This is a genomic window from Rothia sp. BD8 (assembly GCF_044878465.1).
GTDB lineage: Bacteria > Actinomycetota > Actinomycetes > Actinomycetales > Micrococcaceae > Rothia > Rothia kristinae.
Window position 1 is genome coordinate 1 of sequence record NZ_JANJES010000001.1, and the last position, 115,343, is coordinate 115,343.

Here is a 115,343-nt window from a genome sequence, read left to right on the forward strand (position 1 = left end):
AAGGTATCGTGGGGCATGTCGGGGTCTTCCGGATGGGCAGTGTAGGAACTTCCATCATCGGGAGGCCTCGACCCTCACCCAGGCAGCGACGCGCCGGCCGCACCTACCTCCTCGATTACGAAGAGCCAGTTTACGACGCAACGGGCGCTACGCCCTGCTCCTGATTGTAGGTCCCCTCGACCTCCGCAGGAGTGTGGTAACTCAGGACCTCGTGCCTCCGGGTCATGCTCCACCAATGCACCCACCCGTCGTGGCCAGCTCCACGGCCGCGGTGGATTCCCAGACCCGTTTGGAGCGGATCAGCTCAGCCTTGTAGAGGCCAATGACTGTCCCCGGCGAGGGTTTTGTCATAGCTGTCGCCCACAGTGCCCACCGAAGCAGTCACCCCGGCGGCGATGACCGCATCCGGGTAGACCAGACTGACGTACTGGTAGCCTCTGTCGCAGTGGTGGATCAGCCCCTGCCCGTTGCTGCTGGCCCCCGGTGCTCGCCATGTCGTCTTTCAGTTCCAGCAATGGCAGCCGGTCAGTATGCAGCGAAGAGGATACAGACCAGCCGACTATCCGACGGCAGCAGATATCGGTGATGAACGCCGTGTAGGCGAACTCTCCCAGGGTGCGCACGTAGGTGATGTCAGCGACTCACAGCTGGTGGGGCTGTTCAGCAGCGAAGCGGCGTTCGACCATGCCGGACGGTCACCCGGTGCCCCGGTAGGGCGCGGGATGATCAGCTGACGGCCGTGCCTTGCCCCTTCTAGCCCGGCGAGTTTCATCAGTCAGGCGGCCTGGTCCCGGCCGACCTTTTAGCCGGACGGAGCATCGCCTAGTGCATCTTCCTGGCCCCGTAGACGCTGTCGTTGTCTTGGTGGATCCGTTGGAGCTCCTGGATGAGGATCTCGTCGCATCGGGCCCGTGCGGAGCCAGGCCGGGCCTTGGCCGAGCGGTAGCCGATGGAGGTGATGAACCCACATTCCGCCGCACCCACGGTGCGGCAGATGACCCGGACCCCGAATTGATCCAGGTTCTCGTCGATGAACGCGATCACCTCGTCGTGGGGCGGGTGGGTTCCGATGCGAAGAAATCTGAGGTCTTGCGCAGGTTCTCGTCCGCGCGGCGCAACTCGCGGTTCTCTCGGCGCAGCCTGGTGATCTCCTCGGCTTCAGCGGTGCTCAGTCCCGGGGCCTGGCCGTGGTCGATGCGGTCTTGTCTCCACCAGCCCCGCAGGGTGTGGGGTTGAGATCCCGCCGACGGATTCACTGACTGCGGTGCAGGCGCTCCAGGCAGAGCACTGCTCAGCTTGGAGGTGTTCGTCGATGAGCATCACGGCCCGGGTCTTGAATACGGGGCCGTACTTCTGGGGCGTGTCCTGATCCTCCTTGAGGAAGTAGGCCGGAACGGAACACGGGACGCTTCAGAACCTCGTGCGCAGAAGCATCTGGGTGGCAGCGCCCTCGATCCACCAGTTCCGTGCAGCCACCGTCAGCGCTCGACCCCACCGTCCAGTAAGGTAATGGTAGGGTACATGGGTCGCGCACTGGAGATCGGGAACGGGGGCGACGTGATCGTTAGGGGTGGGCGTCAGCGGGGCAACTTGCTGCCTAAGCTGGATGAATATGGTTGTATCGGGTGAGGTGGGGATGCAGTGCAGTTCGTGACCCCGCAGGACGATGAATTCAAGTGAAAAGATTCAAGAGTAGAGTTGAGCTGGCCTTATTCACCGTCGCAATAATTTTCGGGGCGTGTGCACTGATCTTCGCATTCACGGCTCCTGTTAATAATATATTTAATTATTCTGCAGAATGCACGCCCGTAAATAAGCGCGTTACCTATGCTAGGGGTAATGATGGGCCGACCGCCTGGGGTAAATCCTCTTTGAATTTGGAGACCAAAGAGTGTGGGGGTATATCGATCAATCAAAATATTTGGGGAGATAGTCCGGACAGGTTGCAATATAGAATAAAATTGAACAAGACCTATAGGATGGTCTGGATTACGTCAGGTTCCCTGGCGGTTCGAAGGATGTGGTGAACATCTACAGGTAGCTCGTTCGAATCGCAAAAATGTGGCGTTTGCCGTGAGTACGAACTCGCAAAAAATTGATATGCAGGCCACGATCAGTCGCTCAGTCCTCGGTGTGTGGCTGCGTCATCTGGAAGACCTCTTCGCTCATCCGTTCCTGGCCAGGGCGGAACCTCCCCGGCGCTTCGGTGCCCCACCAGCAGGCGGGGTGCGGCCGCATCCAGTACCGTAGGGGGCATGGCTCGCACACAAGAGATCGCGGATGGGATCTACCTGATCGCCACGGATGACTACCGGCTCAACTCCGGGCTGGTCGTCGGGGCGGACAAGGCCATGGTCATCGACACCGGGGCCGGGCCCCGCCAGGGCGCGGAGATCTTCCGGGCCGCCCGGCGCATCACGGACCTGCCCTTCGTCGTCGTCAACACCCACGCCCACTACGACCACATCTTCGGCAACGCCGTGTTCGCCGCGGACGGCGTCACGGACTTCTGGGCCCACCCCAAGGCCGTGCGGGCCATGACCCGCTACGCGGACCGGCAGCGCAGCTTCGTGGAGACCCTCGAACCCGAGATGGCCCACCACCAGGGCCCCAACACGGACATCATCCTGCCCACCCGCATGCTCCCCGGAGACGGCGGCCGCGCCTCCTTCACCCGCGTGGACCTCGGCCACCGCGCCGTCACCCTCTTCTACCTGGGCCTCGGGCACACCGACAACGACGTCCTCGCCGGGGTGGACGAGGTCCTGTTCACCGGCGACGTCGTCGAGCAGGGCGCGGACCCCGCCTTCGACGACTCCTTCCCCGACATGTGGGTGCAGGTCCTGCAGACCGTCGCCGGCCTGGACCGGTACCGCGTGTTCGTCCCCGGCCACGGCCTGCCCGTGGAGCGCACCTTCGTGCAGCGCCAGGCCGAGACCATGCGCGAAGCCATCAACCGCATCGAAGCCTCCGCCGCCAACCCCCTGGCCGGGCCCACCACCGCCGCCATGTACAAGCTGCCCTACGAAGCCGGGGTCACCCGCGTGCTCCTGGACCGGCTCGAATGGCTCAGATCCCAGGGCCTCACCGGGGACGCGCTCGTCGCCGAGGAGACCCCGGAAGGCGCCACCGGCCCCATCACCCGCGGCGAACAGGTCTGAGCCCCGGTCAGTCTGAGCCCCAGGGCCTTCCGAGCCCGCCCGTGGGGGAGGGGTCAGTACGTCCAGACCTTGGTGTACGCCCGCTCCACCGGGGCGCGCAGACCGCCCCGCAGGAAGCACACGATCAGCGCGGTGCACAGCATCCCCACCGCCCCGATCAGGCACAGGCTGCCCAGCAGGGCCGCCCCCGGGTAATGCTGATACGTGGACACCAGGTACGTCACCAGCGCGGTGAACCCCAGGAACAGCCCGAAGATCGTGAACAGCGGGATCACCAGCAGCCCCGTGAAGCGCGTGCCGGACTCATCCCGGTTCTCCGCGGGCAGGAAGCGCAGCACCAGCATCCCCAGGATGGTCCACGCCGAGACCAGGAAGATCGCGGCCACCACATCCGCCGGGCGGTGCCACCCGTTGATCACCGTGGCCACCCCCGTGACCACCGCGAACGCGCACATCAGGATCGCCAGCCCCGGACGCCACCGGCGCGGAGCCGCCAGGAACAGGGCCGAGCCGGCCGCCATCGCGAACGTCGTGTGCCCGGAGGGCAGGGAGTTCAGCACCGCATCCTGGATGCCCAGATTCGGCTTGACCAGGGTGGACTTCAGCAGCTGCGCGCTGCCGTTGGCGCCCACCGCCACCAGCACCCCCACCAGGGCGGGGGCGAAGCGGTGACGCCGGAACAGCACGATGAGGATCCCCGCCACCGCCAGACCCGCCGAGATCGCCGGCAGGGCGTTGAGCAGGGAGGAGGACTGCGCGGTGTAGCGCTGCAGCCGGTTGCTGACCTCCGCCAGCGCCGTCTCGTCGATCTGCTGACCGGCGCTGAGATGCAGGAACAGCTCGATGGTGGCCCACAGCCCCGCGATCATCAGCCCCACACCCAGCAGGTGCCGGATCACGGTCCCGACGCCGGGTCGCCGGGCCGGAGTGGGATCCTCCGGGGGCAGGGCGGAGGCGGCGGAGACGGGGGCAGGTCCCATGGGATTCGTCGCCGTTCACCGCCCGTCATCTCTCGCGTGCCGCAGTTGCCTGCGATCCCGCGCGCCGGCGGACGGCGGGGGATCGACCGGAGTCGATCCTGTCAGCACAACCTCACTGTTCCGGGCGTTTTCCCTGGACGTTTCCTGAATGGGGCGGATGGGGGACGATGGGACCATGAGCACCCCCGTCGACGACGCACCCGAACCCGCCCTGCCCGCCCTGCCGGAGATCCTCGAGACCGCGCGGGTGGTGAGCCTGCCGCTGTCCGTGCGCTTCCGCGGCGTCACCCACCGGGAGGCCGTGCTGTTCCGGGGGCCCGCCGGCTGGGGGGAGTTCTGCCCCTTCCTGGAATACGGGCCGCAGGAGTCCTCCCGGTGGCTGGCCTGCGCCATCGAGATGGCCTGGCGCGAACCACCCGCCCCGGTGCGCACCACCGTGCCCATCAACGCGACCGTGCCGGCCGTGCCCCCGGAGCAGGTGGCCCCGGTGCTGGACCGCTCCCACGGGCGGGTGCGGGAGGTCAAGGTCAAGGTCGCCGAGCGCGGCCAGAGCCTCGCCGAGGACCTCGCCCGCCTGCGCGCCGTGCGCGAGGCCGCCCCCCAGGCCGTCATCAAGACCGACGCCAACGCCGGCTGGACCCATGAGCAGGCCCTGGCCGCACTGGAGGCCTTCGAGGAGTTCTCCCCGGCCTACGCCGAGCAGCCCGTGGCCGGGATCGACGGCCTGGCCCGCCTGCGTCAGGAGGCCCGACGCCGCGGCCTGAGCACCCCCATCGCCGCCGACGAGTCCGTGCGCAAGGAGACGGACCCGCTGGAGGTGGCCCGGCGGGGCGCGGCCGACCTGATCGTGGTCAAGGCGGCCCCGCTGGGCGGGGTGCGCGCGGCCCTGCGGGTGATCCGGCAGGCCGGGCTGCCCGCCGTCGTCAGCTCCGCCCTGGAATCCTCCGTGGGCATGGCCGCGGGACTCGCCCTGGTCGCCGCCTTGCCGCAGCTGCCCCACGCCTGCGGTCTGGGCACCGCCTCCCTCTATGCCGAGGACCTGGTGGAGAACCCCCTCATCCCGCGCGACGGCGAGCTGCCCGTCACGCGACCCGCCCCGGAGCAGCATCTGCTGGCGCGCCACGAGGTGACGGGACAGCGGCGCGAGTGGTGGCTGGAGCGCACCCGCGCCGCCTACGAGGCGCTGCGCGCGCGCCGCGAGGCGGATTGAAGCGGAACCGGGCCCGGGAGAAACGCATGCCGCGGTCAGAGTGCACTCAGTGCAGAGCATCACGAACCACCGGGGTGACCGGGGGCCGATGCCGGGGGTAGTGTTCTCTGAGCCTGCGGGACACTGCGCCCCGCGCCCGCCGCCCTCACGCGCCGCGGGCCCCAGCACCACCCACGGTCAGGAACTGCATGTCGAACTACCAGGGCCGGCACGTCGCGGCAGACGCCGCACACGAGTCAGCCACCCACCACACCCCGGGCGCCGGGGCCGGCACCGGAACCGGCACGGCCGCCGTCATCGCGGCCGACGCCGCCGGGACCGCCCGACCGGCCAGCGGGCACCTGCCCGCCGTCGCCCCGCACGCCGAGAAGTCCGGCGGCGGGAAAGCCGGCAGTGGGAAGGCAGACGGCGGGACGGGGGCGCAGCCCAAGGCCTCGGCCGTGATGTCCCAGCGCCAGATCATGCTCGTGATGGTCGGGCTGATGTCCGGGATGTTCCTGGCCTCCCTGGACCAGACCATCGTCGGCACCGCGATCCGCACCATCGGCGATGACCTGCACGGGCTGGATCAGCAGGCGTGGGTGACCACCGCGTACATGATCACCTCCACGATCTCCACGCCCATCTACGGCAAGCTCTCCGACGTGTTCGGGCGCCGACCCCTCTACATCTTCGGCATCGGCGTGTTCATCGTGGGCTCGCTGCTGTCCAGCTTCTCCACGTCGATGATCATGCTCGCCGGGTTCCGCGCCTTCCAGGGCATCGGCGCCGGGGCCCTGATGTCCCTGCCGCTGGCGATCATGGGCGACATGCTCGCCCCGCGGGAGCGGGCCAAGTACCAGGGGTACTTCCTGGCCGTGTTCGGCATCTCCTCGGTGCTCGGTCCGCTGTTCGGCGGGATCTTCGCCGGCTCCGCCCAGATCCTGTGGATCCCGGGCTGGCGCTGGGTCTTCCTCATCAACGTGCCCATCGGCGTGATCGCCCTGGCCCTGGTCATCGCGTTCCTGCACCTGCCGCGCCTGGGCGAGCACGAGAAGCCGCGCATCGACTGGTGGGGTGCGGCCGCCGTGATCACCGCCCTGCTGCCGCTGCTGCTGGTGGCCGAGCAGGGTCGGGACTGGGGCTGGGACTCCGCCGGGGCGATCACCTGCTACGTGATCGGCGCCGTCGGCATCGCCGCCTTCGTGCTGATCGAGGCGAAGATGGGCCCGGATGCGATCATCCCGCTGAAGCTGTTCCGCTCCGGGACCTTCTCCATGGCCACCGTGCTGGGCTTCCTCGTGGGCTTCGCGATGTTCGGCGCGATGATGACGATCCCGCTGTACCTGCAGATCGTCGTCGGGCTGACCCCCACCGAATCCGGGTTCGCGACGCTGCCGATGGTCGGCGGCATCATGCTCTCCTCGATCATCTCCGGTCAGATCGTGGCCAAGACCGGCCGGTACCGGATCTTCCCGGTGATCGGCACGTTCATCACCGCGATCGGCTACTACCTGCTGACCTTCATGACCATCGACCTGCCGGTGTGGTTCCTGATGCTCGGGATGTTCTTCATCGGCCTGGGGCTGGGTCAGCTGATGCAGTCCCTGACCCTGGCCTCCCAGTCCTCGGTGGCCCCGCGGGACATGGGGGTGGCCACCAGCTCCTCGACCTTCTTCCGCCAGATCGGCGGAACCCTGGGCACGGCGGTGCTGCTGTCCGTGCTGTTCACGGCGATGCCCACCAACATCTCCCACGCGATGGGCGACGAGGGCGATCTGCGCTCCGCCCTGAACGCAGCCCTGGACCCGTCCGTGGCGGGCAAGGCGGAGAACGCCGGGGTGATGGAGAAGATCTGGGATCCCATCACGGACCCGGTGAAGAAGCAGGTGCAGTCCCAGCTGGATCAGGCGGTGCAGCAGGCGGAGCAGCAGCTGCCCGCCGGTGCCCCCGATGCCGCGAAGCAGCAGGTGCTGCAGGCCGTGGCCGAGAAGGCCGAGGCGTCGGTGGATGGGGACACGGTGAGCGTGAACTGGTCCGATGAGTCCCAGCGGGAGCACTGGGTGGATGAGCTGGCCCCGAAGCTGGCCGATCAGATCCGCAGCTCCTCGGATGACATGGGCAGCAGCGCCGGTTCCAGCACGAGCGACACCTCCTATCTCAACGGGGCCGACGCCGCCCTGACCCGGCCGTTCATGAAGGGCTTCAACGATTCGGCGCGCACCATCTACTGGGTGGGCTTGGGCGTGATCCTCGCGGCCTTCGTGCTCTCCTGGTTCTTCCGGGTGCCGCCGCTGAGCCAGCGCTCCGGCCTGCAGTCCCAGGCCGACGACGCCGCCTCCGCCGAAACCCGCGCGGCCGAGGGTGGCCGTACCGAGGGTGGCGGGACCCAGGCGTAGGTCTAGGCCCTAGGGCGAGGGCGGGGCCGGGCCTAGGTCCGGCCCCCGGGCCTGGGGCGAGAACTGGGAGCAGGTCCAGGCTGGGGTAGGCCTAGAAGGCGCAAGCCTTCGGCCGCCGCCCGGGCAGGCCGGTTCGGTAGGTCCGTCCGACCGGCCGCGGCGGCTGTGACCCTCACGGGCCGACCGCTTTCCGCTGCCACGGTCGGCCCGCCGTCGTGGCGACCTCGCCGTCGCGGGGCAGCGGGGGCCGCTGCGCCGCCGAGGAGCGGTGCGACTGAGCCGCCGGCGGGAGGGGAGGCGTCACCTGAATTTTCAACAGGCACCCCCTCGATGTGTTGTTCGCGGTTTCCTGAAAATTCAGCTACGCCCGCGCCAGCTGAATTTTCAACTCCCCCACAGGCCTTCCCCCCCCCCGTGCCTGCTGAATTTTCAAGGGCCCGGCCGGATGACTCCCGTCGCCGGCGCTGAAAATTCAAGCCTCTCGCAGGAGATTCCCCGTCGCGGGAACTGAAAATTCAAGCGTCGTCGAGGAAACTGAAATTTCAAGAGTTTCGGAAGATCATCTCTGCCTCCAGGACGTTGAAATTTCAAGAGTTTCTGCGGGTCATTTCCCGTTGGCGGTGCTGTAATTTCAGGCGGTCCGCAGGGTGCAGCCTGCCGAGCCTGCTGAAATTTCAAGAGGACGGAGACCGCGGATCTGGGGCGCGGCGTCGAGGCATCCGACGTCGGCGGGGCGGCGGCGATGGGAGGACGGGGCAATGGAAGGCCGGCGGAAGAGGTCGATGCCAGGGGGAAGATGGTGGGCGTCGTCGGGCGGGGTGCGGGCCCGCGTAAACTGGCGCGGGTGACCCCTGAAGCCGAGCCCGCCCCCGATCAGCGTCCCGACGCGTTCCTCACCGCCGTCTCCGTCCTGGACTCGCTGATCCGCGCGGGGATGCGGCACGCGGTGATCGCCCCCGGCTCCCGGTCCGCGCCCCTGGCCTACGCGCTGGCGGCCGCCGCCGACGCCGGGGCGTTGCAGGTGCACGTGCGCATCGACGAGCGCACCGCCGGCTTCACCGCCCTGGGCCTGGCCAAGGCCACCGGCGCGCCTGCGGCGGTGGTGACCACCTCCGGCACCGCGGTCGGGGAGCTGCTGCCGGCCGTCATGGAAGCCCACCACACCGAGGTCCCCCTGGCCGTGCTCAGCGCGGACCGGCCCCCGCGGCTGCGCGGCACCGGCGCCAACCAGACCACGGACCAGCCCGGCATCTTCGGCACCCACGTGCGGGTCGGCGTGGACCTCACCGACTACCCCGAGCAGACCCCCGGCCCGCAGACCGCCGGATTCACCGACGCCCTCGCCGCCCTGACCGGTCGCGACCCCGAGGACTGGGCCCAGCCCTCCCTGCGGCCTCGCGGCCCCGTGCAGATCAACTGCGCCTTCGACGAGCCCCTGCACCCGAACCGGCGCATGCGCCAGATCCTGCGCGCCTGGGCCGACGGCGTGACCGACCTCGAGCCCGAGCCCGCCCCCACGCTGCCGGACCCGACCCTCGAGGCCGTCGTGGCCGACGCCGCGCGCCCCCCGGCTGCGCGCTCGACGAACCCGGTGACCGCCGGTCGGCGGCCGGAGCCCCAGGACCGGCCAGAACTCCAGAACCAGCCCGGGCCCCAGGGTCGGCCCGCGGCAGACGAGGGGGCGGCCGCGGGGAACAGAGCCTCGGGGGAGACCCCGGAGCGGCCCGCCGATATGCTGCGGCGCAGCGTCGTCATCGCCGGGGACGGGGCCGGTCCGCTGGCCCGGGACTTCGCCGAGGCCCAGGGGCTGCCGCTGCTGGCCGAACCGTCCTCGAACGCCCGAAGCGGGACCCACGCCATCGGCGCCTACCGGGTGCTGCTGGGTGAGGAGAGCCTCGGCGGGCGGATCGAGCGGGTGGTGCTCTTCGGTCGGCCCACCCTCTCCCGGCCGGTCACCCGCCTGCTCGCCGACCCGCAGACCGACGCCGTGATCTACCTGCCCCGCCCCGTGGCCTGGGCCGACCCGCGCCGTCGCCCCGAGATGCCCGTGCGCACCCTCGCGGAGGCCGCGGCCTTCGCCGGCACCGGGGAACCGGGCTGGCTACGGGCCTGGCGAGACGCCGACGCCGCCCTGGCCGCCCGGATCGAGCGGCTGGCCGCCGCCGGGCAGCTCCCCACCGGGCCCGCCGTCGCCGCGGCCGTGACCCGGGCCTGCGAGCAGGACGGGTCGACGCTGGTCCTGGGCTCCTCCAACCTCGTGCGCGACGCGGATCTCGCCCCCGCGCCCGACCGCGCCCTGACGGGGGTGTGGGCCAACCGGGGCCTGGCCGGGATCGACGGCACCGCGGCCACCGCCACCGGCATCGGCCTGGGCCTGGGCGTCCCGGTCCGCCTGCTCGTCGGGGACCTCACCTTCCTGCACGACCTCGGCTCCCTGAACCTCGGGCCCCGCGAGGCGCGCCCGCGCCTGCAGATCGTGGTGTTCAACGACGACGGCGGCGGCATCTTCACCACCCTGGAGCACGGGCAGGTCGCCGAGGATCAGGGGTGGGCCGACGCCGTCGAGCGCTTCTTCTCCACCCCGCACGGGGCGGACCTGGAACACCTGGTGCGCGGCTTCGGCCACCGCTACGTCCGCGCCGATGACGTCGCCGCCCTGCGCGCGGCCCTGCGGGAGCCGGAGGAGGGGATCGAGGTCATCGAGGTGCGCGGCTCCCGGGCGGACCTGCGCCCCTTCCACGACGCCCTGGCCCACCCTGCCTGACCCCGCACCCGCGTCTGACCGGCCCGGCCCTGCCCCCGCCGGGGACCGGCCCGCCCCGCCTGACCCGACACCGCAGACACGGCGAGAGCCCCGGACCCTTCTGGATCCGGGGCTCTCGCCGTCCCGCGCGCGCAGGACTCGCCGGGTCAGGCCCTTGCGGCCTTCTGCTTCTCGCCCTGGGCGTCATCCTGGGCCGCCTTCTGGGCCAGGTGCTCGTCCCGACCCTCCAGCTTCCGCTCCAGGCCGGCACCCTCCACGTCCACGTTCGGCAGGATGCGGTCCAGCCACTTCGGCAGCCACCAGGCCTTCTCACCCAGCAGGTGCAGCAGCGCCGGGATCAGGGTCATGCGCACCACGAAGGCGTCCAGCAGCACCCCGAAGGCCAGGCCGAAGCCGATGGGACGGATCATCGTCAGCTCGGAGAACACGAAGCCGCCGAACACGCTGAGCATGATGATCGCCGCGGCCACCACCACCCGGGCCGAGTGGTTGTACCCGCGCACCACGGCCGAACGCGCGTCCGCCCCGTGCACGTAGGCCTCGCGCATCCCGGAGACCAGGAACATCTGATAGTCCATGGCCAGGCCGAACAGGATACCCACCAGCAGGGTCGGCAGGAAGGACAGCACCACGGACGGGTCATGCACCCCGACCACCGGGCCCAGCCAGCCCCACTGGTAGATAGCCACGACCCCGCCGAAAGCCCCCAGCAGGGAGAACAGGAAGCCCAGGGTCGCGGTCAGCGGCACCAGGATGGACCGGAACACCAGGATCAGCACCAGGAAGCTCAGCCCCAGCACGATCCCGATGTACTTGGGCAGGGCCTCGGCCAGGATCGAGGAGATGTCGATGTTGCCGCCGGTCTGTCCGGTCACCCCGAGGCTGACGTCCTCGTCCTTCTCCGTCTGCGCGGACAGATCCCGCAGCCGGTTGACCAGATCCACCGTGGACTGCGCGCTGGGCCCCTCCTTCGGGGTCACCTGGTACACGGCCACGGAGCGGTCATCGGAGATCCCCGCCGGGACCACGGAGACGACGTCGTCCTGCTTCTTCAGCTCATCGGCCACCGCGAGCTCCTTGTCCTGCGCGGCCGTCTCATCCAGGCCGTCCGGCAGCTGCCCGACCACGAGCACGAAGCCGTTGGCCCCGGCCCCGAACTCGTCCTTTATGGTCTGGTACGCGCGGTACTGGGTGGAGTCCTCGGGCTCGGTGGAGCCGTCCGGCAGGCCCAGGCGCATCGAGGCGGTGGGGATCGCGAGGACCCCCAGCAGCACGATCGCGCCCAGCCCGGCCAGCACCGGGTGCCCGGTGACGAATCCGGCCCAGCCGCGGGCCTCGGATTCGCTGCGTCGCTGCGCGTGCTTGCCGCCGGTGCCCTGGTACCAGGTGCGCTCGGTGCGGTTGAGCACCCGGGTGCCCACCAGGCCCAGCATCGCCGGGGTGAAGGTCACGGATACCAGCACCGCGATCACCACGCACAGGGCCGCGGTGGTTCCCATCACGCCCAGGAACGGGATCCCGATGACGTTCAGGGCCAGCAGCGCGATGACCACGGTGGTGCCGGCGAACACCACGGCGTTGCCGCTGGTCCCGGCGGCCACGCCCACGGACTCGTGCAGCTCCATGCGCTCGCGCAGGTTGCTCCGGTGCCGGTTGAGGATGAACAGGGAGTAGTCGATGCCCACGGCCAGGCCCAGCATCATCCCGAGCATCGGGGTGACCTGCTGGATGTCGATGACCTTGGACAGGGACATGGTCACCAGCACGCCGATGCCCACCCCCAGCAGGGCCGCGATGATCGGCAGGCCGGCGGCCACCAGGGTCCCCAGCATCACCAGCAGCACCACCAGGGCCACGACGACGCCGATGATCTCACCCGGGCCCGCCAGCCCGCCGATGGTCTGGGCGATGTTCTGATCGAAGTCCTCGTGCACCCCGTCGATCGAGGAGCTGGTCATCGCGTCCATCACCCCGGACTTCGTCTCATCGGAGACGTTCTCGATGGGGTCGTCGAACTGGACCATGGCCAGCGCGGTGGAGCCGTCATCGGAGACGCTGTTGGCCTCGGAGGAGTACTGCCACAGCTTGAGGTTGCGCTCGTAGTTCTTCTGCTGGGTGTTCAGCTCGTCGGCCTTCGGCTGGATCTGCGCGGCGGCCTCGTCCAGCTCCTTCTTCCTCGCGTCCAGCTGCTTCTGCTGGTCGTCCAGGGCGGTCTTGGCCTGCTCCGGGGCGTCGTCCGGCAGCTTCTGGCGCTGCTCGTCCAGCTGCTGCTGGGCCTGCTGCAGCTGGGCGCGCCCGTCGGTGACCTGCTGCTGGGCGCCCTGCAGCTGCTCGCGGCCCTGATCCAGCTGCTGCTTGCCGGAGTCCAGCTGCTTCTTGGCATCGGCCAGGGACTGCTGGGTCTGGAACGGGTTGATCACGGAGGCGACGCCGTGCACGTCCGAGACCTTGTCCAGGGCCTGGGCGACCTCGGTCTTCTGCTGGTCCGTGAAGGCCTTGCCGTCGTCGGTGCTCAGCACGATCTGCCCGGTGCCGTGGCTGGCGTCGGGCAGCTTCTCCTTCAGCTCATCCTGCAGCCGCTGGGTCTCCGACCCGGGCAGCGTGAAGGAGGTGCTCAGCTGGGTGTGGAAGGCGGAGTAGGCGCCGATCGCCCCGCCGAGGGCCAGCAGCCAGATCACGATGACCAGCCAGGCCTTGCGGGAGGCGAAGCGCCCGATCTTATACAGGAGTGTTGCCACGGGGTGGACTTCCTTCGATTCGCGGGACGGGAGACAGATGCGGTGAGAGGCGGTGGGGCGCGGCCCGGGGTGGGCGAGCGCGGCCGGGGGAGGGCCGGGCTCAGCTCGAGTCGGCCGGGGCGCCGAGATCCGGGGGCAGCCCGGCCAGCAGCCGCAGCGCCCCCAGGGTGCGCTCGCGCAGCCGCCCCATGTCCTCCGGGGGCGCCCCGCCCGGTCCGGCGCAGCGGGCCGGATCGTCCAGGGCCGCCGCGCAGGCGGCGACCAGGGACAGGCACAGGATGCGCACCTGCAGCGGATCGGCGCCCGGACGCAGGCGCGCCGTGCGCTCGGTGAGAATGCCGACGGCGTGCTCGACCGTGCGCTGACCCCACTGGGCCACCGCGGGGTGGCTGCGCAGCTCCCGGGACAGGGCCGAGAGTCGCAGGATCAGCTCCAGGGAGGCGGGGCTGGCGACGAAGGCCTCCACCAGTCGGGCCACCACCACGGGCAGGGCGGCGTCGTCGGGGATCTGCGGCAGGGGGATGGTCTCGCTGAGCTCGTCCAGCTCCCGCAGGGTCTGGGCCACGGCCGCCTCCTCGATCGAGGAGTAGTGGTTGAACACGGTGCGCCGGGACACCCCGGCGCGGCGGGTCAGCTCCGCGACGGACAGGCCCTCGGCGCCCTGCTCCACGATCAGCTGCAGCGCCGCGGCGGCGATCGCGCGGTGGGTGCTCTCGCGCCGCTGGGCGCGCCGATCGGGGGAGGACATGGCGCTCAGCCTAACTAGGTCGGTGCACCGAGTGCAACATCTTGGGGTCTCGGCCCGGTCTGCCACAATGGGACACGTGAACCGAGCTGACCTGACCAAGAAGTCCGAGGACGTCTCCGCGATGTTCGACGGCGTCGCCCCGCGCTACGACCTCATGAACGCGCTGCTGTCCCTGGGCATGGACCGCGGCTGGCGCCGACGCACCGTCGAGGCCCTCGCCCCCCGCCCGGGTCAGCGCATCCTCGACGTCGCCGCCGGCACCGGGACCTCCTCCGTGCCCTACCGGGACGCCGGGGCCGAGGTCGTGGCCGCGGACCTGTCCGAGGGGATGCTCGCCGAGGGGCGCCGACGCCACCCGGACATCGACTTCGTGCGCGCCGACGTCACCGACCTGCCCTTCGACGACGACTCCTTCGACGCCGTGACCATGTCCTTCGGGCTGCGCAACGTCGCCGAGCATCAGTCGGCCCTGGCCGAGCTGCTGCGGGTGACCAAGCCCGGCGGGACCCTGGTGATCTGCGAGTTCTCCACCCCCCTGCTGGCCCCCTTCCGCTTCATCTACCGCGAGTACCTGATGCGGGCCTTCCCGCCGCTGGCGCGGATGTTCTCCTCCAACCCGGAGTCCTACGCGTACCTGGCCGAGACCATCCGGGCCTGGCCGGATCAGCAGACCCTGGCCGCTCAGATCCGCGAGGTCGGCTGGGCCGGGGTCCAGTACCGGAACCTCACCGGCGGCGTCGTCGCCCTGCACCGGGCGAGGAAGGCGTAGCCCGGTGCGCATCCTGATCGCCGGCGCCGGCCCGGCGGGCTCCACCGCCGCGTACTGGCTGGCCGCCGCGGGCCACGAGGTCACCGTCCTGGAGAAGACCCGCTTCCCCCGGGAGAAGGTCTGCGGGGACGGGCTGACCCCCCGGGCCGTGCGCGAGATGCGGCTGATGGGACTGCCCCACGACGCCGAGCACGGCTACCGCCGCCAGCGCGGCCTGCGCCTGCGCGCGGCCGGGCGCCGGGTGGACGTGCCCTTCGAATCCCAGGGGGAGTTCCCCGGCTACGGCCTGGTGCGCACCCGCTACGGATTCGACGCGGACCTCGCCGCCCACGCCCGCGCCGCCGGCGCCCGGATCCTGGAGGGCCGCGCGGTCCACGAGGTGATCCGCGCCGGCCAGACCGATACGGGCACCTCCGGGCTGACGCCCGCGGACCTGCGGGACCCCGAGCGGATCGTGGGGGTGCGGGTGCGCGTGCACGACGAGCGCGGGCGGCGCACTGAGAAGACCGAGGAGCACTTCGCCCAGCTGGTGCTGGCCGCGGACGGCAACTCCACCCGCACCGCCGTCGCCGCCGGACTGGCCAAGCGCGACGACCGCCCGATGGGGGTCGCGGTGCGTACCTACTTCCACTCCCCGCTGAGCGAGCTGGACTGGATGGAGGGCTGGCTGGAGCTGGACGGGGCCGAGCCCGGCTCCGGTCGACGGGAGCTGCTGCCCGGCTACGGCTGGATCTTCGGCGTCGGCGACGGCACCGCCAACGTGGGTCTGGGCATCCTGAACACCTCCGAGCACTTCGGCACCCTGGACTACCGGGAGGTCCTGGCTCGGTGGACCGCCGCGATGCCGCCGGAGTGGCAGCTGGATCCCGAGCACCGGGAGGGCCGGGTGCTGGGCGCGGCCCTGCCCATGGGGTTCAACCGCACCCCGCTGCACCTGCCCGGCCTGCTGCTGCTGGGTGACGCCGGGGGCATGGTGTCCCCCTTCAACGGGGAGGGCATCTCCTACGCGATGGAATCCGCCCGGTGCGCCGCGCAGCTCGTGGACGACGCCGCCCGGGCCAACGGCCCGGCCCAGCGGGAGCGGGTCCTGGCCGGGTACCCGGAGCTGCTGCGCGGCGCGTGGGGTTCGCACTTCACCCTCGGGCGGGCCTGCGCCCAGCTGATCGGGCACCCGGCCGTGATGCGGGCCGGCCTGGCCGCGGGCATGCGCGCCCCCGCCCTGATGCGCCTGGCCGTGGCGATCATGGCCAACCTCACCCCGGAGCACCCGCTGACCACGACGGACCGCCTGGTGCACGCCCTGGAGGCCCTGACCCCGCCCACCTCCACCCGCTAAGATGGCCGGTGGTCGACCGACCGCCCCTTGAGCCCCCGCCACCACCGGCCCGGCCGATCCGTTCCCCGACGACAGATGAGTGTAGATACCGTGACTGCAGCCACCCCCGGACACACCGAGCCGGACCAGACCCTGCCCGGGGAGGGCGCCGACGCCGCCGGGCGGGAGGAGTTCCCCGGCTTCGGGGGCATCGCGCTGCCGGCCGGCTTCGAGCTGATCGCCCAGGATGAGGCCCTGGGCCCGGACGTGCTGCAGGGCCTGGCCGACGTCGAGACCCGCCTGGGCGAGGCCCTGCGGTACACGGACGCGCTGGCCGACACCGCCGCCCGGCACCTGCTGGAGGCCGGCGGCAAGAGGGTCCGGCCCCTGCTGACCCTGCTGGCCGCCCGGGCCGCCGGCGCCGCCGGCGCCGCCGAGATCACCGGGGACGTGCTGGACGCCGCCGTGGTCACCGAGCTGACCCACCTGGCCACCCTGTACCACGACGACGTCATGGACGAGGCCGCCACCCGCCGCGGCACCGACGCCGCGCACCGGATCTGGGGCAACTCCGTGGCGATCCTCACCGGGGACCTGATCTTCTCCCGCGCCTCGCTGATCGTGTCCGAGCTGGGCGCCCGGCCCCTGGCCATCCAGGCGAAGACCTTCGAGCGGCTGGTCCTGGGTCAGCTGCACGAGACCTCCGGGCCCGCCGCGGACGAGGACCGGCTGGCGCACTACATCAAGGTCATCGAGGGCAAGACCGGCTCCCTGATCGCCGCGGCCTGCGAGTACGGCTCCACCCTGGCCGGGGCCCCGGAGCAGACCGTGCAGGTGCTGGTCCGCTACGGCGAGCTGGTGGGGGTGGCCTTCCAGCTGGCCGACGACGTCATCGACGTCACCGCGGACGCCGAGACCTCCGGGAAGACCCCGGGCACGGATCTGCGCGAGGGCGTGGCGACCCTGCCGAGCATCCTGGTGCGCCAGGCCGCTGCGGACGGGGACGCGGAGGCCGCCCGCGTGGTGGAGCTGATCGATGGGGACCTCACCGAGGACGCCGCCCTGGCCGAGGCGGTGGCGGCCCTGGCCGCGCACCCGGTGACCGAGGAGGCATGGCGCATCGCCTACCGGTGGGCCGACGACGCGATCGAGGCTCTGGCTCCACTGCCGGAGTCCACGGTCAAGGAGGCCCTGAAGAGCTTCGCCCACGCGGTGGTGCACCGGCAGGCCTGAGCCCGGCCGCAGGCGGGTGAGCCGAGGGCTCACCCGTGCACAGGGGCCCCGCGAGCGGATCCGCTCGCGGGGCCCTGTCTGCTTCGGTGCGCGGGTGCGGGTGGGCCTACAGGCCGAGGAAGCGGCTGAAGAAGCCCTTCTTCCTGCCCTTGGGCTGCTGCTCCTCCTGCTGGTCCTCGACCACGTACTCCGGCTCCTGTTCGGCCCGCTCCTCGCGCCGGGTGCGCCCAGGCTCCTGCGGACCGGCCTGGGCGTTGGCCCGGCGCAGCCGCTCCAGGGCGGTGAGGTTCTCCTCCGGCTCCTGCTCGGCATCGCGCTGCGGGGCCTCGGTGCGCTCCTCGACGTCCTGCTCGTACTCCTCGACGACCTCGTAGCCTCCGGTGGCCGGCTCGGCCTCCCGGCGCGGCTGCTCCTCCCGGCGCGTGCGGGCCTCGGCGGGCTCCCCGGGGGTGGGGACCTGGGTGTACTGGTCGGTGCGCGGCTGGGCCTCGTCGGCATCCACGGGGGAGGAGGCCACCAGGCCGGGCTCGGCGTCGGCGCGGGGGGAGTGGTCGAAGGGCGCGCCCTCCCCGCCGGTCTCGGCCCGGCGCACGCCCTCCGGCTGGGCGGACTCGGTGCTCGCGGTCGCGGCGGTACGCGGGGAGAGCTCCTCCACCCGCTCCGGCAGGGGCTCCTCCTCCGCCGCGCGGTCCGCGGCGGCGGCCACGGCGCGCTCGTCCTCCTGCTCGACCAGGGCGGCCTGGGTGCGGGCCACCCGCTCGGCCTCCTCCTGCTCTCGGGCCCGGCGCTGGCGCTCGCCCTCCGCGGCGGCCAGGCGCAGGGCCTCACGGCCCTCCTCGCGCAGACGCTGGCGATGCTCGGCGGCCGCGCGGGCGCAGCGGGCCAGCTCGCGGGAATCCACCACGGGTTCGGCGGCCTCGATGCCGGTGATCTGCTGGTCGTCGAACCACAGACGCAGGGCGCCGTCGGCCGCGGTGATGATCGCGCAGGCCTCGGTGTCCCAGGTGATGTGCGCCCCGCGCAGCCGCGCGTAGGAATCCACCGCGCGCTGGTGGTGCACCGCGGTGCCGGTCTGCAGGGCCTGGGCCATGACCCGGCCCATCCGCTGCACGGTGGGTTCGGGCAGCTCGAACTGCGGGCCGTCCAGCAGCAGCCAGGCCCGCACCCCGCCGCCGGCGGTGGCCGGGTAGTGGGCGTAGATGCCGGTGACGGCCTTGGCCGCCAGGGTCAGGCGCCGGGCCAGTCCCTCGGAGAGGATCAGCTCATCCGTGGCCAGCTCCTGCACGCCCAGGGATTCGCCGGTCTCCCGGGCCTGCACCGCCGCGGCCACCACGGCGTCCGGGAAGTGGCCCAGCTCCTGCCAGGACCAGATCCAGGAGCCGCGCTGCTCGGACTCGGTGCCCAGCAGGGACGGGGTCAGGGACACGGAGGGGTCCGCCTGCAGGGTGAACGACGGCGCGGAGAAGTCCACGTCCCAGTCCGAATCCCCGGTGAGCTCGGCCAGGCGCGCCTGGTGCTCGGTGGAGATGAACAGTGCCTCGTCGATCAGATCCTGCAGCGTTTTGGTCATGGGGACAGGCTAGCAAGGAATGCCCCGCGCGGGCCGGGTTCCCAGGGGGTCCGCGGGGTGTGCGCTGTGTAGGCTCGGAAGGCGAGTCCACCGGCCAGCGCATCCGCGAGGAGAAGCCATGTCCACCACCCCCAGCCACCGCCTCACCGAGCGTCCCGGGCAGCAGCAGCGCGAGCAGCGCGTCCAGGAGGCGGTCAACACCCTGGGGCACTGGCTGCTCTCCTCCACCCAGACCACCCCGGGCTGGGACCAGCTCATCGCGGACTTCGCCCCCGCCTGGTCCTCGCCGGGCTCCTACCTGGCCCGGATCAGCGAGATCCGCGACGGCGAGGAGCTGGTCGGCTCCACCGGCGCGGTCGGGCCCGCGACGACCGTGGTGCCGCTGCTGGAGCAGCTGCGTGCGGCCTCCCACGAACCGGACACGGGGGCGTGGCTGTCCGCGAGCATCGTCATCGACGCCCAGGGCTGGCCCGAACCGCAGTACCAGGTGGGTCTGGACGCCGAGTATGAGGAGGAGCCCGCCTCCTGGCTTCCGGGGGAGGAGGCCACCGCCGCGGCGCTGGCCCAGGACTTGCGGGCCTACCCCCGCACCGCCGAGGCGCTGCCGGCGTGGATGGCGAAGCGGCTGGAGGAGGCCGGGCTCGCCGTGCCCCCGGCCGTCCCCGAGGAGACGGGGTCCGACGCCGCGCAGCCGGAGGCTGCGGCCGACGGCGGGACCGCGGACGGCGGGACACCGGGGAGCGCGGCGCCCGCTGAGACTCCCCCCGCCGCCGCGCAGCAGTCCGCGCCCACCGAGTCCGCCGGAACACCGCCGAGCCGGGAGGCCACCCCCGCCGCCGCGCAGCCGACCACCGGTCCCGCGCCGAACCCCGACCTGCTGCGGGGCCTGGAGCACTACGGCCGCCGCCCCGAGCACCGCACCCAGCTCAACGTGCTGCGCGCCCTGATGGGCGGGCAGGCCCTGCTGGACGTCTCCGGCTCGGACTTCCAGCCCGGCCCGCGCGGCGAGCGGATCGGGCCCGGCTCGACCCTGCGGCTGCAGACCGTGCAGGGCCCCGACGGGGCGACCCTGCTGGCGGTGTTCGCCGCCGAGGACACGGCCCGCGCCCTGCACGCCGCCGGGGGAACCGGCACCGCCTTCCGCACCCAGGCCCGCCCCGGGGCCCAGATCCTGCGCCAGATGCTCGAGGAGACCCCCTGCGACGGCGTCGTCGTGGAGCCCAACGGGCGAGCCAGCTGCCGGCTGGACCGCGCCCTGATCGCCGAGGCCCTGGCCGCCCCGCACCTGGACGCCGCCAAGGAGGCCCTGCTCGAGGAGTCCATGCCGCGGCTGCTCGGCAGCCTCATCGCCCCGGATGCCCGGCTGCTGATCGCCCTGGACGGCCCCGGGGAGGACGCCTACCCCATCTACGTGCAGACCGAGGACGGCTCCACCCCGGAGACCATGCTGCTGTTCACCTCCGCCCCCGAGGCCGCGGCCATCGACCCCGAGCTGACCCTGCGCGCGGCCCCCGCCCGCCAGGCCCTGCAGCTGGCCGTGGACGCCGGCGCCGGACACGTGCGCATCAACGCGCTGAGTCCCTCGGCCGTGCTGCCCATCGAGCAGGTCCGGGAGCTGCTGGAGCTGGCGGCCATGCAGGACCGTCTCTGAGGCGCGGACATCCCGCGGCCCGAGCCTCGGCCCGCCGCCGCGCGGGCACGCGAGAAGGCCCCCGCTTCCCGAACCCCCGCGCGAGGCGGGGACGGGAGACGGGGGCCTTCCGGTCATACGGCTTCAGGACCGGGGAGGGTCAGAGCCGTGGGGGCGGCGATCAGGCGCCGGGGACGTCGTCCCCGCGGTGCTCCTTGGCCTTCTTCTCGATGGCCTCGCCGACCTCCTGGTCGATGCTCTTCCAGTACCAGAACACCCGAGACAGCACCGGCTCCTCGACGTCGGCCATCATCCCGGCCACGGTGTTCACCAGGCGCTCGCGGGCGGCGTCATCGTAGACCTCGCGCACCAGGGTGTGGGCCTGGCCGAAGTCGTCGTCCTCCGCGTGCAGGGTGTACGCGGCGCGCACCAGCTCGCCGTCGGCCTCCCAGCCGTTGTCCACCCGGGACTCCTCCTTGCTCACGTAGGAGCGGTAGGAGTTCGGGGCGTACGGCGCGGCCGAACCGGAGTGGTGGTACTGCATGAAGCCCTCCTTGTCGTAGGAGTTCATGGGCACCACCGGGGCGTTGACCGGCAGCTGGTTGTAGTTGGTGCCGATGCGGTGGCGCTGGGCGTCCGGGTAGGAGAACACCCGGCCCAGCAGCATCTTGTCCGGGGACAGCCCCGTGCCGGGGACCATGTTGGCCGGGGCGAAGGCCGCCTGCTCGATCTGGGCGAAGAAGTTCTCCGGGTTCCGGTTCAGGGTGAACCGGCCGACCTTGTGGCGCGGGTAGTCCTTCTGCGGCCAGACCTTCGTCAGGTCGAAGGGGTTGAAGCGGTAGTCCTTCGCGTCCTCGTAGGGCATGAACTGCATCTCCACGGACCAGGACGGGTACTCCCCGCGCTGGATCGCGTCGAACAGGTCCCGGCGGTGGTAATCCCCGTCGGAGCCGGCCAGCCGCTCGGCCTCCTCGTTGGTCATGTTCTCCACGCCCTGCTCGGAGATGAAGTGCCACTTGACCCAGGTCTTCTTCCCCTCCGCATTGACCAGCATGTAGGTGTGGGAGGAGTACCCGTTCATGTGCCGCCAGCTGCGCGGCAGCCCGCGATCGCCCATGAGGTAGGAGACCTGGTGGGCCGACTCCGGGGACAGCGTCCAGAAGTCCCACTGCATGTTGGCGCTGCGCAGACCGGAGTCGGCGGTGCGCTTCTGCGAGTGGATGAAGTCCGGGAACTTGATCGGGTCGCGCATGAAGAAGATCGGCGTGTTGTTCCCGACCATGTCGAAGTTGCCGTCCTCGGTGTAGAACTTCAGCGAGAACCCGCGAACATCGCGCCAGGTGTCCGGGGAGCCCAGCTCACCGGCCACGGTGGAGAAGCGCGCGAGCATCGGGGTTTTGGTGCCCTTCTGCAGGAACTTCGCGTAGGTGTACGCGGAGATGTCCTCGGTGATCTCCAGCTCGCCGAAGGCGCCGGAGCCCTTCGCGTGCGGGGAGCGCTCAGGGACGCGCTCGCGGTCGAAGCGGGCCAGCTTCTGGACCAGCTCCACATCGTGCAGCAGCAGCGGGCCGTTGGCGCCGACGCTCAGCGAGTACTCGTCGGACTGGCGCGGCACGCCGGTCTCGGTGGTGGAGGGGCGATGGGGATCGAACTGCTGTTCGGTCATGGTGGATCTCCTTCGTCGTGGGTGTGACTGGGGATGGGCCCGGGCTCCGCGGGTGCGGAGCGGTTCGGGTGGTCTGAGATGGCGACCCCGGGATCAGTCCCGGGACTCGGCCTCGGCGCGCTCCCGGGCGGCCCGGCACTGCGGGCACAGGGCGCGGAAGACGACGTCGGCGCTGAGGATCTGCATCCCATGGGTCTGGCTCGGGTGCAGACACGGGGCCTGCCCGACGGCGCAGTCCACGTCCTCCACGCGCCCGCAGTCCACGCACACGCTGTGGTGGTGGTTGTCGTTGGCGCGGGTCTCGTACAGCCCCGGGGTGCCGGGCGGCTGGAACTTCCGGAGCATGCCGACCGCGGTGAGGTCGGCCAGCACCACGTAGACGGACTGCACGGTGATGCTCGGCAGCACGGCGCGCACGTGGCGGACGATCTCCTCGGCGGTGGAGTGCTGGTGCCGATGCACGGTGTGCAGCACGGCCAGGCGCTGCCGGGTCACCCGACGGCCCAGGGAGCGCAGCTCGTCCGACCACTGCGCGCGCAGGGCCGCGGCGTCGTGGGCCGGAGGGTGCGTCGGCGTGGTCTGTGAGGTCATGGAACCACCCTAGCGTTATTCTGAGCCACTCACAATAGGAGGCCGCTGGGCGAGTGATATGGATCATGGAAGATCTGCGGCTGAAATCGCGTCACGATCCGGGGTCGCGGTGCTCTGGAGAAGGTGTCGGGGCCTCCGGGGAGGAGGCCCCGACACCGCGGCAGCCCGTATCGGGGGATGCGGCCGCCCGCTCGCGGACCGGGACATGGGGGATGTCCGGATCCGCATTCCGGGGGCGCCTGGCAGGGGGGAGCCAGGCGCGGGTGCGTCGCCGCCCCATCGGGGGATGTGCTCCATGGGGGATGGAGCAGGGCGGGGCGCACCCGGGTATCCCGGTGCATCGGGATGGCCCCGGCGTCGTCGGACTCTCACGCTGCGATGACGAGCATCCTGTGGCGACTCTTGCGTCGTTCGATGCGATGCTTCCGCGACCATCCTGGCCTAAGGTTATCGAGACAAGTGCCCGGGGGACAGGGTCTCGGAATATCGGGGGTGAATGTTTCGTGAGACAACGGGATGACGCGGTGGACGGCGCGGCCGAGGGGACGCGGACGACGGAGGGGGATGAGGCGCTGCTGCGCCGGTATCCGCAGGACCCGGCCGGTGTGGCCGAGCGGCTGTACCAGCGTCACGCGCGCACCGCGGTGCGGATCGCCCGACGCTCCGGGGCTGACCCGGAGGAGGCCGAGGACGCCGTGGCCGAGGCCTTCGTGCGCATCCTCGGGATGCTCGCCGACGGCAGAGGGCCCCGTCGGGCCTTCCTGCGGTACCTGATGCGAACGGTCGCCACGGTGTTGCGCGAGCGCCGCAGCGGCCCCGCCCCGCAGGATCCGCAGTCCCCGGAGGCGCTGCCGCTGGCGGAGACCACCGAGGCCGTGGTGGGCCGCCGCGAGGAGGCCCGCATCGTCACCCGCGCCTATCAGGATCTGCCCCCGCGCTGGCGCACCATCCTGTGGGGTCTGGATGTGGAGGGGCGCCCCCCGCGCGAGCTGGCGGCGGAGCTGGAGATGACGCCCAACGCCGTCTCCCAGGCCGCGGTGCGGGCCCGTGAACGGCTCAAGGAGAGCTACCTCGCCCACTACGCCCTGCGCCCGGCCACGGGTGAATGCGCCGACTACGCACCGATGATCCCGCAGCTGGTGCGCGGGCGCCTGACCGCCGCGCGCCGCCGGCGCCTGCTGCGGCATCTGGAGACCTGTCCGCGCTGCTCCGCCGAGTACCTGGCGCTGGTCAGCACCTCCGATCTGATGCGCGGTTGGGTGCTGCCGGGGATGCTCCTGGGCGGAGTCCTGCTGCACGGCGGGCAGCGGGCTCACGCCCTGGCCGCTGTCGGCGCGGCGTCGGGTCCCGTGGCCGACGGCGCGGCATCTCCCCGGGGAATCGCGGACCCGCCCCGACACGCGCCCTCCGGGCGCGCGCACCTGGGTGCGGGACATCCCGGGTGGCGGCGGGTGCGGCTCGGTTCGGCCCTGGCCGCGGTCGCGTTGTTCGCCTCCACCGTACAGCTGCCTCCGGAGGGATCCCGGCCCTCGCCCACCATCGGGGCGGAGATCTCCGCGCCGTCATCGGAAGCTGATGCCCCGTCCTCCCCGTCGCGACTCCCACCCACCGAGTTCGCGGAGACCGAGACCGCCCCGCGGGCCGCAGCCGGCGCACCGGCGGCGCGTGAGGAGGCGGAGCGTCCGGTGCTGGTGCGCACGGTCCTCGCCGCGCGCACCACGGCTTCGCCCGAGCCGGACCGCGGGAACGGCCAGGGGATCCGAGGCGAGGGGGGCTCCTCCGGTGAGGCCGGACCCGCCGGGCGCGCCGACGGGTCCTCGTCCCCCGTCGAGGATCGGGGGAGCGCGGTGCCGGTGCCGCAGGCCTCCTTCAGCAGCGCCCAGGTGCGGCCCGCCGACGCCGAGCCGGAGGCCTCCGGGCCCTCGGCGGAGCCCGCGGAGGAGCCGGTGATCCGCACCGCCGCGGCCGCGGTGCCCGCACAGGCGCAGCCGGAGACCGACCTCGTCCCGACCGATGTCGATCCCGGCCCCGTCCCTGCGGCGCAGCGGCCCGCGACCGGGGCGCAGTCCCCGGTGCTTCCGGATCCGGTGGACCCGGAGCCGCAGCCGGAGACCGGGCCGGCGGCCGCCGGGGAGAGCGCGAGCGAGCAGGATGCAGGCGGGGAAGCCGCGGTCGAGGATGCTGCGGCCGGGGACGCCGTGGCCGAGGACGCCGCCGGGCCGCAGACTCCGGCCTCCGCGGCACACGCGGACCTCCCGGAGGACGGGCAGCCGGTTCCCCAGGCGCGGCTCCCTCGTGCCGCGGGGGTCGGTGCGGTCGAGGAGACCCGGGATGAGGGGCTGCCCGCTGGTGAGCTGCCGATGGGGGAGCCCCGGGCGTATGCTCCGCGCGCTGCTGCCCCCCGCGCGTACGCCCCGCGGGCGTGCGCTCCGCGTGCTGCGAGCGCACGGCCCATCCCGGTCTGGACCGCGACGTGGGTCGTGGTGCGCTGGCGCGGCTGACCGACTGTCCGAGACCGCCCAGCCAGTCCTCAGCTGGCTGACAGGTCTGCGCAACCACTCCGTGACCCTGATGCTTTACGGTTGAAGCACCGCGTTCGGCGTCCCCCGCGGGCGTCCGCGGACCGTCGTCGTCATCCGAGGAGACATCGAAGGACCATGCACCAGCACTACAACGGGCTGAAGACCGCCCTGCTGTTCGGCGGGCTCTGGGCGGTGCTGCTCGGGATCGGCGGCGTGCTGGCCGCCGGGACCCGCAGCTCCGCGTTCATCTGGATCTTCGCCCTGATCGCCCTGGGCACCTCCGCCTACGGGTACTGGAACAGCGACAAGATCGCCATCCGCTCCATGAACGCCCGACCGGTCACCCCGCAGGAGGCCCCGGCCATGCACCGGATCGTCCAGGAGCTCTCCGTCCGGGCCGGCAAGCCCATGCCGCGGCTGTACATCGCCCCGACCCTCTCGCCCAACGCCTTCGCCACCGGGCGCAACCCGGAGCACGCCGCGGTGTGCTGCACCGAGGGCATCCTGCAGCTGCTCAACGAGCGGGAGCTGCGCGGGGTGCTCGGACACGAGCTGATGCACGTGTACAACCGGGACATCCTCACCTCCTCCGTGGCCGGGGCCATCGCCGGGGTCGTCTCCTCCATCGCCCAGTTCGCCCTGTTCTTCGGGGGCAACCGGGAGCGCGGCGGCAACGTGATCGGCAGCCTGCTCATCGCCCTGGTCGCCCCCCTGGCGGCCTCGATCATCCAGATGGCCATCAGCCGCACCCGCGAGTACGACGCCGATGAGGACGGCGCCCGGCTCACCGACGACCCGCTGGCCCTGGCCTCGGCACTGCGCAAGCTGGAGACGGGCACGGCCCGTGCCCCGATGGACCCGGAGAACCCGAAGGTCGCCAACGCCTCCCACGTGATGATCGCCAACCCCTTCGGCGGGCTGAACGTGGGGCGTCTGACCTCCACCCACCCGCCCATGGACCAGCGCATCGCCCGCCTGGAGCAGATGGCCGGCTACGGCGGGAACGCCGCCCGCTGAGCCGCAGCCTCCGGCCGAACGCCGCGCGGCCCGCACCCCGGAGGATCGGGGGGGGGCCGCGTCGCGTCGGATCGGGGGCGGAGGGGTCTACCGGTAGTTGACGAACTGTACGGCGACCTCCAGGTCCGCCTCCTTCAGCAGGGCCTGCACGGCCTGCAGATCATCCCGGGACTTGGAGGAGACCCGCAGCTCATCGCCCTGGATCTGCGCCTTCACGCCCTTGGGGCCCTCCTCCCGGATGAGCTTGGAGATCTTCTTGGCCTGGTCCTGTGCGATGCCCTCCTTGATGGAGCACTCGATGCGGTGCTCCTTGCCGGAGGGGTACGGCTCCCCGGCGTCCAGGGACTTCAGGGAGATTCCGCGCTTGACCAGCTTGGACTGGAAGACGTCCAGCACCGCCTGGGCGCGCTCGGCGGAGTTGGCCTTGATGAGGATCTTCTCCCCGGAGGATTCCACGGAGGCGCCGACGCCGCGGAAGTCGTAGCGCTGGGACACCTCCTTCTGCGCCTGGTTCAGCGCGTTGGAGACCTCCTGCTTGTCCACGGTGCTGACGATGTCGAATGAGGATTCGCTGGCCATGGGCCCTCCTGCGGGGTCGAGGTCGGATGTTCTCCACCAGGGTACGTGCTGGGCCGGGCGGCGGGGGAGGGATCGGCGATCGGCCAGCGTTCCCCGACCTGCCCCTGATCGTCCTCTCACCAGGGGCACAGGCGGGCGTCCGAGGGTGGGAGGCATGCAGATGCACACCGTCCTTCCCCACGGAGTCCTCCCCGGCGAGCTGGAGGCAGGCGCCGTCGCCGCCCTGCCCGTTCACGCGCCGTCGCGCCCCCGTCCCGGTTCCGCCCCGGTGCCCGCCGCGGGCCTGCACCGGGCGGATCTGGTGGCCCGGCATCGCGGGGTCCGAGAGGACCTGCGCGCGGCGGTGGCCCGCGGGGAGATCAGCGCCCGGCAGTCCGCCCGGTTCCTGGCCCGCATCGAGGCCGCGCTGCTGGTCGAGCAGCACACGCCGCCGCGCGTGCCCGGCGGTCGGTGAGGCGGGCCGATGCGGCGGACCTCGGGAGAGAGAGCGCCCCTCCCGGTGCCGTTGCTCACAGGTCGGGTCCGCGCAGGGGCCGGGGTTTGTGCCGGGGGGCTCGGGTCCGCTACGGTGGTATCCGCTCCCGCTTGCGGGAGCGATGATCCATCGTGACGGCCGAGGCGCCGGCGCGGCGGAGGCTCGGCAGGTTACCCGAGCGGCCAAAGGGGGCTGACTGTAAATCAGCTGGCACTGCCTACGGGGGTTCGAATCCCTCACCTGCCACCGATGCCCGGCACAGGGCGCGCCACCCGAAGGGCCCCGATCCACCGGATCGGGGCCCTTCGGCGTATCCACCTCCGCCGCGGTCCCCGCCTCCGGCTGGTGCGGAGGCCGACGCCGAGCCGACGGGTGCCACCCGGCCGCGGTCAGGATGCTGTGCTCACAGTGAAAGGCCTGGGGCGCACCCGGGGCCGGTGCGTAGTCTCGGGCGCATGGCTACCGTCGAACTGACCGAGAACAACCTCAACCAGACCATCCAGGACCACGACATCGTGCTCGTGGACTTCTGGGCCGAGTGGTGCGGGCCCTGCAAGCAGTTCGGGCCGGTCTTCGAGGCCGCCTCGGAGAAGCACCCGGAGATCGCCTTCGGCAAGGTGGACACCGACGCCCAGCAGAGCCTCGCGGCCGCCGCGGGGATCACCTCCATCCCCACCCTGATGGCCTTCCGCGAGCAGACCCTCGTCTTCGCCCAGCCCGGCGCCCTCAACGGCGCCCAGCTGGACCAGGTCATCGAGGCCGTGCAGGGCCTGGACATGGACGACGTGCGCCGTCAGATCGCCGAGGCGGAGAAGAAGGCCGCCCAGCAGGCCGAGGGCGGGCAGGCCCCGTCCGCGGATCCCGCGCAGGCCTGAGCCCGGCACCCACCCGGCGGCCGTGGGATCTCCGCCCCGCGGCCCCGGAACACCCGTTCCGGGGCCGCAGCCGCGTCGTCAGCCCCCGAAGCGGTGGGCCTGCGGGGCCACCCGGGGCCCGCGCCGGGGTCGGCGGGGCCCGGCGGCCAGGATCATGCGCACCACCCGCTGGCGGTTGCCCGCCCACGGGCGCAGCAGCCGCAGCATCCGCTCATCGTCCCCGGCGCGCCCCTCCAGGGCGTAGCAGACGCCGTGGGCCAGATGGTAGTCGCCCACGCTGATCGCATCCGGCAGACCGTGGGAGCGCTGCATCGTCTCGGCCACCGTCCACGGGCCGATCCCCGGCACCGCCGCCAGCCCCCGGGCGAGAGCAGCCACCCCGTGCGCCGCCCCGCCCGGGAGTCGTCGCGCCTCCTCGGCGCGGATCAGCGATCCGGCGGCCTCCGCCAGCCGACCCACCGCGGCGCTGCGCTGGGCATCCACCCCGGCGGTGCGCCAGTGCCAGGACGGGATCCGGCGCCACTGCAGCGGCGTCAGCGGCAGCACCAGGTCCCGCGCCCACGCCGGGGCCGTCCCACTCGGGGACGGCGCGGGGTCCGCGTGCTCGCGGGTCAGGCGCTGCCACGCCCCGATCGCCTCCGCGCCCGTGACCTTCTGCTCGAAGACCGCGCTCACCGCGTGGCGGAAGATCCACCCGGAGGAGCTCAGCCGCAGCCCCGGCCGGGTGTGAAACGCCGCCCGGATGCCCGCCGGGATCAGCCGGTGCTCCGGGGAGGCCGCGAAGCCGGGCCAGTCATCGGCCAGCCCCGTCAGTCCGGCGGCTCGATCCAGGAAGGCCGCGATCTCCTCCGGATCCCACCCCCAGGCCCGGACCAGGATCGGCCAGCAGGCCGGACCCGACGCGGCCTCGCGCGCCGCGGCGTCGGGCACCAGGTGCCGGCCCTGCTCGAGCACCGCGGTGACCCCCGACCCGGTGTCCTCCGGGATGCGTGCGGTGAGCACCGCGCGGGTGCCGTGGGATCCGCTGCGGATGCGTACAGTGGGGTCCGATGTGCCGCGCCGCAGCACCGCGAGCGTGCGCGCCAGATCCACGGGTGAATCCGGGCGCAGCAGGCGCTCGCGAACGCAGGGAGCAGGCATGGGATCCATCGTCTCACGCGGTCGACGCGCCGCCACCTCCGGCGGCAGCGCCGACCCGGCCGCCGGGCAGGGCCCCCATCGGGCCGCCGGTCGGGCTGTCGCGCCGCGGGGTTCGCGACGCGCAACCTGGGCGCTCGGCGCGGTCTGCGCGCTGCTCGCTGCGGGGCTGTTCTCCTGGATGTCCGTGGGGCAGTGGGAACGCTGGGACAGCCCCTCCTGGGACCTGGCGATCTTCTCCCAGCTGGCCCAGGACTACGCGCACCTGCGGGCCCCGATCGTGGACATCAAGGGCCACGGCTTCAACCTCCTGGGGGACCACTTCCACCCCCTGCTCATCCTGCTCGGCCCGGTCTGGGCGCTGTGGCCCAGCGGCCTGGCCGTCATGATCACCCAGGACGCGCTGCTCGGTCTCGGGGCCGGGATCCTCGCCGGCTTCGGCACCCGCTTCCTCGGGTGGGCGCGTGGGCTCTGCCTGGGCACGGCCTTCACCCTCAGCTTCGGGGTGCTCGAGGCGGTGCGGGTGCAGTTCCACGAGGTCGCCTTCGCGGTGCCGCTGCTGGCGATGAGCCTGTGCCTGCTGGCCCTGCGCCGCCTGCGCGCGGCCGCCGGGTGGGCAGCGCCCCTGGTCTTCGTCAAGGAGGACCTCGGCATCACCGTCGCGGTCATCGGGCTGGTCATCCTCTGGACGGCCCTTCGCGCCCCCGCCGCGGACGGGCACGGCGCGGGGCCTGAGCCCGGGTCCGGTTCGGCGTCGGAGGGCTCCGGCGAGCAGCGATCCGCGTCCGGTATCCGCCCCGCGCCCGGCCTGTGCAGCGCGGCGGCGCACCGGGTGCGGGGCGCGCTGCGTCGGCCCGGGGCGCCGGCCGGCATCATCCTGGCGTGCTGGGGCCTGGCCTGGAGCGTGCTGGCCGTCAGCGTGATCCTGCCCGCGCTGAATCCGCACGGGACCTTCGACTACGCGGACAAAGTGGATGTGCCGCGGGCCCTGGGCGACCCGCTGCAGGCCTTCGCCCAGCTGTTCACCCCTGAAGCCAAGCTGCGCACCTGGGGGCTGTTGCTGCTCAGCGGGGCCGTGGTGTTCCTGCGCTCGCCGCTGTCCTGGGTGGGTCTGCCGACCCTCGTGTGGCGCTTCCTCTCCCCGAACGAGGGGTACTGGGGGCCCACCTGGCATTACAGCCTCGTGCTGATGCCCGTGCTGTTCGCCGCGGTCTTCGACGCCGCCCTGCGGGCCCGCGCTGCGGCCCCCGCGCAGCGCCGTCGGCGCGAGGTCGTGCACCAGGGCGATGCCGGGGATCCCGGGGCGAGCGGGCGCGCCGCCGTCCTGCGCTCGCGGGCGCGAGCGACGGTGGACGCCGTCTGCGCGGCCGGGCCGGTGCTGACCGCCGTCCTCGCGGTGGCCCTGGTGCCCTCGGGACCGTTGGCCGAGGCCTGGCGGCAGCGGGAGCCGGATGCCGCGCAGCGGCAGGTGATCCAGGCGCGGCAGCGGGCCGTCGAACACGTGCCGGAGGGCGTGAGCGTGGCCGCGGACCTCTCGGTGCTCACCCGCCTGGTCCCGGGCCGGGATGTGCACTGGATCGGCACCGCCGGGGACCCGGCCCCGGAGTACCTCGTGCTGCAGACCGACGGCGCCACCTGGGGCGGGCGCGGCCCCGCCGATCCGGGCGCCTACGCCCGGGAGCACTGCGGCGCGTCCTACGACGTCGTGTTCCGGGAGCAGAGCGTCGTGGTGCTGCGCCGGGCCTGACCGCGCCCGCCCCGCAGGGGTCCGACGCCGCCCCACGCCCGGCCCCGTCCGATCGGGGGTGCGGGGCGCCGAGCGCTGCGTCGCGCCCCGGCCGCGGGCGCACCGCGGTGGGGTAGGGTGGGGGACACCGGGATTCCCCGAGACGCGCCCCCACGCCCGCTGAGACAGCGGAGCGGAAGGCCGTCACTCGATCTCAAGCTCGCCGCCGCGCGCACCGCCTGAAGACCACAGACACCCGCAGATCAGCGGGACGGGTGCGCCCACCGAAGATGACGTCCTCCGCTGCAACTCGGAGTCGGCCCACGCGGGCGGAGCCATGAGGGGAGACATCCGGCCTCCGGCGAGATCTTCGCCGGGACACGACCCCCGCCAAGCAAAGGACCTTTCGGTGAGCGAAAACACCACCCCCCTGCCCGACGACGCCCGCACCACCCCCGCGGACCCCGAGACCCAGTCGGCCGAGACCCCGGCGCAGCCCGAGCAGACCCAGCAGGCCGAGACTCCGGCTCCCGCCGCGGAGGCTGTCCCCGCCGAGACCAAGACGACCGCGACCGCTCCGGTGGAGACCACGCAGGCCGAGGAGCCCGCCGCCGAGGAGCCGGCCGGCCCCCGCTTCGTCGAGCTCGGCCTGGACGGGCGCGTGCTGGCCGCGCTGGAGGAGATCGGCTACGAGACCCCCTCCCCGATCCAGGCGGAGACCATCCCGCTGCTGCTGGAGGGCCGCGACGTCGTCGGCCTGGCCCAGACCGGCACCGGCAAGACCGCGGCCTTCGCGCTGCCGGCCCTGTCCCACCTGGCCGAGCTGTCCGACCTGGAGGGCCCCTCCAAGGCCGTGCAGGTGCTGGTGCTCGCACCCACCCGCGAGCTGGCCCTGCAGGTCGGGGAGGCCTTCTCCTCCTACGCCAAGCACCTCGAGGCCTTCACCGTCCTGCCCGTGTACGGCGGCTCCCCCTACGGCCCCCAGCTGGCCGGTCTGCGCCGCGGCGCGCAAGTCGTCGTCGGTACCCCCGGGCGCGTCATCGACCACCTCAAGCGCGGCTCCCTGGACCTGTCCCAGCTGCGCCACCTGGTGCTGGACGAGGCCGATGAGATGCTGCGCATGGGCTTCGCCGAGGATGTCGAGGAGATCCTCTCCCAGACTCCGGCCGAGAAGCAGGTGGCCCTGTTCTCCGCGACCATGCCCAAGTCCATCCGCCGCATCGCCGAGGACTACCTGCGCGATCCGGTGGAGGTGCGTGTGAAGGCCAAGACCACCACCGCGGCGAACATCCGGCAGCGGTACATGCAGGTCATGCACTCCCACAAGCTCGAGGCCATGACCCGGGTGCTGGAGGTCGAGGACTACGATGGCGTGATCGCCTTCGTGCGCACCAAGAAGGAGACCGAGGAGGTCTCGGACAAGCTCAAGGCCCGCGGCTTCCAGGCCGCCGCGATCAACGGGGACATCCCCCAGACCCAGCGGGAGCGGACCGTGGAGGCCCTGCGCGAGGGCCGGGTGGACATCCTGGTGGCCACCGACGTCGCCGCCCGCGGGCTGGACGTGGAGCGGATCTCCCTGGTGGTCAACTTCGACATCCCGCACGACACCGAGTCCTACGTGCACCGGATCGGGCGCACCGGGCGGGCCGGGCGGGAGGGCGAGGCCATCCTGTTCATGACCCCGCGCGAGAAGCACATGCTGCGTCAGATCGAGAAGGCCACGCACCAGAAGGTCGAGCAGATGCACATGCCCAGCGCCGCGGACGTGAACCAGTCCCGCCTGGACAACTTCGCCCAGCAGATCACCGAGACCCTCGAGTCCGAGGACCTGACCCTGTTCAAGGGCCTGGTGGAGGGCTACGTCGCCGAGCACGACGTGCCCGCCGAGGACGTCGCCGCCGCGATCGCGTTCATCGCCCAGGACGGGCGCCCGTTCTTCGCCGAGGAGCTGCCGGAGCGTCCGGCGCGCGGACGGGACCGGGAGCGCGGGGAGCGCGACGGCGGGCGGGAGCGCGGCCCGCGGCGTCGCAGCGACGAGGGCCTGCGCACCTACAAGATCCAGGTGGGCCACGATCAGCGGGTGCTGCCCGGCGCGATCGTCGGGGCCCTGACCAACGAGGGCGGGCTGACCGGCTCCCAGGTCGGCAACATCGACATCCGCGGCGGCTTCTCCCTGGTGGACCTGCCGGAGGATCTGGACGTGGACTCCCTGCGGGACCTGGAGATCAACGGCCACCGGATCGACATCGCCCCGGATCGCGGCGGTCGCGCCGGCGGCGGACGCTCGGGCGGACGTCTCGGCGGGCGCGGCCAGGGCGGTCCCCGCGGGGGCTACCGCGGCGGGCGCGACCGGGATGACCGCGGCGGCTACCGCGGGAACCGGGACCGCGGGGATCGCGGGGGCTACCGCGGGAACCGCGACCGGGACGATCGCGGCGGGTACCGGGGACACCGGGACCGCTTCGAGCGCGGCGGGCGCGAGGGCTACCGCGGCCGCTGAGGCCCCGCCCGAGGGCGAGCTCATCACAGCGCTTCCGCTGTGATGGACGACATGGCTGACGGATTTGGCGGGCTTGTGAACCGGTCTGTATAGTCTTATGTCGTTGCCCCGATAGCTCAGTGGTAGAGCGCCATCTTGGTAAGATGGAGGTCCCGGGATCGATTCCCGGTCGGGGCTCTCATGATGAGGGCCCGCGCACGGCTGAGGCCGCGCGCGGGTGCTTCACATGTAAGGCGGTGTAGCTCAGCTGGTTAGAGCGCACGACTCATAATCGTGAGGTCGACGGATCGAGCCCGTCCACCGCTACCTCCGGAAAGGACCCCCGTCCCCGCGGCCATCGCCGCGGCGGACGGGGGTCCATCTCTCATCCCCGGTCCGGGAGCGGGAACGGGCGCGGGGGATAGGCTGGGGAGCGCCCCCATCCCGACCACGAGGAGAGCCATGCCCGAGCAGCAGCCGGGCCTCGCCGCAGACCTCGCCGGGCGCGTCTACGAGGACGCCCCCGCCTACCAGGTCTCCCGCGAGGCGATCCGCGCCTTCGCCCGCGCGGTGCACGCCGAGCACCCCGCCCACACCGACGTCGACGCCGCCCGGGCCCTCGGGCACCCGGATCTCGTCGCCCCGCCGACCTACGCCGTCGTGATCGCCCAGGCCGCCGACGCCCAGCTGATCCAGGACCCCACCGCAGGCATCGACTTCTCCCGGGTGGTCCACGCCGACCAGCGCTTCACCCACCACCGGCCCATCGTGACCGGGGACGAGCTGCGCGCCGTCGTGCATGTGGACGCGGTGCGCGCCCTGGGAACCGGGGCCATGATCACGACCCGCGAGGAGATCGCCGACGCGCAGGGAGCCCCGGTGTGCACCGCGGTGTCCTCCCTGCTGGTGCGAGGGGAGGAGCAGGCATGAGCAGGCCGCAGTTCGATGACCTGGAGAAGGGCCAGCAGATCGGGACTCGAGAGATCCCGCTGACCCGGGCGGATCTGATCCGCTACGCCGGCGCCTCCGGGGACTTCAACCCGATCCACTGGAACCAGCGCTTCGCCGAGGCCGTGGGGCTTCCCGGGGTGATCGCCCACGGGATGCTCACCATGGGGGCGGCGGTGCAGCTGGTCACCGACTGGGCGCAGGACCCGGCGGCGATCGTGGACTACCAGACCCGCTTCACCAAGCCCGTGCCCGTGCCCGATGCCGAGGGGGCGGCCAGCCCCGAGACCGGCGGCACCGTGCTGGCCGTGTCCGGGAAGATCGGCGCGCTGGATCCGCAGGCGCGCACGGCCCGGGTGGATCTGACCGTCACCGCCCTGGACGCCGAGGGCACCGCGCAGAAGGTGCTGGTCAAGGCCCAGGCGGTCGTCGCCCTCTGAGACCCGGCGCCGCCGCCGGGAACAGGCCTGCCGCGCCCGGAAGCATCCCGCGGCGTTCGGGCTCCTGCCCCGGCCCCTCCGGAGGGGTACGCCCTCTCCGGGAGGGGCGCCGCCTCGTCATCGCAACACCTGCCGCCGGATCCGCACCGGATCCGCTCTCGTGCGTCGCCAGGAGAAGACCATGATCACCCGCACCACCGGGCGCCGCCCCGTGACAGACCGCGCCTGGCTCTTCGCTGTGCTCGGGATCTACCTGGCCAGCGGCCTGTCCATCTCCGCGTGGCTCGTGCGCGTCCCGGCGATCGCCCAGCAGCTGCACCTCAGCGCCGGCCCGCTCGGGCTGCTGCTGCTCGCGCAGACCCTCGGGGCGTTTCTGTCGGTGTCCGCCTCCGGGATGGTGGTCATGTGCCTGGGGGCCCAGCGGACCCTGTGGATCACCTTCGCGCTGATGATGCTCGGCGGGCTGGGCCTGGCCTACGCCGTGTCGGTGCTGGGCTCGGTGACGCTGGCCGGCATCGGGCTGGGGCTGTTCGGCCTCGGGCAGGCCACCTACTCGGTGGCCGCGAACGTGCAGGGCGCGGCCGTGGAGCGGGCCCTGGGCAAGCAGCGCATGCCCCTGATGCACGGCTGCTTCTCGGTCGGCACGGTGATCGGCTCGATCGTCGGCACCGCGATGACGGCCCTGGGCGTGTCCGTGGCCGCGCACATGACAGCGGTCTACGCCGTCGTGATCGTGCTGGTGGTGGTGGGCATGGCCTTCACTCGCACCGAGTCCGAGGACGTGCGTCCGGCGACCACCGGGATCATGGCCATCGTGGACCCGGAGGCGGTGCCGGGGAAGTTCTCGGTGCGCTACGCCTGGATGGAGAAGCGCACCGTGCTGCTCGGGGTGTTCGTGCTGGGCATGGCCCTGGCCGAGGGCTCCGCGAACGACTGGGTCGCGCTGGCCCTGACCCACGGCTACGGCGCCTCCGACTCCGTGGGGGCCGTGGGCTACGGGCTGTTCGTCACCGCGATGACCTCCGGGCGGCTGCTGGGCACGGGTCTGCTCAACGCCTACGGGCGGGTGCGGGTCATGCGCATCGCCTGCGTGCTGGCCGTGGTGGGGCTGGGGACCTTCGTGCTGTCCCCGTGGCTGTGGCTGGGAATGGGCGCGATCTTCGTGTGGGGCCTGGGCGCGGCCCTGGGCTTCCCGGTGGGCATGTCCGCCGCGGCGGACAACCCGATGAAGGCCTCCGCGCGGGTCTCGGTGGTCTCCACCGTCGGCTACGGCGCGTTCCTCGGCGGCCCCCCGATCCTGGGTCTGCTCGGGGAGGCGCTGGGGGTCCGGCAGGGGCTGTCCGTGGTCCTGGTGCTCGTGGTCGTCTCCTTCCTGCTGGTCCCGCAGCTGGCCACCCCGGAGGAGGAGCGGGTGCACCGGCTCAGCTGAGTCCGTCTCGTCGGTGCTGCCCGAGCCGCCCGCGTCCCGGCGGGCACCGGCGGGCGCCGGGCCTGGTCGGCTGACGGCCCGCGGCTAGACTGGGCCGAGTGAGCGAGACCCTTCTGAGCGAACTGACCACCCTCGGCGTCGGCGGCCCGGCCCGCACCTACGTGCGCGCGCGCACCGAGCAGGAGATCATCGACGCCCTGATCGCGGCCGATGACGCCGGGGATCAGGTGCTGATCTTAGGCGGCGGCTCCAACCTGGTGGTCGGCGACGACGGCTTCGACGGCACCGTGGTGCACACCGCGAGCACCGGCGTCACCGTGCGCCGCGCCGAGGACGGACGCAGCGCGCGCCTGAGCGCCGAGGCCGGGGAGGACTGGGACGGCCTGGTGGCCCGCAGCCTCGAAGAGGGCCTGTCCGGGCTGGAGACCCTCTCCGGGATCCCCGGCACCGTCGGGGCCACCCCGGTGCAGAACGTCGGCGCGTACGGCACGGAGATCTCCCAGCACTTCGCCTCCGCCCGGCTGTGGGACCGCGTCGAACGGCGCGTGGAGGTCTTCGACCGGCAGCGGATGGCCTTCGCCTACCGGGACTCCGCGCTGAAGCGGGAGATGCTCGGGCCCTCCCCGCGCTGGGCGGTGCTGCAGGTCAGCTTCGATCTGGAGGTCCGCGCGGACTCCGCGCCCCTGCGCTACGCGGAGCTGGCCCGGAGCCTGGGCACCGAGGTCGGTGAGCGGGTCCCGGCGTCCCGCGTGCGCGAGGCCGTGTTGCGTCTGCGCGCCGGCAAGGGCATGGTCCTGGACCCGGCGGACCGCGACACGCACTCCACCGGCTCCTTCTTCACCAACCCCATCATCCCGGCCGACGCCGGGGCGGACCTGCCGGCCGATGCCCCGCGCTACCCGGTGCTGGACGCCGACGGCGCGGTGGACGAGTCCCTGACCAAGCTCTCCGCGGCCTGGCTGATCCAGCACGCGGGCTTCGACAAGGGCTACGGGCTGGAGGGGGAGTCCGCGGCCGTCGCCGGCGGCCGGGCCGCCCTGTCCACCAAGCACACCCTGGCCATCACCAACCGCGGGCAGGCCACCGCCGCCGACGTCGTGGCAGTGGCCCGCGCGGTGCGCGAGGGCGTCCAGCGGGAGTTCGGGGTGCGCCTGGAGGCCGAGCCCGTGGTGGTCGGCACCCGGATCTGACGGGACCCCGCCGGACCCCGCGGGCCTCGCAGGTGAGGCGGGGCGCGGCCGGGGCGGCCCGGGTGGTCGCCCCGGTGCGTCAGCCCAGGTGCTTCTCCTTGGGGCGCAGGCCGCCGCGGGCCTCGGAATCCACGCGGTCCAGGTCCCCGCCGGAAGCGGCCGTGACGGCCGCGACCACCAGGCCCTCCACCAGCGGGGCGGGGGACAGGCGGGTGCGCTCGGCCAGCTCCGGCTCGAGCATCTCCACGGCCATCTCGGCGGACATCACGGCCGAGCCGAGGTCCATCAGGACCACGACCCCGTCTCCGGAATCGGCCCGCTGCACGGCCTCCACGATCTTCGCGGCGTCGGTGCCCAGCCCGCCGTCCTCCGTGCCGGCCGCCAGCTCCAGGGCCGGCGGATTCTTGGCGACCATCTGCAGGGCGAGCTCCCGGGCCGCCTCGGCCAGCGGCGCGGAGTGAGAGGCGATGACGATCCCGATCATGCCAGCACCTCCCGTGCGGCGCGCACCAGCAGCACGGCCGACGCCGCCCCGGGATCGCGATGGCCCTTGGCCCGCTCGCCCAGGTAGCTGGCCCGGCCCTTGGTCGGCACCATGTCCTCGGTCGCGGCGGCCCCTTCCTCGGCGGCCCGCTGCGCGGCCTCCAGGGCGGGACCCAGCCCGTCCCCACTCTTCTCGGTCAGGGCCCGGGAGGCGGGCAGCAGCGCATCGAGCATCGTCGCCTCGCCCTCCTGGGACTTCCCCCGCTCGGCTGTGCCCTCGGCCCCGGCCTCGAAGGCCGCGGCGAAGGCCGACGCCGGATCCTGCCCGGCATCGTAGGCCTTCGCGAAGCGCAGGAAGAACGTCCCGTACAGGGGGCCGGAGGCCCCGCCCACGGTGGAGACCAGGGTCATCCCGACCTTCTTCAGGTACACCGCGGCGTCGTCGAAATCCGCGGAGCCCAGGCGGGCCGCGGCGGCGAAGCCGCGATCCATGTTGGCCCCGTGATCGGAGTCCCCGATCGCGGCGTCCAGCTCGGTCAGCTCCTCGGCGTGCTCGTGCATCAGCTCGGCGGCGCGCTCGACCCATGTGGCGGCATCGGCGGTATCCATGCTTCTCCTCGCATCCGTCCGGGAACGGGGTGACATCCGAGGCGGCCTCCCGGACTCGGGCCGCGGCGGACGGGGTATCGGGGCTGGGACGGGCCGAGAATCGGCCCGGCTCCCGGGCGGCATCGTCCGGGAGTCTCAGGCTCCCCAGCGCAGCGAGGGGGTGTCCACGGGGGAATCCCACAGGCGCAGCAGGTCGTCATCGGCGGGCATCAGGGTCAGGGAGCAGCCGGCCATGTCCAGGCTGGTGATGTAGTCGCCCACCAGCACGCGGGCGACCTCCACCTCGTGCTCGGCCAGGACCTTCGCGACCTCGCCGTACATCAGGTACAGCTCGGACAGGGGAGTGGCGCCCATGCCGTTGAGCATCGCGATGACGGGCTGGCCCGAGGGGATCTCGGCGAGTACGGGCTCGGTGAGCTTCCGGGCGATTTCCGCGGCGGGGGCCATCGGCTCACGGGAGCGACCGGGTTCGCCGTGGATCCCGACGCCCAGCTCCAGCTCATCCTCACCCAGCTGGAAAGACGGCTTCCCGTGGGCGGGCAGCGTGCCGGAGGTCAGGGCCGCCCCCATCGAGCGGCAGGACTCGGCGGCCTTCCGGGCGACGGCCACGACGCCGTCCAGGTCCCGACCCTCGGCGGCCGCGGCCCCGGCCAGGCGCTCCACGAACACCGTGCCGCCGACCCCTCGGCGACCGGCCGTGAAGGAGGAGTCCTCCACCGCGACGTCGTCGGCCACGATCACGGATTCCACTCGGGTGTCCTCTGCCAGCTCCGCGGCCATGTCGAAGTTCATGACGTCGCCGGTGTAGTTCTTCACGATGTGCAGCACCCCGGCGCCGGTGTCAGCGGCTTCGGTGGCGGCCTGGATCTGGTCCGGGACGGGAGAGGTGAAGACCTCCCCGCACACCGCGGCGTCGAGCATCCCGGGGCCGACGAAGCCGGCGTGCAGGGGCTCGTGTCCGGAGCCGCCGCCGGAGACGACGCCGACCTTGCCCTCCTGCATGCTCGAGCGCAGGACCAGGCGTTGCTCGGCGTCCACGCGGTGGGTGGTGGGATGCGCGGCGGCGAATCCGGTGAGGAAATCGCGGACCACGTCGGCGGGATCGTTGATGAGCTTCTTCATACCGCCATCACACCACCGGCCGCCGACGCGGACAAGGACCTGAGCGGGGTGTTTCCGGGGCGCCGCCGGTGTGTTTCCGGAGAATCCGAGAGGAGAGGCGGCGTTGGTGGGCCAGGGCATGGATTCCCGGGAGACCAGGCCGTAGGATGCCGACTGATGGCATCATCCACCGCAGTCCGCACGCACCCGAGCACCGCCTCCGCCGAGGCTGCCGTCGAGGTGCGCACCCAGCCCGCCTCCTCCCTGGAGCGGGAGATCGAACAGGGCCAGCGCGAGGGGCGCGTGCACCGCGCCCTGGGGCGCTTCAAGGCCTTCACCCATCGCCACCCGGTGCTGCGCTTCGTCCACAAGACCCTGGTGACCCTGGTCGGCGGGGTGATCGTGCTGGCCGGCGTCGTCATGCTGGTGACCCCGGGCCCGGGGTGGCTCGCGGTCTTCCTGGGGCTGGGCGTGCTGGCCACCGAGTACCCGATCGTGCACCGCTTCAACCAGTGGGCCAAGGCCAAGGTGCTGGCCGTGTGGCATCGGATCCAGGCGCGGCGGGCCGAGCGCCGGGCGGCGAAGGCCCAGCGCCGAGTCCGTCGGGCCGAGCGGCGCGCCGAGGCGAAGGTGCGGCAGGCGCGCATCAAGGCCGCCTGGCACTCCCGCCACTGCTGCGCCCCGCACCGCCCGGCCGCCCGCGCCTGAGCCGTAGCGTCCCCCCCCCCCCGCGTTTGGGAGGGGTCTCGACGTCTGGGAGCCACGAGGACGCTCCCAAAGGCCGAAACCCCTCCCAAAACCGGGGCCGGGGAGGGCAGGGCGGCGGGTCAGCGCTGCAGCGTGAGGGTTGTCAGCCCCATCTCCGGGGTGGGGCGGAAGCCCAGCGAGCGGTAGAGATCGATGACCCGCTGGTTCGCGGCGGCGTCGTCCGTGGTGATGTAGATCTGGCGGATCCCCGCGCAGGCCTCCAGCGCCCGGTCCAGCAGCGCCCTCCCGATGCCGCAGCCCTGATGCTCGGGCAGCACCAGCAGATCCTGGATGCAGGCGACGGTGGCGCCGTCGCCGACCACCCGGACCAGCCCCACGAGGCGGTCCCCCTCCCGCGCCGCGAGCACCAGCCAGGCCCCGTCGACCATCGGGCCGAACAGCTCCGGCTCGCGGGTGTAGGCGGACCAGCCGACGGCGTCGTACAGGCGGATCAGCTCGGCGCGCTCCAGCGCCCGGGTCGCGCAGATCTCCATCCCCTCACCCTATCCGCCGCCCGCGCCGTCTCTGCCCGCGTTTGGGAGGGGTTTCGGCGTGTGGGAGCCGCAAGAACGCTCCCACACGCCGAAACCCCTCCCACAGCTGAGGCGGGGGTGGGGAACGGCCGACGAAGCCCGCGGCGATGCGGTAGAATGAGAGACAACAAGACCCGCCAAGGCTAGTCTGCTGGTGACAGCAGATCCTCAAATAGGCGGGTTTCTTCATGTCCAAGGCCCCTTACACCAAACCGTCCCTCTCCCTGCGGGATCAGGCGCTGCGGCTGCGCAGCCGAGGCCTTGACGCACCGGCCGAGAAGATCGAACTGACACTGCGCCGGATGAGCTATTACCGTCTGGCGGGCTACCTGTGGTGGTTCTACGGAGAGGAATGGGAGGTCCTCGAACCCGGCGCCACCCTGGACGAGGTACTGCGCCTCTACGATTTCGATGCGCAGCTGCGATCGCAGATCATGCGCCTATCCCATTCCATCGAAGCCTGGTTGCGGGCTGCGATGACGAACCATCTGGGTCAGGCGCACGGGCCCATGGGATACCTGGACGAGACCCTGTACTCCTCCGCCCCGGCGTTCCGTCGAGACCGGCGCAAACTGGAAGAGTGCATGACCGGCGGGGCACCGGAGCAGTTCATCGAGGAGTTCCGCAACAAGTACCAGGATCCGCTGCCCCCGATCTGGATGGCCGCGGAGATCATGAGTCTGGGGCTCCTCTCCAAGTGGTATGACAACCTCCGTGAGGACAGCCTCCGCAAGGGGATCGCCCGGGAATGCGGGCTGCCGCCCGAGGTGCTCTCCAGGTTTCTGCGCGTCTTCACGGTTCTGCGCAATCGATCTGCCCACCATGCGCGCGTCTGGAACCGGAGGACCTCCCTGCGCGTGGCGACGATCCGTCGTCTTCCTGGGCTGTTGGAACCTTCACTGGCGGGTGCCGACACGGAGCGGATCAACTATCCGCTCTCCCTCGCCGTCTTCATCGTGCGCACCGTGGATCCCTCTGCGTCCGTCATCCGGGATCTGCATCGGCTGCTGTTAGGCGCGGACGAATCGTGGCTGACCGAGATGGATATCCCCGAGGGGATGGCGAAGGACCCGCTGTGGTTCCCCGATCGTGCAGTCTGACCGTCCCGCGGTCGAGCCGCCAGCGCCCTCCTTCCGTGCCCGTTTGGGAGGGGTTTCGGTGTTTGGGAGCCGCGAGAACGCTCCCAAACGCCGAAACCCCTCCCAAAGCCGGGGCGGGCGGGCGGGGCCGGGCCAGCCCGGGGCCGGGCCGCCCGTCAGAGGGTGCCGACGGCGATCTTCAGCATCCGGCGCACCGGCTCGGCCGCGCCCCACAGCAGCTGATCCCCCACGGTGAAGGCGGAGATGTACTCGGGGCCCATCGCCAGCTTGCGGATGCGCCCCACCGGGATCCGCAGGGACCCGGAGGCCGCCACCGGGGTCAGGTCCCGGATCGTGTCCTCCTTGGTGTTGGGCACCACGTGCGCCCACTCGTTGTCCTCGTCGATGATCCGCTCGATCTCCTCCACCGACAGATCCTCGGTGAGCTTCATCGTCAGGGCCTGGGCGTGGGAGCGCATCGTCGCGATCCGCACGCACAGCCCGTCCATGACCACCCGGTCATCGCCGTCCAGGCCCAGGATCTTGTTGGTCTCGGCATCCGCCTTCCACTCCTCGCGGGACTGCCCGTTGCCCAGATCCGCGTCGATCCACGGGATCAGGGAGCCGGCCAGCGGCACCTCGAACTGGGTGGTGTCCAGCTCACCGGAGCGCTGCATCGCCAGCACCTTCCGGTCCACCTCCAGGATCGCCGACGCCGGATCGGACAGCTCCTGCGCGACGGTCCCGGCGACGTCGCGGAACCCGGCCAGCACCTCGCGCATGTGCCGGGCCCCGCCGCCGGAGGCCGCCTGGTAGGTCATCGCGGTGCTCCACTGCACCAGCCCGCGGCGGAACAGTCCGCCCAGGCCCATCAGCAGGCAGGACACGGTGCAGTTGCCGCCGATGAAGTCCCGGATCCCGGCCTCCAGGGCCCGGTCGATGACGTCCCTGTTCACCGGATCCAGCACGATCACGGAGTCCGGCTCCTGGCGCAGGGTCGAGGCGGCGTCGATCCACAGCCCGTCCCACCCGCGTTCGCGCAGCTTCCCGTGCACGGCCTTCGTGTAGTCCCCGCCCTGGGTGGTCACGATGACAGGCAGCAGCGCCAGCTCGTCCAGATCGTAGGCGTCCTGCAGGGTGCTGGGCTCCTCGGCGCCGCGGAAGGTCGGCGCGGGGGAGCCGGCGGCGGAGGTGGAGAAGAACACGGGGGTGAAGTCCGCGAAGTCTCCCTCCTGCTCCAGGCGCTGCATCAGCACGGAGCCGACCATGCCGCGCCAGCCGACGAATCCTACGGGATCTCCAGGGTGGAAAGTCATGGGCCCCAGTCTACGGAAGATGCCCCGCCGGGTGGGGGCCGCGCCGCGGTGGCCGGGCGTTTCGGAAGCGGTCGGCGGGTTGCGAAGCGGTGAGGCCGCTCCACAACCCGCCGACCGCTCCCCAAACGGCCGCGAAGCGTGAGCTCAGCGGGTGGCCTCCAGGAAGCGATAGGGCAGCGCCGCGGGGGACAGGGCGCCGTCGGGACCGGCCACCCGGGCCTTCGGGTCGACGCCGGAGCCCAGTTCCCGCAAAGACCACTCCGGGCCCAGCTGCGGGGCGCGGGCGTCTCCGGGCACCTCGGCGTCCAGCTGCGTGACCAGCACCCGGGACACCCGGCCCCCGCGCACCACCGGAAGGTCCTCGGCCCCCAGCGCCCGGTCGTACAGGGACGCCCCGCCGAGCAGCCAGATCCGCTCCGACCCACTGGGCGCCTCGGCGGCGACCCGCAGGGCCTCGGGCAGATCGCGGACCCACCGGGCGCCGTCGTGCTCCCCGGGGGAGACGGTGCGCGAGAGCACGATGTTGGTCCGCCCCGGCAGGGGGCGGAACCGCTGCGGGAAGGACTGCCAGGTGGCCCGGCCCATGATGACCGGATAGCCCATCGTGCGCTCGCGGAAGAACGCGAAGTCCGCGGGACAGTGCCACGGCATCCCCCCGTCCCGTCCGATCACCTCTCCGGCGGCCTGCGCCCAGATCGCCGCCAGCTCGGGGCCCACCCCGCTCATACGGCGATCGGCGCCTTGATCGTCGGGTGCGGGTCGTAGCCCACCAGCTCGAAGTCCTCGTACTCGTAGGCATCCAGGGAGTCGCGGTGCCGGAACCGCAGCTGAGGGTACGGGCGCGGCTCGCGGCTCAGCTGCTCGGCCACCTGCTCCCGGTGGTTGTCGTAGATGTGGCAGTCCCCGCCGGACCACACGAACTCCCCGGGCTGAAGGCCCACCTGGTCGGCGACCAGCAGCGTCAGCAGCGCGTAGGAGGCGATGTTGAACGGCACCCCGAGGAACATGTCCGCGGAGCGCTGGTAGAGCTGGCAGGACAGCCGGTGCGGGGCCCCGGCATCGTCCGGGACCACATAGAACTGGAACAGCGCGTGGCACGGGGGCAGGGCCATGTCCTCCACCTCGGCCGGATTCCACGCGGAGACCACGTGCCGGCGGGAGAACGGGTTCTCCCGGAGGGAGCGGATCACCTGGGCGATCTGGTCGATGTGCCCGCCCGACGGCGTGGGCCAGGAGCGCCACTGCACCCCGTAGACCGGGCCCAGCTCGCCGTCCTCATCGGCCCACTCGTCCCAGATGCTCACCCCGCGCTCCTGCAGCCAGCGCACGTTGGAGGAGCCGCGCAGGAACCACAGCAGCTCCAGGGCCACGGACTTGAAGTGCACCCGCTTGGTGGTCAGCAGCGGGAAGGACTCGGCCAGGTCGAAGCGCATCTGCCGGCCGAACACCCCCGTGGTCCCGGTGCCGGTGCGGTCCGGACGGTGCGTGCCGTGAGACAGGATGTCGCGCAGCAGGTCCTCGTAGGGGGTGGGGATCGACGTCGTCTCAGTCATCGCTGGGCTTCACCTGCTCCAGGGAGACCACGCGGCCCCGGTGCTTCCGGCTCACATTGAGCACGATCATCTCCCCGGGGCTCAGGTACGGGTCCTCGGTGGGCAGCTGGGCGCGCAGCGCCCTGGGCAGGTGCCGGTCCACCACGGCCAGCACCGTGGGCAGCACCGGCCGGTGCGTGCACACCACGGTGGAGGTCCCGGATTCGAACACGGCCTCCATCAGCTTGGCGACCTTCCCCGGCTTGCGGGAGTGCTCCGCCTCGGTCAGGCGCTTCTTGTCCTTGATCACCAGGCCCTCGGCCTTCGCGTACCCGGCGACCGTCTGCATGCAGCGCACCCACGGACTGGAGATGACCTTCTGCGGCTTCCACGCCGCCAGCAGCTTCCCCACGGCCACCGCCTGGCGCTTGCCGGTCGCGGCCAGGGGCCGATCGCCCTCGGCCCGGGACCACGACGAGCGCGGCTTGGCCTTGGCGTGGCGCACCACGATGACGGCGCGGGTGCGCAGATCCTGCGCCTCGTGCAGGGCCACCAGCCGGTCCAGGGGCTCGGTGTCGGTGGCGTTGGTCAGCAGGTCCCGGGCCTGCTCCGGGGTGACCCAGCGCAGCTCGTCCACCTCGCCGCCGTCCTGGTGGGCCTGGGCGGAGGCGGGTACGTGCGCGGCCCAGTAGTGCACGTCCTTGCGGCCCTGCTTGACCTGGTAGGTGGTCACCGCCAGGGGGGCGCCCAGGGTGATGCTCAGGCCCACCTCCTCGGCGACCTCCCGGATCGCGGTCTGCGGCACGGATTCGCCGTCGTCGCGCTTGCCCTTGGGCCAGGACCAGTCGTCGTACTTGGGGCGGTGGATGATCAGGACCTCCAGCACGCCCTCGCGCTCGCGCCAGCACAGGGCGCCGGCGGCGACGACGGCGGGGAAAGAGGGCTTGGACATGATCGGGGAGCTTCCTTCGGGTGAGGGGATCGATGACGGCTGCGCGCGCACTGGGGCCCCGACGCGCCGGGGCGGCGGGACCCGCGGGAGGCTGGCTCAGCCTCGGGAGGAGGAGCCCTGCCGGGCCCGGGACTCCAGGTAGTGGCTCTGCACATCCATCAGCGGGCGCCCCTGGGCGTCCAGCGCGTGGCGGGTCCACACGCCGTCGCCGTCCAGGTGCCAGGTGGAGGTGCGCTCGGAGAGGTAGAGGTCGAACAGGGTCAGCAGGTACTCCACGTGCACCGGGTCCTTGATCCGCACCAGCGCCTCCACGCGCCGATCCAGGTTCCGGTGCATCATGTCCGCGGAGCCGATGTAGACCACCGGCTTGCCGCCGTTGGCGAAGGTGAACACCCGCGAGTGCTCCAGGAACCGGCCCAGCACGGAGCGCACCGTGATGTTCTCGGACAGTCCCGGCACGCCCGGGCGCAGCGCGCAGATCCCGCGCACGACGACGTCCACGCGCACCCCGGCCTGCGAGGCCCGGTACAGGGAGTCGATGATCGCCTCATCGACCATGGAGTTGCACTTGATCTGGATCTTCGCGGCCAGCCCGGCCCGCTGGTGGGCGATCTCCCGGTTGATCCGGTCGATCAGGCCCGAGCGCAGCGAGCGCGGGGCCACCAGCAGGGACTTGAAGGTGGTCTTCGGGGCGTACCCGGAGAGCTGGTTGAACAGCCGGGAGACGTCCTCGCCGATCTGCGCATCGCAGGTCAGCAGGCCGAGGTCCTCATAGAACCGGGCGGTGGAGGGGTGGTAGTTGCCGGTGCCGATGTGGCAGTACCGGCGCAGCCCGTCGGCCTCCCGGCGCACCACCAGGGACAGCTTGCAGTGGGTCTTCAGCCCGACGATGCCGTAGACCACGTGCACCCCGGCCTCCTCGAGCTTGCGGGCCCAGGAGATGTTGGCCTGCTCGTCGAAGCGCGCCTTGATCTCCACCAGGGCCAGCACCTGCTTGCCGGCCTCCGCGGCCTCGATCAGGGCGTCCACGATGGGGGAGTCCCCGGAGGTGCGGTACAGGGTCTGCTTGATCGCCATGACGTTCGGGTCCGCCGCGGCCTGCTCCAGGAAGGCCTGGACGCTGGTGGCGAAGGAGTCGTACGGGTGGTGCAGCAGCACGTCGTGGTCCCGGGTCGCGGCGAACACGTCCGCGGCCTTGGCGGTCTCCGCGGCGTTGAGGAAGCGGCTGGTGTGGGCCACATAGGTGGGGTAGTGCAGCCGGGGCCGGTTGACCTTGACGATGTTGGACACCCCGCGCAGGTCCAGCGGGGCGGGCAGCTGGTACACCTCGGACTCGTCGATGCGCAGCTCCGAGACCAGCAGGTCCAGGATCGCGGGGTTGATGGAGTCCTCCACCTCCAGGCGCACGGGCGGGCCGAAGCGTCGGCGCAGCAGCTCCTTCTCCAGGGCCTTCAGGAGGTTCTCGGCGTCATCCTCCTCGACCTCCAGGTCCTCGTTGCGGGTCACCCGGAACACATGGTGCTCCACGACCTCCATGCCGGGGAACAGCTGGTCCAGGTGCTGGGCGATGACGGTCTCCAGCGGGATGAACCGGGCCGGGCGGGAGGAGGAGTTGGTGGTCTTGGGCCCGTCCACGGAGATCATCCGGGTCAGCTGGTCCGGGACCTTGACGCGGGCGAACAGCTCCTTGCCGGTCTGCGGGTTGCGCACGATGACGGCGAGGTTCAGGGCCAGCCCGGAGATGTACGGGAAGGGGTGGGCCGGGTCCACGGCCAGCGGGGTGAGGATCGGGAAGACCCGCTCCTGGAACTCGGCGGACAGCCGCTGCCGGGCCTCCTCCTCCAGGTCCTCCCAGCCGACGATGAACAGGTTCTCCTCCTCCAGGCGGGGCAGCACCTGCTCATGGAAGACCTGCGCGTGGCGCTGCTGCAGCCGGTGGGCGGATTCGGAGATCTCCTCCATCTGCTCCTCCGGGGTCAGCCCGGCCGCGGAGGGCACGGCGATGCCGGTGGCGATGCGCCGCTTGAGCCCCGCGACCCGGACCATGAAGAACTCGTCCAGGTTGGAGGCGACGATGGAGAGGAAGTTCAGCCGCTCCAGCAGGTAGAGGTTCGGGTCCTCGGCCAGCTCCAGCACCCGGGTGTTGAAGTCCAGCCAGGAGGTCTCCCGGTCCAGGAAGCGCTCCGAGCCGAAGTCCCCCTGCAGCAGCGGGGTGGAGAAGTGCTCGGGCTCGTCGATGCGGTCCCCGCGGGTCTCGGCGCGCTCGATCTTGGCGATGTCGGAGATCTCGGCCGGGCGGGTGAGGTTCGCGCTCGGGGCGGGGGCGGCGTCGTCCTGCCCGGCGGGCCCGGGGGCGTACATCGTGTCCACGTCCCACGGGACGAAGCCCAGGGAGCGGTACAGGCTCACCGCCGGGGCGTTGTCCGCGTCCACGTACAGGACGATGGCGGCCAGCGGCTCCTCCTGCGCGTCCTCGCCGGTGCCCAGGCGCGCCAGCCAGTCCATGCCGGCCAAGGTCAGGGCCTTGCCCAGCCCGGTGCCCTGCGCGTCCGGGGCCACGCCGACGGCGTAGACCTCGCCCTCGCGCGGGCCCTGCTGATCCGTCTCGATCTTGGTCCAGTGGAAGCCCAGCAGCCCGGAGCCGCCGTCGGCGCCTTCGGAGGTCTCGGCGAGGAAGAAGCCCTCGGGGCGGAACCAGTCCTCGGCGGTGCGGGCGTCCAGGTCCGCGCGGGTCAGGCGGCCCTGCTCGGGGTGCTCGGCGAAGGCCTGGGCGTTCAGGCGCAGCCAGGCCTCGGCGTCCTCGGGGGTCCAGGTGCGCAGGTGCACCGGGGCGGCGGGCTCATGGGCGGCGGCCTGCTCGGCGATCGAGCGGCGGGCGGCATCGGTGAGCTCCAGGCGCATCTTCCACAGCTCGCGCACCGCGTGCAGCCCGAGGTCCTTGGCCAGCTGCACGGCGGCCAGGGGCGCGGAGTACTCCCGGGAGTCCCCGGCCAGCCCCGAGCCGTGCACCCAGGCGCGGTAGCGGGGCAGGTCCTCGCCGAGGCCCTCCTCGCCCAGGGCGGTCTCCAGCAGGGCCCGGCCGAGCCCGGCGCCGCGTCGATCGGGGGCGACGACGGCCTCCAGCGTGCCGGTGGACTCCTCGTCCTGCGGGTCCGGGGCGGTGGCCACGGCCGCGGCGAGCGCCTGCCCGTCCTCCTCGGCGATGACCAGCAGGATCCGCTCGGCGTCGTCGCGGGCGGCCCGGCGCAGCTGCACGAGGGTCTGCTCGGAGAAGGGGGCGGCGCCGTCGTGCTCGCGGGCCTGCTCGGCCAGGCGCTCGACGGCGCGCACGCGCTCGGGAGTCGGGGCGAGGACCGCGGGGTGCGGCTGCCCGCTGGGGGTCTGGGAGGGGTTCTGGGTGTGCAGCTCGGCGGAAGTGGACACGTGGACGTTCCCGTTTCTCTCGCGGCCAGGATCGCGCCGCGCACGCGCGACGACTGCTCCCAGTCTACTGCCCGCCCGGTGCGACGGCGCAGACGTCGTTCCGACGGTGCGCGCTCGTCGTCCGGCGGCAATGCGCGGGAAACACGCGGCTCCTAGGCTCGCCGTACGCCGCGCCGGACCCGCCCCGGGACGACCTCCGGCACGAGGAAGGACCCGCCATGACCGTCACCTCCGCCCGCATCACCCCCGTCTCCGACGCCTGCGGGCAGGCCGATCCCGCGCCCGGTGCGGATCCGGGCCGGACCTCGGAGATCGACACTCTGGGGATCGACACCCAGGAGATCGCCGCCCAGCATCGGGATCACGTGCTGCAGTCCTGGTCCGTCTCCGGGGGCCCGGTGCACACCATCACCCGGGCGGAGGGGATCTGGCTGTGGGATGAGACCGGTCGGCGGATCGCGGACATGTCCTCGCTGATGGTCTGCGCCAACCTCGGCCACGGCCACCCCCGCATCGCCGAGGCGATCGCCGAGCAGGCCCGCCGCTTCTGCTTCATGTCCCCCGCCTTCGCCACCGAGCCCAAGTCTCGGCTGGCCGCGCGCCTGGTCGCCCTGGCCGGGCGGGAGCACTTCGCCCGGGTGATGTTCACCAACGGCGGGGCGGAGTCCAACGAGCACGCGCTGCGCATCGCCCGCACCGTCACGGGCCGGACCAAGGTCTTCTCCAGCTACCGCAGCTACCACGGGGCCACGGCCGGGGCCGCGCAGGCCACCGGGGACTGGCGCCGGCTCGGGGCCGAGCAGGGCGCGGGCGCGGGCTTCGTGAAGTTCCTGTCCCCGCACCCGTACCAGGACGGCTGGTCCGGCGAGGCTGCGGACGCCGCGGCCACGGAGCGGGCCCTGGCGGATCTGGAGCGCCAGCTGCGCTTCGAGGGCCCGGAGACGGTCGCCGCGATCATCGTGGAGCCGGTGGTCGGGGCCAACGGCGTCATCATCCCGCCGGAGGGCTACCTGCCCGGGCTGCGGCGGCTGTGCGACCGGTACGGGATCCTGCTGATCTTCGACGAGGTGATGACCGGCTTCGGGCGCACCGGGACGATGTTCGCCTGGCAGGGCTTCGGCGTCGTGCCGGATCTGATGACCTTCGCCAAGGGCGTGGACAACGCGGCGGTGCCGCTGGGCGGGGTGCTGGTCTCCCGGGAGATCGCCCGGTTCTTCGAGGAGCACCCGCTGCCCGGCGGGCTCACCTACTCCGGGCACACCCTCGCGTGCGCCGCGGCCAACGCGGCCCTGGACGCCTACGAGCAGGACGGGGTGCTGGAGCACGTGGCGCAGACCGCCCCGGTGCTCGCGGACTTCCTGGACCGGATGGCCCGGGAGCACGAGTGCGTGGGCCAGGTGCGCCACCTCGGGATGTTCGCCGCGGTGGAGCTGGTCTCGGACCGGGAGGCCCGCACCCCGCTGGTGGGGTACCGGTCTTCGGACCCGGTGATGAAGCGGATCATCGGTCGGCTGTACGACCGGGGCTTCAGCACCTTCGGGCGGGAGAACACCCTGCACGTCAGTCCGCCCCTGACGATCACCACCCAGGAGCTGGAGCAGGTCCTGCCGATCCTCGACGAGGTGCTCGGCTGGGTGGACCGCGAGATGCTGCCGGCCCGGCGGGCCGCGGCGAAGGATATGGAGGACTGAGCCGTGCCGGGCCGCGGGACGGGGCTGGGCGGATGCCGCGCCGTGGGCTATCTTCTGTGATATGGCTCGCAGACTCTTCTCGGACATCTCCCCGCTGACGTATCAGATCGCGATCCAGCGGCAGCGCCTGCAGCGGCACCTGGCCGACCTGCCGCGGCGTCGGAGCTTCGCCGCGCCGCGCAGCGCCGAGGATCTGCCGACGCGGATCTACGGGCACAACTCGCTGATCCGGCGTCGCCTGGGCAGCACGGAGCAGCACCTGCAGGAGGGCAAGGCCCGGTCCCTGGCCATCGCCGCCCCCCTGGTGGACGGGATCCTGATCCGGCCGGGGCAGACCTTCTCCTTCTGGCGGCTGGTGGGCAACCCCACCGCCGCCCGCGGCTTCCAGCCCGGGGTGGTCATCCAGGGGGACCACGCGGAGTCGGGCATCGGCGGCGGGATGTGCCAGTTCACCAACCTGCTGCACTGGATGGCGCTGCACTCCGAGCTGACCATCACCGAGCACCACCACCACTCCGGGCTGGACCTGTTCCCGGACTTCAAGCGCCAGATCCCCTACGGCACCGGGACCTCGATCATCTACAACTTCCTGGATTATCGGGTGCACAACGGCACGGACCGCACCCACCAGTTCCGGGTCGCCGTGGACGGGGAGCACCTGCGGGGCCAGCTGCGCGCGGAGCGGCCGGGGGAGTTCAAGTACCACATCCTCGAGGAGGACGCGTACTTCTACGAGGACGCCGACGACGCCGGGGCCGCCCAGGTGCGTCGGCACAACGTCATCGTGCGCGAGACCCGCAGCCGACGCACCGGGGACACCATCGGGCGCGAGCGCCTCCTGGAGAACGACGCCCTGGTGTGCTAAGACCGCGAGCTGGTGCGCGGGACCATCCTGGCCGCCAAACCCGGGGCCGCGAGCGGCTGAGCCGTCAGCCCTTCGGCGCGTGCATCGAGTAGCCGACGTTGCGCACCGTGGTGATCATCTGCTCGTGATCCGCCCCGAGCTTGGCCCGCAGGCGCCGGATGTGCACATCCACGGTGCGCGTGCCGCCGTAGTAGTCGTAGCCCCACACCTCGCTGAGCAGCTGGGCGCGGGTGAACACGTGCCCGGGATTCTGCGCGAGGAACTTCAGCAGCTCGAACTCCTTGTACGTCAGGTTCAGCGGCTGCCCGTCGATCCGGGCGCTGTAGCCCGCCTCGTCCACGACGACTGCCCCGCACCGGATCAGCTCCGCGGCGGGAGCGGGGGCGGGGGTGGGGCTGCGACGGTCGCCCAGCAGGAGGCGCAGCCGCGCCTCGGCCTCGGCCGGGCCGGCGTCGGGCAGCAGGAAGTCGTCCACGGGCCACTCGGGGGTCACCGCGCTGAGCGTGCCCTCCGTGAGCACCGCCAGGATCGGCAGCTCGGGGGCCTGGGCGCGCAGCAGCCGGGCGGCGTTGCGCGCCTGCAGCACCTGCGCGCGGGCATCCAGCAGCAGCAGGTCCGGGCCGTGGCGTCGGATGGAGTCCAGGCTCGTCCCCAGGCCCACGCGGTGCACGTCATGGGCGAGCAGCTCCAGGGCGGGCAGGGCCGCCGCGGCCTGCTCGGCGGTGTCGCTGAGGACGAGGATCTGGGACACGGAGGCTTCCTTCCCTCGGTCACGGGTGCGGGATGCGACCGCGTCTGTGCGGACGAGCACAGTATAGGCCGATGGCGCGGGGACCCGGCGCGCCCCCGACGTCGGCCACGGCGCCCGGTAGACTCGGCACCGTCCGCCCTCGGGCGCCGCCAGGCCCGTGCCGTCCCCGCGCCGTCGCCCGCCCCGATCGACTCAGGAGGCCCGCCCGCCGTGACCCCGTCAGCGACTCCCACCCGCGGTGAGCGGCTGCGCAGCGCCGGGCGCTCCGGCCCCTCCCGCTACCGGCTCGTCGCCGGATCCGCCGTCCTGGGCCTGGCCGTCTCCCTGCTGTGCGCGGTGTGGGCCCCGCAGGCCTCCGCGGTGGCCACCGTCGCGATGGTCCTGGTCATCGCGTGGGGTTGGCCGGCAGCCTCCGGGGTGGCCCAGCAGCGCGGCGGGGAGGTGTTGCCGGTGCACACCGGGATCATCGGCGCCAGCGGCTTGGCGGCCTGCGCGGTCGTGCTGCTGACGGCCTCGGCCTCGCTGGTGACGCTGCTGCCGGCCGTCGTCGCCGTGGGGGTGCTGGCCTGCTTCATCGGGGAGCTGGTGCGCGGGGAGGGGGCGCCCGCCCGGCTGGAGTCCGTGATCTCCGCGGTGACCGGGGTGCTGGCCGCGGTCAGCTCCGCCGGGTGGATCGCGATGGCCCTGGTGCACGAGCAGACCCGGGCCGGGTGGGCCGTGTGGGTCTGCGGCGCGGTGATCGCGGTGCTGATCGCCGGGGTCGGCGTCCGGCTGATCGCGGCGGGGCCTGCGGATGGCCCGCGGCGCGGGGCCGTGACCCTCGGGCTGGTGCCGGTCGCGTTCTTCGGGATCCTGGGCTGCGCCGGAACCTTCCTGCTGCTGCGCGTGGTAGCTTGGTGACCATGATCATGGCACTCGAGATCTTCTTCCTGTCCCTGCTGGGCCTGGCCTCCCTGGGCATCGCGGGCTCCGCGGTCCTCGTGGTGGCCCGGCTGTTCAAGGGCCAGAAGTGACCCATCGACGCTGACCGCCGCGGCGGTCGCGCGAACGGGCCCCGGGCACTGCCGCCCGGGGCCCGTTCGCGTCCGAGGGAAAGCCCGCGCGGGCCTGAGGCTGCGCGCCTAGGATGGGGCCATGGCTATCGAGATCCCCTCAGACATGACTCCCGAGCTCGTCCCCTTCGCCTGGCTGCTCGGCCAGTGGGAGGGCGTGGGCGTGCTCGGCTACGGCCAGGACGTCCCCGATCGGCAGTTCGGGCAGATCGTCTCCTTCACCCAGTCCGGCCTGCCGTTCATCGAGTACCGCGCCGAGTCCTACCTGCTGGACGAGGAGGGGCAGCGCACCCGCCCCATCAGCGTGGAGACCGGCTTCTGGCAGCTGGGCCGGAAGCTGCAGGAGGGCGACCTCGGCCCCGGGCTCATCCCCGGCGCGGCCGAACCGACTCTGGCCACCGCCGCGGACGTGGAGAGGCTGCGCCGAGAGGAGGGCGGCTTCGAGATCACCGCGAACATCAACCACCCCGGCGGGGTCAGCGAGCTGTACGTGGGCGTCATCGACGGGCCCCGCATCCAGATGGCCACCGACGCCGTGATGCGGGCCGAGGGAGCCAAGGAGTACACCGCCGCCTCCCGGATGTACGGGCTGGTCAACGGCGAGCTGATGTGGGCCTGGGACATGGCCGCCCTCGGGCACGAGATGGCCTCCCACGCCTCCGCGCGCCTGCGCCGCACGGACGCGGCCGAGGTGGTGCGGTGAGTCCCGAACGCTCACCCCTGCTGGACCGGCACGGCGCGGTGCCGGCGGAGGCCCCGGACCAGGCGGTCCCCGCCCACTACGGCGACCCCCTGCGCGAACAGCGCCGCCTGGCCCGCTCCACCCCCGCCTCCCCGGTGCTGGTGGACTCATCCCACCTGGGCGTCGTCGAGGTGACGGGGCAGGACCGGGCCAGCTGGCTGACCACCCTGTCCTCCCAGGTGCTCACCGGCCTGCCCGCCGGGTCCTCCGCGGAGCTGGCCCTGCTCTCCGCGCAGGGGCGGCTCGAGTACGTCCCCCACGCGATCATCGGCGAGGACCGGATCCTGCTGATCGTGGAGCCGGGGCAGGAGCAGCCGCTGACGGCGTTCCTGGACTCGATGCGCTTCATGCTGCGGGTGCAGGTCCGGGCGGCCGCCGCGGACTGGGCCGTGGTGGGGCTGCGTGTGGACCCGCGGGATGCCGCCGTGCTGGCGCCGTTCCTGGCGCGCGCGGGCGAGTCCGGGCTGCCGCTGGTGTGGCGGGACCCGTGGCCCGGCGTCGTGCCCGGCGGCACCAGCTACGCCGCCGTCGCGGAGCACCCCGGGGCCCAGCGCACCTGGTACGAGGCCCTGGTGCCGCGCGAGCGGCTGCCGGAGCTGGCGGGCCTGGCCGAGGCGGACCCGGCGCCGCTGGGCTGGGCCGGGCTGTGGGCCGCGGAGGCCCTGCGCATCGCGGAGTGGCGCCCGCGCGCCGCCCGGGAGATCGATGAGCGGGCCATCCCGCACGAGCTGGATCTGATGCGCACCGCCGTGCACCTGGCCAAGGGCTGCTACAAGGGCCAGGAGACCGTGGCCCGCGTGCACAACCTGGGCCACCCGCCCCGGCGCCTGGCCTTCCTGGACCTGGACGGCTCGGAGCACACCCTGCCCGCTCTCGGCTCGCCGGTGTGCGTGGAGGGCAGTGCCCGCCCGGTGGGGCGGGTGACCTCCGCGGCCCTGCACCACGAGGCCGGGCCCATCGCCCTGGCCGTGCTCAAGCGCTCGGTGGACCCCGCCGCCGCCCTGCGGGTGGTGGATCCGGGGCAGCCCGGTGAGGACGGGGAGCCCGCGGGGACCGTCTACGCCGCGGCCCAGACCGTGATCGTGGACCCGGAGGCCGGGCAGGTGGCCGGCCGACGGCACCGCGCGGACTTCCTGCGCCAGCCGTGATGTCCGGCTAGCCCGGCCGCACCGACGACGACGGCCCGGCCGTCTCCCCTCGCGATGAGGGAGGACGGCCGGGCCGTCGTCGTGCTCGGCCGGGCGGCGTCGGTGGGCACCGGCGCCCGGCCGACGCGGGATCAGCGTCCGAAGAGGGTCTTGGCCTCCTCCCAGCGGTCCTGCGGAACCTCCTTCAGCCCGGAGTCCAGGGCTTCGTGGAAGCCCACGCGCACCACGTCGGTGCCGTGCAGGGCCACCATCTTGCCCCACTCCTTGTCGTGCACCAGGTCCACCACGTTCATCCCGAAGCGGGTGGCCAGCACCCGGTCGAAGCTGGTGGGGGAGCCGCCGCGCTGGATGTGCCCCAGCGTGGTGTTGCGGGTCTCGATGCCGGTGAGCTTCTCGATCTCGTGGGTCACGTACTCGCCGATGCCGCCCAGCCGGGGGCGCCCGTCCTTCTCCACGCCCTTGTCGTGCATGACCTCGTCGAAGCCCTCCGGGATAAAGCCCTCGGCCACCACCACCAGCGGGGAGCGGCCGCGGTCGTGGACCTCCTTGGCCCACTCGGCCACCTGCGTCATCGGCACCTGCTGCTCCGGGATCAGCACGGCGTGCGCGCCGGCGGCCATGCCGGAGTGCAGCGCGATCCACCCGACGTGGCGGCCCATGACCTCCGCGACCATGCAGCGGTGGTGGGACTCGCCGGTGGTGCGCAGGCGGTCCATCGCATCCGTGGCGATCTGCACCGCGGTGTCGAAGCCGAAGGTGTAGTCCGTGCCGTTGAGGTCGTTGTCGATGGTCTTCGGCACCCCGACGACGGGCAGGCCGGCGTCGGCCAGGCGGCGGGCCCCGGCCAGGGTCCCCTCCCCGCCGATCGCGACGACGGCGTCGATCTGGTTCTTCTCCAGCACGATGGAGATGTTCTCCGGGCCGCCGTGCGGGCCGTCGTAGGGGTTGGTGCGGGAGGTGCCGAGGATCGTGCCGCCGGTGCGGGCCAGGCCGCGCACCTTGGTGCGGGGCAGATCCATGATGTCGTCCTCCACGAGGCCGCGCCAGCCGTCCCGGAAGCCCACGAACTCGTCATCGTAGGTCTTGACTCCGTTGAGCACGGCGCCGCGGATCACGGCGTTCAGGCCGGGGCAGTCCCCGCCGCTGGTGAGCAGTCCGATCTTCATGGTGGTCTCCTCGACTGATGGTTCGGATGGATTCGTCAACCGGAACCAGTCTAGCGAGCGGTTGCGTTTCTGTGGAGTCGGCAGAGGCCGTGGTTCCGCTGAATTCCGGGGAATCACGGCCTCAGGGCGAGGGGAGTCACACTTCCGACATGTGGGTTCGTGTGGGAATCGGCGGTCGGCTCGGGTGGTGCGCTCAGGCGGCGTCGGCCAGCAGCCGCTGGATCCGCCCGACGCCCTCGCGCAGATCCTCCTCGCCCAGGGCGTAGGACAGGCGCAGGTATCCGGAGGGGCCGAAGGCCTCACCCGGCACGACGGCGACCTCCGCTTCCTCCAGGATCAGGGTCGCCAGGTCCTGGGAGGACTCGATGCGCCGCCCGGCGATCTCCCGGCCCAGCAGGGCGGTGACGTCCGGGTAGGCGTAGAACGCGCCCTGCGGGACGGGGCAGGAGAAGCCGGGCACCGCGTTCAGCCCATCCACGATGAGCCGACGGCGGGCGTCGAAGGCCCGGCGCATCGCCTCGACCTCCTCCTGCGGGCCCGTCAGGGCCGCCAGCGCGGCCCGCTGGGCGATGTTGTTGACGTTGGAGCTCAGGTGCGACTGCAGGTTGGTCGCGGCCTTCGCCACGTCGGCCGGCGCCACCAGCCAGCCCACCCGCCAGCCGGTCATCGCGTAGGTCTTGGCCACCCCGCTGAGGATCACCAGGTTCTCCCGCAGCTGCGGGGCGGCTTCGGCCAGGGAGGTGAAGGGGGTGTCGTCGTAGGTGAGCCGCTCGTAGATCTCGTCCGTGATCACGAAGATCCCCTTCTCCGCGGCCCACGCCCCGATCGCGGCGGTCTCCTCGGGGGAGTACACCGCCCCGGTGGGGTTGGAGGGGGAGACGAAGATCAGCGCCTTGGTGCGCTCGGTGCAGGCGGTCTCCAGCTGCTCCGGGGTCACCTTGTAGCCCTGCTCCGAGCCGGCGAAGACCTCCACGGGCTCGCCCCCGGCCAGGCGGATCGCCTCGGGGTAGGTGGTCCAGTACGGGGCGGGCAGCAGGACCTCGTCCCCCTGCCCGATGACGGTCGCGAAGGCCTCGTAGACCGCCTGCTTGCCGCCGTTGGTCACCACCACCTGGGAGGGCTCCACCTCCCAGCCGGAGTCCCGCGCCGTCTTCTCGGCGATGGCCCGGCGCAGCTGCGGCAGGCCCGCGGCCGGGGTGTAGCGGAAGTTCGCCGGGTCATCCAGGGCCGCCCGGGCGGCGTCGACGATGAACTCCGGGGTGGGGAAGTCCGGCTCGCCCGCGCCGAAGCCGATGACCGGGCGTCCGGCGGCCTTCAGCTCCTTGGCGCGGGCGTCCACCGCGAGGGTGGCCGAGGGGGCGATCGCGCTGATGCGGGCGGAGATGCGCTCGTGGGAGGTCATGGTCGGCGGCTTCCTTCGACGTCGGGGGCGGTGGCCGGTGCGGGACCCGCGCGGCGCGGGCAGCCCGCCCTGCTCCCATCCTAGGGTCGGGCCTTGCGCCTGGGCCGGGATCGACGGCGGATTGCGCCGAGCGCGGGCTCTCGGCTACAGTCGGTACCCGGTACTCACCCCCTGAGGATCCCGCGCGCCGTCACGGGCCCCGACGCGGAGGAGAGTCACCGCGGAAGGCCCGGGGCCTTCCGAAGGGCAGTGGCGCAATTGGTAGCGCAGCGGTCTCCAAAACCGCAGGTTGCAGGTTCGAGTCCTGTCTGCCCTGCACGCACCCCGTCGTCGCGGCCCGTCCGCGGGGACCGGGGCCCCAGGGTCCCGAACGCTCGTCGCACGTCGCAGAAAGGGGCGGATCCCATGGCCAAGGCCGCCGCCGCAGGAGGAGCCGGGATCGAAGACGCCCGGGCCCGCGGCTTCTTCGGGAGGATCTTCCTCTTCCTCCGCCAGGTCCTCGCCGAGCTGAAGAAGGTCGTGACCCCCACCGGCCGCGAGCTGGTCAACTACGTGATCATCGTCCTGATCTTCGTGGCCTTCATGCTGCTGCTGATCTCCGGTCTGGACTTCCTCTTCGGCAAGGGAGCCTTCTGGCTGTTCGGCAACGGCCAGTCCATGACCGGACAGTAGTCCGCACCGTCCGTCCGATCCCCGGTCCGCTCGCGCGGACCCGCCCCCGGCGGGGCGGCGTCCGGCGCACCCTCCCAGAAAGCAGGAACAGCAACAGTGTCCGAGCAGGAACGCGAGAACGCCGAGGGCGTGAGCCCCGAGACCCCGACCAACCAGACTCCCGACGCCGAGCAGGCCGGCACCCCGGAGGAGGTCTCCCCGGAGCAGGCCGCGCAGGCCGCCGCCGCGCAGGCGGGGGAGTCTCGCTCCGGCTTCGAGAACACCGACGCCGGGCTGATCGCGGCCACCGACGCCCAGCCGGAGAACCCGGAGAAGGGCTTCGAGGACACCGCGGCCGAGGCCGCGGAGGCAGTCCAGGCCCAGGAGGGCTCCGAGGCGGCCGAGGAGGAGCAGCCGGACCCGATGGCCGAGTTCCGCTCCAAGCTGCGCCGCCAGGAGGGCGACTGGTACGTCATCCACACCTACGCCGGCTACGAGAACCGGGTCCGCACCAACCTGCAGACCCGCGCGCAGTCGATGAACATGGAGGACGACCTCTTCGAGATCCAGGTCCCCATGGAAGAGGTCGTGGAGATCAAGAACGGCCAGCGCAAGACCGTGCGCCGCGTGCGCATCCCGGGCTACGTGCTGGTGCGGATGAACCTCACCGACGAGTCCTGGGGCGTGGTGCGCCACACCCCCGGCGTCACCGGCTTCGTCGGGCAGGACGCCTACAACCCCGTGCCGCTGCGTCTGGACGAGGTCGTGGACATGCTGGCCCCGGTCTTCGAGGCCGAGCAGGTGGAGGCCGCCAAGCAGGCCGGCGAGCCCATCCCGGAGCCGCTGGCCCCGCAGGTCAGCGTCGGCTTCGAGATCGGGGAGTCCGTGGTCGTCAAGGAGGGCCCGTTCGAGACCCTCCCGGCGACCGTCAACGAGATCAACCCCGAGGCCCAGCAGCTGGTGGTCCTGGTCTCCCTCTTCGAGCGCGAGACCCCCGTGACCCTGGGGTTCAATCAGGTCTCCAAGATCTGATCCGCCAGGCTCCGACGGCGCCCGCCGCCTCCCGCACCGGGAGACGACGGGCGCCGTCTGTCTGTGAGGTGGGCCGCTGCGGGTGGTGCCCGACCCCCGCCGCGGCGTAGAGTGGATGGTTGCGTGTGCGCACCCGAACGCTGGGGTGCGCCCTCACGCCGGTCGCCGCGCCACGGCGGCCACCCGCCGTCGTGCGCTCCTGCGCGGCGGTCCGTCCCACGTAAGCAAAGGACCAAGCATTGGCTCCCAAGAAGAAGGTCTCTGGCCTCATCAAGCTGCAGATCCAGGCAGGCGCCGCCAACCCGGCCCCGCCGGTCGGCCCGGCCCTGGGTCAGCACGGCGTCAACATCATGGAGTTCTGCAAGGCGTACAACGCCGCCACGGAATCCATGCGCGGCAACGTGGTGCCGGTGGAGATCACGGTCTACGAGGACCGCTCCTTCACCTTCATCACCAAGACCCCGCCGGCCGCTGACCTGATCAAGAAGGCCGCGGGCGTGCAGAAGGGCTCCGGCATCCCGCACACCAACAAGGTCGGCAAGATCTCCATGGACCAGGTCCGCGAGATCGCCCAGACCAAGATGCCCGACCTCAACGCCAACGACATCGACGCCGCCGCGAAGATCGTCGCCGGCACGGCCCGCTCCATGGGCATCACCGTCGAGTAGTCCCCTCGCCTCCACCGCGAGGCACCGGCATCATCCCGATGCCGACCCGAAAGACCCGCCGCCGCGGCGGGCCGTCCGCAGCGCAGCAGGCGCCGGGCGTGTGGCAGGATCGCGCGCGATCCGACAGACCACGACTGCACAAGGAGAGAGCAAGCAGATGGCACAGCGCAGCAAAGCGTACAAGGCAGCCGCCGAGAAGATCGAGGAGGGCCGCCTCTACAGCGCCCCCGAGGCGATCGCCCTGGCCCAGGAGATCAACAGCTCCAAGGCCGACCCCACCGTGGAGGTCGCCATGCGGCTGTCCGTGGACCCCCGCAAGGCCGACCAGATGGTCCGCGGCACCGTGAACCTGCCCAACGGCACCGGCAAGACCGCCCGCGTGGTCGTCTTCGCCCAGGGTGACAAGGCCGCCGCCGCCGAGGAGGCCGGTGCGGACTTCGTCGGCTCCGATGACCTCATCGCCCGCGTGGCCGGCGGCTGGACGGACTTCGACGCCGCCGTGGCCACCCCGGACATGATGGGCAAGGTCGGGCGCCTGGGCAAGGTCCTGGGTCCGCGCAACCTGATGCCGAACCCCAAGACCGGCACCGTGACCATGGACGTGGCCAAGGCCGTGGGCGACATCAAGGGCGGCAAGATCGACTTCCGCGTCGATCGCAACGCCAACCTCCACTTCATCATCGGCAAGGCTTCCTTCACCCAGGAGCAGCTGGTGGAGAACTTCCGCGCCGCCGTCGAGGAGATCGTGCGGCTGAAGCCGTCCTCCTCCAAGGGCCGCTACATCTCCAAGCTGACGGTGGCCACCACCTTCGGTCCCGGCGTGCCGGTGGACCCCTCCGTCGCGGAGAAGTGAGCCGCAGGCGCAGCTGAGCCTCGGTGAGCCGCCGCCATGGCGGTCGCAGCGCCCCGTCGGATCCGGTCAGGCACCGGGTCCGGCGGGGCGTTCTCGCATCCGCACCTCGCGTGCCGCGCCCCCGCCCGCTGGCGCATCCGCCGCGGGTGTGGTTCAATGGAGACACCAAAGACCGCCGGTCGTAGGTTCGGTCATGCCGCCAGGCAGACCAATCCGCCATAAGAGTCCCGCGAGGACGGCCAGCGCAGGTGACCGTGACACGCCGAACCCCCGGGTTCCTCTGCCCAGCGCATCGAGGATTCCGTGAGGGGAGCGTCGCCCCGCCGCCTGCGCGGGGCTTTTTTCGTGGGCTCATGGGCGCCCGGCATTCAGACCGGAAGGAGAACCATGGCGACACCGGAGAAGGCAGCCGCCGTAGCGGAGCTGAGGGATCTTTTCTCCTCCTCCACTGCAGCTGTTCTGACTGAGTACCGTGGTCTCACCGTGGCGAAGCTCAAGGAGCTGCGCCGTTCCCTCGGTGAGCACGCCGAATATGCCGTGGTGAAGAACACCCTGACCGCGATCGCGGCCAGGGAGGCGGGCGTCGAGGGCCTGAACTTCGACGACCTGCAGGGCCCCACCGCCGTCGCCTTCATCACCGGGGAACCGGTGGAGGCGGCCAAGGGCCTGCGCAACTTCGCCAAGGAGAACCCCCAGCTGATCATCAAGAGCGGTTACTTCGAGGGTAAGCCGCTCAGTGAAGCTGACGTCATCAAGCTTGCGGATCTTGAATCTCGCGAGGTGCTGCTGGCCAAGGTCGCCGGTGCCGCCAAGGGCACCATGGCCAAGGCCGCCGCGCTGTTCCAGGCACCGCTGTCCAAGACCGTGCGCACCGCCGAGGCGCTGCGCGTCAAGGTCGAGGAGCAGGGTGGAGAATCCGCTGCCTAAGGCATTCCCCGCGAATGCCGACAGCCGCTGATCCGCTCGCGGATCGCACGCTGTGCCTGGTGCCCGCCGGGGCCAGGGAACCAAGATCCGTTGCAGTTCCGACCTGCAACCAGACGAAGTGAGGAGCCAATCACATGGCTAAGCTGTCCATCGACGAACTGATCGAGGCCTTCAAGGAGCTCTCCCTGATCGAGCTCTCCGAGTTCGTGAAGACCTTCGAGGAGACCTTCGACGTCACCGCCGCCGCCCCGGCCGCCGTGGCCGCCGCCCCCGCCGCCGGTGGCGACGGTGGCGCGGACGCCGCCGAGGAGCAGACCGAGTTCGACGTCATCCTCGAGGGTGCCGGCGACAAGAAGATCGCGGTCATCAAGGAGGTGCGCGCCCTGACCTCCCTCGGCCTGAAGGAGGCCAAGGATCTGGTCGACGGCGCCCCCAAGGCCGTTCTCGAGGGCGCCTCCAAGGAGGACGCCGAGAAGGCCAAGGAGCAGCTCGAGGGCGCCGGCGCCACCGTCACCCTCAAGTAAGGACGCTTCTCCCCGCACCGGGGAGAGCCCCTGCTGATCCGCGAGAGCCCCCGTCATCCCGTTCGCGGGAGGGCGGGGGCTCTCGCGCGTCCGCCTCCGGGTCGAAGCGATGTGTCAAACGATGGTCACAGTGTCTAGGGTGGTCTCATGCCCCCTTCCTGCCTTCCCGAGCCCGCCCGCCCCGATGCCGAGGGGGCTGCCGCCGAGGACCCGGCCGTCGGGATCCCCGGCGTCGAGGATCCTGCCGTCGTCGATCCCGAGCTGCTGGATCGGGCCCGCCGGGCCGCGGCGCGCGAACGCGAACTTGCCGCCGCCGTGCGCGCGGACCCGGACCGCCCCCGCTACCACCTGGCCCCGCCGGTGGGCAGGCTCAACGACCCCAACGGCCTGGTGCATCTGGACGGGCGCTGGCACGCCTTCTACCAGTACAGCCCTCTGCACCCGGAGAAGGCCGTGTTCTGGCGCCACGCGGTCTCCGAGGACCTGCTGCGCTGGCGCGACCTCGGCACCGCGCTGGAGCCGGTGCACTGGTACGACCGCGACGGCTGCTACTCCGGCGGGGCCCTGCCGCTGCCGGGGGGCGGGGTGGAGTTCTACTACACCGGCAACGTGCGCACCCGGAACGGCGGCCGGGAGGCATACCAGTGCCGGGCCGTGCCCGCCGGCGACGGGTCCGGGCGGCTGCTCCCGGACCCCGACAACCCGCTGATCCCGGGCCCGCCGCCGGGATACACCGCGCACTTCCGAGACCCGCAGGTGCTGCCCGCCCCGGAGGGCGGCTGGATGATGCTGCTGGGGGCCCAGCGCGAGGACGGCACGGGCGCGATCCTGCGGTGGGACTCGACGGATCGCCGCCGTTGGGGGTTCACGGGGGAGGTGCGCTTCGACCGTCCGGAGTTGCGCGCCCCGGGATTCATGGATGAGTGCCCCCAGCTGGTGGGTCTGCGCGATGAGGCGACGGGGGAGGAGCGCCACGTGCTGATCTTCTGTCCGCAGGGCCTGGGGCCCGAGGGCGAGCGCTTCCGCAACCCCTACCCGTGCACGTACACCGTGGGGGTGCTGAAGGGGTGCGCCTTCCGGGAGGCCACCGCGCTGGAGGAGCTGGATGCCGGCTTCGAGTTCTACGCCCCGCAGGTCTTCGCCGGGACCGGAGAGCGCACCGTCCTGATGGGCTGGCTGGGCAACGCCGGGGAGGACGACCAGCCCTCCCTCGCCCGCGGCTGGGTCCACCAGATGACCCTGCCCCGGGAGCTGGTCCTGCGCGGCGGTCGGCTGCTCCAGCGGCCGATGCCCGAGGCGGACCGGCTGCTGCCCCTGCGGGAGCTGGACCTGCCCGATGCCGACGCCGCGCAGCTCATCCCGCCGCAGCCTCGCCCCGCGCACCGGCTGCGGGTGGAGGTCTCCTTCGAGGGCCCCTCGGCCGGCGCGGTACCGGATCCTGCGTCTCGCCTGGAGTACCTGGATCCGCGGGGGAACGCGGTGACCGTCAGCATCTGCGCCACCGGCATCACCGTGGACCGCGGCGGCAGCCGGTACCAGGCCGGCGGTCCCGAGCGCACCCGCACCCTTCCCGCGGCGCCGCACCGCGCCGTCGAGCTCTTCGCGGACTCATCCAGCCTGGAGATCTTCGCCGAGGACGGCGCCTGCGTGTTCACCCAGCGCATCTTCCTCACCGGTCCCGTGGCCGTCACCGCCCGGTGCGACGCCGGAGCCCGCCTCCTCAGCGCCGAGGCCGCGCTCCTGCCCGGGCCCTAGGCCCGCCATGCACCCGCCACGCACAACGGGAGGGGGTCACGCCGGGGCGCGGCCGTGCTAGTGTGTCAATCGATTGACAGGCGCCGCATCCCGCGGGCGCCCACGGCCGAGCGAAGGAGACTTCCGTGGAACACGCCGCCGTAGCAGAGAGGGTCGTCGACGCCGTCGGCGGACCCAGCAACATCCAGGCCGCCGCCCACTGCGCCACGCGCCTGCGCTTCGTCCTGCAGGACAGCGACGAGGTGGACCAGGCCGCGCTGGATGCGGACCCGGACCTGAAGGGCACCTTCGAGGGCGGGGGCATGTTCCAGGTCATCGTCGGGCCCGGCGACGTCGACCGGGTCTTCGCCCACCTGGCCCCGCTCGGGGTCAAGGAGGTCTCCAAGGACGAGCTCAAGCAGGTCGCCGACCAGCGCTCCTCCTGGTTCGTGCGCTTCCTCAAGGTCTTCGCCGACATCTTCGTGCCGCTGATCCCGGTGCTGGTCGGCGGCGGCATGCTCATGGCCCTGAACAACGTCCTCACCGCCGAGGGGCTGATGCCCTGGTACGGCGGGCAGTCGTTCATCGAGGCCAACCCCGCCTGGGAGGGCCTGGCCGGCATCATCAACATGCTCGCGGCCGCCCCCTTCGCCTTCCTGCCGATCCTGGTCGGCTTCTCCGCGGCCAAGCGCTTCGGCGGCAACCCGTACCTGGGTGCGGCGATGGGCATGGCCATGGTCATGCCGCAGCTGGTCAACGGCTACGACGTCGCCCAGGCCCTGGCCGAGAACCGGATGACCTACTGGGACGTCTTCGGCCTGCAGGTCCAGCAGTCCGGCTACCAGGGCACCGTGCTGCCCATCCTCGTCGTCGCCTTCATCCTGGCGAACCTGGAGAAGGGGCTGAACCGCGTGCTCAAGGGCACCATCGGCTTCATCTTCACCCCGACCCTGTCCCTGCTGATCACCGGCTTCATCACCTTCGTCGCGATCGGCCCGTTCCTGTTCACCGCCGGCGACGCCCTCGGGCGCGGCATCGAATGGCTCTACACCGTGGCCGGGCCCCTCGGCGGCATGGTCTTCGCGTTCTTCTACAGCCCCATCGTCATCACCGGGCTGCACCAGTCCTTCCCGCCGATCGAGCTGCAGCTGATCGCCGCCGGCGGCTCCTTCATCTTCCCCATCGCCTCGATGGCCAACGCCGCCCAGGGCGCGGCCTGCCTCGCCGTGTACCTGACCACCCGGGAGAAGAAGCTCAAGGGCGTGGCCGGGGCCTCCTCCTTCTCCGCGTTCCTCGGCATCACCGAGCCGGCGATCTTCGGGGTGAACCTGCGCCTGCGCTACCCGCTGTTCATCGGCATGGGCGCGGCCGCGGTCGGCGGAGCGCTCGTGGCGCTGATGAACATCCGCGCCGTCGCCCTGGGGGCCGCGGGCTACCTCGGCTTCGTGTCCATCCGGGCCACGGACATCGGCCGGTTCTTCATCGCCCTGCTGATCACCACCGCGATCTCCTTCGCCGTGACCTACGCGGTGGCCCGCCGGAAGGTCGGTGCGGCCCAGCGCAACGCCGCGGCCGCCGCCGAGGGCGCCGCCGTGGCCCTGGGCGCGGAGGGCGACGACGCCGAGCGGTACGAGGGAGAAGCCGGCCCGGTGCTGGCCGACGACGCCGAGGACTGGCGCCTGACCGCCCCGCTGGACGGGCGGGTGCTGGCCCTGTCCGAGGTCTCCGACCCCACCTTCGCCCAGCAGATGCTCGGTCCCGGCGCGGCCGTGGACCCCAGCGACGGGGTGCTCTACGCCCCGGCCGACGCCGTCGTCACCGTCGCCTTCCCCACCGGCCACGCCTACGGGCTGCGCACTGCGGGCGGGCTGGACGTGCTGATCCACCTGGGCTTCGACACCGTGGCCCTGGACGGGGAGCACTTCACCCCGCTGGTGCGCAAGGGAGACGTGGTGCGCCGCGGGGACGTCCTGGCCCGCTTCGACGCCGCGGCCATCCGCGCGGCCGGCTACGACCTGACCACCCCGATGGTCGTGACCTCGGCGAAGCGGATCGAGGGTACGCAGCTCACCGCGGACACCGGAAGCACCGTCGCCCACGGGGAGGCATTCCTGAGCATCACCCCGAAGGAGAAGCCGGCCGCCGCCGCGCAGTCCTGAGCCGACCCGAGCCCGCCCGGCCCGGGCCCCCGCCCCGATGCGGGCGCGGGGCTCTGGCCGGGCGGGTGGTCTCGCGCCAGTCGATGGTGGCCGGCAGCTCGCGGGTGCCGGCCGGCAGCGGCTCGCCGTCCACCGCGGCGAGGATCGCCGCGACGGCCTCCCGGGCCATCGCCCCGTAGGGCTGCACCACGGTGCTCAGCTCGGGGCAGAAGATCCGGGAGGCCGCGGAGCCGTCGAAGCCCGTGACCTGCAGATCCCGCGGCACCCGCAGGCCCCGGCGTCGGGCCCAGCTCAGCACCGCGGCGGCCAGCAGGTCGTTGCTGCACATCACGGCCTCCGGGGCCGCGGCGGCCTCCCACGCCCGATCCAGCACGGGATCGATCTGCTCGGGGTCGGGCCACCAGCCCCGAGAGGGCTCCGGGCGCAGCACCGCAGGCTCCAGCCCCGCCTCGGCCATCGCCTCGGCGTGGCCCAGCAGGCGCGGGGCCTGCGGATCCCGCGAGGAGGTCAGGTGCAGGATCCGCCGGGCGCCCCGGGCGATGACGCCGCGGGTCAGCTCGCGCATCACCGTCCGGTTGTCGCAGGAGATGTCCGGGAAGTCGTGGCCCTTCGGCCGGTCGATCGTGACCACCGGCGCCCGCAGCCCCGGGTAGTCGCCGACCACCTGGGAGTGCGCCCCGGTGATGATCCCGTCCACCTGGTTGGCCAGCAGCATGTCCAGGTGCCGCCGCTCCCGATCCGGCCGCCCGGCGGAGTCGCACAGCAGCACCTTGTAGCCGGCCCCGGCCAGGCGGGTCTCCAGGGCTTCGGCCATCTGCCCGTAGAACGGGTGGGCCACCGTGGGGAAGATGATGCCGACCAGGCGGCTGGAGCGCTGCTGCAGGGAGCGGGCGATGGCATTGGGGCGGTAGCCCAGCTCCGCCATCGCCGCGTGCACCGCGTCCTTGGTCTTCTGGGAGAGGTAGCCGCGATCGTTGAGCACCCGGGAGACGGTGGTCGGGGAGACCCCGGCCGCGGCGGCCACATCGGCGAGCTTCGGCTGGGGCACGGTCATCTCCTGCGCGGGGAACGGGGCAGACACAGTCTACGCGGCGGCCCCCGCGTCGGGACCGGCACCGGCGGCCCCTCGATGACGCGCCCGCGCGTGCGGTGTGGCACACTGGACCCAGCCGATCACGCGCGGCGGGAGAGCCCCGGGACCCACCGGGCGCCGAAGGAGCAAACCCTCCCCGGGAAACTCTCAGGCCAAGGTACCGCCGCAGCCCAGGCGACTCTGGAGAGGGCCCTCAGCAGGACCCGCCGACGGGGCAAGGCGCTGGCCGAAACCCTCAGGTCACCGGACAGAGCGGGGAGGCGAGACCCCACCCCCAGCGGAGCTGCCATGACCTTCCTCGACCGCCACCTCGGACCCCGCCCCGACGAGATCGAGACCATGCTCGCCGACCTCGGACGCGACTCCCTGGACGCCCTGATCGACGCAGCCGTGCCCGGATCGGTGCGCCGCGCCGACGAGCTGACCCTGCCCGGGCTGGAAGAGCCCCTGGACGAGACCGCCGCCTTAGCCCGCATCCGCGAGCTCGCGGCGAAGAACACGGTGCGCGCCCAGATGATCGGGCAGGGCTACCACGAGACCGTGACCCCGGCGGTGCTGCGCCGGAACATCCTGGAGAACCCGGCCTGGTACACCTCCTACACCCCCTACCAGGCGGAGATCTCCCAGGGCCGGCTGGAGGCCCTGCTGAACTTCCAGAACGCGATGATGGACCTGACCGGCCTGGACATCGCCAACGCCTCCATGCTGGATGAGGCCACCTCCGCCGCCGAGGCCGTGCTGCTGATGCACCGGGCCAACCGGAAGGTCAAGCGGGGGGTCGCGGTGCTGGACGCCCGGCTGCTGCCGCAGACCCTGCAGATCACCCGGGGCCGGTTGGACGCCCTGGGTCTGGAGCACCGCACCGTGGACTTCGCCGCGGGCCAGTCCCTGCCCGAGGAGCCGGTCTTCGGGGTGCTGCTGACGCAGATCGGCTCCGAGGGGCAGCTGATCGACGTCGCCCCGCTGATCGCCGCCGCCAAGGAGGCCGGGGCCATGGCCACCGTGGCCTCCGACCCGCTGGCCCTGACTCTGCTGGCCTCCCCGGGGTCGCTGGGCGCCGACGCCGCCGTCGGCTCCTCCCAGCGCTTCGGGGTCCCGCTGTTCTTCGGCGGCCCGCACGCGGCCTTCCTCGCGGTGCGCAAGGGCCTGGAGCGCTCCCTGCCCGGGCGCCTGGTCGGGGTCTCCACGGACTCCTCGGGCCGCCCGGCCTACCGCCTGGCCCTGCAGACCCGCGAGCAGCACATCCGCCGGGAGAAGGCCACCTCCAACATCTGCACCGCCCAGGCCCTGCTGGCCATCGTCGCCGGGGCCTACGCCGTCTACCACGGGCCCCAAGGCCTGCGGCGCATCGCCGAGGACGTGCACGTCAAGGCCGCCTACCTGGCCGCGGGGCTCGGCGCTGCGGGCCTGGAGCCGGTGCACGCGGACTTCTTCGACACCGTGACCGTGCGGGTCCCGGGCCGGGCCGACGCGGTGCTGGCCGCCGCCGAGCGCGCCGGGATCAACCTGCGCCGGATCGACGCGGACACCCTCGGGATCTCGGTGGGCGAGCCGCACACCTGGGCCCAGCTCGACGACGTCCTGGCCGCCTTCGACGCCGCCCCGGACGGGCAGCCCGGGGCCGGCTTCGGCCGGGAGATCCCTGCGCCGCTGGCCCGTCGGGACGAGTACCTGACCCACCCGGTCTTCCATCGGCACCGCTCCGAGACCGCGATGATGCGCTACCTGCGGGAGCTGTCGGACAAGGACCTGGCGCTGGATCGCACCATGATCCCGCTGGGCTCGTGCACCATGAAGCTCAACGCCGCCGCGGAGATGGAGCCGATCTCCTGGCCCGAGTTCGCCGGGATCCACCCGCTGGCCCCGTCCGAGCAGACCGCCGGGTGGCTGGAGCTGATCGAGGACCTGGAGCGGTGGCTGTCCGCGATCACCGGGTACGCCGGGGTCTCCCTGCAGCCCAACGCGGGCTCCCAGGGGGAGTACGCGGGGCTGCTGGCGATCCGCGGCTACCACCGGGACCGCGGCGAGGAGGGCCGCGACGTCGTGCTCATCCCGGCCTCCGCGCACGGCACCAACGCCGCCTCCGCCGCCCTGGCCGGGCTGCGGGTGGTCGCGGTGGCCACCGCCGAGGACGGCTCGATCCTGCTGGATGACCTGGACGCGAAGATCGGCAAGCACCGCGAGGAGCTGGCCGGGATCATGATCACCTACCCCTCCACCCACGGGGTCTTCGAGGAGGACGTCGCCGAGGTGTGCGCCCGGGTGCACGCCGCAGGCGGCCAGGTGTACCTGGACGGGGCCAACCTCAACGCCCTGGTGGGCCTCGGCGCGCCGGGCGCCTTCGGCGGGGACGTCTCCCACCTGAACCTGCACAAGACCTTCTGCATCCCGCACGGCGGGGGCGGGCCCGGCGTCGGGCCGCTGGCGGTGGCCGAGCAGCTGCTGCCCTACCTGCCGGGGGATGCGGCCGCCGCCGGTGCCGGGCACGACGCCGCGGCGTCGGGCTCCTCCCGCACCGCTGCCGGCCGGGCCCAGGCGGTCTCCCAGGCGCTGTTCGGCTCCGCCGGGGTGCTGCCGATCTCCTGGATGTACATCGCGATGATGGGGGCTCAAGGCCTGCGCGAGGCCACCCGCACCGCGATCCTCAACGCCAACTGGCTGGCCCGGAAGCTGGATCCGCTGTTCCCGGTGCTCTACACCGGGCCCGGCGGGCTCGTGGCCCACGAGTGCATCCTGGACCTGCGCCCGCTGACCGAGGCCTCCGGGATCACCGCGGAGGACGTGTGCAAGCGGCTCATGGACTACGGCTTCCACGCCCCGACCCTGGCCTTCCCGGTGCCCGGCACCCTGATGGTCGAGCCCACCGAGTCCGAGGACCTCGCGGAGCTGACCCGCTTCGTCGACGCGATGAGCGCGATCCACGCGGAGATGACCGCGGTGGCCGAGGGGCGGGTGCCGGCCGCGGAATCCGCGCTGCGCCGCGCCCCGCACACCGCCGAGGCCCTGCTGGGCGCGGACTGGGACCGGCCGTACACCCGCGAGCAGGCCGCCTACCCGCTGCCCGCCCTGCGCACCGGGAAGTACTGGCCGCCGGTGGGCCGCATCGACGGCACCGCCGGGGACCGCAACCTGGTGTGCGAGTGCCCGCCGATCTCCGCCTTCGACATCGACGCCCACGACGACGCCGCGCACTCCGCCGCGGCCCAGGAGGACTGAACCGCCATGACCGAGACCCCCGTTCCCCCCGCCGTCGAGGACGGCCCGCGCCGCACCGCCCTGCACGCCGTGCACGAGGCCCTGGGGGCGCAGTTCACGGACTTCGGCGGCTGGGACATGCCGCTGAAGTACGCCAACGACGTCGCCGAGCACCAGGCCGTGCGCGAGGCCGCCGGGCTGTTCGACCTCTCCCACATGGGCGAGATCCGGGTGCGCGGGCCCCAGGCCGCTGACCTGCTGGACCACGCCCTGGTCTCCGCCTTCGGCGCCCTGGCCGTGGGACGGGCCAAGTACTCCCTGATGGCCACCGAGGACGGCGGGGTGGTGGATGACCTGATCACCTACCGCCTGGCCGAGCGGGACTACCTGGTGGTGCCCAACGCCGCCAACGTCGACGCCGTGCTGCGCGAGCTCACCGTGCGCGGGGCCGGCTTCGACGCCGAGGTGGCCGATGAGTCCGCGGCCACCGCCCTGGTGGCCCTGCAGGGCCCGGCCGCCGTCGAGATCCTCGGGGATGCGCTCGAGGAGCTGCACCTGGCCGACGGCGGCACCGAGCTGTCCGGGCTGCGCTACTACGCCTGCGCCCCCGCGGTGGTCGGCGGGATCGACGTGCTGCTGGCCCGCACCGGCTACACCGGGGAGGACGGCTTCGAGCTGTACGTCGCCCGGGAGCAGGCCGAGCAGCTGTGGAGCGTGCTCGCCCAGGCCGGGGAGTCCCGCGGGGTCATGCCGGCGGGGCTTGCGGCCCGGGACTCGCTGCGCCTGGAGGCCGGGATGCCGCTGTACGGCCACGAGCTGGGCGCGCGGATCTCCCCCTACGCGGCCGGCCTGGGCGGGCTGGTGCGCGCCGGGCTGAAGGCCAAGGAGGACTTCGTCGGCCGCGCCGGGCTGGAGGGGGCCGGTGAGCGGGCCGAGGCCGAGGACGCCCGCGTCCTGGTCGGGCTGCGTGGCCTGGCCAAGCGCCCGGCCCGGGCCGGTGCTGCGATCGTGGAGGACGGGCAGACGATCGGGGAGGTCACCTCCGGGATCCCCTCGCCCACCCTGGGCCATCCGATCGCGATGGCCTTCCTGCGCGCGGACCGGGCCGAGCCCGGCACCGAGGTCACGGTGGACATCCGCGGGAAGCACGCGCAGTTCGAGGTCGTCCCGCTGCCCTTCTACCAGCGGGAGCGCTAGGCCCGTGGCCACCGACATCAGCGTGTTCGACCTGTTCAGCATCGGCGTCGGACCCTCCAGCTCTCACACGGTGGGCCCGATGCGAGCGGCCAACCGCTTCATCACGGAGCTGATCCGCGCGCACCAGCTGGACGACGTCGCGGACCTGCGGGTGGACCTGTACGGTTCGCTGGCGGCCACCGGCGCCGGGCACGGCACCATGTCCGCCACGCTGAAGGGCCTGGCCGGGTGGGTCCCGGAGACCATCGACGTGCCCGCCTCGGAGCGGCTCGTGCAGGAGAATCAGGCCACCGGGCGGCTGCGCCTGGCCGGGTTCGCCCCCGGCATCGAGCCGCGCGAGGCCGCCCGGGAGGACCTGGTGTCCGGCCCGGAGGTCGCGCTGACCGAGGCCGGGATGGTGCTGCGCCCGCTGACCGTGCTCGAGCGGCACACCAACGGGATCCGCTTCACCGCCGTGGACGCGGATGAGGCGGTGCTGCAGCAGCGCACGTACTTCTCGATCGGCGGCGGCTTCGTCATCGAGGAGGGGGAGGAGGCCGCCGGCGGGGACAGCCTGACGGATGTGCCCCACGCCTTCACCTCCTCGGCCGAGCTGCTGCAGATCGCCGACGACGCCGGGCTGTCCATCGCCCAGATCAAGCTGGCCAATGAGACCACCGCCCGCACGGAGGAGGAGGTCACCGCGGGGATCCTGCACATCTACCAGGTGATGCGCCAGTGCATCGGCTCCTCCCTGTCCCGCATCGGCTACCTGCCGGGCCCGCTGAAGGTCCGCTGCCGGGCGGGGCAGTGGCACCGGGAGCTGCTCGAGGAGGATCCGCGCAAGGAGCCCAGCTGGGCCATCGACTGGGTCAACCTCATCGCCCTGGCCGTCAACGAGGAGAACGCCTTCGGCGGGCGGGTGGTCACCGCGCCGACCAACGGGGCCGCCGGCATCCTGCCGGCGGTGCTGCACTACGCGATGAACTACCTGCGGGGCATCCGCACGGCGGGGCGCCGGGCCCGGGACCGGGCCGTGGTGGACTTCTTCCTCGCCGCGGCCGCCGTCGGGACCCTGTACAAGAAGAAGGCCTCGATCTCCGGGGCGGAGGTCGGCTGCCAGGGGGAGGTGGGCTCCGCCTCCTCGATGGCCGCGGCCGGACTGGCCCAGGTGATGGGCGGGACCCCGCACCAGGTGGAGAACGCCGCGGAGATCGCGATGGAGCACAACCTGGGTCTGACCTGCGACCCGGTGGGCGGGCTGGTGCAGATCCCGTGCATCGAGCGCAACGCGATGGCCGCGGCGAAGGCCGTGAACGCCGCCCGGATGGCCCTGCGCGGGGACGGGGAGCACCGGGTCTCCCTGGACCAGGTCATCGAGACGATGCGCCAGACCGGCGCGGACATGTCCCACCGGTACAAGGAGACCTCGGAGGGCGGGCTGGCGGTCAACGTCGTCGAGTGCTGACGGGGGCGCACAGGGGCCGAATGGGCCCTCCCGCGGGACAGGACGTAGGATCGAGGGGATCCCCTCGCCGCGGGCGGGAGGACCACGGCCCCCACGCGCCGCGCCCCGAGCGGACGCCGCCCGCGGGGCCCGGCACAGCACAGGCGAGGAACGGAAACAGCTCAGGATGGAACACGGCGCGGTCGAGAACCGCTCGGACCTGCGCGCCGCACCCGGCGCCACCGACCCCCTCCCCGCGGCCCCGCAGACCCCCGCGCACCCGGCCGCCCACCCCACCCGGACCCCGGGGCCCGACACCGCCGCGGCCCCCGGGCACATCGGCACCGGGTGGGCCCACGCCAAGATCATCCTCTTCGGCGAGCACGCCGTGGTCCACGGGCAGCCCGCCATCGCCTTCCCGCTGCGCAAGATCGGCCTGCAGGCCACCGCCGCTCCCGTGCCCGGCCCGCTGCGTCTGACCGTGGACATCTACGACGGCCCGTTGGCCCACGCCCCGGCCCGCCTCGGCTCCCTGGTCACCACCATCGAATCCACCCTGGACCTGCTGCACCACCCCCTGGAGGGCGTGCACGTGACCTGCTTGGGCGACGTCCCCCTGGAGCGCGGCCTCGGATCCAGCGCGGCCGGGGCCTCCTCGATCGTCAACGCGCTCGCGGACCTGATGGGCACCGAGCTGGACGAGCGCACCCGCTACGAGCTGGTCCAGACCGGGGAGCGGGTCGCCCACGGCAGCCCCTCCGGGCTGGACGCCTACACCGTGGTCACCCAGCGGCCCATCTGGTTCCAGGCCGGGCGGGTCGAGGACCTCGAGGTCGCGCTGTCCGCCCCGCTGGTGGTCGCCGACTCCGGGCGCCCCGGGGACACCCACTCCGCGGTGGCCGCCGTCGGGGAGATCCGCCGCTCGGACCCGGAGCTGGCCGCCGACTACTTCGAGACCATCCGCCACCACACCGTCGCCGCCCGTGCGGACCTCGCCGCCGACCGCGCCGCCTCCCTCGGCGCCCACATGGACGCCGTGCACGAGACCCTGCAGATCCTGTCCGTCTCCTGCGAGGAGCTGGACCACCTGGTCGGCACCGCCCGCGCGGCCGGGGCCCACGGGGCCAAGCTCACCGGCGGCGGGCGCGGCGGCTGCATCATCGCCCTGGCCCGGGACCGGGGCCACGCCCCCCAGCTGGCCCGGGCCCTGGAGGAGGCCGGGGCCTCCCAGACCTGGATCATCGACCCCGAGGAGTTCACCGCGTGAGCCGGCAGCCCGCCACCGCCGTGGCCCACCCCAACCTCGCCCTGATCAAGTATTGGGGCAAACGCGACGAGCAGCTCGTCCTGCCGCACACCGGCAGCCTCTCCCTGACCCTGGACGTCTTCCCGACCACCACCACCGTCACCCCGGACCCGGAACTGAGCGCGGACGCCTTCACCCTCAACGGCGTCGAGCAGACCGGCACCTCCGCGGCACGGGTCACCGCCTTCCTGGACCTGGTGCGCCGGCTGGCCGGCTCCACCGCGCACGCGCGGGTGGTCTCCGAGAACTCCGTGCCCACCGGGGCGGGGCTGGCCTCCTCCGCCTCGGGCTTCGCCGCCCTGGCCCGCGCGGCGGCCGCCGCCTACGGCCTGCCGGAGGACGCCCGCACCGTCTCCCGCCTGGCCCGGCGCGGCTCCGGCTCCGCCGCCCGCTCGGTGCTGGGCAACCTCGTGATCTGGCACGACGGCAAGGGGGCCGAGGATCCCGACGCCGCCTCCTTCGCCGAGCAGGTGCCCGGCCCGCAGCTCGGCATGGTCATCGCGGTGGTCTCCGCGCGGACCAAGGCCGTCTCCTCCCGGACCGCGATGCGCGAGACCGTGGCCACCTCCCCGTACTTCCCCGGCTGGGTGCAGTCCACCGCTCAGGATCTGCGGGACATGCGCGCGGCTCTGGCCGCCGGGGACGTGGAGGCCGTCGGAGAGCTCACCGAGTCCAGCGCCCTGCGCATGCACGCCGTGATCATGGGCAATCGGCCCCCGGTGCGCTACCTCGCCCCTACCTCCGTGGCGCTGTTCGACGCCGTCGCCGCCCTGCGCGCCGAGGGCCTGGGCGCCTGGGCCACCGCCGACGCCGGCCCCAACGTCGCCGTGCTGACCCGCGCCGAGGATGTCCCGACCCTGCGGGACCGGCTGGCCGAGCGCTTCCCGGATCTCCGGCTGATCAGCGCCCAGGCGGGCCCCGGGGCGCACCTGCTGGACCGGGGGCGGGCATGATCCCGGAGGACCCCGCCCCGCGGGTCACGACCGACGCCCCCGGCAAGCTGTACCTGCTGGGGGAGTACGCCGTCGTGGAGCCGGGACGCCAGGCCGTGTTGGTGGCCGTGGACCGGCGGGTCACCGTGCAGCTGCGGGACCTGGAGGAGACCGGGCTGCTGGAATCCCCCCACGCCCCGGACCCCACCCCGGTCACCTGGCGCCACGGTGCGGGCGGGCCGAGCTTCTCCGAGGAGGGCCAGGGCTACTACCGGTACGTGCGCGCGGCGATCACCGTGGTGGAGACCTGGCGCGCCGAATCCGGGCTGGCCCCGCGCCACTACGGACTGCGCATCACCAGCGGCCTGGACGACGCCGTCTCCGGCGCGAAGTTCGGCCTGGGCTCCTCCGCGGCGGTCACCGTGGCCGTCGTCGGGGCCGTGGCCGCGGCCTACGGGCTGGATCCCACCCCCGAGCAGGTCTACCGCCTGGCCCTGATGGCCACCGTCACGGTCACGACCCTGACCTCCGGCGGGGACCTGGCCGCCTCCGCCCTGGGCGGGTGGGTGCACTACGCCTCCCCGGACCGCCAGGCCGTGGCGGACATGCTGGCCCGCGACGGCGTGAGCCGCACCCTGCGGGCTCCCTGGCCCGGGCTGCGCCTGGAACCGGCCCTGCCCGCCGGCACGCCCCTGCCGGTGCGCCTGGCCATCGGGTGGACCGGAACCCCCGCGGACACCCCCGAGCTGGTCGGGGCCGTGCGCCGCACCGCGCGCATCCCCCAGCACCTGCTGCAGCGCAGCGACGCCGCCGTGACCGCCTTCCGCGCCGCCCTGCGCGCGGCGGACGTCGAGGCGGCCGGGAAGGCCGTGGAGGCGGCCCGCGCGGTGCTGGCCGAGCTGTCCGCGCTGCGCGGCACCGTCATCGAGACCCCGCACCTGCGGGTGCTGTGCGAGACCGCCGCCGCGCACGGCTGGGCCGCGAAGTCCTCGGGAGCCGGGGGAGGGGACTGCGGGATCGCCCTGGCCGCGCGCGAGACGGACCCGGGCCAGCTGGGCGCGGCCTGGAGTGCGGCCGGGATCCGCCCGCTGGATCTGGCCGTGGCCCCCGAGGGACTGCGCGTGCGCCGCACGCGGGAGGAGGAGCAGCCGATGAGCCGAGGAGCGGCAGCATGAGCGGACAGCGCAAGGACGACCACCTGCACCTGGCTGCCGGCCAGCAGCGGCAGCTGCACCGGGACCCGGTCCCCACGGACTGGGACGACGTGCGCCTGCTGCACGAGGCCCTGGCCGGGATCGAGGCCGAGGACGTGGACCTGTCCGTGACCCTGCCCTGGGCCGGGGAGCGCGGGCCGGTGCGCTGGCCCGTGCCCTTCTACCTCAACGGCATGACCGGCGGCTCCGAGCACACGGGTGCGGTCAACGCAGCCCTCGGGGAGGCCGCGGCGGCCACCGGCCTGCCGATCGCCACCGGGTCCATGAGTATGTACCTCAAGGACCCCTCCACCCTGCCCAGCTTCCGGGTGCTGCGCGAGGCCAACCCGGAGGGCTTCGTCATGGCCAACCTCTCCGCCGAGGCCACCCCGGATCAGGCCCGCCGCGTCGTGGAGGCCCTGGAGGCCGACGCCCTGCAGATCCACATCAACGCGGTGCAGGAGACCGTGATGCCCGAGGGCGCCCGCGGCTTCTCCGCGTGGTGCGACGGCATCGCGGCCCTGGCCGAGCAGCTGCCCGTGCCGGTGGTGGTCAAGGAGGTCGGCTGCGGGATGACCCGCACCACCCTGGCCAAGCTCGCCCGCGCCGGGGTCCAGCTGGTGGACGTGGCCGGGCGCGGCGGCACGGACTTCGCCCGCATCGAGAACGACCGGCGCGACGGGCGCGACTACGCCTTCCTGCAGGGCTTCGGGCAGTCCGCCCCGATGGTCCTGCTCGACGCCCTCGGCGCCCGTGCGGGAACCCGGCTGCCCGCCCTGCTGGCCTCGGGCGGGGTGCGCCACCCCTACGACGTCGTGCGCGGACTGGCCCTGGGGGCGCGGGCCGTCGGGGTGGCCGGGACCTTCCTGCACGCCGTGCTCGCCGAGGATCCGGCCGGGTCCGCCGGGCCCGTCGCCCCCGACGGCGCCGAGCGCCTGACCGGGCTGATCCGCGCCTGGACCGAGCGGCTGCGCGAGCTGTGCGCCCTGCTCGGGGTGCGCACCCCGGCCGAGCTGACCCGCACGGACGTGCTCGTGGAGGGCCGCCTGGCCCACGCCGCCGCCCTGCGCGGAGCGGACCTGGCCGCCCTGGCCGCGCGCTCCGAGACCACCGCCTTCGAGGAGGACCGCGCATGACCGATCAGCCCCTCTACGCCCCCATCCCCCTGCAATGGGTCGGCCCGCTGCGCTTCAGCGGCAACGTGATCGACGGCGAGGAGGTCAGCGTCCCGCTGGCCACCTACGAATCCCCACTGTGGCCCTCCGTCAAACGCGGGGCGAAGGTCTCCGCGTTCGTCGACGGCGGCATCCGCGCGACCCTGGTGGACGAGCGGATGAGCCGCTCCGTGTACTTCCGCGCCGAGCACGCCGGGGCCGCGCTGGCCGCCGCCGAGGACCTGCGCACCCGCCGGGAGCAGATGCAGGAGGTGGTCTCCGGGGCCTCGCGCTTCGCCCGGCTGGTGGACCTGCACGTGCAGCACGCCGGGAACCTGCTGTTCGTGCGCTTCGAGTTCACCACCGGGGACGCCTCCGGGCACAACATGGTCACCCTCGCCGCGGACCACCTGATGCCCTGGATCCTCCAGCTGCACCCCGAGCTGGAGTACGGCTCGATCTCCGGGAACTTCTGCTCGGACAAGAAGGCGACCGCCGTCAACGGGATCCTGGGCCGGGGCAAGAACGTGGTCACGGAGCTGACCATCCCGCGGCGGATCGTGCAGCGGCTGCTGAAATCCACCCCGGAGGCCATCGCCCGGCTGAACACGGAGAAGAACCTCATCGGCACCACCCTGGCCGGGGGGCTGCGCTCGGCCAACGCCCACTACGCCAACATGCTGCTGGCCTTCTACCTGGCCACCGGGCAGGACGCGGCCAACATCGTGGAGGGCTCCCAGGGCATCACCCAGGCCGAGGTGCGCGACGGGGACCTGTACTTCGCCTGCAACCTGCCCAGCCTCATCGTCGGCTCGGTGGGCAACGGCAAGGGCGCGGGGCTGGAGACCGTGGAGGAGAACCTGCGGCGGCTGGGCTGCCGCGAGGAGCGCGAGCCCGGGGCCAACGCCCGGCGCCTGGCCGTGCTGTGCGCGGGCGCGGTGCTGTGCGGGGAGCTGTCCCTGCTGGCCGCCCAGACCAATCCGGGTGAGCTGATGGCCGCCCACGTGAAGATCGAGAGGAACGCCCGATGACCACCCCCGCCCTGGGCATCCAGGACATCACCTTCGCCACCGCCCACCACCGCCTGGACCTGGACCTGCTGGCCCAGCACCTGGGCATCGACCCCGCCAAGTTCTCCGTGGGCATCGGTCAGGAGGCCATGAGCCTGCCCGCCGAGGACGAGGACGTCGTCACCATGGGCGCCGCCGCCGCGGCCCGGATCCTGGCCGACAACGACGTCGAGGGGCTGCGCACCCTGATCTTCGCCACCGAATCCGGGATCGACCAGTCCAAGGCCGCCGGGGTGCACGTGGCCGCCCTGCTGGGCCTGCCCGCCCAGATCCGGGTGCTGGAGACCAAGCAGGCCTGCTACTCCGGGGCGGGGGCCCTGCAGCTGGCCCTGGGCGTGGTGGCCCGGCACCCGGAGGAGAAGGTGCTGGTCATCGCCTCGGACGTGGCCCGCTACGACCTGGACTCCCCGGGGGAGCCCACCCAGGGCGCGGCCGCGGTGGCCTTCCTGGTGCAGGCCGATCCCGCCCTGCTGGAGGTGGAGCCGGCCTCCGGGGTGCACACCGCGGACGTCCCGGACTTCTGGCGGCCCAACCACCGGGTCACGGCGCTGGTGGAGGGGAAGTTCTCCATCTCCGCGTACATGGACGCCCTGGAGGGGGCGTGGGAGGACTACCGCGCCCACGGCGGGGCCGCCTTCGAGGAGATCGACGCCTTCTGCTACCATCAGCCCTTCACCATGATGGCGGTCAAGGCCCACCAGCGCCTGCGCCGGCACGTGGGGGAGCCCCTGCCCAAGGCGGAGGTGGTCGAGGAGCTCGCCCCGACCGTCGGATACAACCGCGTGGTGGGCAACAGCTACACCGCCTCCGTGTTCCTGGCCCTCCTGGCCCTGCTGGACGGGGACGCGGACCTGACCGGGCGGCGCATCGGGATCTTCTCCTACGGCTCCGGGGCGGTCTCCGAGTTCTTCTCCGTGCGGGTGCTCCCGGGCTACCGGGCCCACCTGCACCGGGCCGAGCACGCCGCCCAGCTGGCCGCCCGCGAGCCCGTGGACGTCACCCGCTACCGCGAGCTGCACCCGGGCACGGCGGTCTCCGCCGCCGAGCAGCAGGCCAACCCGCGGGTCACCGCCGGCCCCTACCGCTTCGTCGGCATCGAGGGCGGGGTCCGCCGGTACGAGGCCACCGGCGCCTGAGCTCCAGTCCCGAGCCCGGCGCCCGAGCGCCCCGGCGGCGTCGTCGAGACCGCGGGAAGCGCTGAGCCCGTCCCCTGGACAGGACGGCAGGGTGTGTGTAGTGTGGAGATTTGCGCTTTCCCTAGTTCTTTGTGCCTTCATATAGCGGTGGGTACAACCGATGGATCCAGCTTCCTCCCGTCCACGCCAGCACGACCACCGTCCGCACCGCATGACGCCGCCGCCACCGCGCGGCGCGGGCGCCGGGTGAGCGTCGTGCAGCGCCGAGGACCCGCGGGAGCGGTCGGATCCTGAAGGGGAGCCTTCGAGTACAGACAGGTCTGTGGAAGGATCCAATCTTGGTCGCCTCGAGCACCTCAAACAACGACGCCGCTGGCGCGACCGGAGCCCAGCACGACGGCTCCGCGTCCCGCATCTCATTCGCGAAGATCCACGAGCCGCTGAGCGTTCCGAATCTGCTGGCCCTGCAGACGGACAGCTTCGACCGCCTGGTCGGCAACGAGCGCTGGGCCCAGCGCGTCGCCGAGGCGGAGAAGACCGGGGACACCTCCGTGTCCACCGTCTCCGGCCTGACCGAGATCTTCGAGGAGATCTCCCCGATCGAGGACTTCCAGGGCACCATGTCCCTGTCCTTCTCCGAGCCGGAGTTCGCCGACCCCAAGTACTCCATGGAGGAGTGCAAGGACCGCGACGCCACCTACTCGGCCCCGCTGTACGTCAAGGCCGAGTTCATGAACAACGAGACCGGCGAGATCAAGCAGCAGACCGTCTTCATGGGCGACTTCCCGCTGATGACCGAGTCCGGCACCTTCGTGATCAACGGCTCCGAGCGCGTCGTCGTCTCCCAGCTGGTCCGCTCCCCGGGCGCCTACTTCGAGAAGTCCGCGGACCGCACCTCGGACAAGGACATCTACTCCGCGCGCATCATCCCCTCCCGCGGGGCCTGGTTCGAGCTGGAGATCGACAAGCGCGACCAGGTCGGGGTGCGCCTGGACCGCAAGCGCAAGCAGTCCGTGACCGTGCTGCTGAAGGCCCTGGGCTGGACCGAGTCCAAGATCCTCGAGGAGTTCGGCGAGTTCGACTCGATCCGCGCGACCCTCGAGAAGGACACCGTCGAGACCCGCGACGAGGCGCTGATCGACATCTACAAGAAGCTGCGCCCGGGTGAGCCGCCGACGGTGGACGCCGCCCAGTCCCTGCTGGACAACATGTACTTCACCCCCAAGCGCTACGACCTGGCGAAGGTCGGCCGGTACAAGATCAACCGGAAGCTGGGCCTGGACAAGAACCTCGCGGACAACGATTCCTCGGTGCTGACCCAGGAGGACATCGTCGCGATGATCCGCTACCTGGTGACCCTGCACGACGGCGGCACGACCATGAAGGGCGTGCGCGACGGGCAGTCCGTGGACATCCGCGTGGACACCGACGACATCGACCACTTCGGCAACCGCCGCATCCGCGCGGTCGGCGAGCTGATCGAGAACCAGATCCGCACCGGGCTGTCCCGCATGGAGCGGGTCGTGCGCGAGCGCATGACCACCCAGGACGTCGAGGCGATCACCCCGCAGACCCTGATCAACATCCGCCCCGTGGTGGCCTCGATCAAGGAGTTCTTCGGGACCTCCCAGCTGTCGCAGTTCATGGACCAGAACAACCCGCTGGCGGGCCTGACCCACAAGCGGCGCCTGAACGCGCTGGGCCCGGGCGGTCTGTCCCGCGACCGCGCGGGCATGGAGGTGCGCGACGTGCACCCCTCCCACTACGGCCGCATGTGCCCCATCGAGTCCCCTGAGGGCCCGAACATCGGCCTGATCGGCTCGCTGGCCACCTTCGGCCGGATCAACCCTTTCGGGTTCATTGAGACCCCGTACCGCGTCGTCGAGCACGGGAAGGTCACCGACAAGGTCGTGTACCTGACCGCCGATGACGAGAAGGGCTCGATCATCGCGCAGGCCAACGCCCCGCTGACCGAGGACCAGCGCTTCGCCGAGGACACCGTCCTGTGCCGTGCGGCCAACGGCTCCGGCGAGGCCGAGGCGATCGCCGCGGACGAGGTCCAGTTCATGGACGTCTCCCCGCGCCAGATGGTCTCCGTGGCCACCTCGCTGATCCCGTACCTGGAGCATGACGACGCCAACCGCGCGCTGATGGGCGCGAACATGCAGCGTCAGGCCGTGCCGCTGCTGCAGTCCGAGTCCCCGGTGGTCGGCACCGGCATGGAGGGCTACGCGGCCCTGGACTCCGGGGACTCCGTGCTGGCCCGCAAGGCCGGCGTGGTCCGGGAGGTCTCCGCGGACCTGGTCGTGGTGGGCAACGACGACGGGACCACCACCTCCTACCCGATCTCCAAGTTCCAGCGCTCCAACCCGGGCAACTGCTACAACCACCGCGTCGTGGTCTCCGAGGGGGACCGCGTGGAGGTGCGCGGGCTGATCGCCGACGGTCCCTCCACGGACCAGGGCGAGCTGGCCCTGGGCAAGAACCTCCTGGTGGCGTACATGTCCTGGGAGGGGCTGAACTACGAGGACGCGATCATCCTGTCCCAGCGGATGGTCTCCGACGACGTGCTGACCTCGATCCACATCGAGGAGCACGAGATCGACGCCCGCGACACCAAGCTCGGCGCCGAGGAGATCACCCGGGACATCCCGAACGTCTCCGAGGACGTGCTCTCCGCCCTGGACGAGCGCGGCATCATCCACATCGGCGCCGAGGTCGAGGCCGGGGACATCCTGGTCGGCAAGGTCACCCCGAAGGGCGAGACCGAGCTGACCCCGGAGGAGCGGCTGCTGCGCGCGATCTTCGGCGAGAAGTCCCGCGAGGTGCGCGACACCTCCCTGAAGGTCCCGCACGGCGAGTCCGGCACCGTCATCGGGGTGCGGGTGTTCGACCGCGAGGACGACGACGAGGATATGCCCCCCGGGGTCAACCAGCTGGTGCGCGTGTACGTGGCCCAGAAGCGCAAGATCACCGACGGGGACAAGCTCGCCGGGCGCCACGGCAACAAGGGCGTGATCTCCAAGATTCTGCCCGTGGAGGACATGCCCTTCATGGCCGACGGCACCCCGGTGGACGTCATCCTCAACCCGCTGGGCGTGCCCGGGCGCATGAACATCGGGCAGGTGTTGGAGGTGCACACCGGCTGGCTGGCCAAGCAGGGCTGGAAGATCGAGGGGAACCCGGCGTGGCTGGAGAAGCTGCCGAACTTCCCCAAGGAGTCCGGCCCCACCAAGGTCGCCACCCCGGTGTTCGACGGCGCGGACGAGGATGAGATCTTCGACCTGCTGGACCACACCAACCTCAACCGCGACGGCGAGCGGCTGATCGACTCCACCGGCAAGGCCCAGCTGTTCGACGGGCGCACCGGCGAGCCGTTCCCGGACCCGATCTCGGTGGGCTACCAGTACATCCTGAAGCTGCACCACCTGGTGGACGACAAGATCCACGCCCGCTCCACCGGCCCGTACTCGATGATCACCCAGCAGCCGCTGGGCGGTAAGGCGCAGTTCGGCGGTCAGCGCTTCGGCGAGATGGAGGTGTGGGCCCTGGAGGCGTACGGCGCGGCCTACACCCTGCAGGAGATCCTGACCATCAAGTCCGATGACGTGCACGGTCGCGTGAAGGTCTACGAGGCCATCGTCAAGGGCGACAACATCCCCGAGCCGGGGGTGCCGGAGTCCTTCAAGGTGCTCATCAAGGAGATGCAGTCCCTGTGCCTGAACGTGGAGGTCCTCTCCAGCGACGGGCACGCCATCGAGATGCGCGACTCCGAGGACGAGAGCTACCGGGCCGCCGACGAGCTGGGCATCGACCTCTCCCACGCCGAGCCCAGCTCGGTCGAAGAGGTCTGATCCTCCCACCCCATCCACGAGATCGTTCATTCGTTTTTCAAGAGAAAAGGACCCCATGTCCAACGAATCTTCACTGGGACTGATGCGGATCGGTCTGGCCACCGCCGAGGACATCCGCTCGTGGTCGTACGGCGAGGTCAAGAAGCCGGAGACCATCAACTACCGCACCCTCAAGCCGGAGAAGGAGGGTCTGTTCGACGAGCGGATCTTCGGGCCGACCCGCGACTGGGAGTGCTACTGCGGCAAGTACAAGCGCGTGCGCTTCAAGGGCATCATCTGCGAGCGCTGCGGCGTCGAGGTGACCCGGGCCAAGGTGCGCCGTGAGCGGATGGGCCACATCGAGCTGGCCGCGCCCGTCACGCACATCTGGTACTTCAAGGGCGTGCCCTCCCGCCTGGGCTACCTGCTGGATCTGGCGCCGAAGGATCTGGAGAAGATCATCTACTTCGCCGCCTACATGATCACCTCCGTGGACGAGGAGGCCCGGCACGAGGACCTGCCGAACCTGCAGGCCGCCCACGACCGGGACAAGAGGACCCTGGAATCCGAGCGGGACGCGGACATCGCCGCGATCGCGAAGGAGACCGAGGAGGAGCTGGCCCGCATCGAGGCCGAGGGCGGCAAGGCCGCGGAGAAGCGCAAGCTGCGCGACGCCGCGGAGCGTCAGATGGCCCAGGTGCGCAAGCGCGTGGACGCCGAGATCGCCCACATGGACAAGGTCTTCGACCGCTTCAAGAACCTCAAGGTCACCGACCTGGAGGGCGACGAGGCGCTGTACCGGTCCATGGTGGACAAGTTCGGCATGTACTTCGAGGGCGCGATGGGCGCCGAGGCGATCAAGAAGCGCCTGGAGACCTTCGACATGGCCGCCGAGGCGGAGGCCCTGAAGGAGACCATCCAGAACGGCAAGGGCCAGCGCAAGACCCGCGCCCTGAAGCGGCTGAAGGTCGTCAACGCGTTCCTGACCACCAGCAACTCCCCGCTGGGCATGGTCCTGGACGCGGTGCCGGTGATCCCGCCGGAGCTGCGTCCGATGGTGCAGCTGGACGGCGGCCGCTTCGCGACCTCGGACCTGAACGACCTGTACCGTCGGGTCATCAACCGCAACAACCGCCTGAAGCGCCTGCTGGATCTCGGCGCGCCCGAGATCATCGTGAGCAACGAGAAGCGGATGCTGCAGGAGGCCGTGGACTCCCTGTTCGACAACGGCCGGCGCGGTCGCCCGGTCACCGGGCCGGGCAACCGCCCGCTGAAGTCCCTGTCGGACATGCTCAAGGGCAAGCAGGGCCGGTTCCGCCAGAACCTGTTGGGCAAGCGCGTGGACTACTCGGGCCGCTCGGTCATCGTGGTGGGCCCGCAGCTGAAGATGCACCAGTGCGGTCTGCCCAAGCAGATGGCCCTGGAGCTGTTCAAGCCCTTCGTGATGAAGCGCCTGGTGGACCTGAACCACGCGCAGAACATCAAGTCCGCCAAGCGGATGGTGGAGCGCTTCCGCCCGCAGGTCTGGGACGTGCTGGAGGAGATCATCACCGAGCACCCGGTGCTGCTCAACCGCGCCCCCACCCTGCACCGCCTGGGGATCCAGGCCTTCGAGCCGCAGCTGGTGGAGGGCAAGGCCATCCAGCTGCACCCGCTGGTCTGCTCGGCGTTCAACGCGGACTTCGACGGCGACCAGATGGCCGTGCACCTGCCCCTGAGCCCGGAGGCCCAGGCGGAGGCGCGCGTGCTGATGCTGTCCTCGAACAACATCCTCAAGCCCTCGGACGGGCGCCCCGTGGCGGTGCCGTCCCAGGACATGATCATCGGGCTGTACCACCTGACCACGGTCCGGGAGGGGGCCGCCGGCGAGGGCCGGTCCTTCTCCTCGATCGCGGAGGCCCTGATGGCCCTGGACCGGCGCGAGCTGCACCTGAACTCGATGGTGAAGATCGAGCTGGAGGACTTCGTGCCCTACGAGGGCTGGGAAGCCCCCGAGGGCTGGGACCCGGGTCAGCCGGTGCTGCTGGAGTGCACCCTGGGGCAGGTGCTGTTCAACCAGACCCTGCCGGAGGACTACCCCTGGTACACCGGGATCGCGGATAAGAAGGGCCTGGGCTCGCTGGTCAACGACCTCGCCGAGAACTACCCGATGCACGTGGTCGCCCGCACCCTGGACAACCTCAAGGACACCGGGTTCTACTGGGCCTCCCGCTCGGGGGTCACGGTGGCCGTCTCCGACATCGCCACCCCGCCGTCCAAGCCGGAGATCATGGCCGGCTACGAGAAGCAGGCCAGCGAGATCCAGGGTCAGTACGACATGGGTCTGATCGACGACGACGAGCGCCGCTCCGAGCTGATCGACATCTGGACCAAGGCCACCGACGAGGTCGCCGCGGCGATGATGGAGAACCTGACCGGGCTGAACACCATCAACCGGATGGTCTCCTCCGGGGCGCGGGGCAACTGGATGCAGGTCCGCCAGATCGCGGGCATCCGCGGGCTGGTGTCCAACACCAAGGGCGAGATCATGCCGCGTCCGATCAAGTCCTCCTACCGCGAGGGTCTGTCGGTGCTGGAGTACTTCATCGCGACCCACGGCGCCCGCAAGGGCCTGGCCGACACCGCGCTGCGCACCGCGAACTCCGGGTACCTCACCCGGCGTCTGGTGGACGTCTCCCAGGACGTCATCGTGCGGGAGCTGGACTGCGGCACCAAGCGGGGCCTGAACCTGGACCTGGTCCAGGTGGACCCGGACACCGGGGCCGTGCACCTGCACGACGACGTCGAGAACTCCATCCACGGGCGCGTGCTCGCGGTGGACGTCAAGGACGAGGACGGCACGGTGCTGGCCGAGGGCGGCGCGGACGTCTCCGACGCCGTGATCCAGAAGCTGTACCAGGCCGGGATCCGGAAGGTGCGGGTCCGCTCCGTGCTGACCTGCGAGTCCGCGGTGGGCGTGTGCGCCAAGTGCTACGGCCGCTCGATGGCCTCCGGGAACCTGGTGGACATCGGCGAGGCCGTGGGCATCATCGCCGCGCAGTCCATCGGCGAGCCGGGCACCCAGCTGACCATGCGCACCTTCCACACCGGCGGTGTGGCCTCCGCGGATGACATCACCCAGGGTCTGCCCCGCATCCAGGAGCTGTTCGAGGCCCGCACCCCCAAGGGCGTGGCCCCGATCTCCGAGATCGCCGGGACCGTGTCCATCGAGGACACGGAGAAGTCCCTCAAGGTGGTCATCACCCCGGAGAGCAAGGACGACGAGCCGATGTCCTACCCGGTGCTGCGCCGGGCGCGGCTGCTGGTCTCGGATGGGGACCGCGTGGAGGTCGGCCAGCAGCTGGTCTCCGGTGCGGTGGATCCCAAGGAGGTGCTGCGCATCCGCGGGCCCCGCGAGGCGCAGAAGCACCTGGTGGACGAGGTCCAGGGCGTGTACCGCTCCCAGGGCGTGGGCATCCACGACAAGCACGTGGAGGTCATCGTGCGCCAGATGACCCGGCGGATCACCGTCATCGAGTCCGGTGACACCGATCTGCTGCCGGGTGAGCTGGTGGAGACGGTCCAGTTCCAGCAGGCCAACAAGAAGGCCGTGCAGGAGCAGGCCCGCCCGGCCGCCGGGCGTCCGGAGCTGATGGGCATCACCAAGGCCTCCCTGGCCACGGATTCGTGGCTGTCGGCCGCCTCCTTCCAGGAGACCACCCGGGTGCTGACCCAGGCGGCGATGGAGGGCAAGTCCGACCCGCTGGTGGGCCTGAAGGAGAACGTGATCATCGGCAAGCTGATCCCGGCCGGCACCGGTCTGGATCGGTACAACGACATCGAGGTGGAGCCCACGGAGGAGGCGCGCGAGCAGATGTACGCCAACTCCACCGGATTCGCCGACTTCTCCTACGCGGGGGAGACGGACGGCTCCGTGGCCGCGGAGTTCCACGCGATCCCGCTGGAGGAGTACCCCGGGTACGGCTCCTGATGCCGGACCGTGCGGGCGCGGTGAGCACCGCGCCCGCACGGTGACGGCACCGTGAAGGGCCCCGCCCCGGTCCCGACGCCTGATGAGCGTCGGGGGCCGGTGCGGGGCCCTTCCCCGTTTCCCAGGTGCTTCGCCGGGGCTCTCAGAGCCCGTCGGCCAGGCGGGCGTGGGCGGCCAGGCGCACCGGGGCGTCCGGTCCGCCGTAGCCGTCGTAGCCGTCCAGGCGCTGGACCACCTCGAAGAACACCTGCCCGACGGTGCGGGTGTAGAAGTGCAGGAACTCCCCGCGCTCGTCCCGGTCGTACATCAGGTCCAGCTCCCGCAGGGTGCCCAGGCGCGAGTCCGGCAGGTCGAAGCGGGCCGCGAGGTCCTCGTAGTAGTTCTCCGGCACCGGCAGGAAGCCCAGCCCCGCCTCCCGGGCCCGCCGGGCCAGGGTCAGGATGTCCCGGCAGGCGAAGGCCACGTGCTCCCGGCCGGGGTGGGCGCTGAGGTCCGGGGCCACGTTCAGCGGCAGGCGCACCGACCCGTCCTCGGTGCGCACCACCTGGGAGCTGATCAGCCCGTCCGGTCCCGGAACGTCCGTGGCCGCCCGCCGCTCCAGGCCCAGGGCCGCGCGGTAGAACAGCATGGATTCGGCCTGGTGGTGGCGGGGCTGGGTGAGGTTGACGTGGTCGATCCCGGTGATCAGCGCCGCGTCGGCCTCCGGCTGGGCCGCGGGGGCCGCGCCGACGTCGGGCCGGTCGAACTCCGCGACCCACGCGGGCTGGCCTTCGGTCGCCTCGGTGAGGAAGACCTCGGTCTCGTCCGGGGCGAGGAAGGCCGGGAAGCGCTGCTCGTCGTCGTGGGCGAGGCGCGCGACCTCGCGGAAGCCCAGCTCGCGGCACCGGCGGGCGGTGGCCTGCGCGGAGGGCACCTGCACGGCCAGGGAGGCCAGGCTCGCCTCCTCCCGGGCCCAGTGGTCCTCGTTGAGCACGACGCGCGCCGCGCCCTGCTCCCACAGCCGCACCGGCTTGGTCCGATGCCGCCCGCGGGGGCTGAAGCCCAGCTGCGCCAGCAGGGCCTGCAGCCCGTCGGTGCGCTGCCCGCGCACCTCCGCCCATTGGATCCCGGTGGGTGCCTGGGCCTGCGGCAGCCGGGTCAGCGCGGCATCGGCGGGAAGCCGTTCGTCCTCCCCGCGCTGCGCCCGCAGCGCGGCCACGCGGTCCTGCAGCCACACCAGGCTGCGGTGGGCCTCCTGGGCGGTGCGGTAGACGTTGGTCTGGCGGTAGGAGTCGTTGAAGATCTCCAGGGACAGCGGCCCCGCGTAGCCGGCGCGCAGCACCGTGTCCAGGAAGCGGGCCAGGGCGAAGCCGCCCTCCCCGGGGAAGACCCGGTGGTGGCGGGACCAGGAGAGCACGTCCAGGGACATCGGCGGGGCGTCGGCCAGCTGCAGGAAGAACAGCTTCTGCGCCGGGATGTCCAGGATGCCCTCGGTGGGCCAGTCCCGGGAGAGGATGTGGAAGCTGTCCAGGCAGATCCCGAGGTTCCCCCGGTCCGCGGCGCGCACGATCCGCCAGGAGTGGTCCACGTCGTTCACCGCGGCCCCCCAGGCCAGGGCCTCGTAGGCCAGGCGGATGCCGTGGGCCGCGGCGGCGTCGGCCAGCTCCCCGAGCTGCCGGGCGGTCAGCTCGTCGCCGACGGCGTCATCGGCCGTGACCCCGCCGGCGACGGTGGAGCAGACCAGCATCAGGTCCATCCCGAGCCGGCCCATCAGTTTGAACTTCGCCTCGGCTCGGTGCAGGACCCGGGCGAAGTCCTCCTGACTGACCCCCACGGCATCGCGGAAGGGCTGGTACAGGTCCAGGCTCAGCCCGAGCCCGGCGGCCAGCTCCCGGATCCGCTCCGGGGACTCCGGGGCGACGACGAGGTCCTGCTCGAAGATCTCCACCCCGTCGAATCCGGCCGCGGCGGCCGCGCGCAGCTTCTGCACCAGGGTCCCGGACAGGCTCACGGTCGCGATCGAGGTCCTCATCGTCCGGCCTCCTCGTCCTCGGCGGCGGGCTGGCTCTCCGCGTGGGCGGGGGTCGACTCGGCGGGGGACGGCGGCGTCGGGGTGCCGGGCCCCTGCTGGGCGGTGACCAGTTCGGCGAAGTCCCGGGCCATCGCCTCCCGGTCCGGGGCCTGCCCGGTGATCAGGGTGAAGGCGTCCACGGCCTGCCCCACGGCCATGCCGCCGCCGGGAAGCACGGGGCAGCCCAGGGCGCGGGCGCGCCGGATCAGCGGGGTCTCCTGCGGCAGGTAGATCACATCGGCCACCCAGAGTCCCGGGTGCACCAGCTCCAGATCCAGGGGCGCACCGGGGTGGTGGTGCATCCCGATGGGGGTGGCGTTGAGCAGTCCGGTCGCCTCGCCCACGGCCTCGGGCAGCTGCTCGCGGGACAGGGCGCGGACCTCGGCCCCGGGGAACAGCCGGGCGTACTCGGCGGCCCGCTCCTCGGCCCGCTGCCGATCCACGTCGAACAGCTCCAGGCGCTGGGCGCCGGCGGCCAGCAGGGCGTAGGCGGTGGCCGAGCCGGCACCGCCGGTGCCCAGCTGCACCACCCGTGTCAGGTCTGCCGCGGGCAGGCCCGCGGCCAGCGCGGCGGCGAAGCCGGTGACGTCGGTGTTGTGCCCGATCATCCGTCCGTCCCGGAACAGCACGGTGTTCACCGCGCCCAGCCGGGCGGCCTCCTCGGAGAGCTCGTCCATCGGCGCCACGGCCAGCTGCTTGCACGGGTGGGTCACGTTGCAGGCGCTGAAGCCGAGCTCGCGGGCCGCGCCGAGCAGCTCCACCCCGTGCTGGGCGGAGACGGGACCGGGGTGTCCGGGCAGGGCCTCGAGGTCCACCGGGCGGTAGAGGTAGCGCAGCCCGAGGCGGTCCGCGGCGCGTTCGTGCAGGGGAGGGGTCAGGGAGGCGGTGATGCCGCCGCCGATCAGACCCACGAGGTGGGATCGGCCGGGAAGGCTCATGGGGATGCTCCTTGGTCCGGGGAGGGTCCCCGGGGTCGGTGCGTCGGGGCAGCGGCGCCGCAGTGGCGCAGATCTCGCCGACGGGGTATCGTCGTCGACACTACGCGGAGGTGCGCATCACGTACAACAGTTCGCACAGCGAACACATGGGCCCTTCTGCGGCGGGCGTCGCACCGCGCGCCGCCCGTGCCCACGAGACGAAGGAGTCCCATGAGCGAGCAGACCACCCCGGCCCCCGCCCCGGACGCCTCCCGCACCGGATCGCACGCCCCGGATCCGTCGGATCCGGTGCGCAAGACACCGGGCAAATCTGCCCTCGCCGCCTTCCTGGGGGCCACCCTGGAGTACTACGACTTCGTGCTCTACGGCACCGCCTCGGCCCTGGTCTTCGGGCACATCTTCTTCCCGGAGGGGGATCCCGTCGTCGCCACCGTGGCCTCCCTGGCGACCTTCGGCGTGGCCTACATCGTGCGGCCCATCGGCGGGCTGGTGATGTCCCACATCGGGGATCGGGTCGGGCGCAAGCTGTCCCTGCTGATCACCCTGATGATCATGGGCCTGTCCTCGGTGGCCATCGGCCTGCTGCCCACCTACCAGGCCGTGGGCGCCTGGGCCACGGTGCTGCTCGTGCTGTGCCGGGCCGCGCAGGGCTTCTCCGCCGGGGCCGAGGCCGCCGGGGCCTCCACCCTGACCATGGAGCACTCCCCGGACGGGCGGCGGGCCTTCTTCACCAGCTTCACCATGATCGGCTGCTCGGCCGGCAACGTCCTGGCAGCCCTGGTGTTCATCCCCGTGGCCAACCTGCCCGAGGACGCCCTGTACGGGTGGGGCTGGCGCATCCCGTTCCTGATCTCCGGGGTCGTGCTGGCCCTGGCCTACTTCGTCCGGGCCCACCTGGATGAGACCCCGGCCTTCGAGGAGTCCAAGGAGACCGGGCAGCTGCAGTCCGTGCCCGCCGTCGGGGTGCTGCGCACCCAGGGCACGGACGTGCTGCGGGTCTTCCTCATCACCTTCTTCTCCGTGGTGCAGTCCATCATGATGGTCTACGCCCTGAACTACGCCTCCAACGTCGTCGGGCTGGACCGCTCCCGGATGCTGCTGGTCAACGCCGTGGCGATGGCGGTGTCCATGGCCGCGATCCCGCTGCTGGCGGTGCTCTCGGACCGGGTCGGGCGCAAGCCCGTGCTGCTGGTCGGCGCCCTGGGCTGCATCGTGAGCGTCTGGTTCTACTTCGAGGCCATCCACGCCGGCAGCTGGGGGCTGATCTTCCTGCTGTGCATCGTCAACCAGGGCCTGTTCTACTCCTGCTGGAACGCCGTGTGGACGGTGTTCTTCCCGGAGATGTTCGCCGCCCCCGTGCGCTACACCGGCATGGCCATGGGCAACCAGCTGGGTCTGGTGCTCATCGGCTTCGCTCCCTCGATCGCCGCGATCATCGAACCGCGCTTCGGCTGGCAGGGCGTGGTCGTCTTCGTCGTCGTCTCCATCCTCATCAGCTGCGTCACGATCCTCTCGGCCCGGGAGACGGCCTTCGTGCCGCAGGAGCGGCTCGGCGGGAAGGCCGTGCAGCAGGCGGTGCGCGAGCAGCGGCGTGCCGCCGCCGAGCAGCGGCGCAGCGACGCCGAGCGGCGCCGAGTCCGCACCTGATACCCGCCCGGGCCGACGCCGCCCGCGGCGTCGGCTCGGGTACCCCGCATCCGCCGTCGAGCCCGCGAGAGGACGAGCCATGACCACCCACACCACCCACGACGAACGGCCCGCCGGAGCCGAGACGAACGCTCAGGTGCCCACCGACCCCGACGCCGCCGCGGCCAGCCAGCAGGCGATCAGCCGGGAGATCCGGGAGCAGCACGAGCAGTACGCGGCCTCGGGGACGCGGGAGACCCAGCCGCGCCTGGACTTCGCCCCCTACCGCAGCTCCGCGCTGCGCCACCCGACCAAGGACCTGCACCACACCGACCCCGAGCTGATCGAGCTGACCTCCCCGGCCTTCGGGCACCGCGACGTCGGCGAGCTGGAGAGCGACCTGACCATCCAGCACGGCGGGGAGCCGATCGGGGAGCGCATCCGGGTCAGCGGGCGCGTGCTGGATTCGGCCGGGCGCCCGGTGCGCGGGCAGCTCGTGGAGATCTGGCAGGCCAACGCGGCCGGGCGCTACATCCACAAGCGGGACCAGCACCCGGCGCCGATCGACCGGAACTTCACCGGCATCGGCCGGACCATCACGGGGCAGGACGGCTCCTACTCCTTCGTGACCATCAAGCCCGGGCCGTACCCGTGGAAGAACCACCGCAACGCCTGGCGCCCAGCGCACATCCACTTCTCCCTGTTCGGCACGGACTTCACCCAGCGGATGATCACCCAGATGTACTTCCCGGGGGACCCGCTGTTCCCGCTGGACCCGATCTACCAGTCCATCGCCGACCAGAAGGCCCGGGACCGGCTGATCGCGGCCTACGACCACGAGGTCTCCGAGCACGAATGGCTGCTGGGCTACCGCTGGGACATCGTGCTCGGCGGCAGCGGCCGCACCTGGATGGAACCCGAGGAGGACGCATGAGCACCCAGAACCGCACCCCCGTGACCGTGCCGGTCAGCCGCGGCCGGCCCGTCACCGACCCGCCGGAGGACCTCACGCCGACGCCGGGCCAGACCATCGGCCCGTTCTTCGGCTACGCCACGGCCTACGAGAACAACGGCCTGCCCTTCGGCGGGGGCAGCGAGCTGGTCCACGTCGGCGTGCCGGGCGCGATGCGCTTCTTCGGCACCGTGCGCGACGGCGCCGGGCAGCCGGTCCCGGACGCGATGATCGAGATCTGGCAGGCCGATCGGGACGGTTCGATCCCGCAGCGCACCGGCTCCCTGGTGCGCAGCGGCTGGGAGTTCACCGGCTGGGGCCGGGACTTCGTGGACCGGGAGGGGACGTTCTCCTTCACCACGGTGCAGCCGGGCCCGACCGATCCCGGCCACGCCCCGTTCTGGCTGGTCACGATCTTCGCCCGCGGGCTGCTCAACCGCCTGTTCACCCGGGCGTACCTGCCCGAGGACGAGCAGGCGCTCGCGGCGGACCCGCTGCTGGCCTCCCTGGACCCGCAGCGCCGGCGCACCCTGATCGCCCATCGCGAGGCGGACGGCTCGGTGCGCTTCGACATCACCCTGCAGGGCGAGGACGAGACGGTCTTCCTGCAGTACTCGGGCAACGACGCCTATCCCGCCCCCGGGCAGCTGCCGGGCACCGGCCCGGAGGCCGCGGCCGACGACGCCGGACAGGAGGGTGCCGATGAGGAGGGCGTCGGGCAGGATCGCGCCGACCGGCGGGGGGTCGCGGCCGATGGCTGAGTTCCGCGACCTGCTGCTGCCCGGCGGGCAGCACGCGGGGGAGGCCCTGGACCCCGAGGCCTTCCTGGACTCGCTCCTCCAGGTCGAGCGGGCCTGGGTCATGGCGCAGGCCGAGACCGGCATCCTCGATTCCGGGTGGGCTGAGCAGGTGGCCGCGGCCCTCGGCGCGGCCGAGGACTACGACCTGCCGGGCCTGGCGGCCGAGGCCGAAGCCGGGGGCAACCCCGTGATCGGGCTGGTGCGCGCCGCGCGCGAGCGGGTCCGGTCCCGGCTGGGCGGCACCGGCTCCCCGGACGGGCCGGACTCCGATCCCGGGGCCTGGGTGCACCGCGGGCTGACCAGCCAGGACGTCATGGACACCGCGCTGATGCTGCGCATGCGCGCCGGCACCGAGCGGATCCTCGCGGAGGTGACGGCCGCCGGGGACGCCCTGGCCGAGATCGCGCAGCGGCAGGCCCGCACCCCGATGATCGCGCGCACCCTGGCCCAGCACGCCCTGCCCACGACCTTCGGGGCCCGGGCCGGCGGCTGGCTGGACGGGCTCGCCGAGGCCCGGGCCGAGCTGACCGCGAGCCTGCGGCGGCTGCCGGTCGCGATCGGCGGGGCCGCGGGCACCGGTGCCCAGCTGCCCCGGGACCCCCGGGGAGGGCGGGACCCCCAGGCCCTGCTGGCGGCCTGGGCCCGGCGCCTGGGCCTGGCGCTGCCCGCCGCGCCCTGGCACACCCGGCGACAGCCGGTGCTCGCCGCGGCCCAGGCCCCGACCCTGACCGCGCAGTGCTTCGCCCGGATCGGCGGCGACGTCGTCGTCTCGGCGCGCCGGGAGATCGGGGAGCTGTCCGAGCCCGCGGCACCGGGGCGCGGGGGCTCCTCGGCCATGGCCCACAAGCGCAACCCCGTGCTGTCCGTGCTGATGCGCCGCTCCGGGCTGGCCGCCGCCTCGGCGATGGGCCGGCTGCACGAGTGCGCCGCGCTGGCCCTGGAGGAGCGCTCGGACGTGGCCTGGCACCTGGAGTGGGAGCCGCTGCGCGAGGTCCTGGCCCACGGGATGATCGCCGCCGCTCTGGGGCGTCGTCTCCTGGAGGGCCTGGAGGTCCACCCCGAGCCGATGGCCCGCAACCTCGCCCTGACCTTCCCCGAGGCCCCCGACACCGACCCCGAGGACACCGGGACCTACGGCGACGCCGTGGCCCTGGCCCTGGCCGCCGCCCGCCGATGGCGCGGCGGCATCGCACCGGATGAGCCCGCGACCCGAGGAGCACGCCCATGAGCACCCCGACCCTGACCGCCGTCGCCCTGGGGGAGAACCTCCGGGACGAACCCGACGCGCCGGCCCACCGCCCGCGCCGTCCGCTGCTGCTGCTCGGACCCTCCCTGGGCACCGCCGTGACCCCGCTGTGGGCCCCGGCGGCCGCGCAGCTGGCGGGCGACGTCGAGCCGGTCGGCTGGGAGCTGCCCGGGCACGGCCGCGGGGCCGCCGACACCGCGCAGCACAGCCTGGCGGAGCTGGCCGAGGCCGTGGCCGACCTGGCCGCGCGCCTGCAGCGCGAGCGCGGCCTGCCCGAGGACACCCCGTTCCTGTACGCCGGGGTCTCGGTGGGCGGGGCCGTGGGTCTGGAGCTGGCCCTGGCCCACCCGGAGCGGGTGAGTGCCCTGGCGGCCCTGTGCACCGGGGCGAAGATCGGCACCGAGCAGGCCTGGCTGGAGCGGGCCGAGTTCGTGGCCGCCTCCGGAACGCCCAGCCAGGTCATCCGCAGCACCCAGACCTGGTTCGCGGACGGCTTCCTCGCGGCCCAGCCGGTCGTGGCCACCGAGCTGATGCACAGCCTGCAGGAGGCGGACCGGCACTGCTACGCGCAGATCTGCCGGGCCCTGAGCCGCCACGATCTGCGCGAGCGCCTCCGGGAGATCCGGGTGCCGGTCCTGGCCATCGCCGGGGCCGAGGACCCCGCCACGCCCCCGGCATCCCTGCGCGAGATCGCCGACGGGGTGCCCGACGGGCGCCTGGCGGTCATCGAGGGTGCCGCGCACCTGGCCTGCGCGGAGAAGCCCAGGGAGGTGGCCGGGGCGCTGCGGGAGTTCTTCGCCGAGCACCGGCCCGCCGCCGACGCCGCGGCCGCCGCCGTCGCCCCCGCCGGCGCCGCCCCCGCGGCTGGCGATGCCGCCCCCACCGACGCCGTGCAGGCCGACGGCTCCCGGCCGAACGGCGAGCTGCCCGAGCGGTCCGCGGACCGGGACCGGGTCCACGCCGAGGGCACCGCGGTGCGCCGCCAGGTGCTCTCCGACGCGCACGTGGATCGGGCCGCGCGCACCGCCACCGCGTTCACCGCCCCCTTCCAGGACCTGATCTCCCGCTACGCCTGGGGGGAGATCTGGACCCGCCCCGGTCTGGATCGGCCGACTCGCAGCGCCGTGACCCTGACCGCGATGATCGCCGGGCAGCACTGGGAGGAGTTCGACATGCACGTGCGGGCCGCCAGGCGCAACGGCGTCACCGTGGCCCAGCTGCAGGAGATCCTGCTGCAGACCGCGATCTACTGCTCCGTGCCCTCGGCCAACACGGCCTTCGCCCGCGCCCAGCGGGTCCTGCGCGAGATCGGGGACCTGCCCCCGGCCGCTGCCCAGGATCCGGGCCCGGCCCAGGACCCCGGCCACGCCGATGACCCCACCGATGCCCAGGAGGATGAGCGCCGATGAGCGCCCTTGCACAGACCTACGTGTACGACGCCGTGCGCACCCCCTTCGGGCGCTTCCGCGGCGGCCTGTCCGGCACCCGCCCGGATGACCTGGCGGCCTTCGTGCTGGCCGAGATCCTGCGGCGCAGCCCCGCGCTGGACCCGGCGGCGGTGGATGAGGTGATGCTGGGCAACGCCAACGGCGCCGGGGAGGAGAACCGCAACGTCGCCCGCATGGCCGCGCTGCTGGCGGGGATGCCCGTGTCCGTGCCCGGCACCAGCATCAACCGGCTGTGCGGCTCCTCCCTGGACGCCGCGATGCAGGCCTCCCGCCAGATCGCCGTCGGGGATGCGCGGATCGTGCTGACCGGCGGGGTGGAGTCCATGTCCCGGGCCCCCTGGGTGCTGCCCAAGACCGAGCGGCCCTTCCCCGCCGGGAACCTGGAGCTGGCCTCCACGACCCTGGGCTGGCGCCTGGTCAACCCCCGGATGGATCCGGCCTGGACCGTGTCCCTCGGGGAGGCCAACGAGCAGCTGGCCGAGACCCGCGGGATCACCCGCGAGCGGATGGACGCCTTCGCCGCGCGCTCGCACCGACTCACGGCACAGGCCTGGGAGGAGGGCTTCTACGACGCGCTGGTGGCCCAGGTTCCGGACACCGAGCTGACCCGGGACGAGTCCCTGCGCCCGGGGACCACCGAGGAGAAGCTGGCCGGGCTGAACCCCGCCTTCCGCAAGGACGGCGGGCAGATCACCGCCGGAAACGCCTCGCCGCTGAACGACGGCGCCTCCGCGGTGCTGCTGGGCAGCGAGGAGGCCGCGGAGCTGATCGGGCGGGACCCGGTGGCCCGCATCGCCGCGCGCGGGGCCCACGCCCTGGTCCCGCAGGACTTCGGCATCGCTCCGGTGGCCGCGGCCGAACAGGCCCTGGCCCGCGCCGGCATCGGCTGGGGCGAGGTCGGGGCGATCGAGCTGAACGAGGCCTTCGCCGCCCAGTCCCTGGCCTGCCTGGACGCCTGGGAGGTGGATCCGCAGATCGTCAATGCCCGCGGCGGGGCCATCGCCATCGGACACCCCCTGGGCGCCTCCGGCGGGCGGATCCTGGGCACCCTGGCCGCGCGGCTGCGGGAGACCGGCAGCCGGTGGGGCGTGGCCGCGATCTGCATCGGGGTGGGCCAGGGCCTGGCCGTGGTCCTGGAGAACGTCGCCGGGGACGAGGAACCCCGGTCCGAGGAGAACGACGGGAAGGAGCGGGCATGACCGAGATCGCGCAGAGCGCGGCCGAGGCCGTCGCCGGGATCGAGGACGGCTCGACCGTGTTGATCGGGGGCTTCGGCAACGCCGGGCAGCCCATGGAGCTGATCGACGCCCTGCTGGAGGGCGGGGCCACGGGCCTGACCGTGGTCAACAACAACGCCGGGCAGGGCGACGTCGGGCTCGCGCGGCTGATCCGGGAGGGGCGGGTCGCCAAGATCATCTGCTCCTTCCCCCGCCAGTCCGACTCCTGGCACTTCGACGAGGCCTACCGGGCCGGGCGGATCGAGCTGGAGCTGGTCCCGCAGGGGAACCTGGCCGAGCGGCTGCGCGCGGCCGGGGCCGGCATCGGCGGGTTCTTCACCCCCACCGGCTACGGCACGGCCCTGGCCGAGGGCAAGGAGACCCGGATGATCGACGGGCGCGGGCACGTGCTGGAGACCCCGATCCACGCCGACGCCGCCCTGATCAAGGCCTTCGCCGCGGATGCCTGGGGCAACCTCGTCTACCGCAAGACCGCCCGGAACTTCGGCCCCGTCATGGCGACGGCCGCCCGGCGCACCATCGCGCAGGTGGATGAGATCTCCCGGGAGCCGCTGGACCCGGAGGTCATCGTGACCCCCGGGATCTACACCGACGTGCTGGTGCGCATCCCCAGCGAATCCGGGCGGCTGGCCGCGCGCGAGCGCGCCGGGCGGCCGTCCAGCACCCCCGCGGAAGGAGACCGCCGATGAGCACCCCCGAGCAGCAGACGCCCGAGCCGCAGTCCCCCGACGAGGGGCCCCTGGAGAAGGAGGCCCTGGCCCGGCTGGTCGCCGCGGACATCGCCCCGGGCTCCTACGTCAACCTCGGCATCGGCCAGCCCACGACCGTCGCGGATCACCTCGGCCCCGAGCAGGGGGTCACCCTGCACACCGAGAACGGGATGCTGGGCATGGGCCGGGCCGCGCACGGTGAGGAGGTGGACGAGGACCTCATCAACGCCGGGAAGATCCCGGTGACCGAGACCCCGGGCGCCTCCTACTTCCACCACCCGGACTCCTTCGCGATGATGCGCGGCGGGCACCTGGACGTGTGCGTGCTGGGGGCCTACCAGGTCTCCGCCGGCGGGGACCTGGCCAACTGGTCCACCGGCAAGCCCGGTGCGATCCCCGCGGTGGGCGGGGCGATGGACCTGGCGATCGGGGCGAAGTCCACCTGGGTGATGATGCGCCTGCTCACCCGGGACGGCACGGCCAAGATCGTCCCCGAGTGCACCTTCCCCCTCACCGGCGTCGGCTGCGTCTCCCGGGTCTACACGGACCTGGGGGTGTTCCTGCTGGAGGGGGACGGGAAGGTGCGGGTGCGCCAGATGCACGGGATCGACGAGTCCGGTCTGCGCGAGCTGATGCCCGAGGTGCCCCTGGTCTTCCCCGACGGCGAGGCCGCGTGAGCCGCGACGAGCAGGAGCCGGCCGCCGGCACGTATGTGCGGTCGCTGGAGCGGGGCCTGGCGGTGATCCGGGCCTTCGACGCCGAGCACCCGGAGCTCACCCTGGCGCAGGTGGCCGAGCGCACGGGGATGAGCCGGGCCAGCGCCCGGCGGTTCCTGCACACCCTGGCCCACCTGGGCTACGTGCAGGTGGAGGGCCGGGCCTTCCGCCTGGGCCCGCAGGTGCTGTCCCTGGGCTACGCCTACCTGTCCGGGCAGACCCTCAAGCAGGTGGCCGAGGTCCCGCTGCGGGAGCTGTCGGCCCGGCTGGGGGAGTCGGTGTCCCTGTCCGTGCTGGACGGGCCGGAGATCGTCTACCTGGCGCGGGTGGCCGCGCAGCGGATCATGGCCGTGGACATCTCGGTGGGCACCCGGCTGCCGGCCGCGACGACGTCGATGGGCCGGGTCCTGCTCGCCGGGCGATCCCCGCAGGAGGTGGACCGGCACCTGGGTGAGCACCCTCCGCGGGCGCTGAACCGGCACACGCTGACCGATCCGCAGGCCGTGGCCCAGCGGATCGAGCAGGTGCGCCGGGACGGGTGGGCGCTGGTGGACCAGGAGCTGGAGGTCGGGCTGCGCTCGCTGGCCGTCGGGGTGCGCGGGGCCGGGGGAGAGGTCGTGGCGGGGCTGAACGTCTCCACGCGCGTGGGCACGGAGCACGCGGAGCCGCGGCGGCTGCTCGGGCCCACCCTGGAGGCGCTGCGAGACTGCGCGGGCCGGATCGAGGAGCAGCTGCGCCTGGGGGAGCACCGGGTGTGAGTCCGGCCCGGGCGGCAGCGCCCGGGGCCGTCGGGTGTGCGGTGGCTCATGGGCTCTTCCGGGGCGGCGGGGCCTCGTGTATGCTGGACGACGAAGTACCAGCCCCAGCGCGGGTGCGTGCCCACAGGGCTCCGGCTTCGGAGTCTCGCGGACGCGACACCGGAGGCGATCACGGCGGTGGGCTTCGGAATCAATGGCAGGTATGGATACGGTCCTCTGGCGCGCACGCTCTGCGCCAAAATGCCATCGTCTCCGCGTGCCCAAAACCGCTCCGATCTCCCCGCCCGCCGGTCGGCGACGTATCAGTGCCTCAGAACCGGCTCCTCACCCGAGACCGCCTGGGACAGACACCGAGCAGCGGCTTCCCCCGTGTCCAGCACGGGGACGGCCGCGGCGAAGCACCAACTGGAGAACACGAACAGTGCCTACCATTCAGCAGCTGGTCCGCAAGGGCCGGACTCCCAAGGTCGAGAAGACCAAGGCGCCCGCACTGAAGGGCAGCCCCATGAAGCGCGGCGTGTGCACCCGCGTCTACACCACCACCCCGAAGAAGCCGAACTCCGCGCTGCGCAAGGTCGCTCGCGTGAAGCTCAACGGCGGCGTCGAGGTCACCGCGTACATCCCCGGTGAGGGCCACAACCTGCAGGAGCACTCCATCGTGCTCGTGCGCGGCGGTCGTGTGAAGGACCTCCCCGGCGTGCGGTACAAGATCGTGCGCGGCGCGCTGGACACCCAGGGCGTCAAGAACCGCGGCCAGGCCCGCTCCCGCTACGGCGCGAAGAAGGAGAAGAAGTAATGCCTCGTAAGGGTCCCGCTCCCAAGCGTCCTCTCGTCGTCGACCCGGTCTACGGCTCCCCGCTGGTCACCCAGCTGATCAACAAGGTCCTACAGGACGGCAAGAAGTCCACCGCCGAGCGCATCGTCTACGGCGCCCTCGAGGGCGTGGCGCAGAAGGCCGAGGGCGGCGACGCCGTGGCCACGCTGAAGAAGGCCATGGACAACATCAAGCCCTCCCTGGAGGTCCGCTCCCGCCGCGTCGGCGGCGCCACCTACCAGGTGCCGGTCGAGGTGCGCGCCGGGCGCGCCACCGCGCTGGCCCTGCGCTGGCTGGTCGGCTTCTCCAAGCTGCGCCGCGAGAAGACCATGACCGAGCGTCTGATGAACGAGATCCTGGATGCCTCCAACGGTCTCGGTGCCGCTGTGAAGCGCCGCGAGGACACCCACAAGATGGCCGAGTCCAACAAGGCCTTCGCCCACTACCGCTGGTAATCTCATGCCCCACCCGCCCGCCGGCACCGGCGGGCGGGTCCCGAGGGCACGGATCCACCTGAAGGAGACACCGTGGCACGTGACGTGCTTACCGACCTGAACAAGGTCCGCAACATCGGCATCATGGCCCACATCGATGCCGGCAAGACCACGACGACCGAACGCATCCTGTTCTACACGGGCATCAACCACAAGATCGGTGAGACCCACGACGGCGCCTCCACGATGGACTGGATGGCCCAGGAGCAGGAACGCGGCATCACCATCACCTCGGCCGCGACCACCACGTTCTGGAAGAACAACCAGATCAACATCATCGACACCCCCGGCCACGTGGACTTCACGGTCGAGGTCGAGCGCGCCCTGCGCGTGCTCGACGGCGCCGTGGCGGTCTTCGACGGCAAGGAGGGCGTGGAGCCCCAGTCCGAGACCGTGTGGCGCCAGGCCGACAAGTACGAGGTCCCCCGCATCTGCTTCGTCAACAAGATGGACAAGCTGGGCGCGGACTTCTACTTCACCGTGGACACCATCGTCAAGCGCCTGGGGGCCAAGCCCCTGGTCATGCAGCTGCCGATCGGCGCGGAGAACGACTTCGTCGGCGTCGTCGACCTGCTGGAGATGAAGGCCTACGTGTGGCCCGGCGACGCCAAGGGCGATGTCACCATGGGTGCGGAGTACGAGACCCGGGACATCCCCGAGGAGCTCAAGGACCGCGCGGAGCAGTACCGCAACGAGCTGATCGAGGCCGTCGCGGAGGCCTCCGAGGAGCTCATGGAGAAGTACCTCGAGGGCGAAGAGCTCACGATCGACGAGATCAAGGCCGGCGTGCGCCAGCTGACCGTGAACAACGAGGCCTACCCCGTGTTCTGCGGCTCGGCCTTCAAGAACCGCGGCGTGCAGCCCATGCTGGATGCGGTCATCGACTACCTGCCGTCCCCGCTGGACGTGCCCCCCATGATCGGGCACGACCCCAAGGACGAGGAGGTCGAGCTGACCCGCAAGCCCTCGAAGGACGAGCCGTTCTCGGCCCTGGCCTTCAAGGTCGCCGCGCACCCGTTCTACGGCCAGCTGACCTACATCCGCGTCTACTCCGGCGTGGCCTCCTCCGGCCAGCAGGTCACCAACTCCACCAAGGGCCGCAAGGAGCGCATCGGCAAGCTGTTCCAGATGCACTCCAACAAGGAGAACCCGGTGGAGGAGATCCAGGCCGGGCACATCTACGCGGCGATCGGGCTGAAGGACACCACCACGGGGGACACCCTGTGCGATCCGGCCCACCCGATCGTGCTGGAGTCCATGACCTTCCCGAAGCCCGTGATCTTCGTGGCCATCGAGCCCAAGACCAAGGGCGACCAGGAGAAGCTGTCCACCGCCATCCAGAAGCTCTCCGCCGAGGATCCCACGTTCACCGTGAACCTCAACGAGGAGACCGGCCAGACCGAGATCGGCGGCATGGGCGAGCTGCACCTGGACATCCTGGTGGATCGCATGAAGCGCGAGTTCCGTGTGGAGGCCAACGTGGGCAAGCCCCAGGTGGCCTACCGCGAGACCATCAAGAAGGCCGTGGAGAAGGTCGACTACACCCACAAGAAGCAGACCGGCGGCTCCGGTCAGTTCGCGAAGGTGCAGGTCTCCTTCGAGCCGATCGCCCTGGACTCCGAGGAGCTCTACGAGTTCGAGGACAAGATCACCGGCGGGCGCGTGCCGCGCGAGTACATCCCGTCCGTGGATCACGGCATCCAGGACGCGATGCAGCTGGGCATCCTCGCCGGGTACCCGGTCGTGGGCGTGAAGGCCACCCTGGTGGACGGCGCCTACCACGACGTCGACTCCTCCGAGATGGCCTTCAAGATCGCCGGCTCCATGGTCTTCAAGGAAGGCGCGCGGCGCGCCAACCCGGTCCTGCTCGAGCCCCTGATGGCCGTGGAGGTCCGCACCCCCGAGGAGTACATGGGCGACGTCATCGGCGACCTGAACTCCCGGCGCGGCCAGATCCAGTCCATGGAGGACGTCGCCGGCATCAAGCTGGTGGCCGCCCTCGTCCCGCTGTCCGAGATGTTCGGCTACATCGGCGACCTGCGCTCCAAGACGCAGGGCCGCGCGGTGTACTCGATGACCTTCGACAGCTACGCCGAGGTCCCCAAGGCCGTGGCGGACGAGATCATCCAGAAGTCCCGCGGGGAGTGATCCCCACTCCGCCGGTCCGCCCCGCACGGGGCGGGCCGACGGGGACCCTCGGCTTGCGCCGGCGCTTCACGCGTCTGCGGGAAATCCGCTAAGGTAGACAGGGAATCCGTCTTCCACAGCGGACTGCGCGCGGCCAGCGCAAGCTTCCACACAAACGTTCTAGGAGGAACACCCTTGGCTAAGGCTAAGTTCGAGCGCTCCAAGCCTCACGTCAACATCGGCACCATCGGTCACGTCGACCACGGCAAGACCACCCTGACCGCCGCGATCTCCAAGGTCCTCGCCGAGAAGTACCCGGACCTCAACGAGCTCCAGGACTTCGGCATGATCGACTCCGCTCCCGAGGAGCGGCAGCGCGGCATCACCATCAACATCGCGCACATCGAGTACCAGACCGAGAAGCGCCACTACGCCCACGTGGACGCCCCCGGCCACGCGGACTACGTGAAGAACATGATCACCGGTGCCGCCCAGATGGACGGCGCGATCCTCGTGGTCGCCGCCACCGACGGCCCGATGGCCCAGACCCGCGAGCACGTGCTGCTCGCCCGCCAGGTCGGCGTGCCGACCCTGCTGGTCGCCCTGAACAAGGCCGACATGGTCGAGGACGAGGAGCTGCTGGACCTCGTCGAGATGGAGGTCCGCGAGCTGCTGTCCTCCCAGGAGTTCGACGGCGACAACGCCCCCGTCATCCGCGTCTCCGCGCTGAAGGCGCTGGAGGGCGACGAGAAGTGGGTCAAGTCCATCGAGGAGCTCATGGAGGCCGTGGACGAGTACATCCCGGACCCCGTGCGCGACAAGGACAAGCCGTTCCTGATGCCCATCGAGGACGTCTTCACCATCACCGGGCGCGGCACCGTGGTGACCGGTCGCGCCGAGCGCGGGACCCTGGCCCTGAACTCCGAGGTCGAGATCGTCGGCATCCGCCCGATCCAGAAGACCACGGTCACCGGGATCGAGATGTTCCACAAGCAGCTCGACGAGGCCTGGGCCGGCGAGAACTGCGGTCTGCTGCTGCGCGGCCTGAAGCGCGACGACGTCGAGCGCGGCCAGGTCGTGGTGAAGCCGGGTTCCATCACCCCGCACACCAACTTCGAGGCGAACGTCTACATCCTGTCCAAGGACGAGGGTGGGCGTCACAACCCGTTCTACTCGAACTACCGTCCGCAGTTCTACTTCCGGACCACCGACGTCACCGGCGTCATCACCCTGCCCGAGGGCACCGAGATGGTCATGCCCGGTGACAACACCGAGATGTCGGTCGAGCTGATCCAGCCGATCGCCATGGAGGAGGGCCTCGGCTTCGCCATCCGCGAGGGTGGCCGCACCGTGGGCTCCGGTCGTGTGACCAAGATCGTCAAGTAAGGTCACCCGACCTGCTCGGTCGGCGCGGGCAGCCCCCGCGCCGACCGGATCTGCGAGAAGGCCCCGGCACACTTCAGGTGTGTCGGGGCCTTCCGGCGTCCCCGGGCGCGTGCCGCGCGATCGCCGGCCATGGGTCGCCGCCATCGCCCGCTGCCCTCGGTGGGTGTGTGTTCGACCACGAATCCCTCCAGCGCTTGCGGGCGGCTTGCCGGGCATGGCAGGATGAAGGACGTTGTTCAAGCGCTTGCAGGCGTCGATGCGCCGCGTGCACCGGAAGTCCCGCTTCCGGCTCACGGCGGTGCGCTCCGCGCAAGCCACAACGACCCGGTCCGAGATGTTCACGGCGTCTCCGCGCGTAGCGCGCGCGACACGCCCGAGTTCGGGGGTCGGTGCTTCGGCGAGGTGAGGAACCCGGAATCCGTCCGGATTCAGCTCGTGCGAAGCGGCGCCAGGATCCCGCAGCGATCGCCCCAGCGGCGAGCGGCTGGCGGGCGCTTGCCTGAAGACGCCACCACAAGGGACCGTCCGGTCCCATCACAGGGAAGTACTTGAAGAAAGAGAGTCCGACAGATGGCGGGACAGAAAATCCGCATCCGGCTGAAGTCGTATGACCACGAGGTCATCGATTCCTCGGCTCGCAAGATCGTTGAGACGGTGACCCGCGCGGGCGCCACGGTGGTCGGCCCCGTGCCGCTGCCCACCGAGAAGAACGTGTACTGCGTGATCCGCTCGCCGCACAAGTACAAGGACAGCCGCGAGCACTTCGAGATGCGCACGCACAAGCGGCTGATCGACATCGTCGATCCCACGCCGAAGGCCGTCGACTCGCTCATGCGCCTCGACCTCCCGGCAGACGTGAACATCGAAATCAAGCTGTAAAGAGGATCGCATCCCCATGACTAACCACTTCGAGCGCCAGGTGAAGGGCCTGCTGGGCACCAAGCTCGGCATGACCCAGGTCTGGGACGAGAACGGCAAGTTCGTGCCGGTGACCGTCGTCAAGGCCGACTCCAACGTCGTCACCCAGCTGCGCGACCAGGACACCGACGGCTACTCCGCGGTGCAGATCGGCTTCGGTGCGATCGATCCGCGCAAGGTCACCAAGCCCATGGCGGGGCACTTCGAGAAGGCCGGGACCACCCCGCGCCGCCACCTCGTGGAGATCCGCACCGCGGACGCCTCCGAGTACTCCCTCGGCCAGGAGCTGAAGGTCGAGATGTTCGAGGCCGGCCAGAAGGTCGACGTCATCGGCAAGACCAAGGGCAAGGGCTTCGCCGGCGTCATGAAGCGCCACGGGTTCAAGGGCGTCTCCGCCTCCCACGGTGCGCACAAGAACCACCGCAAGCCCGGGTCCATCGGCGGCGCCTCCTACCCCGCGCGCGTGTTCAAGGGCATGCGCATGGCCGGGCGGATGGGCAACACCCGCCACACCACCCAGAACCTCACGATCCAGGGTGTCGACACCGAGAACAACGTGCTGCTGATCAAGGGCGCCGTCCCCGGCCCCAAGAACGGCGTCGTTCTGGTGCGCACCGCTGTGAAGGGAGCCTGACACCATGGCAGTCGAAACCCTGAACGTCGACCTGCCCGACGACGTCTTCGCGCTGGAGCCCAACACGGCTCTGCTGCACCAGGTCGTCATCGCGCAGCTGGCCGCCGCCCGCCAGGGCACCCACAAGGCCAAGAACCGCGGAGAGGTCTCCGGGGCCGGGCGCAAGCCCTTCAAGCAGAAGGGCACCGGCCGGGCCCGCCAGGGCTCCATCCGCGCCCCGCACATGACCGGCGGCGGGATCGTCCACGGGCCCGTCCCGCGCGACTACTCCCAGCGCACCCCCAAGAAGATGAAGGCCGCGGCCCTGCGCCAGGCCCTCTCGGATCGGGCCGCCCACGGTCGCATCCACGTGGTCTCCTCCCTGGTGGACTCCGTGTCCACCAAGGCCGCGAAGGCCGCCCTGGCCGAGATCACCCCGCGCAAGAACGTCCTGGTGGTCATCGACCGCAAGGAGGACGCCGTCGCGCTGTCCGTGCGCAACCTGGTGAACGCCCACGTGCTCTACGCCGACCAGCTGAACACCTACGACGTGCTGCTGGCCGACGACGTGGTCTTCACCAAGGACGCCTACGACGTGTTCGTGGCCGTGGCCAGCAAGGCCGGAAAGAACCAGGAGGTCGCCCAGTGAGCGCCACCATCAAGGATCCCCGTGACGTCATCATCGCCCCCGTCGTCTCGGAGAAGAGCTATGGCCTGATCGACGAAGGCAAGTACACCTTCGAGGTCGACCCCCGCTCGAACAAGTCCGAGATCAAGGACGCCGTGGAGCGCATCTTCGGCGTCAAGGTCTCGGGTGTGAACACCATCAACCGTGCCGGGAAGCGCAAGCGCACCCGCTTCGGCTGGGGAGCGCGCAAGAGCACCAAGCGTGCCGTCGTGACCCTGCGCGAAGGCAGCATCGACATCTTCGGCGGTCCGCAGGCCTGAGCCTGCGGAGACCACTTGAACGAGGAAGACAACTATGGCAATCCGTAAGCACAAGCCGACGACCCCGGGCCGCCGCGGCTCGAGCGTCGCCGACTTCGCAGAAATCACGCGCACGACCCCGGAGAAGTCCCTGGTCCGTCCGCTGCCCAAGAACGGCGGGCGCAACAGCTCCGGGCGCATCACCACCCGGCACAAGGGCGGTGGCCACAAGCGCCAGTACCGCCTGATCGACTTCCGCCGCCACGACAAGGACGGCGTGAACGCCCGGGTCGCGCACATCGAGTACGATCCGAACCGCACCGCGCGCATCGCGCTGCTGCACTACGTGGACGGGGCGAAGCGCTACATCATCGCCCCGAACCGCCTGCAGCAGGGCGACGTCGTGGAGTCCGGCCCCAACGCCGACATCAAGCCCGGCAACAACCTGCCGCTGCGCAACATCCCCGTGGGCACCGTGATCCACGCGGTGGAGCTGCGTCCCGGCGGGGGCGCCAAGCTCGCCCGCTCCGCCGGCGCCTCCGTGCAGCTGGTGGCCAAGGAGGGCAAGTACGGCCAGCTGCGCCTGCCCTCCGGGGAGATCCGCAACGTTGACGTGCGCTGCCGCGCCACGATCGGCGAGGTCGGCAACGCCGAGCAGTCCAACATCAACTGGGGCAAGGCCGGGCGCAACCGCTGGAAGGGCATCCGCCCGACCGTGCGCGGCGTCGTCATGAACCCGGTGGACCACCCGCACGGCGGTGGCGAGGGCAAGACCTCCGGCGGTCGGCACCCCGTCAACCCGAACGGCAAGCCCGAGGGGCGCACCCGCCGTCCGAACAAGGACAGCGACAAGCTCATCGTCCGTCGCCGTCGCACCGGCAAGAAGCGCTAAGGAGCCTGACACATGCCTCGCAGTCTGAAGAAGGGCCCTTTCGTCGATCAGCACCTCTACCTGAAGGTCGCCGCTCAGAACGACAAGGGCACCAAGAACGTCATCAAGACGTGGTCCCGCCGCTCGATGATCATCCCCGACATGCTCGGGCACACGATCGCCGTGCACGACGGACGCAAGCACATCCCCGTGTTCATCACCGAGTCGATGGTCGGGCACAAGCTCGGCGAATTCGCTCCCACGCGGACCTTCCGCGGCCATGTGAAGGACGACCGCAAGGGCAAGCGCCGCTAGGTCGGGTTCCCCCGATCCAGCAGCTCACGCTCTTCGGCTAGAAGACGAAAGAGAGATAGGCAATGGAAGCCAAGGCATCTGCGCGCTACGTTCGCGTGACGCCTATGAAGGCCCGGCGCGTCGTCAACCTGATTCGTGGCAAGCAGGCGAATGAGGCTCTGGCGATTCTGAAGTTCGCCCCGCAGGGCGCTTCGGAGCCGGTGTTCAAGATCGTGGAGTCCGCGGTGGCCAACGCCCGCCAGCTGGCTCAGCGCGACAGCGTCGCCTTCACGGAGGAGGACCTGTACGTGTCCGAGGCCTTCGTGGACGAGGGCCCCACCATGAAGCGGTTCCAGCCGCGGGCCCAGGGGCGCGCGTACCGCATCAACAAGCGAACCAGCCACATCACCGTGGTGCTCGCTACCCCGGAGAACGAGGAGGACCGCTAAGTGGGACAGAAGATCAACCCGCACGGATTCCGACTGGGGATCACCACGGACCACAAGTCGCACTGGTTCGCTGACTCCACCAAGGAAGGCCAGCGCTACAAGGACTTCGTTCGTGAGGACATCAAGATCCGCGAGCTCATGTCCAAGGGCATGGACCGCGCCGGCATCGCCAACGTCGAGATCGAGCGGACCCGGGACCGCGTGCGCGTGGACATCCACACCGCCCGCCCCGGCATCGTGATCGGCCGCCGCGGCGCCGAGGCCGACCGCATCCGCGGCGAGCTGGAGAAGCTCACCGGCAAGCAGATCCAGCTGAACATCCTCGAGGTCAACAACCCCGAGGTCAACGCTCAGCTGGTCGCCCAGGGTGTGGCCGAGCAGCTGGCCTCCCGCGTGGCCTTCCGCCGCGCGATGAAGAAGGCCATCCAGTCCGCTCAGCGCGCCGGTGCCAAGGGCATCCGGATCCAGTGCGCCGGGCGTCTGGGTGGGGCCGAGATGTCCCGCTCGGAGTTCTACCGCGAGGGCCGCGTGCCCCTGCACACCCTGCGGGCGAACATCGACTACGGCTTCTTCGAGGCCAAGACCACCTTCGGCCGCATCGGCGTGAAGGTCTGGATCTACAAGGGCGACCTGACCGACAAGGAGCTGGCCGCCCAGCAGGCCGCGCAGGGCAACCGGCGCGGCGGCCGCGGCGGGGACCGTCGCGGCGGTGCCGGCGAGCGTCGCGGCGGCGAGCGCCGTCGTCGCGGGGCCTCCGCCGAGCATCGGCAGGAGCGGCGCACCGCCAGCCAGCAGCCCCAGGGCGATGCGGCTCGCACCGGTGCCTCCGCGCAGGCCGAGACCACGACCGCAGAGAATGGTGAGGCATAAATGCTGATTCCCCGTCGCGTCAAGTACCGCAAGCAGCACCACCCCAAGCGCACCGGCGTCGCCAAGGGCGGCACCACGGTGTCCTTCGGGGAGTGGGGCGTGCAGGCGCTGGCCCCGGCGTACGTGACCAACCGCCAGATCGAGGCGGCGCGTATCGCCATGACCCGCTACATCAAGCGCGGTGGCAAGGTCTGGATCAACATCTTCCCGGACCGCCCGCTGACCAAGAAGCCCGCCGAGACCCGCATGGGCTCCGGTAAGGGCTCCCCGGAATGGTGGGTCGCCAACGTCAAGCCCGGCCGCGTGCTCTTCGAGCTGTCCGGCGTCACCGATGAGGTGGCGAAGGAAGCCCTGCGCCTGGCCATCCACAAGCTCCCCATGAAGGCACGCATCGTGCGCCGCGAAGGTGGTGAATAGAAATGGCAGTTGGATCGAAGGATCTGTCGATCGATCAGCTCGAGGACCTGGACTCCGCGGCTCTGACCGAGAAGCTGCGTGAGTCTAAGGAGGAGCTGTTCAACCTCCGTTTCCAGAAGGCCACCGGCCAGCTCGAGAACCCGGGCCGCTTCAAGGCCGTCAAGCGCGACATCGCCCGCATCTACACGGTGCTGCGCGAGCGCGAGCTGGGCATCCGCCCCGAGGTCGAGGCCTCGGCCCCGGAAGCCTCGGACAAGAAGGCCGACAAGAAGGCCGCCAAGGCTGCGAAGAAGGCCGCGAAGGCCAGCGAAGGTGATGCCAAGTGAGTGAAGTCAAGACGGAAGAGCGCAACCTGCGCAAGACCCGCCGCGGCTACGTCGTCTCCGACAAGATGGACAAGACCGTCGTCGTCGAGGTCGAGGACCACGTCAAGCACGCGCTGTACGGTAAGGTCATGCGCCGCAGCTCCAAGGTGAAGGCTCACGACGAGCAGAACACCGCCGGCGTCGGCGACCTGGTGCGGATCATGGAGACCCGCCCGCTGTCCGCGACCAAGCGGTGGCGGATCGTGGAGATCCTGGAGCGGGCCAAGTAAGCCCTGCGTCTCCGGGAGTGCGGTGCCCAGCGCGCCGTCTCCATCCCGTGAAGGAGCCCCTTCCCCGTCTGCGGGGGAGGGGCTCCTTCGTGTCCTGCGTCGCATCTGCGTGACCCGGGGCTGCTATCGCTTGAAGCGAACGAATCCGCCGACTAAGGTGAGCCTGAGCTAATCGATCACTCCGGGGAGCCTTCATGCCCGTCATCGTCCCAGCCGGACCGCGCCGCACCGGGCGTCTGCGCACCCTCCTCGCCCTCCTGCTGGCACTCCTGTGCGCCAGCGTGCTGGCCGGGTGCGGGTCCGACGCCGGGGACGCCGAGTCCGACTCCGCCGGGCCCACCCGCACCGTCAAGGACATCGAGGGCACCGAGGTGCAGGTGCCGGAGAACCCGCAGCGGGTCGTGACCCTGTCCGAGCCGACCCTGGACGGGGCGCTGGCCCTGGGGGTCAAGCCCGTCGGGTCCGTGGCTGGGCGCGGGCAGTCCGGGGTGCCGCACTACCTGGCCGACAAGGCCGACGGGGTGAAGCTGCTGGGCAGCGTCTCGGAGCTGGACTACGAGGCCATCGGCGCGATGGACCCGGACCTGATCCTGGTGGACGGCACCAGCGTGAACAACCGCCCGGACGTCCTGGAGATCCTGCGCAAGATCGCCCCGGTGGTGTTCACCGGGTACGCCGGCGGACCCTGGGAGAAGAACTTCGATCGGGTGGCCGACGCGCTGAACCTGCAGGACAAGGCACGGCAGATCGAACAGGACTACCGCTCCACCGTGGAGCAGGACAAGCAGAAGCTGGCCGGTCGCTACGGGGACAAGACCTTCTCCATCGTGCGCTGGCAGGGCGGCGGAGCCTCCCTGATCCTCAAGGAGCTGCCTGCCGGCCGAGCCCTGACCGACCTCGGGCTCAAGCGCCCGCAGAACCAGGACCGCATGGGCCTGGGCCACTCCGACCCGGTCTCGCTGGAAAACCTGAACCAGATCGACGCCGACTACATGTTCTTCGGCACCCTGGGCGGATCCAGCCAGGACAACCCCAACGCCGGCGGCACCGCCGATCTCAGCGGCGCGCAGACCGCGCTGAAGGAAGCCGAGAAGGCCTCCGGCTTCACCGACCTGACCGCCTACAAGGACGGACACATCATCCCCGTGGACGGCTCCCGATGGACCTCCACCGGCGGCCCGCTGCTGATGCAGGGCATCGTCGCCGACGTGATGAAGGACCTGGACCAGTGATCCGTCCGCTGTCCGCCCACCGCACCCCGAAGGAAGCCCCCGCCGCCGTGAACCGCCTCATCTCCCACCCGCTGCGCCTGGCCGTGGCCGCGCTGCTGACGCTGGCCCTGCTCCTGCCCGCGGGTCTGCCGAGCCTGAGCCCGGCCCATGCGGCCGAGGACGAGACCCAGACCGTGAAGGCCTCCGACGGCACGGCGACGGTGACCTCGGTGAAGACGGTCCGTGAGGGCGCTGAGGTGACGGTGACCGGCACCGGGTGGACGGCCCAGGACGGTTCGGGCTCGAATGTGAGTGTGAAGCTGGATAAGGGCAAGACCACCATCGGTGGTGATGCCGTGGTGGCCACGGTGGACGCGAACGCCCAGGGCGAGTTCTCCGCGACCTTCCCGTTCCCGGGATCCGGTAACTCGAATGCCGCCTGGACGGTGGGCTCGTCCCACACGATCCACGTGCTCTCCGGGTCCGGCAAGACCGGGGACGTGGCCCGCAACGCGGTGCTCACCGTCGGCGTCGTGAAGGCCGACGGGACCACCGTGGACCCCGACGATCCGCAGCACTGGGACTCCTACGCCATCCCCGGCAAGGTGGGGGACACGGCCGTCGATGACGCCACCGTGCGCATCGCGCCGATCGGGACCGGAGACGGCGCCCGCCTGAAGCTGCACGGCGAGGGCTGGACCATGGCCGACGGCAAGCGCGGCTCCGTCATCGCCGTGAAGCTGCTGAAGAACAGCAAGGGCGACGCCTACACCCGGACCCCCAACACCAAGATCAACGACTATCTGACCGCTCGGGCGGGCAACAACGACAGCGTGTGGGTGCTGCTCACCCCGGACCAGTCCAAGGAGGACAAGGCCGCGGGCATCTTCCACATCGATGAGAAGGGCGAGTTCGATGTCGACATCGTCCTGCCCGATGGGCTGAAGCAGGGCCAGTATCTCAAGGCCCAGTTCCTCTCCGGTAAGAACGCGGAGTATGTCGATGCGTCCTGGAAGGACGTGCAGCGCTCCACGGCCGTCGGGCCGCTGAAGGTCGACGGGGTGGCTGCCGACGAGGACAGCCAGACCTCCGACGTCAAGTGCACCGACGTCACGAGCCGGCCCACCGTGACGGTGGAGACGAAGAACGTCGGCGTGGGCGGGAAGGTGCACGTCACCGGCTCCGGATACTGCAACCCCACGGCCAACACCGGTGCCGCCCATGTGGCCGTGAAGCTGGACGAGGGCAAGTACAGCCGCCTGGATGACGCCGTGAGCACCAACCGGACCATCTGGCAGATCATCGAGACCGATCAGTCCAACGGCACCTTCGACGCCTGGATCCAGCTGCCCGACGGCACCGATAAGACCTCGACCCCGGCCTTCCCCGAGGGGGCGCACACCCTGCGCTTCCTCTCCGGCTCGCTCAAGCCGGGAGACAAGGGCTCCACCGTCGGCGGGGCCGGCGTCGCCGACTTCGTGGTCGGGCAGTACCGTCCGCAGGGCGCCCCGGACCCGGTGGATCCGGGCTCGGCACTGACCTCCGGCAACCGGCACGGCGTCTCCGCGACGCTGGACGGGGACAAGCTCACCGTGACCGTGCCGGAGGGCCGGCAGGGAGACTGGATCCACACCAGCGCCTACACGGACGGCTCCCGACGCAGCGCCTGGCTGGGGGAGTGGCACCAGCTGGACGCGCGCAGGTCCGTGACCTACACCGTGGACCGCGAGGTGCTGCTGGCCGGGAAGTACCAGCTCCTGGTGCAGAACGGCAACGAGGGCCACGTCGGGGAGATCCTGGGCTGGACCACTCTGGAGCTGAAGGACACCGGCTCCGGGGACTCCGGCTCCTCCGGCGGCCACGGCACCAGCGGCTCCGGTCGCGCCACCGCGACCTCGCCGAACCGCACCTCCGGCACCGCGGAGCAGACCTCCGGCCCCGTGGCGGGCTCCGGGAGCACCTCGGTGCTCACCGGCGCGGCCGTGCCCGGTGGGAACGCCAGCAGCCTCTCCGACACCGCGCAGGACCAGACCTCCTACGTCGTGGTCCGCCGGGCCCCGGGCTCGGACACCGAGACTGTGGTCAAGCGCGTGGTGAAGAAGAAGGTCGCGAAGAAGCCCACCGCCAGCCCCTCCGCCCAGGCCGCCCAGGCCCAGCAGGCCCGGGGCTCCGGGCAGGATCAGGACCAGGCCGCCGCCCAGAGCACCGCCCGGAAGCACTCCTGGTTCTCCTGGGAGAACCTGCTGCTCGTGGCCGCCGCCGCCATTCTCCTGGCCCTCGTGCTCACCGGCGGCAAGAAGAAGACCCAGACCACGGCCGGCGCCGCCGGCTCCGCCTCCGATTCCGCAACCAAGGATTGAGCATGCGCACGCACCCTCGCCCCAGCATCCGCCGATGGCTGGCGACCCTCGTCGCTGTCCTCGCCGCCCTGATCATCGGCTCCTCCGCCGCCACGGCCCTGCCCCCGGGCGGCGCCTCCGGGAACAGCCCCGGCACCTCCAGCACGGTCTCCGGATCCGTGCGGGCCGGGGACTACCTGAGCTTCACCCTCAACGGCTTCCCCGCCGGATCCACCGTGTCCATCAAGTTCGACGATGGCAACACCTGCTCCTCGAATGCGCCCCAGGGGGCCTGCGTGGTGCACCAGCAGGTCGTCCCCT

At 71.8% G+C, this 115,343-nt stretch carries 94 protein-coding genes, 4 tRNA genes, 2 pseudogenes and 1 riboswitch (1 of these 101 running past the window's edge); of the genes and pseudogenes, 75 read left to right on the top strand and 25 right to left on the bottom strand.

Translation table 11 applies throughout. The annotated features are described in order from the left end of the window. Window positions 1-130: 130 nt before the first annotated feature. Window positions 131-1,320, bottom strand: a pseudogene (locus NQ707_RS00005) (IS3 family transposase). A 935-nt stretch (window positions 1,321-2,255) separates the two neighbouring features. On the opposite strand from NQ707_RS00005, the gene NQ707_RS00010 reads away from it, so the two are divergent. After that, entirely contained in the window at window positions 2,256-3,161 is a 906-nt protein-coding gene (locus tag NQ707_RS00010; protein ID WP_058743610.1) for an MBL fold metallo-hydrolase, read from the top strand. A 53-nt stretch (window positions 3,162-3,214) separates the two neighbouring features. Here the strand turns inward: NQ707_RS00010 and NQ707_RS00015 are convergent, their stop codons facing one another. Further along, entirely contained in the window at window positions 3,215-4,141 is a 927-nt protein-coding gene (locus NQ707_RS00015) for a phosphatase PAP2 family protein (protein ID WP_100464491.1), read from the bottom strand. 175 nt (window positions 4,142-4,316) lie between these two features. Here NQ707_RS00015 and NQ707_RS00020 point away from each other — a divergent pair, with 175 nt between their 5' ends. The 3 genes from NQ707_RS00020 (at window position 4,317) to menD (ending at window position 10,493) form a co-directional block, all read left to right on the top strand. Continuing rightward, window positions 4,317-5,351 carry an o-succinylbenzoate synthase gene (locus tag NQ707_RS00020; RefSeq protein ID WP_100464489.1) on the top strand — a complete coding sequence of 345 codons (1,035 nt, stop codon included), beginning with the start codon at window positions 4,317-4,319 and terminating at the stop codon, window positions 5,349-5,351. A gap of 443 nt (window positions 5,352-5,794) precedes the next feature. Continuing rightward, window positions 5,795-7,729 (top strand): MDR family MFS transporter, encoded by a 1,935-nt coding sequence (locus NQ707_RS00025; RefSeq protein WP_061225635.1) that lies wholly within the window; start codon window positions 5,795-5,797, stop codon window positions 7,727-7,729. A gap of 844 nt (window positions 7,730-8,573) precedes the next feature. After that, complete coding sequence (menD, locus tag NQ707_RS00030) at window positions 8,574-10,493, top strand: 2-succinyl-5-enolpyruvyl-6-hydroxy-3-cyclohexene-1-carboxylate synthase (protein WP_404433945.1); 1,920 nt, start codon at window positions 8,574-8,576, stop codon at window positions 10,491-10,493. Between the two features lie 146 nt (window positions 10,494-10,639). Here the strand turns inward: menD and NQ707_RS00035 are convergent, their stop codons facing one another. Next, a complete protein-coding gene (locus NQ707_RS00035; protein WP_404433947.1) occupies window positions 10,640-13,231 on the bottom strand; it encodes an MMPL family transporter in 2,592 nt (863 codons plus the stop codon). A gap of 100 nt (window positions 13,232-13,331) precedes the next feature. Beyond that, window positions 13,332-13,979 (bottom strand): TetR/AcrR family transcriptional regulator, encoded by a 648-nt coding sequence (locus NQ707_RS00040; protein ID WP_404433949.1) that lies wholly within the window; start codon window positions 13,977-13,979, stop codon window positions 13,332-13,334. 67 nt (window positions 13,980-14,046) lie between these two features. Here NQ707_RS00040 and NQ707_RS00045 point away from each other — a divergent pair, with 67 nt between their 5' ends. From NQ707_RS00045 to NQ707_RS00055, 3 genes are all read left to right on the top strand, one after another. Beyond that, complete coding sequence (locus tag NQ707_RS00045) at window positions 14,047-14,748, top strand: demethylmenaquinone methyltransferase (protein WP_404433951.1); 702 nt, start codon at window positions 14,047-14,049, stop codon at window positions 14,746-14,748. A gap of 4 nt (window positions 14,749-14,752) precedes the next feature. Beyond that, window positions 14,753-16,084 carry a geranylgeranyl reductase family protein gene (locus NQ707_RS00050; protein WP_404433953.1) on the top strand — a complete coding sequence of 444 codons (1,332 nt, stop codon included), beginning with the start codon at window positions 14,753-14,755 and terminating at the stop codon, window positions 16,082-16,084. A gap of 75 nt (window positions 16,085-16,159) precedes the next feature. Next, window positions 16,160-17,296 (top strand): polyprenyl synthetase family protein, encoded by a 1,137-nt coding sequence (locus tag NQ707_RS00055; RefSeq protein WP_404433955.1) that lies wholly within the window; start codon window positions 16,160-16,162, stop codon window positions 17,294-17,296. A 106-nt stretch (window positions 17,297-17,402) separates the two neighbouring features. Here NQ707_RS00055 and NQ707_RS00060 read toward each other — a convergent pair whose 3' ends face one another. After that, the gene (locus NQ707_RS00060) at window positions 17,403-18,866 is read right to left on the bottom strand and encodes a DUF6882 domain-containing protein (RefSeq protein ID WP_404433957.1); all 1,464 of its coding nucleotides are present in this window, start codon (window positions 18,864-18,866) and stop codon (window positions 17,403-17,405) included. A 118-nt stretch (window positions 18,867-18,984) separates the two neighbouring features. Here NQ707_RS00060 and NQ707_RS00065 point away from each other — a divergent pair, with 118 nt between their 5' ends. Continuing rightward, complete coding sequence (locus NQ707_RS00065; RefSeq protein WP_404433959.1) at window positions 18,985-20,517, top strand: SseB family protein; 1,533 nt, start codon at window positions 18,985-18,987, stop codon at window positions 20,515-20,517. A 160-nt stretch (window positions 20,518-20,677) separates the two neighbouring features. Here NQ707_RS00065 and NQ707_RS00070 read toward each other — a convergent pair whose 3' ends face one another. Both NQ707_RS00070 and NQ707_RS00075 read right to left on the bottom strand, forming a co-directional pair. Then, window positions 20,678-22,162 (bottom strand): catalase, encoded by a 1,485-nt coding sequence (locus NQ707_RS00070; protein ID WP_064725846.1) that lies wholly within the window; start codon window positions 22,160-22,162, stop codon window positions 20,678-20,680. 93 nt (window positions 22,163-22,255) lie between these two features. Further along, on the bottom strand, window positions 22,256-22,753 hold the full coding sequence (locus tag NQ707_RS00075) for a Fur family transcriptional regulator (RefSeq protein ID WP_081046198.1): 498 nt from the start codon (window positions 22,751-22,753) through the stop codon (window positions 22,256-22,258). Between the two features lie 503 nt (window positions 22,754-23,256). Between NQ707_RS00075 and NQ707_RS00080 the strand changes: the two genes are divergently transcribed. Beyond that, complete coding sequence (locus NQ707_RS00080) at window positions 23,257-25,254, top strand: sigma-70 family RNA polymerase sigma factor (protein ID WP_404433962.1); 1,998 nt, start codon at window positions 23,257-23,259, stop codon at window positions 25,252-25,254. 156 nt (window positions 25,255-25,410) lie between these two features. Beyond that, window positions 25,411-26,292 carry a zinc metalloprotease HtpX gene (gene htpX, locus NQ707_RS00085; protein WP_404433964.1) on the top strand — a complete coding sequence of 294 codons (882 nt, stop codon included), beginning with the start codon at window positions 25,411-25,413 and terminating at the stop codon, window positions 26,290-26,292. 87 nt (window positions 26,293-26,379) lie between these two features. Here htpX and NQ707_RS00090 read toward each other — a convergent pair whose 3' ends face one another. Further along, on the bottom strand, window positions 26,380-26,871 hold the full coding sequence (locus NQ707_RS00090; RefSeq protein WP_058730736.1) for a YajQ family cyclic di-GMP-binding protein: 492 nt from the start codon (window positions 26,869-26,871) through the stop codon (window positions 26,380-26,382). Between the two features lie 154 nt (window positions 26,872-27,025). Between NQ707_RS00090 and NQ707_RS00095 the strand changes: the two genes are divergently transcribed. From NQ707_RS00095 to trxA, 3 genes are all read left to right on the top strand, one after another. Continuing rightward, window positions 27,026-27,325: a hypothetical protein gene (locus tag NQ707_RS00095; protein WP_064725842.1), complete on the top strand. Its 300-nt coding sequence runs from the start codon at window positions 27,026-27,028 to the stop codon at window positions 27,323-27,325. Between the two features lie 185 nt (window positions 27,326-27,510). Continuing rightward, window positions 27,511-27,592: transfer RNA gene (locus tag NQ707_RS00100), tRNA-Tyr, on the top strand. A gap of 209 nt (window positions 27,593-27,801) precedes the next feature. After that, a complete protein-coding gene (gene trxA, locus NQ707_RS00105) occupies window positions 27,802-28,221 on the top strand; it encodes a thioredoxin (RefSeq protein ID WP_404433967.1) in 420 nt (139 codons plus the stop codon). A gap of 78 nt (window positions 28,222-28,299) precedes the next feature. Here the strand turns inward: trxA and NQ707_RS00110 are convergent, their stop codons facing one another. Continuing rightward, the gene (locus NQ707_RS00110; protein WP_404433969.1) at window positions 28,300-29,361 is read right to left on the bottom strand and encodes a DNA-3-methyladenine glycosylase family protein; all 1,062 of its coding nucleotides are present in this window, start codon (window positions 29,359-29,361) and stop codon (window positions 28,300-28,302) included. Between NQ707_RS00110 and NQ707_RS00115 the strand changes: the two genes are divergently transcribed. The 8 genes from NQ707_RS00115 (at window position 29,360) to NQ707_RS00150 (ending at window position 37,570) form a co-directional block, all read left to right on the top strand. Beyond that, on the top strand, window positions 29,360-31,105 hold the full coding sequence (locus NQ707_RS00115; RefSeq protein ID WP_404433972.1) for a DUF2079 domain-containing protein: 1,746 nt from the start codon (window positions 29,360-29,362) through the stop codon (window positions 31,103-31,105). The genes NQ707_RS00110 and NQ707_RS00115 overlap by 2 nt on opposite strands. 388 nt (window positions 31,106-31,493) lie before the next feature. Beyond that, window positions 31,494-33,584, top strand: coding sequence for a DEAD/DEAH box helicase (locus NQ707_RS00120; protein ID WP_404433975.1), 2,091 nt, complete (start codon window positions 31,494-31,496; stop codon window positions 33,582-33,584). 105 nt (window positions 33,585-33,689) lie between these two features. Beyond that, window positions 33,690-33,761: transfer RNA gene (locus tag NQ707_RS00125), tRNA-Thr, on the top strand. Between the two features lie 55 nt (window positions 33,762-33,816). Then, a tRNA-Met gene (locus NQ707_RS00130) sits at window positions 33,817-33,890 on the top strand. A 135-nt stretch (window positions 33,891-34,025) separates the two neighbouring features. Beyond that, window positions 34,026-34,493: a MaoC family dehydratase N-terminal domain-containing protein gene (locus tag NQ707_RS00135; RefSeq protein ID WP_055684637.1), complete on the top strand. Its 468-nt coding sequence runs from the start codon at window positions 34,026-34,028 to the stop codon at window positions 34,491-34,493. After that, a complete protein-coding gene (locus NQ707_RS00140) occupies window positions 34,490-34,951 on the top strand; it encodes a MaoC family dehydratase (RefSeq protein ID WP_055684636.1) in 462 nt (153 codons plus the stop codon). Before NQ707_RS00135 ends, NQ707_RS00140 begins: the two co-directional genes overlap by 4 nt. A gap of 181 nt (window positions 34,952-35,132) precedes the next feature. After that, window positions 35,133-36,380 (top strand): MFS transporter, encoded by a 1,248-nt coding sequence (locus NQ707_RS00145; protein ID WP_404433981.1) that lies wholly within the window; start codon window positions 35,133-35,135, stop codon window positions 36,378-36,380. A 98-nt stretch (window positions 36,381-36,478) separates the two neighbouring features. After that, entirely contained in the window at window positions 36,479-37,570 is a 1,092-nt protein-coding gene (locus NQ707_RS00150) for a UDP-N-acetylmuramate dehydrogenase (RefSeq protein WP_058731144.1), read from the top strand. A gap of 79 nt (window positions 37,571-37,649) precedes the next feature. On the opposite strand, the gene dhaM is transcribed toward NQ707_RS00150, so the two are convergent. The 3 genes from dhaM to dhaK form a co-directional block, all read right to left on the bottom strand. Continuing rightward, entirely contained in the window at window positions 37,650-38,054 is a 405-nt protein-coding gene (dhaM, locus tag NQ707_RS00155) for a dihydroxyacetone kinase phosphoryl donor subunit DhaM (protein WP_058731143.1), read from the bottom strand. Beyond that, window positions 38,051-38,662, bottom strand: a complete 612-nt coding sequence (gene dhaL / locus NQ707_RS00160) for a dihydroxyacetone kinase subunit DhaL (RefSeq protein WP_404433986.1) — start codon at window positions 38,660-38,662, stop codon at window positions 38,051-38,053. The genes dhaM and dhaL overlap by 4 nt, the downstream gene beginning before the upstream one ends. A 135-nt stretch (window positions 38,663-38,797) precedes the next feature. Then, window positions 38,798-39,784 (bottom strand): dihydroxyacetone kinase subunit DhaK, encoded by a 987-nt coding sequence (gene dhaK, locus NQ707_RS00165; protein ID WP_075515163.1) that lies wholly within the window; start codon window positions 39,782-39,784, stop codon window positions 38,798-38,800. Between the two features lie 156 nt (window positions 39,785-39,940). Between dhaK and NQ707_RS00170 the strand changes: the two genes are divergently transcribed. Beyond that, window positions 39,941-40,471 carry a PGPGW domain-containing protein gene (locus tag NQ707_RS00170; RefSeq protein WP_404433991.1) on the top strand — a complete coding sequence of 177 codons (531 nt, stop codon included), beginning with the start codon at window positions 39,941-39,943 and terminating at the stop codon, window positions 40,469-40,471. 119 nt (window positions 40,472-40,590) lie between these two features. Here the strand turns inward: NQ707_RS00170 and NQ707_RS00175 are convergent, their stop codons facing one another. Next, a complete protein-coding gene (locus NQ707_RS00175; protein ID WP_061225609.1) occupies window positions 40,591-41,004 on the bottom strand; it encodes a GNAT family N-acetyltransferase in 414 nt (137 codons plus the stop codon). Window positions 41,005-41,231: 227 nt separating this feature from the next. Here NQ707_RS00175 and NQ707_RS00180 point away from each other — a divergent pair, with 227 nt between their 5' ends. Next, window positions 41,232-42,143, top strand: coding sequence for an Abi family protein (locus tag NQ707_RS00180; protein WP_404433997.1), 912 nt, complete (start codon window positions 41,232-41,234; stop codon window positions 42,141-42,143). Window positions 42,144-42,298: 155 nt separating this feature from the next. Here the strand turns inward: NQ707_RS00180 and asd are convergent, their stop codons facing one another. The 6 genes and pseudogenes from asd to mshD all read right to left on the bottom strand — a co-directional run. Then, on the bottom strand, window positions 42,299-43,438 hold the full coding sequence (gene asd, locus NQ707_RS00185) for an aspartate-semialdehyde dehydrogenase (RefSeq protein ID WP_404433999.1): 1,140 nt from the start codon (window positions 43,436-43,438) through the stop codon (window positions 42,299-42,301). A gap of 144 nt (window positions 43,439-43,582) precedes the next feature. Next, entirely contained in the window at window positions 43,583-44,164 is a 582-nt protein-coding gene (locus NQ707_RS00190; protein ID WP_404434001.1) for a dihydrofolate reductase, read from the bottom strand. Further along, window positions 44,161-44,991 carry a thymidylate synthase gene (locus tag NQ707_RS00195; RefSeq protein ID WP_404434003.1) on the bottom strand — a complete coding sequence of 277 codons (831 nt, stop codon included), beginning with the start codon at window positions 44,989-44,991 and terminating at the stop codon, window positions 44,161-44,163. Before NQ707_RS00195 ends, NQ707_RS00190 begins: the two co-directional genes overlap by 4 nt. Continuing rightward, complete coding sequence (locus NQ707_RS00200) at window positions 44,984-45,922, bottom strand: NUDIX domain-containing protein (protein ID WP_404434007.1); 939 nt, start codon at window positions 45,920-45,922, stop codon at window positions 44,984-44,986. The genes NQ707_RS00195 and NQ707_RS00200 overlap by 8 nt, the downstream gene beginning before the upstream one ends. Before the next feature lie 96 nt (window positions 45,923-46,018). After that, window positions 46,019-48,283, bottom strand: coding sequence for an RNA degradosome polyphosphate kinase (locus NQ707_RS00205; RefSeq protein ID WP_375542949.1), 2,265 nt, complete (start codon window positions 48,281-48,283; stop codon window positions 46,019-46,021). A gap of 30 nt (window positions 48,284-48,313) precedes the next feature. Beyond that, window positions 48,314-49,345 (bottom strand): annotated as a pseudogene (mshD, locus tag NQ707_RS00210) (mycothiol synthase); the annotation flags it as partial. 218 nt (window positions 49,346-49,563) lie between these two features. Here mshD and NQ707_RS00215 point away from each other — a divergent pair. Both NQ707_RS00215 and NQ707_RS00220 read left to right on the top strand, forming a co-directional pair. Further along, window positions 49,564-51,036 carry an aminotransferase class III-fold pyridoxal phosphate-dependent enzyme gene (locus NQ707_RS00215; protein WP_404434009.1) on the top strand — a complete coding sequence of 491 codons (1,473 nt, stop codon included), beginning with the start codon at window positions 49,564-49,566 and terminating at the stop codon, window positions 51,034-51,036. Between the two features lie 61 nt (window positions 51,037-51,097). Beyond that, window positions 51,098-51,901 (top strand): VanW family protein, encoded by an 804-nt coding sequence (locus tag NQ707_RS00220; protein WP_061225612.1) that lies wholly within the window; start codon window positions 51,098-51,100, stop codon window positions 51,899-51,901. Between the two features lie 64 nt (window positions 51,902-51,965). Here NQ707_RS00220 and NQ707_RS00225 read toward each other — a convergent pair whose 3' ends face one another. Then, entirely contained in the window at window positions 51,966-52,652 is a 687-nt protein-coding gene (locus NQ707_RS00225; RefSeq protein ID WP_058730694.1) for a winged-helix domain-containing protein, read from the bottom strand. A gap of 210 nt (window positions 52,653-52,862) precedes the next feature. Here NQ707_RS00225 and NQ707_RS00230 point away from each other — a divergent pair, with 210 nt between their 5' ends. The 3 genes from NQ707_RS00230 (at window position 52,863) to NQ707_RS00240 (ending at window position 55,594) form a co-directional block, all read left to right on the top strand. Then, window positions 52,863-53,552 carry a hypothetical protein gene (locus NQ707_RS00230; protein WP_058730693.1) on the top strand — a complete coding sequence of 230 codons (690 nt, stop codon included), beginning with the start codon at window positions 52,863-52,865 and terminating at the stop codon, window positions 53,550-53,552. A 234-nt stretch (window positions 53,553-53,786) separates the two neighbouring features. Then, a complete protein-coding gene (locus NQ707_RS00235; RefSeq protein WP_058730692.1) occupies window positions 53,787-54,407 on the top strand; it encodes an FABP family protein in 621 nt (206 codons plus the stop codon). Beyond that, a complete protein-coding gene (locus NQ707_RS00240) occupies window positions 54,404-55,594 on the top strand; it encodes a YgfZ/GcvT domain-containing protein (protein WP_404434012.1) in 1,191 nt (396 codons plus the stop codon). Before NQ707_RS00235 ends, NQ707_RS00240 begins: the two co-directional genes overlap by 4 nt. A 131-nt stretch (window positions 55,595-55,725) precedes the next feature. On the opposite strand, the gene NQ707_RS00245 is transcribed toward NQ707_RS00240, so the two are convergent. Beyond that, entirely contained in the window at window positions 55,726-56,760 is a 1,035-nt protein-coding gene (locus NQ707_RS00245) for a 6-phosphofructokinase (RefSeq protein ID WP_058730690.1), read from the bottom strand. A 193-nt stretch (window positions 56,761-56,953) separates the two neighbouring features. After that, window positions 56,954-58,162: a pyridoxal phosphate-dependent aminotransferase gene (locus NQ707_RS00250; protein WP_404434015.1), complete on the bottom strand. Its 1,209-nt coding sequence runs from the start codon at window positions 58,160-58,162 to the stop codon at window positions 56,954-56,956. A 243-nt stretch (window positions 58,163-58,405) separates the two neighbouring features. Between NQ707_RS00250 and NQ707_RS00255 the strand changes: the two genes are divergently transcribed. From NQ707_RS00255 to NQ707_RS00295, 9 genes are all read left to right on the top strand, one after another. Next, window positions 58,406-58,478, top strand: a tRNA-Trp gene (locus NQ707_RS00255). 89 nt (window positions 58,479-58,567) lie between these two features. Further along, window positions 58,568-58,834, top strand: a complete 267-nt coding sequence (gene secE / locus NQ707_RS00260) for a preprotein translocase subunit SecE (RefSeq protein WP_055684617.1) — start codon at window positions 58,568-58,570, stop codon at window positions 58,832-58,834. 96 nt (window positions 58,835-58,930) lie between these two features. After that, a complete protein-coding gene (gene nusG, locus NQ707_RS00265) occupies window positions 58,931-59,845 on the top strand; it encodes a transcription termination/antitermination protein NusG (protein WP_058730687.1) in 915 nt (304 codons plus the stop codon). A 239-nt stretch (window positions 59,846-60,084) separates the two neighbouring features. After that, window positions 60,085-60,513 (top strand): 50S ribosomal protein L11, encoded by a 429-nt coding sequence (gene rplK / locus NQ707_RS00270; protein WP_058730686.1) that lies wholly within the window; start codon window positions 60,085-60,087, stop codon window positions 60,511-60,513. Between the two features lie 157 nt (window positions 60,514-60,670). Beyond that, window positions 60,671-61,366, top strand: coding sequence for a 50S ribosomal protein L1 (gene rplA / locus NQ707_RS00275; RefSeq protein WP_055684614.1), 696 nt, complete (start codon window positions 60,671-60,673; stop codon window positions 61,364-61,366). Between the two features lie 387 nt (window positions 61,367-61,753). Continuing rightward, window positions 61,754-62,293 (top strand): 50S ribosomal protein L10, encoded by a 540-nt coding sequence (gene rplJ / locus NQ707_RS00280; RefSeq protein ID WP_055684613.1) that lies wholly within the window; start codon window positions 61,754-61,756, stop codon window positions 62,291-62,293. A gap of 134 nt (window positions 62,294-62,427) precedes the next feature. Next, entirely contained in the window at window positions 62,428-62,817 is a 390-nt protein-coding gene (rplL, locus tag NQ707_RS00285; RefSeq protein WP_055684612.1) for a 50S ribosomal protein L7/L12, read from the top strand. A 147-nt stretch (window positions 62,818-62,964) separates the two neighbouring features. Next, on the top strand, window positions 62,965-64,572 hold the full coding sequence (locus NQ707_RS00290) for a glycoside hydrolase family 32 protein (protein WP_404434019.1): 1,608 nt from the start codon (window positions 62,965-62,967) through the stop codon (window positions 64,570-64,572). A 125-nt stretch (window positions 64,573-64,697) separates the two neighbouring features. Further along, a complete protein-coding gene (locus tag NQ707_RS00295; RefSeq protein ID WP_061225617.1) occupies window positions 64,698-66,710 on the top strand; it encodes a sucrose-specific PTS transporter subunit IIBC in 2,013 nt (670 codons plus the stop codon). Here NQ707_RS00295 and NQ707_RS00300 read toward each other — a convergent pair. After that, the gene (locus NQ707_RS00300) at window positions 66,670-67,758 is read right to left on the bottom strand and encodes a LacI family DNA-binding transcriptional regulator (protein WP_404434021.1); all 1,089 of its coding nucleotides are present in this window, start codon (window positions 67,756-67,758) and stop codon (window positions 66,670-66,672) included. The two genes, NQ707_RS00295 and NQ707_RS00300, sit on opposite strands and share 41 nt — an antisense overlap. Window positions 67,759-67,883: 125 nt before the next feature. Beyond that, a riboswitch (glycine riboswitch) is annotated at window positions 67,884-67,976 on the top strand. A gap of 115 nt (window positions 67,977-68,091) precedes the next feature. Here NQ707_RS00300 and gcvP point away from each other — a divergent pair. From gcvP to NQ707_RS00355, 11 genes are all read left to right on the top strand, one after another. Next, on the top strand, window positions 68,092-71,019 hold the full coding sequence (gcvP, locus tag NQ707_RS00305; protein ID WP_363833870.1) for an aminomethyl-transferring glycine dehydrogenase: 2,928 nt from the start codon (window positions 68,092-68,094) through the stop codon (window positions 71,017-71,019). A 6-nt stretch (window positions 71,020-71,025) separates the two neighbouring features. After that, window positions 71,026-72,195: a glycine cleavage system aminomethyltransferase GcvT gene (gene gcvT, locus NQ707_RS00310; RefSeq protein WP_260007635.1), complete on the top strand. Its 1,170-nt coding sequence runs from the start codon at window positions 71,026-71,028 to the stop codon at window positions 72,193-72,195. Window positions 72,196-72,199: 4 nt separating this feature from the next. After that, window positions 72,200-73,642, top strand: coding sequence for an L-serine ammonia-lyase (locus NQ707_RS00315; protein ID WP_404434024.1), 1,443 nt, complete (start codon window positions 72,200-72,202; stop codon window positions 73,640-73,642). 166 nt (window positions 73,643-73,808) lie between these two features. Continuing rightward, complete coding sequence (gene mvk / locus NQ707_RS00320) at window positions 73,809-74,888, top strand: mevalonate kinase (protein ID WP_100464454.1); 1,080 nt, start codon at window positions 73,809-73,811, stop codon at window positions 74,886-74,888. Next, on the top strand, window positions 74,885-75,880 hold the full coding sequence (gene mvaD / locus NQ707_RS00325; RefSeq protein WP_404434026.1) for a diphosphomevalonate decarboxylase: 996 nt from the start codon (window positions 74,885-74,887) through the stop codon (window positions 75,878-75,880). Before mvk ends, mvaD begins: the two co-directional genes overlap by 4 nt. Further along, the gene (locus tag NQ707_RS00330) at window positions 75,877-77,034 is read left to right on the top strand and encodes a phosphomevalonate kinase (RefSeq protein ID WP_404434028.1); all 1,158 of its coding nucleotides are present in this window, start codon (window positions 75,877-75,879) and stop codon (window positions 77,032-77,034) included. The genes mvaD and NQ707_RS00330 overlap by 4 nt, the downstream gene beginning before the upstream one ends. Then, window positions 77,031-78,188: a type 2 isopentenyl-diphosphate Delta-isomerase gene (gene fni / locus NQ707_RS00335; RefSeq protein ID WP_055684603.1), complete on the top strand. Its 1,158-nt coding sequence runs from the start codon at window positions 77,031-77,033 to the stop codon at window positions 78,186-78,188. Before NQ707_RS00330 ends, fni begins: the two co-directional genes overlap by 4 nt. After that, complete coding sequence (locus NQ707_RS00340) at window positions 78,185-79,237, top strand: hydroxymethylglutaryl-CoA reductase (RefSeq protein ID WP_055684602.1); 1,053 nt, start codon at window positions 78,185-78,187, stop codon at window positions 79,235-79,237. The genes fni and NQ707_RS00340 overlap by 4 nt, the downstream gene beginning before the upstream one ends. Further along, window positions 79,234-80,412 carry a hydroxymethylglutaryl-CoA synthase gene (locus NQ707_RS00345; RefSeq protein ID WP_055684601.1) on the top strand — a complete coding sequence of 393 codons (1,179 nt, stop codon included), beginning with the start codon at window positions 79,234-79,236 and terminating at the stop codon, window positions 80,410-80,412. The genes NQ707_RS00340 and NQ707_RS00345 overlap by 4 nt, the downstream gene beginning before the upstream one ends. Before the next feature lie 338 nt (window positions 80,413-80,750). Continuing rightward, window positions 80,751-84,266 carry a DNA-directed RNA polymerase subunit beta gene (gene rpoB, locus NQ707_RS00350; RefSeq protein ID WP_404434031.1) on the top strand — a complete coding sequence of 1,172 codons (3,516 nt, stop codon included), beginning with the start codon at window positions 80,751-80,753 and terminating at the stop codon, window positions 84,264-84,266. Between the two features lie 55 nt (window positions 84,267-84,321). After that, a complete protein-coding gene (locus tag NQ707_RS00355) occupies window positions 84,322-88,215 on the top strand; it encodes a DNA-directed RNA polymerase subunit beta' (protein WP_058730519.1) in 3,894 nt (1,297 codons plus the stop codon). A 142-nt stretch (window positions 88,216-88,357) separates the two neighbouring features. Here the strand turns inward: NQ707_RS00355 and NQ707_RS00360 are convergent, their stop codons facing one another. Together NQ707_RS00360 and NQ707_RS00365 are read right to left on the bottom strand one after the other, a co-directional pair. Beyond that, window positions 88,358-90,226 carry a bifunctional sugar phosphate isomerase/epimerase/4-hydroxyphenylpyruvate dioxygenase family protein gene (locus NQ707_RS00360; protein WP_404434033.1) on the bottom strand — a complete coding sequence of 623 codons (1,869 nt, stop codon included), beginning with the start codon at window positions 90,224-90,226 and terminating at the stop codon, window positions 88,358-88,360. After that, complete coding sequence (locus tag NQ707_RS00365; protein WP_081101618.1) at window positions 90,223-91,203, bottom strand: shikimate dehydrogenase; 981 nt, start codon at window positions 91,201-91,203, stop codon at window positions 90,223-90,225. Before NQ707_RS00365 ends, NQ707_RS00360 begins: the two co-directional genes overlap by 4 nt. A 210-nt stretch (window positions 91,204-91,413) precedes the next feature. Here NQ707_RS00365 and NQ707_RS00370 point away from each other — a divergent pair, with 210 nt between their 5' ends. The 27 genes from NQ707_RS00370 to NQ707_RS00500 form a co-directional block, all read left to right on the top strand. After that, window positions 91,414-92,850: an MFS transporter gene (locus tag NQ707_RS00370; protein WP_358292953.1), complete on the top strand. Its 1,437-nt coding sequence runs from the start codon at window positions 91,414-91,416 to the stop codon at window positions 92,848-92,850. Window positions 92,851-92,929: 79 nt separating this feature from the next. Next, window positions 92,930-93,763 (top strand): protocatechuate 3,4-dioxygenase subunit beta, encoded by an 834-nt coding sequence (pcaH, locus tag NQ707_RS00375; RefSeq protein WP_058731514.1) that lies wholly within the window; start codon window positions 92,930-92,932, stop codon window positions 93,761-93,763. Beyond that, window positions 93,760-94,542 carry a protocatechuate 3,4-dioxygenase subunit alpha gene (pcaG, locus tag NQ707_RS00380; RefSeq protein ID WP_064724941.1) on the top strand — a complete coding sequence of 261 codons (783 nt, stop codon included), beginning with the start codon at window positions 93,760-93,762 and terminating at the stop codon, window positions 94,540-94,542. The genes pcaH and pcaG overlap by 4 nt, the downstream gene beginning before the upstream one ends. After that, on the top strand, window positions 94,535-95,809 hold the full coding sequence (locus NQ707_RS00385) for a lyase family protein (RefSeq protein ID WP_397548234.1): 1,275 nt from the start codon (window positions 94,535-94,537) through the stop codon (window positions 95,807-95,809). The genes pcaG and NQ707_RS00385 overlap by 8 nt, the downstream gene beginning before the upstream one ends. Continuing rightward, the gene (locus NQ707_RS00390; protein ID WP_404434037.1) at window positions 95,806-97,236 is read left to right on the top strand and encodes an alpha/beta fold hydrolase; all 1,431 of its coding nucleotides are present in this window, start codon (window positions 95,806-95,808) and stop codon (window positions 97,234-97,236) included. Before NQ707_RS00385 ends, NQ707_RS00390 begins: the two co-directional genes overlap by 4 nt. Further along, window positions 97,233-98,474 carry a thiolase family protein gene (locus NQ707_RS00395; protein WP_358293657.1) on the top strand — a complete coding sequence of 414 codons (1,242 nt, stop codon included), beginning with the start codon at window positions 97,233-97,235 and terminating at the stop codon, window positions 98,472-98,474. Before NQ707_RS00390 ends, NQ707_RS00395 begins: the two co-directional genes overlap by 4 nt. Further along, window positions 98,471-99,202 carry a 3-oxoacid CoA-transferase subunit A gene (locus NQ707_RS00400; RefSeq protein ID WP_061225631.1) on the top strand — a complete coding sequence of 244 codons (732 nt, stop codon included), beginning with the start codon at window positions 98,471-98,473 and terminating at the stop codon, window positions 99,200-99,202. The genes NQ707_RS00395 and NQ707_RS00400 overlap by 4 nt, the downstream gene beginning before the upstream one ends. Next, window positions 99,199-99,900 (top strand): CoA-transferase, encoded by a 702-nt coding sequence (locus NQ707_RS00405; protein WP_404434040.1) that lies wholly within the window; start codon window positions 99,199-99,201, stop codon window positions 99,898-99,900. Before NQ707_RS00400 ends, NQ707_RS00405 begins: the two co-directional genes overlap by 4 nt. Beyond that, the gene (locus NQ707_RS00410) at window positions 99,897-100,697 is read left to right on the top strand and encodes an IclR family transcriptional regulator C-terminal domain-containing protein (protein ID WP_055684593.1); all 801 of its coding nucleotides are present in this window, start codon (window positions 99,897-99,899) and stop codon (window positions 100,695-100,697) included. Before NQ707_RS00405 ends, NQ707_RS00410 begins: the two co-directional genes overlap by 4 nt. Before the next feature lie 421 nt (window positions 100,698-101,118). Then, on the top strand, window positions 101,119-101,493 hold the full coding sequence (gene rpsL / locus NQ707_RS00415; RefSeq protein WP_055684592.1) for a 30S ribosomal protein S12: 375 nt from the start codon (window positions 101,119-101,121) through the stop codon (window positions 101,491-101,493). Next, window positions 101,493-101,966, top strand: coding sequence for a 30S ribosomal protein S7 (gene rpsG / locus NQ707_RS00420; RefSeq protein ID WP_055684591.1), 474 nt, complete (start codon window positions 101,493-101,495; stop codon window positions 101,964-101,966). The genes rpsL and rpsG overlap by 1 nt, the downstream gene beginning before the upstream one ends. Before the next feature lie 72 nt (window positions 101,967-102,038). Next, window positions 102,039-104,153, top strand: coding sequence for an elongation factor G (gene fusA / locus NQ707_RS00425; RefSeq protein ID WP_055684590.1), 2,115 nt, complete (start codon window positions 102,039-102,041; stop codon window positions 104,151-104,153). A 174-nt stretch (window positions 104,154-104,327) separates the two neighbouring features. After that, window positions 104,328-105,518: an elongation factor Tu gene (gene tuf / locus NQ707_RS00430; RefSeq protein WP_055684589.1), complete on the top strand. Its 1,191-nt coding sequence runs from the start codon at window positions 104,328-104,330 to the stop codon at window positions 105,516-105,518. Between the two features lie 570 nt (window positions 105,519-106,088). Beyond that, a complete protein-coding gene (rpsJ, locus tag NQ707_RS00435) occupies window positions 106,089-106,397 on the top strand; it encodes a 30S ribosomal protein S10 (RefSeq protein ID WP_030015043.1) in 309 nt (102 codons plus the stop codon). A 16-nt stretch (window positions 106,398-106,413) separates the two neighbouring features. Further along, the gene (rplC, locus tag NQ707_RS00440; protein WP_055684588.1) at window positions 106,414-107,070 is read left to right on the top strand and encodes a 50S ribosomal protein L3; all 657 of its coding nucleotides are present in this window, start codon (window positions 106,414-106,416) and stop codon (window positions 107,068-107,070) included. Between the two features lie 4 nt (window positions 107,071-107,074). Further along, window positions 107,075-107,698 (top strand): 50S ribosomal protein L4, encoded by a 624-nt coding sequence (rplD, locus tag NQ707_RS00445; RefSeq protein WP_055684587.1) that lies wholly within the window; start codon window positions 107,075-107,077, stop codon window positions 107,696-107,698. Continuing rightward, a complete protein-coding gene (gene rplW, locus NQ707_RS00450) occupies window positions 107,695-107,997 on the top strand; it encodes a 50S ribosomal protein L23 (protein WP_055684586.1) in 303 nt (100 codons plus the stop codon). The genes rplD and rplW overlap by 4 nt, the downstream gene beginning before the upstream one ends. 34 nt (window positions 107,998-108,031) lie before the next feature. After that, the gene (gene rplB, locus NQ707_RS00455) at window positions 108,032-108,868 is read left to right on the top strand and encodes a 50S ribosomal protein L2 (protein WP_058731519.1); all 837 of its coding nucleotides are present in this window, start codon (window positions 108,032-108,034) and stop codon (window positions 108,866-108,868) included. A gap of 12 nt (window positions 108,869-108,880) precedes the next feature. Beyond that, on the top strand, window positions 108,881-109,162 hold the full coding sequence (rpsS, locus tag NQ707_RS00460; protein ID WP_055684584.1) for a 30S ribosomal protein S19: 282 nt from the start codon (window positions 108,881-108,883) through the stop codon (window positions 109,160-109,162). 62 nt (window positions 109,163-109,224) lie between these two features. Beyond that, window positions 109,225-109,590, top strand: coding sequence for a 50S ribosomal protein L22 (rplV, locus tag NQ707_RS00465; RefSeq protein WP_055684583.1), 366 nt, complete (start codon window positions 109,225-109,227; stop codon window positions 109,588-109,590). Further along, window positions 109,591-110,460, top strand: coding sequence for a 30S ribosomal protein S3 (rpsC, locus tag NQ707_RS00470; RefSeq protein WP_404434047.1), 870 nt, complete (start codon window positions 109,591-109,593; stop codon window positions 110,458-110,460). It begins immediately after the preceding gene. Then, window positions 110,461-110,877 carry a 50S ribosomal protein L16 gene (gene rplP, locus NQ707_RS00475; RefSeq protein ID WP_055684581.1) on the top strand — a complete coding sequence of 139 codons (417 nt, stop codon included), beginning with the start codon at window positions 110,461-110,463 and terminating at the stop codon, window positions 110,875-110,877. 2 nt (window positions 110,878-110,879) lie between these two features. Then, a complete protein-coding gene (rpmC, locus tag NQ707_RS00480) occupies window positions 110,880-111,203 on the top strand; it encodes a 50S ribosomal protein L29 (RefSeq protein WP_055684580.1) in 324 nt (107 codons plus the stop codon). Next, on the top strand, window positions 111,200-111,472 hold the full coding sequence (gene rpsQ / locus NQ707_RS00485; protein WP_055684579.1) for a 30S ribosomal protein S17: 273 nt from the start codon (window positions 111,200-111,202) through the stop codon (window positions 111,470-111,472). Before rpmC ends, rpsQ begins: the two co-directional genes overlap by 4 nt. A 194-nt stretch (window positions 111,473-111,666) precedes the next feature. Further along, window positions 111,667-112,704: an ABC transporter substrate-binding protein gene (locus NQ707_RS00490; protein WP_061225634.1), complete on the top strand. Its 1,038-nt coding sequence runs from the start codon at window positions 111,667-111,669 to the stop codon at window positions 112,702-112,704. Beyond that, complete coding sequence (locus tag NQ707_RS00495; protein WP_404434055.1) at window positions 112,701-115,043, top strand: hypothetical protein; 2,343 nt, start codon at window positions 112,701-112,703, stop codon at window positions 115,041-115,043. Before NQ707_RS00490 ends, NQ707_RS00495 begins: the two co-directional genes overlap by 4 nt. A gap of 2 nt (window positions 115,044-115,045) precedes the next feature. Beyond that, on the top strand, window positions 115,046-115,343 hold the start of the coding sequence (locus NQ707_RS00500) for a hypothetical protein (RefSeq protein ID WP_055684576.1). Its footprint extends 728 nt past the window's final position; 298 of the gene's 1,026 nt are visible here — the first part of the coding sequence; it begins with the start codon at window positions 115,046-115,048; its stop codon lies off the right edge, out of view.

Bases quoted from the DNA above. Each gene is read 5' to 3' on its own strand.
- NQ707_RS00395 (WP_358293657.1), top strand. From the start codon at position 97,233: ATGAGCGCCCTTGCACAGACCTACGTGTACGACGCCGTGCGCACCCCC.
- pcaH (WP_058731514.1), top strand. From the start codon at position 92,930: ATGACCACCCACACCACCCACGACGAACGGCCCGCCGGAGCCGAGACG.
- gcvP (WP_363833870.1), top strand. From the start codon at position 68,092: ATGACCTTCCTCGACCGCCACCTCGGACCCCGCCCCGACGAGATCGAG.
- NQ707_RS00290 (WP_404434019.1), top strand. From the start codon at position 62,965: ATGCCCCCTTCCTGCCTTCCCGAGCCCGCCCGCCCCGATGCCGAGGGG.
- NQ707_RS00200 (WP_404434007.1), bottom strand. From the start codon at position 45,922: ATGTCCAAGCCCTCTTTCCCCGCCGTCGTCGCCGCCGGCGCCCTGTGC.
- NQ707_RS00400 (WP_061225631.1), top strand. From the start codon at position 98,471: ATGACCGAGATCGCGCAGAGCGCGGCCGAGGCCGTCGCCGGGATCGAG.
- NQ707_RS00075 (WP_081046198.1), bottom strand. From the start codon at position 22,753: ATGACCTCACAGACCACGCCGACGCACCCTCCGGCCCACGACGCCGCG.
- NQ707_RS00330 (WP_404434028.1), top strand. From the start codon at position 75,877: ATGATCCCGGAGGACCCCGCCCCGCGGGTCACGACCGACGCCCCCGGC.
- NQ707_RS00345 (WP_055684601.1), top strand. From the start codon at position 79,234: ATGACCACCCCCGCCCTGGGCATCCAGGACATCACCTTCGCCACCGCC.
- NQ707_RS00180 (WP_404433997.1), top strand. From the start codon at position 41,232: ATGTCCAAGGCCCCTTACACCAAACCGTCCCTCTCCCTGCGGGATCAG.
- NQ707_RS00040 (WP_404433949.1), bottom strand. From the start codon at position 13,979: ATGTCCTCCCCCGATCGGCGCGCCCAGCGGCGCGAGAGCACCCACCGC.
- rplP (WP_055684581.1), top strand. From the start codon at position 110,461: ATGCTGATTCCCCGTCGCGTCAAGTACCGCAAGCAGCACCACCCCAAG.
- NQ707_RS00140 (WP_055684636.1), top strand. From the start codon at position 34,490: ATGAGCAGGCCGCAGTTCGATGACCTGGAGAAGGGCCAGCAGATCGGG.
- NQ707_RS00370 (WP_358292953.1), top strand. From the start codon at position 91,414: ATGAGCGAGCAGACCACCCCGGCCCCCGCCCCGGACGCCTCCCGCACC.
- gcvT (WP_260007635.1), top strand. From the start codon at position 71,026: ATGACCGAGACCCCCGTTCCCCCCGCCGTCGAGGACGGCCCGCGCCGC.
- NQ707_RS00175 (WP_061225609.1), bottom strand. From the start codon at position 41,004: ATGGAGATCTGCGCGACCCGGGCGCTGGAGCGCGCCGAGCTGATCCGC.
- NQ707_RS00135 (WP_055684637.1), top strand. From the start codon at position 34,026: ATGCCCGAGCAGCAGCCGGGCCTCGCCGCAGACCTCGCCGGGCGCGTC.
- rplL (WP_055684612.1), top strand. From the start codon at position 62,428: ATGGCTAAGCTGTCCATCGACGAACTGATCGAGGCCTTCAAGGAGCTC.
- NQ707_RS00235 (WP_058730692.1), top strand. From the start codon at position 53,787: ATGGCTATCGAGATCCCCTCAGACATGACTCCCGAGCTCGTCCCCTTC.
- trxA (WP_404433967.1), top strand. From the start codon at position 27,802: ATGGCTACCGTCGAACTGACCGAGAACAACCTCAACCAGACCATCCAG.
- NQ707_RS00390 (WP_404434037.1), top strand. From the start codon at position 95,806: ATGAGCACCCCGACCCTGACCGCCGTCGCCCTGGGGGAGAACCTCCGG.
- rplB (WP_058731519.1), top strand. From the start codon at position 108,032: ATGGCAATCCGTAAGCACAAGCCGACGACCCCGGGCCGCCGCGGCTCG.
- NQ707_RS00250 (WP_404434015.1), bottom strand. From the start codon at position 58,162: ATGACCTCCCACGAGCGCATCTCCGCCCGCATCAGCGCGATCGCCCCC.
- NQ707_RS00215 (WP_404434009.1), top strand. From the start codon at position 49,564: ATGACCGTCACCTCCGCCCGCATCACCCCCGTCTCCGACGCCTGCGGG.
- NQ707_RS00070 (WP_064725846.1), bottom strand. From the start codon at position 22,162: ATGACCGAACAGCAGTTCGATCCCCATCGCCCCTCCACCACCGAGACC.
- rplV (WP_055684583.1), top strand. From the start codon at position 109,225: ATGGAAGCCAAGGCATCTGCGCGCTACGTTCGCGTGACGCCTATGAAG.
- rplC (WP_055684588.1), top strand. From the start codon at position 106,414: ATGACTAACCACTTCGAGCGCCAGGTGAAGGGCCTGCTGGGCACCAAG.
- fni (WP_055684603.1), top strand. From the start codon at position 77,031: ATGAGCGGACAGCGCAAGGACGACCACCTGCACCTGGCTGCCGGCCAG.
- NQ707_RS00245 (WP_058730690.1), bottom strand. From the start codon at position 56,760: ATGAAGATCGGACTGCTCACCAGCGGCGGGGACTGCCCCGGCCTGAAC.
- secE (WP_055684617.1), top strand. From the start codon at position 58,568: ATGGCCAAGGCCGCCGCCGCAGGAGGAGCCGGGATCGAAGACGCCCGG.
- dhaM (WP_058731143.1), bottom strand. From the start codon at position 38,054: ATGATCGGGATCGTCATCGCCTCTCACTCCGCGCCGCTGGCCGAGGCG.
- NQ707_RS00145 (WP_404433981.1), top strand. From the start codon at position 35,133: ATGATCACCCGCACCACCGGGCGCCGCCCCGTGACAGACCGCGCCTGG.
- NQ707_RS00115 (WP_404433972.1), top strand. From the start codon at position 29,360: ATGGGATCCATCGTCTCACGCGGTCGACGCGCCGCCACCTCCGGCGGC.
- NQ707_RS00355 (WP_058730519.1), top strand. From the start codon at position 84,322: ATGTCCAACGAATCTTCACTGGGACTGATGCGGATCGGTCTGGCCACC.
- rpsJ (WP_030015043.1), top strand. From the start codon at position 106,089: ATGGCGGGACAGAAAATCCGCATCCGGCTGAAGTCGTATGACCACGAG.
- rplD (WP_055684587.1), top strand. From the start codon at position 107,075: ATGGCAGTCGAAACCCTGAACGTCGACCTGCCCGACGACGTCTTCGCG.
- NQ707_RS00055 (WP_404433955.1), top strand. From the start codon at position 16,160: ATGAGTGTAGATACCGTGACTGCAGCCACCCCCGGACACACCGAGCCG.
- NQ707_RS00025 (WP_061225635.1), top strand. From the start codon at position 5,795: ATGTCCCAGCGCCAGATCATGCTCGTGATGGTCGGGCTGATGTCCGGG.
- NQ707_RS00060 (WP_404433957.1), bottom strand. From the start codon at position 18,866: ATGACCAAAACGCTGCAGGATCTGATCGACGAGGCACTGTTCATCTCC.
- dhaK (WP_075515163.1), bottom strand. From the start codon at position 39,784: ATGAAGAAGCTCATCAACGATCCCGCCGACGTGGTCCGCGATTTCCTC.
- NQ707_RS00095 (WP_064725842.1), top strand. From the start codon at position 27,026: ATGCAGATGCACACCGTCCTTCCCCACGGAGTCCTCCCCGGCGAGCTG.
- NQ707_RS00490 (WP_061225634.1), top strand. From the start codon at position 111,667: ATGCCCGTCATCGTCCCAGCCGGACCGCGCCGCACCGGGCGTCTGCGC.
- pcaG (WP_064724941.1), top strand. From the start codon at position 93,760: ATGAGCACCCAGAACCGCACCCCCGTGACCGTGCCGGTCAGCCGCGGC.
- NQ707_RS00195 (WP_404434003.1), bottom strand. From the start codon at position 44,991: ATGACTGAGACGACGTCGATCCCCACCCCCTACGAGGACCTGCTGCGC.
- htpX (WP_404433964.1), top strand. From the start codon at position 25,411: ATGCACCAGCACTACAACGGGCTGAAGACCGCCCTGCTGTTCGGCGGG.
- NQ707_RS00045 (WP_404433951.1), top strand. From the start codon at position 14,047: ATGGGACACGTGAACCGAGCTGACCTGACCAAGAAGTCCGAGGACGTC.
- mvk (WP_100464454.1), top strand. From the start codon at position 73,809: ATGGAACACGGCGCGGTCGAGAACCGCTCGGACCTGCGCGCCGCACCC.
- NQ707_RS00190 (WP_404434001.1), bottom strand. From the start codon at position 44,164: ATGAGCGGGGTGGGCCCCGAGCTGGCGGCGATCTGGGCGCAGGCCGCC.
- asd (WP_404433999.1), bottom strand. From the start codon at position 43,438: ATGACTTTCCACCCTGGAGATCCCGTAGGATTCGTCGGCTGGCGCGGC.
- rpsG (WP_055684591.1), top strand. From the start codon at position 101,493: ATGCCTCGTAAGGGTCCCGCTCCCAAGCGTCCTCTCGTCGTCGACCCG.
- NQ707_RS00340 (WP_055684602.1), top strand. From the start codon at position 78,185: ATGACCGATCAGCCCCTCTACGCCCCCATCCCCCTGCAATGGGTCGGC.
- NQ707_RS00065 (WP_404433959.1), top strand. From the start codon at position 18,985: ATGTCCACCACCCCCAGCCACCGCCTCACCGAGCGTCCCGGGCAGCAG.
- NQ707_RS00110 (WP_404433969.1), bottom strand. From the start codon at position 29,361: ATGCCTGCTCCCTGCGTTCGCGAGCGCCTGCTGCGCCCGGATTCACCC.
- rplA (WP_055684614.1), top strand. From the start codon at position 60,671: ATGGCACAGCGCAGCAAAGCGTACAAGGCAGCCGCCGAGAAGATCGAG.
- NQ707_RS00020 (WP_100464489.1), top strand. From the start codon at position 4,317: ATGAGCACCCCCGTCGACGACGCACCCGAACCCGCCCTGCCCGCCCTG.
- NQ707_RS00015 (WP_100464491.1), bottom strand. From the start codon at position 4,141: ATGGGACCTGCCCCCGTCTCCGCCGCCTCCGCCCTGCCCCCGGAGGAT.
- rpmC (WP_055684580.1), top strand. From the start codon at position 110,880: ATGGCAGTTGGATCGAAGGATCTGTCGATCGATCAGCTCGAGGACCTG.
- dhaL (WP_404433986.1), bottom strand. From the start codon at position 38,662: ATGGATACCGCCGATGCCGCCACATGGGTCGAGCGCGCCGCCGAGCTG.
- NQ707_RS00090 (WP_058730736.1), bottom strand. From the start codon at position 26,871: ATGGCCAGCGAATCCTCATTCGACATCGTCAGCACCGTGGACAAGCAG.
- NQ707_RS00205 (WP_375542949.1), bottom strand. From the start codon at position 48,283: ATGTACGCCCCCGGGCCCGCCGGGCAGGACGACGCCGCCCCCGCCCCG.
- NQ707_RS00360 (WP_404434033.1), bottom strand. From the start codon at position 90,226: ATGAGGACCTCGATCGCGACCGTGAGCCTGTCCGGGACCCTGGTGCAG.
- NQ707_RS00405 (WP_404434040.1), top strand. From the start codon at position 99,199: ATGAGCACCCCCGAGCAGCAGACGCCCGAGCCGCAGTCCCCCGACGAG.
- NQ707_RS00385 (WP_397548234.1), top strand. From the start codon at position 94,535: ATGGCTGAGTTCCGCGACCTGCTGCTGCCCGGCGGGCAGCACGCGGGG.
- NQ707_RS00010 (WP_058743610.1), top strand. From the start codon at position 2,256: ATGGCTCGCACACAAGAGATCGCGGATGGGATCTACCTGATCGCCACG.
- NQ707_RS00170 (WP_404433991.1), top strand. From the start codon at position 39,941: ATGGCATCATCCACCGCAGTCCGCACGCACCCGAGCACCGCCTCCGCC.
- rpsS (WP_055684584.1), top strand. From the start codon at position 108,881: ATGCCTCGCAGTCTGAAGAAGGGCCCTTTCGTCGATCAGCACCTCTAC.
- rplJ (WP_055684613.1), top strand. From the start codon at position 61,754: ATGGCGACACCGGAGAAGGCAGCCGCCGTAGCGGAGCTGAGGGATCTT.
- NQ707_RS00365 (WP_081101618.1), bottom strand. From the start codon at position 91,203: ATGAGCCTTCCCGGCCGATCCCACCTCGTGGGTCTGATCGGCGGCGGC.
- NQ707_RS00220 (WP_061225612.1), top strand. From the start codon at position 51,098: ATGGCTCGCAGACTCTTCTCGGACATCTCCCCGCTGACGTATCAGATC.